The organism is Terriglobus tenax, from assembly GCF_025685395.1.
Lineage (GTDB): Bacteria > Acidobacteriota > Terriglobia > Terriglobales > Acidobacteriaceae > Terriglobus > Terriglobus tenax.
Window position 1 is genome coordinate 344,044 of the sequence record NZ_JAGSYA010000003.1, and the last position, 115,343, is coordinate 459,386.

General features: G+C 59.9%; 99 protein-coding genes, 1 tRNA gene and 1 pseudogene (2 of these 101 only partly in view). 50 read left to right on the forward strand and 51 right to left on the reverse strand.

Translation table 11 applies throughout. The features are described 5' to 3' along the window. Both OHL13_RS01490 and OHL13_RS01495 read left to right on the forward strand, forming a co-directional pair. Nucleotides 1–3,080: the 3' portion of an efflux RND transporter permease subunit gene (locus OHL13_RS01490; protein ID WP_263408341.1), read on the forward strand. Its footprint begins 97 nt before the window's first position; only the last 3,080 of its 3,177 coding nucleotides appear in the window; its start codon lies off the left edge, out of view; it ends in the stop codon at nucleotides 3,078–3,080. Nucleotides 3,081–3,239: 159 nt separating this feature from the next. Continuing rightward, the gene (locus OHL13_RS01495; protein ID WP_263408342.1) at nucleotides 3,240–3,704 is read left to right on the forward strand and encodes a DUF1772 domain-containing protein; all 465 of its coding nucleotides are present in this window, start codon (nucleotides 3,240–3,242) and stop codon (nucleotides 3,702–3,704) included. 165 nt (nucleotides 3,705–3,869) lie between these two features. Here the strand turns inward: OHL13_RS01495 and gcvA are convergent, their stop codons facing one another. Further along, on the reverse strand, nucleotides 3,870–4,760 hold the full coding sequence (gcvA, locus tag OHL13_RS01500) for a transcriptional regulator GcvA (RefSeq protein ID WP_263408343.1): 891 nt from the start codon (nucleotides 4,758–4,760) through the stop codon (nucleotides 3,870–3,872). A gap of 105 nt (nucleotides 4,761–4,865) precedes the next feature. Here gcvA and OHL13_RS01505 point away from each other — a divergent pair, with 105 nt between their 5' ends. Both OHL13_RS01505 and OHL13_RS01510 read left to right on the forward strand, forming a co-directional pair. Continuing rightward, nucleotides 4,866–5,285 (forward strand): VOC family protein, encoded by a 420-nt coding sequence (locus OHL13_RS01505; protein WP_263408344.1) that lies wholly within the window; start codon nucleotides 4,866–4,868, stop codon nucleotides 5,283–5,285. Between the two features lie 50 nt (nucleotides 5,286–5,335). After that, nucleotides 5,336–5,722 (forward strand): nuclear transport factor 2 family protein, encoded by a 387-nt coding sequence (locus tag OHL13_RS01510; RefSeq protein ID WP_263408345.1) that lies wholly within the window; start codon nucleotides 5,336–5,338, stop codon nucleotides 5,720–5,722. A 361-nt stretch (nucleotides 5,723–6,083) separates the two neighbouring features. On the opposite strand, the gene OHL13_RS01515 is transcribed toward OHL13_RS01510, so the two are convergent. After that, nucleotides 6,084–6,161, reverse strand: a tRNA-Glu gene (locus OHL13_RS01515). A gap of 64 nt (nucleotides 6,162–6,225) precedes the next feature. Here OHL13_RS01515 and OHL13_RS01520 point away from each other — a divergent pair. After that, a complete protein-coding gene (locus tag OHL13_RS01520) occupies nucleotides 6,226–6,912 on the forward strand; it encodes a queuosine precursor transporter (protein ID WP_263408346.1) in 687 nt (228 codons plus the stop codon). A 3-nt stretch (nucleotides 6,913–6,915) separates the two neighbouring features. On the opposite strand, the gene OHL13_RS01525 is transcribed toward OHL13_RS01520, so the two are convergent. The 7 genes from OHL13_RS01525 to OHL13_RS01555 all read right to left on the reverse strand — a co-directional run bounded on the left by OHL13_RS01525 (nucleotide 6,916) and on the right by OHL13_RS01555 (nucleotide 15,328). After that, nucleotides 6,916–7,662: a DUF1223 domain-containing protein gene (locus tag OHL13_RS01525; protein ID WP_263408347.1), complete on the reverse strand. Its 747-nt coding sequence runs from the start codon at nucleotides 7,660–7,662 to the stop codon at nucleotides 6,916–6,918. Nucleotides 7,663–7,725: 63 nt separating this feature from the next. Next, nucleotides 7,726–8,862, reverse strand: a complete 1,137-nt coding sequence (gene dgt / locus OHL13_RS01530; RefSeq protein WP_263408348.1) for a dGTP triphosphohydrolase — start codon at nucleotides 8,860–8,862, stop codon at nucleotides 7,726–7,728. 106 nt (nucleotides 8,863–8,968) lie between these two features. Next, complete coding sequence (locus OHL13_RS01535) at nucleotides 8,969–11,050, reverse strand: tetratricopeptide repeat protein (protein ID WP_263408349.1); 2,082 nt, start codon at nucleotides 11,048–11,050, stop codon at nucleotides 8,969–8,971. Nucleotides 11,051–11,140: 90 nt separating this feature from the next. After that, on the reverse strand, nucleotides 11,141–12,742 hold the full coding sequence (gene purH / locus OHL13_RS01540; RefSeq protein WP_263408350.1) for a bifunctional phosphoribosylaminoimidazolecarboxamide formyltransferase/IMP cyclohydrolase: 1,602 nt from the start codon (nucleotides 12,740–12,742) through the stop codon (nucleotides 11,141–11,143). A gap of 335 nt (nucleotides 12,743–13,077) precedes the next feature. Continuing rightward, on the reverse strand, nucleotides 13,078–13,860 hold the full coding sequence (locus OHL13_RS01545; RefSeq protein WP_263408351.1) for a 3-keto-disaccharide hydrolase: 783 nt from the start codon (nucleotides 13,858–13,860) through the stop codon (nucleotides 13,078–13,080). 27 nt (nucleotides 13,861–13,887) lie between these two features. Next, entirely contained in the window at nucleotides 13,888–14,796 is a 909-nt protein-coding gene (locus tag OHL13_RS01550; RefSeq protein ID WP_263409106.1) for a dihydroorotate dehydrogenase, read from the reverse strand. A gap of 28 nt (nucleotides 14,797–14,824) precedes the next feature. Beyond that, the gene (locus tag OHL13_RS01555; RefSeq protein WP_263408352.1) at nucleotides 14,825–15,328 is read right to left on the reverse strand and encodes a GNAT family N-acetyltransferase; all 504 of its coding nucleotides are present in this window, start codon (nucleotides 15,326–15,328) and stop codon (nucleotides 14,825–14,827) included. A 52-nt stretch (nucleotides 15,329–15,380) separates the two neighbouring features. Between OHL13_RS01555 and serS the strand changes: the two genes are divergently transcribed. From serS to OHL13_RS01570, 3 genes are read left to right on the forward strand one after another with little or no spacing between them, the layout of a single operon-like run. After that, complete coding sequence (gene serS, locus OHL13_RS01560) at nucleotides 15,381–16,700, forward strand: serine--tRNA ligase (RefSeq protein WP_263408353.1); 1,320 nt, start codon at nucleotides 15,381–15,383, stop codon at nucleotides 16,698–16,700. Further along, nucleotides 16,700–17,059 (forward strand): hypothetical protein, encoded by a 360-nt coding sequence (locus OHL13_RS01565; RefSeq protein WP_263408354.1) that lies wholly within the window; start codon nucleotides 16,700–16,702, stop codon nucleotides 17,057–17,059. The genes serS and OHL13_RS01565 overlap by 1 nt, the downstream gene beginning before the upstream one ends. A 54-nt stretch (nucleotides 17,060–17,113) precedes the next feature. Further along, nucleotides 17,114–17,809 (forward strand): LolA family protein, encoded by a 696-nt coding sequence (locus tag OHL13_RS01570; RefSeq protein WP_263408355.1) that lies wholly within the window; start codon nucleotides 17,114–17,116, stop codon nucleotides 17,807–17,809. Between the two features lie 52 nt (nucleotides 17,810–17,861). Here OHL13_RS01570 and OHL13_RS01575 read toward each other — a convergent pair whose 3' ends face one another. From OHL13_RS01575 to OHL13_RS01625, 12 genes are all read right to left on the reverse strand, one after another. Next, complete coding sequence (locus OHL13_RS01575) at nucleotides 17,862–18,272, reverse strand: DoxX family protein (protein ID WP_263408356.1); 411 nt, start codon at nucleotides 18,270–18,272, stop codon at nucleotides 17,862–17,864. Nucleotides 18,273–18,328: 56 nt separating this feature from the next. After that, nucleotides 18,329–19,114 (reverse strand): NIPSNAP family protein, encoded by a 786-nt coding sequence (locus OHL13_RS01580; RefSeq protein WP_263408357.1) that lies wholly within the window; start codon nucleotides 19,112–19,114, stop codon nucleotides 18,329–18,331. Nucleotides 19,115–19,183: 69 nt separating this feature from the next. After that, complete coding sequence (gene ilvC, locus OHL13_RS01585) at nucleotides 19,184–20,206, reverse strand: ketol-acid reductoisomerase (RefSeq protein WP_263408358.1); 1,023 nt, start codon at nucleotides 20,204–20,206, stop codon at nucleotides 19,184–19,186. Between the two features lie 126 nt (nucleotides 20,207–20,332). Continuing rightward, on the reverse strand, nucleotides 20,333–20,950 hold the full coding sequence (gene ilvN, locus OHL13_RS01590; protein ID WP_263408359.1) for an acetolactate synthase small subunit: 618 nt from the start codon (nucleotides 20,948–20,950) through the stop codon (nucleotides 20,333–20,335). A 19-nt stretch (nucleotides 20,951–20,969) separates the two neighbouring features. After that, complete coding sequence (locus tag OHL13_RS01595) at nucleotides 20,970–21,494, reverse strand: hypothetical protein (RefSeq protein ID WP_263408360.1); 525 nt, start codon at nucleotides 21,492–21,494, stop codon at nucleotides 20,970–20,972. Beyond that, nucleotides 21,494–23,245: a biosynthetic-type acetolactate synthase large subunit gene (gene ilvB, locus OHL13_RS01600; protein ID WP_263408361.1), complete on the reverse strand. Its 1,752-nt coding sequence runs from the start codon at nucleotides 23,243–23,245 to the stop codon at nucleotides 21,494–21,496. The genes OHL13_RS01595 and ilvB overlap by 1 nt, the downstream gene beginning before the upstream one ends. A 30-nt stretch (nucleotides 23,246–23,275) precedes the next feature. Beyond that, on the reverse strand, nucleotides 23,276–23,458 hold the full coding sequence (locus OHL13_RS18655) for an Imm27 family immunity protein (RefSeq protein ID WP_399255028.1): 183 nt from the start codon (nucleotides 23,456–23,458) through the stop codon (nucleotides 23,276–23,278). After that, the gene (gene ilvD, locus OHL13_RS01605; protein ID WP_263408362.1) at nucleotides 23,455–25,155 is read right to left on the reverse strand and encodes a dihydroxy-acid dehydratase; all 1,701 of its coding nucleotides are present in this window, start codon (nucleotides 25,153–25,155) and stop codon (nucleotides 23,455–23,457) included. Before ilvD ends, OHL13_RS18655 begins: the two co-directional genes overlap by 4 nt. Nucleotides 25,156–25,170: 15 nt before the next feature. Beyond that, nucleotides 25,171–25,803 (reverse strand): 3-isopropylmalate dehydratase small subunit, encoded by a 633-nt coding sequence (leuD, locus tag OHL13_RS01610; protein WP_263408363.1) that lies wholly within the window; start codon nucleotides 25,801–25,803, stop codon nucleotides 25,171–25,173. Between the two features lie 3 nt (nucleotides 25,804–25,806). Beyond that, a complete protein-coding gene (gene leuC, locus OHL13_RS01615) occupies nucleotides 25,807–27,222 on the reverse strand; it encodes a 3-isopropylmalate dehydratase large subunit (protein WP_263408364.1) in 1,416 nt (471 codons plus the stop codon). A gap of 48 nt (nucleotides 27,223–27,270) precedes the next feature. Further along, nucleotides 27,271–28,347: a 3-isopropylmalate dehydrogenase gene (gene leuB / locus OHL13_RS01620; protein WP_263408365.1), complete on the reverse strand. Its 1,077-nt coding sequence runs from the start codon at nucleotides 28,345–28,347 to the stop codon at nucleotides 27,271–27,273. A gap of 168 nt (nucleotides 28,348–28,515) precedes the next feature. After that, the gene (locus OHL13_RS01625; RefSeq protein WP_263408366.1) at nucleotides 28,516–29,697 is read right to left on the reverse strand and encodes a 2-isopropylmalate synthase; all 1,182 of its coding nucleotides are present in this window, start codon (nucleotides 29,695–29,697) and stop codon (nucleotides 28,516–28,518) included. Nucleotides 29,698–29,795: 98 nt separating this feature from the next. Here OHL13_RS01625 and OHL13_RS01630 point away from each other — a divergent pair, with 98 nt between their 5' ends. Together OHL13_RS01630 and OHL13_RS01635 are read left to right on the forward strand one after the other, a co-directional pair. Beyond that, a complete protein-coding gene (locus OHL13_RS01630) occupies nucleotides 29,796–30,725 on the forward strand; it encodes a LysR family transcriptional regulator (protein WP_263408367.1) in 930 nt (309 codons plus the stop codon). Nucleotides 30,726–30,821: 96 nt separating this feature from the next. Further along, nucleotides 30,822–31,223, forward strand: coding sequence for a Spy/CpxP family protein refolding chaperone (locus tag OHL13_RS01635; protein ID WP_263408368.1), 402 nt, complete (start codon nucleotides 30,822–30,824; stop codon nucleotides 31,221–31,223). Between the two features lie 69 nt (nucleotides 31,224–31,292). On the opposite strand, the gene galE is transcribed toward OHL13_RS01635, so the two are convergent. Beyond that, on the reverse strand, nucleotides 31,293–32,261 hold the full coding sequence (galE, locus tag OHL13_RS01640) for a UDP-glucose 4-epimerase GalE (protein WP_263408369.1): 969 nt from the start codon (nucleotides 32,259–32,261) through the stop codon (nucleotides 31,293–31,295). 381 nt (nucleotides 32,262–32,642) lie between these two features. Here galE and OHL13_RS01645 point away from each other — a divergent pair, with 381 nt between their 5' ends. The 3 genes from OHL13_RS01645 (at nucleotide 32,643) to OHL13_RS01655 (ending at nucleotide 36,360) form a co-directional block, all read left to right on the forward strand. Then, nucleotides 32,643–33,743 carry an energy transducer TonB gene (locus OHL13_RS01645; RefSeq protein WP_263408370.1) on the forward strand — a complete coding sequence of 367 codons (1,101 nt, stop codon included), beginning with the start codon at nucleotides 32,643–32,645 and terminating at the stop codon, nucleotides 33,741–33,743. Between the two features lie 91 nt (nucleotides 33,744–33,834). Continuing rightward, nucleotides 33,835–35,682, forward strand: coding sequence for a hypothetical protein (locus tag OHL13_RS01650; protein ID WP_263408371.1), 1,848 nt, complete (start codon nucleotides 33,835–33,837; stop codon nucleotides 35,680–35,682). Nucleotides 35,683–35,799: 117 nt separating this feature from the next. Further along, the gene (locus OHL13_RS01655) at nucleotides 35,800–36,360 is read left to right on the forward strand and encodes a porin family protein (protein ID WP_263408372.1); all 561 of its coding nucleotides are present in this window, start codon (nucleotides 35,800–35,802) and stop codon (nucleotides 36,358–36,360) included. A gap of 114 nt (nucleotides 36,361–36,474) precedes the next feature. Here OHL13_RS01655 and OHL13_RS01660 read toward each other — a convergent pair whose 3' ends face one another. Then, nucleotides 36,475–37,071: an outer membrane protein gene (locus tag OHL13_RS01660; RefSeq protein ID WP_263408373.1), complete on the reverse strand. Its 597-nt coding sequence runs from the start codon at nucleotides 37,069–37,071 to the stop codon at nucleotides 36,475–36,477. A gap of 190 nt (nucleotides 37,072–37,261) precedes the next feature. Between OHL13_RS01660 and OHL13_RS01665 the strand changes: the two genes are divergently transcribed. Beyond that, nucleotides 37,262–37,840 (forward strand): DUF421 domain-containing protein, encoded by a 579-nt coding sequence (locus tag OHL13_RS01665; protein WP_263408374.1) that lies wholly within the window; start codon nucleotides 37,262–37,264, stop codon nucleotides 37,838–37,840. 60 nt (nucleotides 37,841–37,900) lie between these two features. Here OHL13_RS01665 and OHL13_RS01670 read toward each other — a convergent pair whose 3' ends face one another. Continuing rightward, the gene (locus OHL13_RS01670) at nucleotides 37,901–38,089 is read right to left on the reverse strand and encodes a hypothetical protein (RefSeq protein ID WP_263408375.1); all 189 of its coding nucleotides are present in this window, start codon (nucleotides 38,087–38,089) and stop codon (nucleotides 37,901–37,903) included. 67 nt (nucleotides 38,090–38,156) lie between these two features. On the opposite strand from OHL13_RS01670, the gene acs reads away from it, so the two are divergent. The 3 genes from acs (at nucleotide 38,157) to OHL13_RS01685 (ending at nucleotide 43,267) form a co-directional block, all read left to right on the forward strand. Then, nucleotides 38,157–40,115 (forward strand): acetate--CoA ligase, encoded by a 1,959-nt coding sequence (gene acs / locus OHL13_RS01675; protein ID WP_263408376.1) that lies wholly within the window; start codon nucleotides 38,157–38,159, stop codon nucleotides 40,113–40,115. A 119-nt stretch (nucleotides 40,116–40,234) separates the two neighbouring features. Then, on the forward strand, nucleotides 40,235–40,825 hold the full coding sequence (locus OHL13_RS01680; protein WP_263408377.1) for a hypothetical protein: 591 nt from the start codon (nucleotides 40,235–40,237) through the stop codon (nucleotides 40,823–40,825). 66 nt (nucleotides 40,826–40,891) lie between these two features. Further along, a complete protein-coding gene (locus OHL13_RS01685) occupies nucleotides 40,892–43,267 on the forward strand; it encodes a PAS domain S-box protein (RefSeq protein ID WP_263408378.1) in 2,376 nt (791 codons plus the stop codon). Nucleotides 43,268–43,338: 71 nt separating this feature from the next. Here the strand turns inward: OHL13_RS01685 and OHL13_RS01690 are convergent, their stop codons facing one another. Next, entirely contained in the window at nucleotides 43,339–43,893 is a 555-nt protein-coding gene (locus OHL13_RS01690; protein ID WP_263408379.1) for a YybH family protein, read from the reverse strand. Nucleotides 43,894–43,937: 44 nt separating this feature from the next. Between OHL13_RS01690 and OHL13_RS01695 the strand changes: the two genes are divergently transcribed. Both OHL13_RS01695 and dxs read left to right on the forward strand, forming a co-directional pair. Further along, nucleotides 43,938–45,299, forward strand: coding sequence for a dicarboxylate/amino acid:cation symporter (locus tag OHL13_RS01695; RefSeq protein WP_263408380.1), 1,362 nt, complete (start codon nucleotides 43,938–43,940; stop codon nucleotides 45,297–45,299). Nucleotides 45,300–45,332: 33 nt separating this feature from the next. Then, complete coding sequence (gene dxs, locus OHL13_RS01700) at nucleotides 45,333–47,219, forward strand: 1-deoxy-D-xylulose-5-phosphate synthase (protein WP_263408381.1); 1,887 nt, start codon at nucleotides 45,333–45,335, stop codon at nucleotides 47,217–47,219. 253 nt (nucleotides 47,220–47,472) lie between these two features. Here dxs and OHL13_RS01705 read toward each other — a convergent pair whose 3' ends face one another. Genes OHL13_RS01705 through OHL13_RS01715 form a run of 3 tightly spaced genes read right to left on the reverse strand, consistent with a single transcriptional unit; the run spans nucleotide 47,473 to nucleotide 50,170 of the window. Further along, nucleotides 47,473–48,882, reverse strand: coding sequence for a hypothetical protein (locus OHL13_RS01705; protein ID WP_263408382.1), 1,410 nt, complete (start codon nucleotides 48,880–48,882; stop codon nucleotides 47,473–47,475). Continuing rightward, a complete protein-coding gene (locus OHL13_RS01710; protein ID WP_263408383.1) occupies nucleotides 48,879–49,775 on the reverse strand; it encodes an ABC transporter ATP-binding protein in 897 nt (298 codons plus the stop codon). Before OHL13_RS01710 ends, OHL13_RS01705 begins: the two co-directional genes overlap by 4 nt. Continuing rightward, a complete protein-coding gene (locus tag OHL13_RS01715; protein WP_263408384.1) occupies nucleotides 49,772–50,170 on the reverse strand; it encodes a GntR family transcriptional regulator in 399 nt (132 codons plus the stop codon). The genes OHL13_RS01710 and OHL13_RS01715 overlap by 4 nt, the downstream gene beginning before the upstream one ends. Nucleotides 50,171–50,248: 78 nt before the next feature. On the opposite strand from OHL13_RS01715, the gene glpK reads away from it, so the two are divergent. Together glpK and OHL13_RS01725 are read left to right on the forward strand one after the other, a co-directional pair. After that, entirely contained in the window at nucleotides 50,249–51,760 is a 1,512-nt protein-coding gene (gene glpK, locus OHL13_RS01720; RefSeq protein WP_263408385.1) for a glycerol kinase GlpK, read from the forward strand. Next, nucleotides 51,761–52,489, forward strand: a complete 729-nt coding sequence (locus OHL13_RS01725; RefSeq protein WP_263408386.1) for an MIP/aquaporin family protein — start codon at nucleotides 51,761–51,763, stop codon at nucleotides 52,487–52,489. It abuts the gene before it with no gap. A gap of 151 nt (nucleotides 52,490–52,640) precedes the next feature. Here OHL13_RS01725 and OHL13_RS01730 read toward each other — a convergent pair whose 3' ends face one another. The 3 genes from OHL13_RS01730 to OHL13_RS01740 form a co-directional block, all read right to left on the reverse strand. Beyond that, complete coding sequence (locus tag OHL13_RS01730; RefSeq protein WP_263408387.1) at nucleotides 52,641–54,209, reverse strand: glycerol-3-phosphate dehydrogenase/oxidase; 1,569 nt, start codon at nucleotides 54,207–54,209, stop codon at nucleotides 52,641–52,643. 289 nt (nucleotides 54,210–54,498) lie between these two features. Further along, nucleotides 54,499–56,499, reverse strand: a complete 2,001-nt coding sequence (locus OHL13_RS01735) for a M3 family metallopeptidase (RefSeq protein ID WP_263408388.1) — start codon at nucleotides 56,497–56,499, stop codon at nucleotides 54,499–54,501. A 247-nt stretch (nucleotides 56,500–56,746) separates the two neighbouring features. After that, nucleotides 56,747–57,079 carry a phage holin family protein gene (locus OHL13_RS01740; protein ID WP_263408389.1) on the reverse strand — a complete coding sequence of 111 codons (333 nt, stop codon included), beginning with the start codon at nucleotides 57,077–57,079 and terminating at the stop codon, nucleotides 56,747–56,749. Between the two features lie 76 nt (nucleotides 57,080–57,155). Here OHL13_RS01740 and OHL13_RS01745 point away from each other — a divergent pair, with 76 nt between their 5' ends. The 4 genes from OHL13_RS01745 (at nucleotide 57,156) to OHL13_RS01760 (ending at nucleotide 60,304) form a co-directional block, all read left to right on the forward strand. Then, complete coding sequence (locus OHL13_RS01745) at nucleotides 57,156–57,860, forward strand: TetR/AcrR family transcriptional regulator (protein ID WP_263408390.1); 705 nt, start codon at nucleotides 57,156–57,158, stop codon at nucleotides 57,858–57,860. Beyond that, entirely contained in the window at nucleotides 57,857–58,282 is a 426-nt protein-coding gene (locus OHL13_RS01750) for a cupin domain-containing protein (RefSeq protein ID WP_263408391.1), read from the forward strand. Before OHL13_RS01745 ends, OHL13_RS01750 begins: the two co-directional genes overlap by 4 nt. A gap of 106 nt (nucleotides 58,283–58,388) precedes the next feature. Then, complete coding sequence (locus OHL13_RS01755; protein WP_263408392.1) at nucleotides 58,389–59,270, forward strand: hypothetical protein; 882 nt, start codon at nucleotides 58,389–58,391, stop codon at nucleotides 59,268–59,270. Nucleotides 59,271–59,437: 167 nt separating this feature from the next. Beyond that, nucleotides 59,438–60,304, forward strand: coding sequence for a hypothetical protein (locus tag OHL13_RS01760; protein WP_263408393.1), 867 nt, complete (start codon nucleotides 59,438–59,440; stop codon nucleotides 60,302–60,304). Nucleotides 60,305–60,373: 69 nt separating this feature from the next. Here the strand turns inward: OHL13_RS01760 and OHL13_RS01765 are convergent, their stop codons facing one another. Continuing rightward, nucleotides 60,374–60,574 carry a cold-shock protein gene (locus tag OHL13_RS01765; RefSeq protein ID WP_263408394.1) on the reverse strand — a complete coding sequence of 67 codons (201 nt, stop codon included), beginning with the start codon at nucleotides 60,572–60,574 and terminating at the stop codon, nucleotides 60,374–60,376. A 372-nt stretch (nucleotides 60,575–60,946) separates the two neighbouring features. Between OHL13_RS01765 and OHL13_RS01770 the strand changes: the two genes are divergently transcribed. Both OHL13_RS01770 and OHL13_RS01775 read left to right on the forward strand, forming a co-directional pair. Beyond that, nucleotides 60,947–64,288, forward strand: a complete 3,342-nt coding sequence (locus OHL13_RS01770) for a TonB-dependent receptor (RefSeq protein ID WP_263408395.1) — start codon at nucleotides 60,947–60,949, stop codon at nucleotides 64,286–64,288. 103 nt (nucleotides 64,289–64,391) lie between these two features. Beyond that, a complete protein-coding gene (locus OHL13_RS01775; protein ID WP_263408396.1) occupies nucleotides 64,392–65,432 on the forward strand; it encodes a glycosyl hydrolase family 18 protein in 1,041 nt (346 codons plus the stop codon). A gap of 149 nt (nucleotides 65,433–65,581) precedes the next feature. Here the strand turns inward: OHL13_RS01775 and OHL13_RS01780 are convergent, their stop codons facing one another. The 5 genes from OHL13_RS01780 to OHL13_RS01800 form a co-directional block, all read right to left on the reverse strand. After that, nucleotides 65,582–66,895 carry a methyltransferase family protein gene (locus OHL13_RS01780; protein WP_263408397.1) on the reverse strand — a complete coding sequence of 438 codons (1,314 nt, stop codon included), beginning with the start codon at nucleotides 66,893–66,895 and terminating at the stop codon, nucleotides 65,582–65,584. A gap of 38 nt (nucleotides 66,896–66,933) precedes the next feature. Further along, nucleotides 66,934–67,869, reverse strand: a complete 936-nt coding sequence (locus OHL13_RS01785) for a hypothetical protein (protein ID WP_263408398.1) — start codon at nucleotides 67,867–67,869, stop codon at nucleotides 66,934–66,936. Between the two features lie 263 nt (nucleotides 67,870–68,132). After that, on the reverse strand, nucleotides 68,133–68,687 hold the full coding sequence (locus OHL13_RS01790) for a DUF1643 domain-containing protein (RefSeq protein ID WP_263408399.1): 555 nt from the start codon (nucleotides 68,685–68,687) through the stop codon (nucleotides 68,133–68,135). Between the two features lie 2 nt (nucleotides 68,688–68,689). Next, a complete protein-coding gene (pgeF, locus tag OHL13_RS01795) occupies nucleotides 68,690–69,460 on the reverse strand; it encodes a peptidoglycan editing factor PgeF (RefSeq protein WP_263408400.1) in 771 nt (256 codons plus the stop codon). A gap of 262 nt (nucleotides 69,461–69,722) precedes the next feature. Further along, on the reverse strand, nucleotides 69,723–71,123 hold the full coding sequence (locus tag OHL13_RS01800; RefSeq protein WP_263408401.1) for a sigma-54 dependent transcriptional regulator: 1,401 nt from the start codon (nucleotides 71,121–71,123) through the stop codon (nucleotides 69,723–69,725). A gap of 136 nt (nucleotides 71,124–71,259) precedes the next feature. On the opposite strand from OHL13_RS01800, the gene aroE reads away from it, so the two are divergent. Both aroE and OHL13_RS01810 read left to right on the forward strand, forming a co-directional pair. Further along, nucleotides 71,260–73,161, forward strand: a complete 1,902-nt coding sequence (aroE, locus tag OHL13_RS01805; protein WP_263408402.1) for a shikimate dehydrogenase — start codon at nucleotides 71,260–71,262, stop codon at nucleotides 73,159–73,161. 268 nt (nucleotides 73,162–73,429) lie between these two features. Further along, the gene (locus OHL13_RS01810) at nucleotides 73,430–74,737 is read left to right on the forward strand and encodes a glycoside hydrolase family 27 protein (RefSeq protein WP_263408403.1); all 1,308 of its coding nucleotides are present in this window, start codon (nucleotides 73,430–73,432) and stop codon (nucleotides 74,735–74,737) included. Here the strand turns inward: OHL13_RS01810 and OHL13_RS01815 are convergent. After that, nucleotides 74,730–75,362: a TetR/AcrR family transcriptional regulator gene (locus tag OHL13_RS01815; RefSeq protein ID WP_263408404.1), complete on the reverse strand. Its 633-nt coding sequence runs from the start codon at nucleotides 75,360–75,362 to the stop codon at nucleotides 74,730–74,732. The genes OHL13_RS01810 and OHL13_RS01815 overlap by 8 nt on opposite strands. A gap of 66 nt (nucleotides 75,363–75,428) precedes the next feature. On the opposite strand from OHL13_RS01815, the gene OHL13_RS01820 reads away from it, so the two are divergent. From OHL13_RS01820 to OHL13_RS01870, 11 genes and pseudogenes are all read left to right on the forward strand, one after another. Next, nucleotides 75,429–76,289 carry an aldo/keto reductase family oxidoreductase gene (locus OHL13_RS01820; RefSeq protein ID WP_263408405.1) on the forward strand — a complete coding sequence of 287 codons (861 nt, stop codon included), beginning with the start codon at nucleotides 75,429–75,431 and terminating at the stop codon, nucleotides 76,287–76,289. Nucleotides 76,290–76,585: 296 nt separating this feature from the next. Next, nucleotides 76,586–76,795 (forward strand): hypothetical protein, encoded by a 210-nt coding sequence (locus tag OHL13_RS01825; protein ID WP_263408406.1) that lies wholly within the window; start codon nucleotides 76,586–76,588, stop codon nucleotides 76,793–76,795. 492 nt (nucleotides 76,796–77,287) lie between these two features. Further along, on the forward strand, nucleotides 77,288–78,229 hold the full coding sequence (locus OHL13_RS01830) for a hypothetical protein (RefSeq protein ID WP_263408407.1): 942 nt from the start codon (nucleotides 77,288–77,290) through the stop codon (nucleotides 78,227–78,229). A 25-nt stretch (nucleotides 78,230–78,254) separates the two neighbouring features. Beyond that, entirely contained in the window at nucleotides 78,255–79,424 is a 1,170-nt protein-coding gene (locus tag OHL13_RS01835) for a hypothetical protein (protein ID WP_263408408.1), read from the forward strand. A gap of 308 nt (nucleotides 79,425–79,732) precedes the next feature. Beyond that, nucleotides 79,733–80,677 carry a hypothetical protein gene (locus OHL13_RS01840; RefSeq protein ID WP_263408409.1) on the forward strand — a complete coding sequence of 315 codons (945 nt, stop codon included), beginning with the start codon at nucleotides 79,733–79,735 and terminating at the stop codon, nucleotides 80,675–80,677. 33 nt (nucleotides 80,678–80,710) lie between these two features. After that, entirely contained in the window at nucleotides 80,711–81,853 is a 1,143-nt protein-coding gene (locus OHL13_RS01845; RefSeq protein WP_263408410.1) for a hypothetical protein, read from the forward strand. 23 nt (nucleotides 81,854–81,876) lie between these two features. Beyond that, a complete protein-coding gene (locus OHL13_RS01850) occupies nucleotides 81,877–83,010 on the forward strand; it encodes a hypothetical protein (protein WP_263408411.1) in 1,134 nt (377 codons plus the stop codon). 187 nt (nucleotides 83,011–83,197) lie between these two features. Then, nucleotides 83,198–86,617: an RHS repeat domain-containing protein gene (locus OHL13_RS01855; RefSeq protein ID WP_263408412.1), complete on the forward strand. Its 3,420-nt coding sequence runs from the start codon at nucleotides 83,198–83,200 to the stop codon at nucleotides 86,615–86,617. Beyond that, complete coding sequence (locus tag OHL13_RS01860) at nucleotides 86,617–89,022, forward strand: RHS repeat-associated core domain-containing protein (RefSeq protein WP_263408413.1); 2,406 nt, start codon at nucleotides 86,617–86,619, stop codon at nucleotides 89,020–89,022. The genes OHL13_RS01855 and OHL13_RS01860 overlap by 1 nt, the downstream gene beginning before the upstream one ends. After that, on the forward strand, nucleotides 89,019–89,684 hold the full coding sequence (locus tag OHL13_RS01865) for a hypothetical protein (RefSeq protein ID WP_263408414.1): 666 nt from the start codon (nucleotides 89,019–89,021) through the stop codon (nucleotides 89,682–89,684). The genes OHL13_RS01860 and OHL13_RS01865 overlap by 4 nt, the downstream gene beginning before the upstream one ends. 268 nt (nucleotides 89,685–89,952) lie before the next feature. Beyond that, nucleotides 89,953–90,315, forward strand: a pseudogene (locus OHL13_RS01870) (DUF1738 domain-containing protein); the annotation flags it as partial. Between the two features lie 386 nt (nucleotides 90,316–90,701). Here OHL13_RS01870 and OHL13_RS01875 read toward each other — a convergent pair. Next, nucleotides 90,702–91,163 carry a vitamin K epoxide reductase family protein gene (locus OHL13_RS01875; protein ID WP_263408415.1) on the reverse strand — a complete coding sequence of 154 codons (462 nt, stop codon included), beginning with the start codon at nucleotides 91,161–91,163 and terminating at the stop codon, nucleotides 90,702–90,704. 140 nt (nucleotides 91,164–91,303) lie between these two features. Between OHL13_RS01875 and OHL13_RS01880 the strand changes: the two genes are divergently transcribed. From OHL13_RS01880 to OHL13_RS01900, 5 genes are all read left to right on the forward strand, one after another. Further along, on the forward strand, nucleotides 91,304–92,932 hold the full coding sequence (locus OHL13_RS01880) for an MFS transporter (protein ID WP_263408416.1): 1,629 nt from the start codon (nucleotides 91,304–91,306) through the stop codon (nucleotides 92,930–92,932). Nucleotides 92,933–92,999: 67 nt separating this feature from the next. Then, on the forward strand, nucleotides 93,000–94,118 hold the full coding sequence (locus tag OHL13_RS01885; protein ID WP_399255047.1) for an alpha/beta hydrolase: 1,119 nt from the start codon (nucleotides 93,000–93,002) through the stop codon (nucleotides 94,116–94,118). 206 nt (nucleotides 94,119–94,324) lie between these two features. Further along, the gene (locus OHL13_RS01890; RefSeq protein WP_263408417.1) at nucleotides 94,325–95,305 is read left to right on the forward strand and encodes a threonine ammonia-lyase; all 981 of its coding nucleotides are present in this window, start codon (nucleotides 94,325–94,327) and stop codon (nucleotides 95,303–95,305) included. A 61-nt stretch (nucleotides 95,306–95,366) separates the two neighbouring features. Then, nucleotides 95,367–96,371 carry a tetratricopeptide repeat protein gene (locus OHL13_RS01895; protein WP_263408418.1) on the forward strand — a complete coding sequence of 335 codons (1,005 nt, stop codon included), beginning with the start codon at nucleotides 95,367–95,369 and terminating at the stop codon, nucleotides 96,369–96,371. Nucleotides 96,372–96,441: 70 nt separating this feature from the next. Continuing rightward, nucleotides 96,442–97,311, forward strand: a complete 870-nt coding sequence (locus OHL13_RS01900; RefSeq protein ID WP_263408419.1) for an undecaprenyl-diphosphate phosphatase — start codon at nucleotides 96,442–96,444, stop codon at nucleotides 97,309–97,311. A 256-nt stretch (nucleotides 97,312–97,567) separates the two neighbouring features. On the opposite strand, the gene OHL13_RS01905 is transcribed toward OHL13_RS01900, so the two are convergent. Together OHL13_RS01905 and OHL13_RS01910 are read right to left on the reverse strand one after the other, a co-directional pair. After that, nucleotides 97,568–97,915 carry a helix-turn-helix domain-containing protein gene (locus tag OHL13_RS01905; RefSeq protein ID WP_263408420.1) on the reverse strand — a complete coding sequence of 116 codons (348 nt, stop codon included), beginning with the start codon at nucleotides 97,913–97,915 and terminating at the stop codon, nucleotides 97,568–97,570. A 174-nt stretch (nucleotides 97,916–98,089) separates the two neighbouring features. Continuing rightward, nucleotides 98,090–98,620 carry a GNAT family N-acetyltransferase gene (locus tag OHL13_RS01910; RefSeq protein ID WP_263408421.1) on the reverse strand — a complete coding sequence of 177 codons (531 nt, stop codon included), beginning with the start codon at nucleotides 98,618–98,620 and terminating at the stop codon, nucleotides 98,090–98,092. 38 nt (nucleotides 98,621–98,658) lie between these two features. On the opposite strand from OHL13_RS01910, the gene OHL13_RS01915 reads away from it, so the two are divergent. Together OHL13_RS01915 and OHL13_RS01920 are read left to right on the forward strand one after the other, a co-directional pair. Continuing rightward, nucleotides 98,659–99,603: a PhzF family phenazine biosynthesis protein gene (locus tag OHL13_RS01915; protein WP_263408422.1), complete on the forward strand. Its 945-nt coding sequence runs from the start codon at nucleotides 98,659–98,661 to the stop codon at nucleotides 99,601–99,603. Between the two features lie 548 nt (nucleotides 99,604–100,151). Beyond that, nucleotides 100,152–100,610 (forward strand): response regulator, encoded by a 459-nt coding sequence (locus OHL13_RS01920; RefSeq protein ID WP_263408423.1) that lies wholly within the window; start codon nucleotides 100,152–100,154, stop codon nucleotides 100,608–100,610. A 65-nt stretch (nucleotides 100,611–100,675) separates the two neighbouring features. Here OHL13_RS01920 and recG read toward each other — a convergent pair whose 3' ends face one another. Next, entirely contained in the window at nucleotides 100,676–102,979 is a 2,304-nt protein-coding gene (gene recG / locus OHL13_RS01925; RefSeq protein ID WP_399255050.1) for an ATP-dependent DNA helicase RecG, read from the reverse strand. A 137-nt stretch (nucleotides 102,980–103,116) separates the two neighbouring features. On the opposite strand from recG, the gene OHL13_RS01930 reads away from it, so the two are divergent. Beyond that, entirely contained in the window at nucleotides 103,117–104,028 is a 912-nt protein-coding gene (locus tag OHL13_RS01930; protein WP_263408424.1) for an ABC transporter ATP-binding protein, read from the forward strand. Continuing rightward, the gene (locus tag OHL13_RS01935) at nucleotides 104,021–105,265 is read left to right on the forward strand and encodes an ABC transporter permease (RefSeq protein ID WP_263408425.1); all 1,245 of its coding nucleotides are present in this window, start codon (nucleotides 104,021–104,023) and stop codon (nucleotides 105,263–105,265) included. Before OHL13_RS01930 ends, OHL13_RS01935 begins: the two co-directional genes overlap by 8 nt. A 124-nt stretch (nucleotides 105,266–105,389) precedes the next feature. On the opposite strand, the gene polA is transcribed toward OHL13_RS01935, so the two are convergent. The 9 genes from polA to OHL13_RS01980 all read right to left on the reverse strand — a co-directional run bounded on the left by polA (nucleotide 105,390) and on the right by OHL13_RS01980 (nucleotide 114,976). Further along, nucleotides 105,390–108,146, reverse strand: coding sequence for a DNA polymerase I (gene polA / locus OHL13_RS01940; RefSeq protein WP_263408426.1), 2,757 nt, complete (start codon nucleotides 108,144–108,146; stop codon nucleotides 105,390–105,392). 221 nt (nucleotides 108,147–108,367) lie between these two features. Further along, the gene (queA, locus tag OHL13_RS01945) at nucleotides 108,368–109,399 is read right to left on the reverse strand and encodes a tRNA preQ1(34) S-adenosylmethionine ribosyltransferase-isomerase QueA (protein ID WP_263408427.1); all 1,032 of its coding nucleotides are present in this window, start codon (nucleotides 109,397–109,399) and stop codon (nucleotides 108,368–108,370) included. Nucleotides 109,400–109,401: 2 nt separating this feature from the next. Continuing rightward, entirely contained in the window at nucleotides 109,402–110,040 is a 639-nt protein-coding gene (locus OHL13_RS01950) for a DUF374 domain-containing protein (RefSeq protein ID WP_263408428.1), read from the reverse strand. A 244-nt stretch (nucleotides 110,041–110,284) separates the two neighbouring features. Continuing rightward, nucleotides 110,285–111,625 carry a phosphoglucosamine mutase gene (gene glmM, locus OHL13_RS01955; RefSeq protein ID WP_263408429.1) on the reverse strand — a complete coding sequence of 447 codons (1,341 nt, stop codon included), beginning with the start codon at nucleotides 111,623–111,625 and terminating at the stop codon, nucleotides 110,285–110,287. Between the two features lie 34 nt (nucleotides 111,626–111,659). Next, entirely contained in the window at nucleotides 111,660–113,138 is a 1,479-nt protein-coding gene (xseA, locus tag OHL13_RS01960) for an exodeoxyribonuclease VII large subunit (RefSeq protein WP_263408430.1), read from the reverse strand. 9 nt (nucleotides 113,139–113,147) lie between these two features. Then, a complete protein-coding gene (locus OHL13_RS01965; protein ID WP_263408431.1) occupies nucleotides 113,148–113,372 on the reverse strand; it encodes a DUF2905 domain-containing protein in 225 nt (74 codons plus the stop codon). A gap of 11 nt (nucleotides 113,373–113,383) precedes the next feature. Continuing rightward, the gene (locus OHL13_RS01970; protein WP_263408432.1) at nucleotides 113,384–113,749 is read right to left on the reverse strand and encodes a response regulator; all 366 of its coding nucleotides are present in this window, start codon (nucleotides 113,747–113,749) and stop codon (nucleotides 113,384–113,386) included. Between the two features lie 162 nt (nucleotides 113,750–113,911). Beyond that, nucleotides 113,912–114,634 carry a tetratricopeptide repeat protein gene (locus OHL13_RS01975; RefSeq protein ID WP_263408433.1) on the reverse strand — a complete coding sequence of 241 codons (723 nt, stop codon included), beginning with the start codon at nucleotides 114,632–114,634 and terminating at the stop codon, nucleotides 113,912–113,914. 66 nt (nucleotides 114,635–114,700) lie between these two features. Next, nucleotides 114,701–114,976 (reverse strand): hypothetical protein, encoded by a 276-nt coding sequence (locus OHL13_RS01980; protein WP_263408434.1) that lies wholly within the window; start codon nucleotides 114,974–114,976, stop codon nucleotides 114,701–114,703. A 214-nt stretch (nucleotides 114,977–115,190) separates the two neighbouring features. On the opposite strand from OHL13_RS01980, the gene OHL13_RS01985 reads away from it, so the two are divergent. Next, nucleotides 115,191–115,343, forward strand: the 5' portion of a protein-coding gene (locus OHL13_RS01985; RefSeq protein ID WP_263408435.1) for a TonB-dependent receptor. 3,213 nt of this gene lie beyond the right edge of the window; the window shows 153 of its 3,366 coding nt (coding positions 1–153); the start codon lies at nucleotides 115,191–115,193; its stop codon lies beyond the right edge, outside the window.

A 115,343-nucleotide genomic window follows, 5' to 3' on the forward strand; every position in this document is an offset into this window, starting at 1 on the left:
ATCTGTCGGCTCTCGCAGTCCGTGAGAAGGCAGTCACGCTCTTCCTGCTGGTCATGATCGCCGCCGCTGGCGTCTTCGCCTTCCTAAAATTGGGACGTGCCGAAGATCCTAGCTTCACCATCAAGGTGTTTACCGTCTCAGCGGTATGGCCCGGAGCGACAGCGCAAGAAATGCAGGATCTCGTTGCCGAGCCGCTGGAAAAGCGCATGCAGGAATTGCGCAACTATGACCGGGTAGAGACCTTCACTCGCCCCGGCCTCGCGCTCATGATGGTGACTCTCAAGGACAACACTCTCCCAAAGGACGTACCGGAAGAGTTTTACCAGGCTCGGAAAAAGCTGGGTGACGAAGCACACAAATTACCTCAAGGTGTCTTCGGCCCCTTTATCAATGACGAATACTCGGATGTGACATTCGCACTCTACTCGGTCGAGGCTCCAGGCCTTCCTCCCCGCCAACTTACCCGCGAAGCAGAAACTCTTCGGCAGCGGGTTCTTCAGGTGCCTGGGGTGAAGAAGATCGACATTGTTGGAGAACGTCCAGAACGGATCTTTGTCGAGTTCTCATACGAACGGCTGGCAACTCTGGGAGTCAGTGTCCGCGATGTTTTCGATGCACTCGCTCGCGAGAATGCGATCACCCCATCTGGCTCTATCGAAACGAAAGCTCAACAGGTCTTCATTCGTCTGGATGGCGCGCTCGATGATCTACAGAAGATCCGGGATACCTCAGTCGTGGCGGGCGGGCGCACCCTGAAGCTCTCTGATATTGCCGACGTGAAGCGCGGATACGAAGATCCCGCGACCTTTCTTGTTCGTCATAACGGCGAACCGGCCTTACTTCTCAGCATCGTGATGAAGGAGGGCTGGAACGGCCTGGATCTCGGCAAAGCCCTGCTTGCCGAACAGAAGAAGATAGCCGCAGAACTACCAGCGGGCATCAGCTATACCAAAGTGACGGACCAGGCGGTGAACATCCGCGAAGCCGTGGATGAGTTCATGCTGAAGTTCTTTGTTGCCCTTGCTGTTGTGATGATCGTCAGCATCATCAGTCTCGGTTGGCGTGTAGGAATTGTTGTCGCAGCAGCCGTACCGCTTACGTTGGCGGCTGTCTTCGTCATCATGCTTGCAACGGGAAGAGTATTCGATCGCATCACGCTCGGCGCTCTCATACTGGGCCTTGGTCTTCTGGTGGATGACGCGATCATCTCCATCGAGATCATGGTGGTCAAAATGGAGGAAGGGTGGGATCGCGTTCGGGCTGCCGGATACGCATGGAGTCACACCGCTGCTCCAATGCTGGCAGGCACGCTGGTTACAGTGATCGGTCTTATGCCAGTGGGTTTCGCTGAATCGAGTGCGGGCGAGTACGCAGGAAATATCTTCTGGATCGTCGGTTTTGCCCTGATCACCTCATGGGTCGTGGCGGTAACCTTCACGCCGTATCTTGGCGTGAAGATGCTGCCCGAGATCAAGGCTCTTCCTGGGGGACATGAAGCGATCTATGCGACACCCGGCTACCAGAAACTCCGGCGACTCATAGCATGGGCGGTACACCGGAAGTTCTTCGTCGCTTGCATTGTTCTTGGCATCTTCGTTCTTTCGGTTGCAGGAATGGGACTTGTCAAGCAACAGTTCTTCCCCCAATCCGATAGGCCAGAGCTGCTGGTAGAGGCGACCCTGCCGCAAGGCACCGCCATCGAGGCCACTACCGCCACCTCAAAAAAGATAGAGAACTGGCTTCGCCTACAGCCCGAAGCGAAGATCGTTACGGCCTACATTGGGGCGGGTGCTCCGCGCTTCTTCTTTTCGTATAACCCGGAACTCCCGAACCCCAATTTGGCCAAGATCATCATCCTGACGGACAGCGAGAAAGATCGGGATCATCTGAAGCTCAAGCTCCGTGAAGAGGTCGGGCGGGGCCTTGCGCCGGAAGCACGTGTGCGCGCCTCGCAACTTGTCTTTGGCCCCTACTCCCCATGGCCGGTAGCGTTTCGTGTCATAGGTCCAAATCTCGATAAGGCCCGCGCGATTGCGACGCAGGTACAGGCTGCAATGCTTGCAAATCCTCATACGCGGCAAGTGAACCAGGACTGGGGAGAACGTGCGCCTACGGTACATTTTGTGCTCGACCAGGCGCGGCTGCAACTGATCGGCCTTTCGTCCCGGGAGGCCGCCGAACAGATCCAATTCCTTCTGACGGGCGCGCCAGTGACACAGGTCCGTGAAGACATTCGAACCGTAGATGTAGTCGCGCGAAGTGCCGGAACGGATCGCTTTGATCCCACAAAGCTCAACGACATGACCCTGATGAATCACACCGGCAAGGTGATTCCACTCAGTCAGGTCGGACACATCGAAGTTCGCTCGGAAGACCCGATCCTCAAACGCCGTGATCGCTTGCCGACGATTACGGTAGAGAGTGACATCGACGAATCCCTTCAACCACCTCAGGTCTCTGCGGAGATTGAAAAGGCAATTCAGCCCATCATCGCAAGTTTACCCGAGGGCTACAAGATCGAAACCGGCGGCAATATAGAAGAGGCCGGAAAGGCGAACAAGGCACTGGTGAAGGTCTTTCCGTTGATGATCGTGTTGATGTTTACCGTGATTATCTTCCAGGTTCGGTCATTCTCCGGCATGTTCATGGTGGTCCTCACAGCACCTTTGGGTCTCGCTGGTGCCGTTCCAACGTTGCTTCTGTTTCATCAACCATTCGGGTTCAACGCGATCCTCGGACTCATCGCCTTGGCCGGCATCCTGATGCGCAATACCCTGATCCTGATCGGCCAGATCAAAACAAATCAGGAAGAGGGGCTCGATAACTATCACGCGGTCGTGGAGGCGACGGTACAGCGATCACGTCCCGTAATCCTTACGGCACTTGCAGCTGTGTTGGCATTCATTCCTCTGACCTTCTCCGTCTTCTGGGGATCGATGGCATACACCCTGATTGGGGGAACTGCCGTCGGAACTGTGCTGACTCTCCTGTTCCTCCCTGCACTCTATTCCATCTGGTTTGGTGTAAGACCGACAGCAGTTCCGGGCGATGAGACAGAAGCAGTGCTGGCTCGTTCATAGCCGAGAGCAGGCACGATCACCAATAACTGTCTGGTCGGCGCTAGTCAGTGCTGACCAGGCAAAAACATCCGAGGCTGCGACGAGTTTTCAAAAGACCTGGTCCAATGTCTCGCCTATCATGCCCGCGGACAGAACAGGCAGTCATTCAAGGAGCGAACGATGCCAATACTAACGTTGATGTCTCTCTCAAACCTATTCACGATTTTTGCGGTTGGCCTGCTGGTCGGCTCTGAGGTTTGCCTAACCGCATTTACCAACCCGGTTCTGTTGAAGCTCGATGAACCTGCCCGGATCAAAGCCGCCCATCTGCTGGCATCGAAACTGGCAACTCCTCTGCCTCCATGGAATGTGTTATGTCTCTTGCTCTTCATTACGAACGCTGTGCTTCGACGTCACGAACCAAGTCTCCCATTCCTGATCGCAAGCTGCGTCCTATGGGCTGCCGCGGCGGCCTTTACATTGACCTTGATGCTCCCACTCAACACGCGTCTTGCACGCCTCGATGCGAACGCACCGTCGAGGCAGGCGGTCAGCGATTACGCGTACTGGGCCAAACGTCACCTTCCCCGGCTTTGTTTGCTGACGGCTGCGTTTCTCTCTTTTCTATTTGCCAACTATTTCTAAGATTGATTGCGCACACTGTTCAGAAGCACTCCATTATGTCCAAACGATTCCATGCGGCCCGTGTTGCCGTTCATCTTCCTGCCTGCACGAGCGTTACTTTCAGTGCATACTGACGGCTTTAGGGACAGCCGCGCGTCACTCACCGTTGCCGCAAGCTGTGCATTCTTAGGCCTGCTTCGCAAGCCACTCTTTGAACAGTTTCACTTTACGAAACGCCCCATGGCTCTTCGCGTGCACTAAGTAATAGGAATCCTGAGACAGCATTGTCTGCGGGATAGCCTGCACCAGACGGCCTTGCGCAACATCGTCCTGCGCGAGGAATCGTGGTACCAGCGCCAGGCCCATTCCTGCGGCCGCAGCTTCCAGCAACATGAAGATGTGTTCGAACCCCGGTCCGTCGGAATCGACATTGGTTTTGATCCCGTGTTCGCTTAGGAATGCGTTCCATGCTGCTGGTCGTGTCGTGTGCTGAAGACGGCGGAGCGGTAAGAGGTCGCGCGGTCCTTGAAGGGCTCCTCGCGAACGCAAGTACGAAGGGGAACAGAACACGCCGATCTCCTCCGCCATGAGAAATGTGGACACGCATCCCGGCCATTGCCCTGCGCCATAACAGATGGCGACATCAACCGCATTGAAGTTGAAATCGTGAAAGCTATTTGCGGTTGTCAGATCTGCCGTGATGCCGCGGTACTTCTTTTCAAAGTCCGCGAGGCGCGGAACGAGCCAGCGGAAGGCAAATGTTGGCAGTGTCGCGATGGAGAGAGTCCGGCCGGCATCATCGTTCTTGATGGAACGAGTCGCTCGATCAATCCGATCGAGTGCTTCACCCACCTGTGTGTAGTAATCCTTTCCATTGGTGGTCAGCTCAAGTTGCCTGCCGTTCCGGTGGAAGAGCTTGACTCCGATCTCCTCTTCGAGCGCGGCGACCATTCTGCTGATTGCGCCCTGCGTCACGTGCAGTTCTTCTGCGGCGCGTGTAAAGCTGCGATGTCGGGCGGCGGCTTCAAACGACCGAATTGCATTGAGTGACGGCAGCCTACGATCTGCGGTATTCATGAGTTTTACTCATTATAGAGGAGGAGAAGTGGTTTGAAATTCGCCCACCTGCCCTGCAATATAGGCATGTAGACGGCGACTTATTCATTTCATCTGAGGATCTTCATGACAAAACTGAATCCATTCCACCTTGCTTTTCCGGTGACTGACCTCGAAGCTACGCGTCATTTTTACGGTCAGATTATGCAATGTCCTGAAGGCCGTTCAAGCGATACATGGATCGATTTCGATTTATATGGGCATCAAGTCGTGGCGCACATGGCTCCGGCTGGAGCAAAGCCGCACACCAACCCTGTCGACGGCCATGCGGTTCCCGTCCCTCACTTCGGCGTCGTCCTGGATTGGGACGATTTTGACCCGCTCGTACAACGGCTGACCGCGGCTCAGGTGAAGTTTGTCATCGAGCCCTATATCCGCTTTGCGGGCGAAGTAGGGGAGCAGGCGACGATGTTTTTTCTGGACCCATCCGGGAATGCATTGGAGTTCAAGGCCTTCCGCGATCCGTCGTTACTTTTCGCGAAATGATTTCCAGTCAACCATCGATATCGATCATCTGACGGAGAGAGGAATTATTTATGTCAACGAATATCAAAACGGTTTCCACGCGGGACTTTGAAGATGTGATCACGACTGTTGCGAAGTACGTCGCCGGATTGCAGGCAGGGAGAGCTGACGGTGTAGCCGAAGCCTTTCATCGGGATGCTGTGATGTACGGCTTCGCAAGTGGCCAGTTGCTCGGCGGCACAATCAAGAATCTATATGAGTTCGTTGAGAAGAACGGCGCCGCACCGGCGATCAAGACGCGGCTCGATGTGCTCGCGATTACGCCCACTACCGCAGTGGTACGTGTCGACATGGAGAAGGATGCCATCGGCGCGAACTATACGGACTTTCACACCCTCATCAAGCTCGACGGCACCTGGCAAATCATCGCCAAAGTCTTTCACATGTACGAAGGATAAGAGCGACACGAGATTTGTACAGTCGTCGTCCTCAGCGGCGATATCGGGCAAAACAGGATTTGCTGCTGAGGACGAGCGATTTTAACAAACGACTGGAATCATTTCTGAGGCACTCCATGATAGACAACTCCCTTCAGGAGACACTTCGCCATGCCAATTTCAAGGTGACGATGGATGTGTATACGCAGAGTGTGACGGAGGTAAAACGCAGTGCCCATAATCGCGTTGTAAGTCAGATTATGGGAGGCGCTTCACGCGACGCGGAAGAGAACCAATAAGGCCTTGCAGTGCGGCAATCCTTATCGATCCTTTTCGAACCCACGTTTTTTCGGTTCGAAACTCGTAAGTTGTTGGATTGATTTGGCGTCCCCGACGGGATTCGAACCCGTGTTATCGCCGTGAAAGGGCGGTGTCCTAGGCCGGGCTAGACGACGGGGACGCTTGTAGGCAGGAGCCTTCGCGCTTTAAGCGGGCCTCTATTACCCTAACAATACTGAGAGCTCATGTCAAAAGCGCACCCGCACGGATACAAGTACCTCGACGCCCTGATCACGGCTTTTGTCGTGATTCTGCTGGTCAGCAACCTGGTCGCACAAAAGATCTGCCGCATCGGCCCCTTTGAGGTCTCCGGCGCCGTCATCCTGTTTCCCATCACCTACATCTTTGGCGACGTTTTTACCGAGGTGTACGGCTATGGCGCATCGCGGCGAGCCATCTGGCTGGGCTTCTTCGGTACGGCGCTGCTTTACCTGATGGGCACCATCACCATCGCTTTGCCCGCCGCCAGTGGCTGGCACAACCAGGCCGCCTTTGAGACCGTCTTCGGTTTTATCCCGCGTATCCTCATCGCCAGCATCATCGCCTACTTCCTTGGCGAGTTCGCCAATAGCTACACCATGGCTCGGCTGAAGCTGATGACCGAAGGAAAGATGCTGTGGACACGCACCGTCGGCTCCACCATCGTGGGGCAGGCGGTGGATACCGCCGTCGTCATCACGCTGACCTTTGGCTTCACGCTACCGTGGGCTGACATTGGTCGGCTCATCATTACCGGCTACGGTCTGAAAGTGGCGTATGAAGTGCTGGCAACGCCCATCACGTATGCCGTTGTCGGCTGGCTGAAGCGGACCGAAGGAGTGGATGCCTTTGACCGGCATACTAGCTTCAATCCGTTTCGCTTCGGAGAGTAACCACTAGAAAGAACGCGTGTCACTCCCGGCGACTGCTCCGCTGGACTCCTGTGCCAGCAGCACCAGGTGCCGTTTGGTGCCTGCGGCGGCGAGTGAGGCATCGATAGGAACCCGCACCGTCTGCTCTCCATCCTGCTTCACGGTCGCTACCGTGGTCAGCGATCGCGCTACGGCTACGTGGGCGAGGGTGCGGCCGCTATTCTCGCCTCGCTTCACGGAAGAGGTTGCTTCGTCCTGTGTCAGTACAGCGATGATCTTCAGAGGATCCCGCAAGGACAAGCCTTTGGCGGAGAAGCGAACCGCGAGGTCTTTCCCAACTGCATCCGCTGAGAGAATATTCAGTGCCATCTGTGGCTGCCTTGCCGCGTTTTGAAAGGCCTTTGTGAGCCCCGCCTCATCGTTGCCGACAATCTGTTGCTGGCCGTTGATCACCATCTGCGGCGTGTAGACATCGGGGAGCTGAAACTGCGTTCCATAGCCCTGCTGGCGCGCAGTATAGGTCTCCGCAGAGAAGGGGTCTTTCCAGCCAAGCTGATTCCAGTACGTGACATGCTCACTGATGGCGATGACCAACTGACCAGAGGATGTGCGCGTATGGTTGAGGCGCTGCAGTAGCTTGTCTGCAGGCGGGCAACTGGAACATCCCTCAGAGGTAAACAACTCCACGACGACGGGATTGGACTGAGGAACAGTCTGCGCGTTGCCGGTAAGTGCAACCAAAGTGCTAAGCAATGCAATGCGAGCGATCATGAAAGGCCGGTCCTTCTGCAGCCGTACCTTTGACTCCTCCACAAACGGGTTGGTTACAGAAAGCTACAGCTTTGTCACCAGCGCACCGTACAGATCAAGAATGTAGGTATCGGTCATGCCGGCAATGTAATCCGCCACCGTGCGGGCGACTCCTTCGGTCTCCAGGTCGCCATAGTAGCCCTCGGGCAACTGGCTGGGGTTCTTCACCCAGTAGCGAAACAGCGACTCAATCACGACGCGTCCGTGCGCGTTCTCTACCTTGAGCGGACCGCAGGTATACAGAGCTTCGTACAGGTACTTTTTTTCCTCGAGCCGCATGGCTTCCATCTCCGGGGAGAAGACCGCAATGCGGTAAGGATAGGCGCGGATCTGTTCCAGCGTCTCAATGCCGATCTCTTCCACCTGCTTTGTGACGTTCTGGATCACATCATCCGTCAGGCGATGCTGCATCCATTGCAGCGTCTCGTGGAAGAGGTATTTCTGCTCCACTCCAGGATGACGGCGGTGGACGAAGTCATACAGGTCGCGGAAGATCGACAGGTTCTCACGCAGGTCATCGACCTCAAGAATGCCGGACTCAAGGCCATCGTCAAGATCGGCCGCAAGATAGGCTACCTCGTCTACCAGGTCGATGATCTGGGCCTCCAGCGGCGGACGCTGGCCCAGGAAGTATTCCGCAAGGTCGGGATGGTCTTCTGCCTTGTAGTCGCGCGAGTGCTTGATGATGCCTTCGCGTACGCCCAGCGTCAGGTTCAGCCCACGATGCGCCGCATAGCGCTGCTCAAAGTGCTCCACCGTGCGCAGAGCGTGCAGGTTGTGATCGAAGCGCAGGCCATACTCCTGCAGGCAGTGGTCCAGGGCGCGCTCGCCCGTGTGGCCAAAGGGAGGATGCCCAATGTCATGCACCAGCGCCAGCGTCTCGGCCAGTTCCACATTCAGACCCAGGGAGGAAGCGACTTCGCGTGCAATCTGCGCCACCTCAATGGTGTGCGTCAGGCGCGAGCGGAAGTGATCCCCGGAGCGGGTCGAGAAGACCTGCGTCTTGCCGGCGAGACGTCGAAATGCACGCGAACCCACAACGCGATCGCGGTCCCGCTCAAACGGCGAGCGCGACATGCGCTCCGGATACGGCCACTTGCGCTGGATCAGGGGATCGTGCGCATCGCCGCGAACGGCATAAGGTTTGCGCGTGGTCAACATGGAATCGTGCGAAATCTCTCCTTCAGAAGGCTATCAGCCACCCGGTTACGGAGATGGAAAAAGGCCAGCCGAAGCTGGCCTTTCCACCCATCATGAAGCTGATTGGTTACTTGTTCTGCACGGCGCTACGGGCTGCCGGCGTAGCGCGCGCCAGCTTCACACGCGCATTGTCCAGCTTCTTCTGTACCTTGGCCTGGTCCGCCGGATCGGCATCCGGCGCCAGCGCCAGCTTGTACTCCTTCATGGAGCGCTCCCACCAGCTGACGGCCTGCTTCAGCTTTCCGGTCTGCTCATACAGCTCGCCCAGGTGGTCATAGACCGTCGGATCGGTGGTGATGCGGTCCTTGGCCTTCAGCAGGTTCTCTTCGGCCAGCGCATACTGCCCGCTCTTGAAGTAGGCCCAGCCCAGCGAATCGAGATATGCCCCGTTCTGCGGATCCAGCTCGACAGCTTTGCGAACCATGTCGACGGCCTCGGGCAGCTTCTGCCCGCGGTCAGCCAGCATGTAGCCCAGGTAATTCAGCGTGGCGGCGTTATTCGGGTCAATGGCCAGCACCTTGCGGAACTCCGCTTCGGCCTGGTCATACAGTTTCTGCCGCTCCGCCAGCGTTCCGCGCGAGAAGTGCAGGTAGATCTTGTCCTCATTGCGCGAGGTAATGCCTTCCACCTTGGTCAGCTGCTCGTCGGCATCCTTCCAGCGCTTCAGGCGGATGTACATCTGGGCCAGCTGCATGCGGATATCGCGATCATCGTCGCCGCCCAGCTGCGCCTTGGCGATGGTGATCGCCTCTTCCACCTTGCCGGTGTCGGCCAGCGTGCCCGCGTACAACATCTGCACGCCCTTTTCCTTCGGTAGAGCCTTTGCGGCTTCTCCGGCGGCAGCGGTCATCTTGGCCCAGTCGTGATTGTCGCGATACGCGTCCACCTCACCCTGGTAGCCGCGGGCGATGTTGTCTCCACCCAGCGCGACGATCTGCTTGTAGGCATCCACGGCCTGCGCTGTCTTCCCCTGCTCGCGCAGCACTGTTCCCAGGCGATCAAGGAACAGCACGCGGTTGTTCTTTTCCCCGTCCGTGTAGTTGCCATCGGCATGGGCGGTATCGGTCAGCAGCTTGTTCAGCGTGGTCACCGCATCGTCAAAGCGGCCAAGCGAGTCATACAGCAGCGCCTCGTTGTAGCTCAGCTCCAGCGAATCGGTCACCAGCGTCTTGGCCTTCTTCAGCGTAGCCAGAGCTTCTTCATAGTGGCCCTGGCGGCGCTGGATCTCCGCAATGCGGATGTAGGACTGCGCATCCTGCGGCTCAGCCGCAACAATATCCTTGTACTGCTTCAAAGCCGCGTCAAACTGGCCATCCAGCAGCAGGGCACTGGCAAGGCCACGCTGTGCGTCCAGGTTGTCGTTGTCAATATCGAGCGAGCGCTGGTAGGCCGCGGCGGCCTCCTTCGGCTTCTTCAACTGGTCATAGGTCAGCGCCAGCGAGTATTCCATGCGCGCCGTACGGTCCGTCACGGGCAGGGCATTGATCAACTGCACAATGCGGTCATACTGGTTCTGCTCGCCATACAGACGAACCATCGCCAGCACAACCTCTTCCGAGGTGCCGTCCAGCTTCTGCGCGGTCTTCAACTCGGCCTCGGCCTTATCGTTTTCGCGGTTCAGCGCATAAAGCTGACCCAGCAGAAGGTGATCTTCCACGCTGTCCGGCTTCAGGCGGACAATCGCCTGGTACTCGGTCAACGCCATCTGCAGCATCTGCTGTGACTGGCCGTTGGGCGTACCATCGCCCAGCGAGCGCAGATAGATCCGGCCCAGGATGTTATGCGCCTCAACATCATTCGGATTGCGCTTGACCTGCTCCTGGGCCACCGAGACGGCTTCGCGCACGCGGCCCAGCTTCAGATAAAGGTCCGCCAGTCCGTCCTGCAACTGGGCTGAATCCGGATCGGCATTCAGCGCCAGCTTGTACTCTTCAATAGCCTGCGTGGCGTAATCGGTGCGGCCCTGGTTGACGGCCATCTCCTCATACATATGCGCCAGGCTGTAGTGATAGTAAGACGCCGAATGATCTGGTCCTTTCGGCGCCTCCACCGCGGTCTTCTGTTGCGCGGCTGCAGGCAGTGTTGCCAGCAGCGCAGCCGCCGAAAGCAGTACGGGACGAGCGGTAAAGAGACGCCGGAAAAGTGTCATCAGGTCCTGAAGCGCGGCTGGTAGCCGCTGTATATCCGAGTTAGACGATTGTATCTACACGTAGGATGCTGGCAAGTACCATTTGCCTGATCATCCGTGACGGAAATGCCGGATTCCGGTAAAGACCATCGCCAGTCCAAGCCGGTTGGCGGCCGCAATTACGTCCTGGTCCTTCACCGATCCGCCCGGCTGAATCACCGCCGTCGCACCCGCGGTGGCCACCGTTTCCAGGCCATCCGGGAAGGGGAAGAAGGCGTCCGACGCCGCCACCGTGCCCGCCAGCGGTAGAACCGCCTTCAGCGCTCCGAACTTCGCAGCATCCACGCGAGACATCTGCCCGGCGCCAATTCCCACCGTCTGGCCGAAGACCTCCTGCCCATGCGCTTCCGCGCGGGCATACACAATCGCGTTTGATTTCACATGCTTGCAGACACGCCAGGAGAACAGCAGGGCCGTCAGCTCCTCCGGAGTCGGCTCGCGGTCGGTCACAATCTTCAAGTCGCCGGACTCAATCCGCTTGCGGTCCGCGTCCTGCAGCAACAGCCCGCCGGAGATCTGCTTGATCACCTGCTGGGCCGGATGAGCGTTGACCTCCACCAGCCGCAGGTTCTTCTTCGCGGCAAAGATCGCCTGGGCCTCCGGCGTAAATCCGGGGGCGGCAATCGCCTCCACAAACAGCTTCACCATCTCGGCGGCCGCTGCCTCGTCCACAATGCGGTTCACGCCAATCACACCGCCAAAGGCCGAAATCGGATCAGCCGCCAGCGCGCGGACATACGCATCGGCAACCGAAATGCCCGTCGCCGCTCCGCAGGGGTTGGTGTGCTTGATGATGGCCACGGCAGGCTCGGCAAACTCCTGCGCAAGCTCCCAGCAGGCATCCAGGTCCACCAGGTTGTTGAAGCTCAACTCCTTACCCTGCAATTGCTTGCCGGCCGCAATACCCTTGCGGGAGCCGTCCACGTACAGCGCCGCGGACTGGTGCGGGTTCTCGCCATAGCGCAGCGTCTGCGCCAGGCTGAAGTCCAGGTCCAGCCGCGCAGGATAGGAACCTTCCTCGGGCTTCGCCAGCGGGGTCTCCGGCGCGGCGTAGGGCAGCGTTGCCAGCGTGGCGGCAATGGCCGAGTCATAGGCGGCGGTGGTGGCAAAGGCCGTCTGCGCCAGCTTCCAGCGGGTCTCACCGCTCAGCTTGCCGCCGTTCGCGGCCAACTCGGCGGAGATCGTCGCATAATCCTCCACGCGGGTCACAATCGCCACATCCTCAAAGTTCTTCGCGGCAGAGCGCACCATCGACGGGCCACCGATGTCGATATTCTCAATCAGCTCCCCAAAGGTGACACCCGGCTTGGCGGCGGTCGCCTCAAAGGCGTACAGGTTCACCACCACAATGTCGATGTCTTCAATGCCATGCTCGCGCACAGCGGCTACATGCTCCGGCAGGCTGCGGCGGTGCAGAATGCCGCCATGCACCTTCGGATGCAGCGTCTTTACGCGGCCATCCAGCATCTCCGGAAACCCGGTCAGGTCGGAGATGTCACGCACGGCAAGGCCCGCGTCCCGCAGCGCCTTGGCGGTACCGCCGGTCGAAACCAGCTCCACGCCCTGGGCAACCAGGGTCTTGGCAAAGTCGGTGAGTCCGGATTTATCGGTGACGGAGAGGAGGGCACGGCGAACAGGCTTCAGATCAGTCATGACCCTTCTATTTTACGGGGATTGGACTGAGCACCGCCTAGGTATATGGGCGTATCGGGTTTCTATGGACAGTCGAGGTTGAGTATTTTGTCCGAGAACTTTAGCCCTCAGGCGGAGGGAGTAGTGGCTTTCAGGCCACTGAAAGAGTGCTAAACGAGATGGGGTTTAGCCCCTGGCCCTAGCAAAAAGCCGTTTTATGTCGGGGGCACGGCTTCAGCCGAGCCGCAAAAGTCCGCATATCCGTGCGGCTTCAGCCGCTAAGGTACTTTTATGTGCCATCCAGAAAAGGAAATGCCTGGGCCAACGGCCCAGGCTGTATGCACTCCCAAAGCTTTTTACGGCAGCTCCCGCACCCAGATATTCCGGAAGCTCAGCGGCTCGCTCTTGTCGCCGTGGGCCTGCAGCTTGATGGGGGCGCGGTCATAGGCCTTGTACACGGGCTTACCGATGTACAGCGTCTCGCCCTTCAGCTCGTAGTGGTCTTCCACCAGTACGCCGTTGAACAGCACCGTCGCGTAGGCGGGCGTCTTCAGGCTGCCGTCGGCGTTGAAGATCGGCGCGGTCCAGATCACGTCGTAGCTCTGCCACTCACCCGGCTTGCGGCCCGGATTGGCCAGAGGAATCGCCTGCTTGTACAGACTTCCGGCCATACCGTTCACGTAGGTCTTGTTCTGGTAGCTGTCCAGCACCTGTAGTTCATAACCGGCGTCACCGGTACCCGTAGAGGCCAGGAAGACGCCGCTGTTGCCACGAGCCTGTCCCTCGCCGGTGATGGTCGCGGGAACCTTCCATTCAATGTGGAGCTGGTAATTCTTGAAGGACTTCTTCGTTTCGATGTTGCCGACGCCCTTTTCCTTGTTCACCGTCAGGGTGTCGTCTTTAACAAACCATTTGGCGGGCGACTTGTCGCTGACCTGCACCCACTGGTCCAGGTTCTTCCCGTCAAACAGCACGGTGGCGTCCGACGGCGGCGCCGTGGTGACCGGAGCTGTGTTACTGACTACCGGCGGTACCGGCGACCAGATTTCGGTATCTTCCGGCTTGGGCTTGGCCGTCTCCTGCGCGAAGACAGCGGTTGCGGCGAAACTCAGGGCGAGGGGAAACAGTAAGCGGCGCATGCGGAGCCAGCATACGCCACAGGGGCCCTATGCGGAAAGCATCGCCCCGGTCAGGTCACGCGCACGCTCCACCTCGTGCGACTTGCACCACGTCCGCAGGCCGTTCGCGATGGTCTCCACCGCGCGCGGATCGGCATAGCTGGCCGTGCCTACCTGCACGGCCGTTGCACCCGCCAGAAGGAATTCCACCGCATCCTCCGCGCAGACAATGCCACCCAGCCCAACCACCGGAATGCTGACGGCCTTCGATGCCTCGCGCACCATGCGCACGGCAATCGGCTTGATGGCCGGCCCGGAGAGCCCGCCCGTGGTGTTGGCAATCCGCGGCTTGCGCGTTTCAATGTCGATCGACAGCGCCAGGAAGGTATTCACCAGCGAGACGGCGTCCGCTCCGGCGTCCTGCGCCACGCGCGCCATGTGCCCAATGTTGGTTACATTCGGCGACAGCTTCACCATCACCGGCCGCTGCGTTCTTCTGCGAACGCGCGTCACCAGGTCATAGAGCATGATGCCGTCCGTGCCAAACACCATGCCGCCGTGCGAAGTATTCGGGCAGGAGGCGTTCAGCTCATACATGGCAATGCCGTCCGCCTGGTCCAGCTCACGGACAACCTGGATGCAGTCCTCCACCGTATAGCCGAAGACGTTGGCAATGCATACGGCTCCCTTGATCTGCCTGATCTTCGGCAGCTTCTCGGCAATAAACGCTCTCACGCCCACATTCTGCAGACCAATGGCGTTCATCATGCCGCTGGCCGTCTCAATAATGCGGGGCGAAGGGTTGCCTGCCATCGGCTCGGCGGAAAGCCCCTTGGTTACAAAGGCCCCAATCTTATCCAGAGAAAGAATGTCCTCAAACTCAAGGCCATACCCAAAGGTGCCGCTGGCGGCAATGACCGGCGAGCGCAACTCCACGCCGGCGATGTTCACGCGCATGTCAGGGGATTTGTTCACTCTCGTTATGCTACAGCTCCAGCGTCCAGGTCTGCCCCACCAGCTCCGCCCCGAAGCTGTGATGCGGTTCTTCGGCTACAAGCTGGAACCCCGCCGCCTGGTAGATCCGCGTGGCCGGCGTCAGCATGCTCTGCGTCCATAGCGTGATGCGCGTATAGCCCACTTTGCGCGCAAAGCCGATGCACTCGGCCACCAGCATCTTACCCAGCCCCATGCCACGCGCCTCCGGTTCCACAAGCAGCAGGCGCAGTTTGGCCGTCTCCGGCTCTTCCGGGTGCTGTACCAGGAAGATATGCCCCAGTTGCAACCCCTCCGGCGACTCCGCCATCCAGCAGTGCTCGCGTTCGGGGTTGAAGTTCGCCAGAAAATCCGCGGCAATCCGGGCCACCAGCATCTCAAAGTCGCTGTTCCAGCCATACTCCCGTGCGTAGGCCACAGCCTGCCGGTGAATCACCCATCCCATGTCGCCCGTACGGTGAGGCCGCAATATAAATGCCGGTTTCTCGTCTGCCATACCAGCAGCCTAGCGCAGCCGGGCCGCCCAAACCGCTAAAATAGAGAGACCTATGTTGGATTTGGCATTTGTCCGGGCGAACCTGGATCTGGTGAAAGCAAAGCTGCGTTTGCGCGGCATGGACCCCGAAGCTGCTCTTGGTGATTTCACGGTTCTCGACGCCGAGCGTCGCACCGCCATCACCGAGGCCGAGAACCTGAAGGCCGAGCGCAACAAGCTCTCCGCTGAAGTCGGCAACATCAAGCGCTCCGGCGGCAATGCAGACGCCATCATGGAACAGGTGCGCGGTCTGAAAGAGCGCGGAGAAGCGCTCGAAGCCAAGGCCACCGAGCTCGACGCCAAGCTGCAGGCCACCCTGCAGGCCATTCCCAATCTGCCGCAGGACAGCGTTCCCGCAGGCACGGACGAGCACGGCAACCAGCTCGAAAAGACCTGGGGCGACAAGCCAAGCTTCGACTTCGAGCCCAAGCCCCACTGGGAGATCGCCGAAGCGCTCGGCATCGTCGACTTCGAACGCGCCGCCAAAATCTCCGGCGCTCGCATGGTCGTGCACTTCGGCCAGGGAGCGCGCCTCGAACGCGCCCTCGCCGCCTTCATGCTCGACCTGCACACCCGCGAGCACGGCTACATGGAGGTCCTTCCTCCGTTCATGGTCAACAGCCGTTCGCTCTTCGGCACCGGCCAACTACCCAAGTTCGCCGAAGACCTCTTCCACTGCGACGACAGCGGCCCTTTCGACGGCGAGCTGAAGGACGGCGACCACTGGCTCATCCCCACCGCCGAGGTCCCGGTCACCAATCTCTTTGCCGGCGAAACGCTGGACGCCACGCAGTTGCCCATCAGCTACTGCGCCTACACACCCTGCTTCCGCGCCGAAGCCGGATCGCACGGCCGCGACGTCCGCGGCATGATCCGCCAGCACCAGTTCCAGAAGGTGGAGCTGGTGAAGTTCGTCGCGCCGGAGACCAGCAACGACGAGCACGAAAAGCTCACCCGCCACGCCGAAACCGTGCTGGAAAAGCTGGGCCTGCCCTACCGCCGCATGCTGCTCTGCACCGGCGACATGGGCTTCAGCTCGGCCAAAACCTACGACCTCGAAGTCTGGCTGCCCGGCCAGCAGACCTACCGTGAGATCAGCTCCTGCTCCAACTTTGAGGGCTTCCAGGCGCGTCGCGCGGGCATCCGCTACCGCCCGGCGGGAGGCAAGAAGAGTGAGCTGCTGCACACGCTCAATGGCAGCGGCCTGGCCGTTGGGCGCACCTATCTCGCAATTCTTGAGAACTACCAGCAGGCCGACGGTACTGTGCGTGTACCGGATGCGCTGGTGCCGTACATGCATGGCGACACCGTCATCGGAAAGCAGGCCCGCTAATGAAGCTCTTGAAGAACTACATCTTCTGGACCTATGAACGGGGCAGCCTGCACTACGACATCATGGTCACGCTCATCCTGCTGTTCCTGTTCATCTCGCCGCATTACATTGACTTCAAGGCCCATCCGCAGGACACCCCACTGCAGCCCGCGCAGACCCTGGTGCAGGAAGATGGCCACGGCGGCTATCTCTACACCCTGCGCGCACAGGATGTTCGCCAGGCAACGGGCGACCTGAACAGCGACCTGCTCTACGCCGTGGTGCAATACGCCGGCCCGGTGACCATGGACAAGAGCGAAGAGATGAAGGACGCTCACGGCAAGGTGACTGGTTACAAGGTCTGGGTTCACCGTCCGTAAGTTGACCTTTACCGTTGGTTTGCATCCAACCAGTGTGAGGATTTTGTAGAGCCTATGCGTTTTGGATTGATCAAGTTCACCGCGGCCGCAGCCTTCATGCTGACCGCTATTTCCATCAAACCGGCTGCTGCGCAGACACAGGAACTCCAGAAAGTCGTCCAGCAGTTGGACGCCGCTGCCGCGAAGTTCCAGTCCGCCACAGCCGACCTGCGCTGGGACACTTACGAGCGCGTCGTCCGTGAGACCACCATACAGACTGGCATTATCTTCTTTCAGAAGAAGGGAGCGGCGACCGACATGGGCGCCGTCATCCAGAAGCCGGCCAAGAAGGTGGTTGCTTATTCAGGCGGACAGTTGAAGCTCTACCAGCCGAGCATTGACGAACTCACGCTGCTTTCCGCGGGGAAGAACCAGTCTCAGTATGAAAGCTTCCTGACTCTGGGTTTTGGTGGCAGCGGCACAGAGATGGAGAAGCAGTGGACCATCACACCGCAAGGCACGGAAACGATTGACGGTGTCCAGACAACGAAGCTGGATCTTGTACCGAAACAGGAGAGTGTGAAAAATACCTTCACGCATGTCATCATCTGGACCGATCCGGTGCGCGGCGTTTCCTTGAAGCAGCAGTTCTTTACCCCCTCCGGCGACCAGAAGATCTGCTTCTACACCAACATCAAGGTGAACGGGAAGGTCGACACCAAGGCCTTCGAGATCAAGACCACGAGCAAAACCTCGGTCAAGCGCCCCTAGCGCTGATAAATCGTTTTCGTAGCCTCGGTTTAGGTGCTTCCGAAAATTCACCCTAACCGCGCTTACGCAAACCATCCACCGAGTAGCGATCCTGCTCAACCAGCCACAACATAAAAAAGAAAACGGCGCTGTAGACCAACTGGGTCCCGGCGCCGTTCCAGTTTTGGATCGATGTTGTGCCGAAGGTCAGCGCAATCATCAGCAGCGATCCCGCCACCAGCGCAAGTCGTGTGAACAGTCCCAGGATCAGCAGCAGCCCCACGCTGCCCTCAATCACCGGAATGCAGTAGCCAAAGGCCAGGATCATGCCATGCGGCAGGGGAGACTTCTCCATCCCCTGCGCCATGCCCGTGGCAAAGGCTCCTACGCCCGTAAGGATGCGGAAGAAGCCATGGCCAAAGATGTTAACGCCCAGGGCCAATCGCATTAGCCCATACGCCACCGCGCGATGATCACGAAACATGGCATTCCTCCATAAACACAATCCTGTCATCTCGACCGGAGCGGAGAGATCTGCATTTAAACCTGCGAACAGGCCAGAGGACTCAGATAGTAGTTGCTGATGTTGGTCACAATTTCCGGATCCGTGTAGCCAGGCTTATGTGACAGCTCCTTCCACGCCGGGTCCGAACCAAACTTCGACCAGTTCGCACTCAGCGTCGGCAGGTCAGGGAAGGTGAGCATGTACGTCAGGTTCGGCAGCAGCGGGCCGCTGATGGCGCTCCCAAAGAAGACCGGCGCCAGCCCCGCCTTCACAAAAATGCCAATCTCAGCCGTATTGAACATCTCCACCTTCTTCAGGTGTGCCGCATACGACGCGCTCTCATAAATACGGAGTTGGAAGATGCGCTTCTCCGGCTTCGGAGGTGTCAGCTTCGGCCATCCCGTAAAGGCGGAGAAGATCGTGCTCTCCACGCGGAGAAACGCAGGCGCGGCCGCCGGAGCATCCCAGAACCCAGCCGCTGCCTTCAGGAACTCGGCATCCTGCGATAGCTTCTGGTTCACGCTCAGCAACGCCTCAGCAGACTTCGATGGCAGCAGCAGGTAGTAGGTCGGCATCTCCGGCCCAACATCCACCTTGAACGCCCCTACCGGAGAAATGCCCATGTGATTCAGCGCCGGAATCATCGCCTGCGCGAAGAAGTTCTCCGTCAGCTTCGGCCCTGCGCCATTGCGCAGCGAAAATCTGCGCAGCTCGTAAAACTCCTGCCCTGCCTGCTTTTCCTGCACCTGTGCTTCCACTGGCAACACTGTGGCTGCAACCGCGCCAGCCGCTGCGGAACGAATAAACTCACGCCGTTTCATGCCTACCCTTATACACAAACAAAAATGCCCCGGTCATCACCGGGGCATTTCGTGTGTTGCGGAGGCAGCTTATGCCTTCACAACAGCTCCGTCCTTCACTTCGACCGGATCCAGGAACGGCATGGACTTGCGCAGCTCCTTGCCCACCTTCTCCAGCTGGTGCTCGTTGTCGGCTCCACGGAACTTGGCAAAGCCCTTGCGGCCGGTCTCATTCTCTTCAATGAACTCCTTGGCGAACTTGCCGGACTGGATGTCCTTCAGTACCTCGCGCATGGCGTCCTTCACAGCCGGGGTCACAATGCGCGGTCCGGTCACGTAGTCGCCCCACTCGGCGGTGTCCGAGATGGAATAGCGCATGTACTCCAGGCCGCCACGGTACATCAGGTCGACGATCAGCTTCAGCTCGTGCAGCACCTCGAAGTACGCCAGCTCGGGCTGGTAGCCAGCCTCAACCAGGGTCTCAAAGCCGGCCTTCACCAGGGCAGCAGTGCCGCCGCACAGAACAGCCTGCTCTCCGAACAGATCAGTCTCGGTCTCTTCGGTGAAGGTAGTCTCAAGAACGCCGCCACGGGTGCAGCCAATGCCCTTGGCATAGCTCAGAGCCAGCGCCAGAGCGTTGCCGCTGGCATCCTGCTCCACGGCAACCAGTCCGGGTACGCCGCCGCCTTCGGTGAAGACCTCGCGCACGCGGTGGCCAGGTCCCTTGGGGGCAACGAGGGAAACATCCACGTCCGCCGGGGGATTGATGGTGCGGAAGCGGATGTTGAAGCCGTGGGCAAACATCAGGGTCTTGCCGGCGGTCAGGCCCGGCTCGATCTCCTTGTATACCTTGGCAGCCGTCTGGTCCGGAACCAGCAGCATGATCACATCGGCCCACTTGGCGGCGTCAGCAACTGAGAGGACCTCGAGACCGGCGTTCTTCGCCTTGGCTTCGTTGGCCGAACCGGGGCGCAGGCCGACCTTCACGTCTACGCCGGAGTCCTTCAGGTTCAGCGCGTGAGCGTGGCCCTGCGAGCCGTAGCCGATGATGGCGACTTTCTTCGCCTGGATAAGAGAGAGGTCTGCGTCGTGATCGTGATATGCCTTTGCCATTCTTCTTCCTTTTCGGTGGTTACTTAGAATTCTATTGGTTTTCGAGGATTGTCATCCTGAGCGCAGGGTAAGGACCTGCTTTTGTTTCTCTTCCCCTAACCCGGTTTGCGAGGGTGGGCGGGTAGGCTATGTCTCGTCTTCCTCAAACTGGTTCGGCAGGTCATCCTCTTCCGGCCGGTCAGGATACGCGACCGCTTGCTCCGCCGCTGACTTGGTTCCCAGCGCCTTCAGCACCTTGCTGGTGTGCTGTCCGCGGCGCATGGCCATGCGGCCTGTACGGGAGACCTCCAGCACCTCATAGTTTGACTCAAGCAGGACCTGCAAAAGCCCCTCAATCTTCGAAGCCGATCCAGTCATCTCCAGCATGATGGACTCCGGCGCCAGGTCCACTACGCGAGCGCGGAAGACATTGGCCAGCTCAAAGATCTGCGTGCGCGAGTGCAACCCGTGCGGAGCGTGTGGGCCGGCAGCCACCTTGATCAGGCAAAGTTCGCGGATCACGGCTTCGCTGCGGCCGACCTCGTCCACATCGCGCGTGACTTCCAGCTTGTACAGCGAGGCACGGATACGGTGCGCCGCGTTCTCCGGAGCCTCCGCGACGATCGTCATGCGAGAGACGCCCTCCCGCTCGCTCTCACCCACGGTGAGCGATACGATGTTGACCGAGAGGCGGCGGAAGAGGGAAGCGACGCGCGTCAGTGAGCCGGGTTTGTCATCTACGAGTGCAATAAAGGTGTGCAGCATTGGGTCTTCTTTCTATGCTTTACTTCGTTGCGGTGTAGGGAGCATCGGTGTCCCACAGTTCAATATCCTTGCCATCAGCCCGGTGCAGCAAACCCTTGTCCCACACCTTGCCCGGCAGCTTCGACATCGTGTAATCCGCCGCGCCGTGATAGCTGCCGCCGCAGGGCGGAGCTCCAGGCGCATACTTCTCCGTCGCGCATTTCTTCCCGCGATAGATGGACGTACGAAGATCATTGCCAGCCGGAGTCTTGATCTTCAACGTCTCCAGCGAACCACTCCGCGCCGCGTCCCGCAGTTGCCATACCGTCGCAATCAGCTCATCGTCGGTTGCATCTTCCTTGGCGATCAGCGTGAAGGTCGACGTATCCGGGTTGAAGTGCAGCACCGTAAAAGCAGCCGGAGCCACCGACGGACGAGCCGGATACGTCACCACAGGCTTTACTGACTCCTTCGTCGGAGGCACTGGGGCAGGCGCGGAGTTACATCCGGCCAGCCCCAGCGCGATGCCGAGCGTAAAGGTGGTCGCAAACGTCGCGCGGATCATTAATCCTCCGCCGTCTCAATCAACGGGTTCGGACGGCGCACCATCTCATGCAACGCGCTTCCTGGGGCGATCATCGGGTACACGCCATCTTCCTTCTCCACCGAGAAGTTGATCAGGAACGGCATATCGCCCGTACGCGCCTTGGTCACCGTCGGTGTTACCTCTGCGCGCTTTGAGACGTTTGCTGCGGGAATACCATGCGCCCCCGCCAGCATCACGAAGTCCGGCGACAGGATCGGCGAGCATGAATAGTTCTTGTCATAGAACGCCTCCTGCCACTGACGCACCATGCCCAGGAAGCCGTTGTTGATCACCGCGATGTTGATGTGCAGCCCCTCCTGCATAATCGTCGACAGTTCCGATGCCGTCATCTGGAAGCCGCCATCGCCGGCAATCACCCAGACATCCTTCTCCGGGCATGCCATCTTGGCTCCGATCGCTGCCGGCAGCGCAAAACCCATCGTCCCCAGGCCACCGCTGGTCACCAGCGTACGCGGAGCGTTGTGGCGGAAGTACTGCGCCTCCCACATCTGGTGCTGGCCCACATCGGTGACGATGATCGTCTCCTTCTCGCGGCCGGCCGCCACCGCCTCGCGCCAGATGTCATGAATGACATGTGCGGCGTACAGGTGACCGTTGTCCGGAAGATTGATAATGTCGCGCACGGCGGCATCACCCTTCATCGCGGTGATCTGCTTCAACCAGCCTGCATCGCTGGAGGCGGGCAGCATGGGAAGAAGGGTCTTCAACACCTCACGCAGGTCGCCGATCAGGGCAACGTCCACCTTTACGTTCTTGTTGATCTCAGAAGGATCGATCTCAATGTGGATCTTCTTCGCATTCTGCGCATACGAAGCCAGGTTGCCGGTCACGCGATCGTCAAAGCGCATGCCGAAGGCCAGCAGAAGGTCAGCCTCCTGGATGGCATGGTTGACCCACGATTCGCCGTGCATGCCCATCATGCCCAGGCTCAGCGGATGCGAGGCAGGGAAGCTGCCCAGGCCCAGCAGAGTGCTGGCAACGGGGATATGCATGCGCTCGGCAAAAGCGATCACCTCAGCCTCAGCGCCTGACTGATTGATGCCATGGCCCGCAAGAATCACCGGCTTCTTCGCAGCCTTGATCAACTCCACCGCCTGCAGAATCGCGCTCGACTCCGCGCGCAGCATCGGGTGCGGACGTGCCGGGGCAGGCGCGGCTTCATCAAAGTTGAAGATCGCGGTGGCCTGCTGCGCGTCCTTGGTGATGTCGACCAGTACCGGGCCGGGGCGGCCGCTCTTCGCAATCTGGAAAGCAAGGCGAACCGTGGAAGCAATGTCCTCAGCGCGCGTCACCAGGAAGTTGTGCTTCGTAATCGGCAGCGTGATGCCGGTGATGTCCACTTCCTGGAAGGCATCGGAGCCAAGCACCTTGCTAGAAACCTGTCCTGTGATCGCAACCATCGGAATCGAGTCCAGCATGGCTGTGGCAAGGCCGGTCACAAGGTTGGTCGCACCAGGGCCGCTGGTGGCCATACAAACGCCCACCTTACCGCTGGCACGCGCGTATCCATCGGCCATGTGCGATGCGCCCTGTTCATGGCGCACCAGCACATGGTGAATGGGGAACTTGCGCAACGCATCATAGATCGGAAGAATGGCTCCGCCCGGATAGCCGAAGACCGTCTCGACACCCTCGCCTACCAGGGTGGCCCAAAGAATCTCGGAGCCCGTGAGCGTGGTGTTACGGATGGCATCGATGGTGTCGGTCATATATTCCTCCTACTGAAATAGTTAGTTACTTCAAATGTCGAAACGCTGCTTTGCTTCTTCCTCTGTCAAATACTGCCAAAGGGCTGGGCCGCCGCCGTGCATTTCGCTGTTTGGAAAAGATCTCTGCAATAAGAGGCCATCTACTTTGCTACGGTAGAGCGTTGTCCAACCCCCATCGGTCGTAGCAATCTTTTCCAAACCATCTAGATTCACGACGTCACAGCTCCTAAACTCGCGCTGCTCACCGTATTCGCATACTTCGCAAACACGCCGCGCTTATACCGCGCTTCCTTCGGCTTGAACTCCTTCAACCGCTTCGCCAGCTCTTCTTCACTGATCTCCAGCGTCAGCTTGCGGTTCGGAATGTCGAAGGTAATCAGATCGCCCTCACGCACAGCGGCAATCGGTCCACCCTCCTGCGCCTCAGGAGCGACGTGGCCCGCCATCAACCCGCGTGTTGCTCCAGAGAAGCGTCCATCGGTCAGCAGGGCAACGGTCTCTGAAAGCTCGGGGATACCCTTGATCGCCGCCGTCACCGCCAGCATCTCACGCATACCCGGTCCGCCCTTTGGACCCTCATAGCGAATCACGCACACATCGTTCGGCTTGATCTGTCCAGCCTCTACCGCTGCAAAGCATAGGTCTTCCGAATCAAACACACGCGCCGGTCCCTGGTGATAGATGCGCTCGTGTCCAGCCACCTTGATCACGCAGCCATCCGGAGCAAGGTTGCCCTTCAGGATCACCAGCCCGCCCGTCTTCTTCAGCGGAGCCTCCACCGGATAGATCACCGGCTGTCCCGGCGTCTCCACCGCATCCTTCGCCTCATCCGCCAGCGTCTTGCCCGTCACGGTGATGGTGTCACCCTTGATCAGCCCCGCATCCAGCAGGCGCTTGGCCAGCAGACGCGATCCACCGGCCTCCTGATAATCCTTCGCCGCATACTTGCCGCCCGGGCTCATGTCGCAGATGTGCGGCGTGTGCTCGCTGATGCGGTCGAAGTCTTCCATCGACAGCGGAATCTTCAGCTCATGCGCAATCGCAATCAGGTGCAGCACCGCGTTCGTCGATCCACCCGAAGCCGCCACCGCCGCAATCGCATCTTCAATCGACTGCTTGGTCAAAATCTGCGACGGCTTGATGCCAGCCTCCGCCAGCTTCATCATCAGCTTGCCCGCCTCGCGCGAAGCATGTGCTTTCTCGGCAGACATGGCAGGAACGCCCGTCAGCTGAATCGGCGAGATACCAAGAAACTCACCCGCCATCGCCATCGTGTTCGCCGTAAACTGTCCACCGCACGCACCCGGTCCAGGGCAGGCCGCCGCTTCCACGGCTTCCAGCTGATCGTCGTTGATCTTGCCGGCGGCGTGCGAGCCGATCGCCTCGAAGACCTGCAGGATTGTGATCTCCTTGGTGGAGCCATCTGCCTGCGGCAGCTTGCCGGGCATAATCGAGCCGCCATACAGCATCATCCCCGGAATATCGAGCCGCGCCAGCGCCATAATGGCCGCAGGCATGTTCTTATCGCAGCCGGCAATGCAAACCAACCCGTCAAAGCTGTTGCCGCGCGCCACCAACTCAATCGAATCGGCAATCACCTCTCGCGAGATCAGCGAAGCCTTCATGCCCTCGGTGCCCATGGTGATGCCGTCCGAGATCGTGACGGTGTTGAACTCCATCGGCGTGCCGCCCGCCTCACGAATGCCCTGCTTCACGGCCTCGGCCACCTGGCGCAGGTGAAAGTTGCACGGCCCAATCTCCGTCCACGTATTGGCAATGCCGATGATGGGCTTATGCAGGTCTTCTTTGCTGAAGCCAACGCCGCGCAGATAGCTGCGCGCCGCAGCACGGTTCGGACCTTCGGTCAACGCGATAGAGTTCGTTTTTGCGGGGCTAAGTTTCTCGCTCACAGTCTTCCTTCTTGCTTACGCGGTTACGGTCTTCGGTGCCGACCAGAATTCGTTGTTATGCTTTGCTTCAAACTTGTCCAGCTCCGCCACATGGCGCAGCGTCAGGCCAATATCATCCAGCCCATTCAGCAGGCAGTACTTGCGGAAGGGATCAATCTCAAAGCTCGCCTTGAAGCCCTGCGCATCGGTCACCGTCTGCGCTTCCAGGTCGACCGTAATCTCATAGCCCGCAATCTTCGCGCGCTCCATCAGCGTCGCCACCTCGGCCTCCGTCAAACGAGCCAGCACAATGCCGTTCTTGCCCGCGTTCGAGAAGAAGATGTCCGCAAACGTCGGCGCGATGACCACGCGGAAGCCATAATCCGCCAGCGCCCACGCCGCATGTTCGCGCGATGACCCGCAGCCGAAGTTCTTGTCTGCCAGCAGAATCTGCGCGCCCTTGTACTGCGGAGCGTTCATCACAAACTCTGGGTTCGGCGAAACATCATCCGCAACATCCTGGTTATAGCGCCAGTCAAAGAACAGAAACTCGCCATACCCCGTGCGCTCAATGCGCTTCAAAAACTGCTTCGGAATAATCTGGTCTGTATCCACATTCGCGCGATCCAGCGGCACGGCAACGGAAGTAATTTTGTTGATGGGCTGCATGAGTTACTTGCCTCCGTTCCAGGTACGAATATCGGTGAAATGTCCAGTGATAGCGGCGGCAGCAGCCATCTGCGGCGAGACCAGATGCGTCCGTCCACCACGGCCCTGGCGACCCTCAAAGTTACGGTTGCTGGTCGAGGCACAACGCTCGCCCGGCGACAAAATATCCGGATTCATGCCCAGGCACATGCTGCATCCCGGCTCACGCCACTCAAAGCCAGCGGCCTTGAAGATCGTGTCCAGACCTTCTTCCTCAGCCTGGCGCTTCACCGCCTGTGATCCCGGAACCACCATCGCCGAGACCGTCTTGGCTACATGACGTCCCTTCACAATTTCCGCAGCAGCGCGCAGGTCTTCAATGCGTCCGTTCGTGCACGATCCCAGGAAGACGCGATCAATCGCAATCTCTTCCATCGGCGTTCCCGCCGTCAGACCCATGTACTCCAGCGCGCGCTCATAACCCTTGCGATCAATCTCGTTGGTCGCGTCCTCAGGCGAGGGAACTCGCGACGCAATGCTGGTCACCATGCCAGGCGAAGTACCCCAGCTCACCGTCGGCGTAATGTCAGCGGCGTTGATGTGCAGCTCGCGGTCGAAGGTCGCGCTTTCGTCGGTGGGCAGAGTCTTCCATTCGGCCACGGCTTTGTCCCACTCCGCACCCTTCGGCGAGAAGCGGCGGCCCATCAGGTACGCAAACGTCGTCTCATCCGGAGCGATCATGCCGGCGCGTGCGCCCGCCTCAATGCTCATGTTGCAGATCGTCATGCGACCTTCCATCGAAAGCGCACGAATCGCCGAACCCGCATACTCCACCGCATAGCCGGTCGCGCCATCGGTGCCGATCAAGCCAATGATGTGCAGAATAATGTCCTTCGCAGTCACGCCATACGGCAGCTCGCCATCCACGGTAATGCGGAAGGTCTTCGGCTTCGGCTGCGACAGCGTCTGAGTGGCCATCACATGCTCCACTTCGCTGGTGCCAATGCCAAACGCCAGCGCACCAAACGCACCATGCGTACTCGTGTGCGAGTCGCCACACACAATCGTCATGCCCGGCTTGGTCGCACCCAGCTCCGGCCCAATCATGTGCACAATGCCCTGCGAAGCGTCCTGCACATCGAAGAACTCGATGCCGAACTCCTTGCAGTTCTTGCGCAGCGCATTCACCTGCGCGGCGCTGGTCTGGTCCAGGATGTTCAAACGGTCCGCGGCCGAGGTCGTCGGCACATTGTGGTCCACAGTGGCAATATGGCGGTCCGGACGGCGCAGCTTGCGACCAGCCAGGCGAAGACCATCAAAGGCCTGTGGCGAGGTGACCTCGTGGACCAGCTGAAGGTCGATATAGATCAGAGCCGGCTCGCCCGCTGGTTCCGCGACGAGGTGGTTCTGCCAGACTTTTTCAAACATCGTTTGCGGCATTGCAATTCCCTCAAAAAGCAGATCCCTTACGGGATGACAAACAAGAAACTAAAGTTGGATGGCGTCCAGTACGGCCTTGCCCATCTCGCCGGTCGAAACCTTCTTCTGTCCCGCAATATCGCCACGCGCGATATCCGCGGTGCGATAGCCAGCAGCCAGCACCTCGGCCACGGCCACTTCCACCGCCTTGGCTTCCTTCTCCAGCCCAGCCGAGTGACGCAGCACCATCGCCGCCGTCAGAATCGCTCCAATCGGATTCGCGATCCCCTTGCCCGCAATATCAGGCGCCGACCCATGCACCGGCTCATACAGGTTCACCTTGCCGCCCAGCGTTGCCGAAGGCAGCATGCCCAGCGATCCCGTGATCACACCGGCCTCGTCCGACAGAATGTCGCCAAACAGGTTCTCCGTCAGCACCACGTCAAAATCCTTCGGACGGTTCATCAAATGAATCGCCATCGAATCCACCAGCTGATGCTCCAGCGTCACATCGGGGAAGTCCTTCGCCACCTGGTCCACCACATAGCGCCACAGTTGCGAGACCTCCAGCACGTTCGCCTTGTCGACGCTCGTCACCTTCTTCTTGCGTCCCTGCGCCAGCTTGAAGGCAATGCGCGCCACGCGCTCCACCTCGGCTTCCGAATACACCATGGTGTTGTGCGCCAGCTTCTCTTCACGGTTCCACCAGCGCGGCTCGCCAAAGTACAACCCGCCCAGCAGCTCGCGGACAAACATAATGTCCACGCCCTCGGTAATCTCCGGGCGCAGCGCCGAGTTATCCGCCAGCGGCTTGTACGCCACCGAAGGCCTCAGGTTGGCAAAACCGCCCAGCACGGAGCGGATCTTCAGCAGCCCAGCCTCGGGGCGCTGGCTCGGCGGAAACGAGTTGAACTTGTTGTGGCCTACAGCACCCAGCAGGGCAGCATCGGCAGCCAGCGTGCCATCAATGGTCGCCTGAGGCAGCGGAGTCCCCTCGGCATCAATCGCCACCCCACCAATCAGCAAGTCGGTGTAGGTAAAGCTATGCCCCCCATGCTTCGCCACCGCGTTCAGTACGTTCAGAGCTTCGTTCGTAACTTCCGGGCCAATCCCATCACCGGCCAATACTGCAATCTTGAGATTCATTCGTTCCTTATCAAAGGGCCTTTAGCCAAAAATGGAAGACTGCGATGTAGAGAGCTGAATAAACAAAAAACGATGTTGCCAAACTGTTACGAATCTTCTTGTTGGGCGTGATCCACATATAGACACCCCCAACAACTGCGGGGATCCCGAAGATCACGCGCAACGCCGTCATACCAGCGGCGCCGTCTCCGCCTCAATCAAGCCAACAATATCCTGGTCATAGATCGATTTCTTCCGGTCAGCCAGCGCCGTGAAGCGGTGATAGACCTCATCCAGTTGTTCACGGTTGAAGTTGTAGCCCAGTTCCTTCAGCTTTTGCTCCAGCCCGCGACGGCCGCTGTGCTTGCCCAGCACAATCGTATTGGCTACTACGCCAAAGTGTCCCGGCGTCATAATCTCGTAGGTCAGCGGATTGGCCAGCACACCATGCTGGTGAATGCCGCTGGCATGCGCAAACGCGTTCTTGCCCACAATCGCCTTGTTAGGCGAGGGAGTAAAGCTGATGATCTTGTCCAGCATCGCGCTGGTCGCGCCAATCTGCTTCAGGTCCAGCCCGTGGGAGTAGGGATACTGGTCTTTCCGGACCGTCAGGATCGCCGCAACCTCTTCCAGCGAAGCATTGCCCGCGCGCTCTCCAATGCCGTGCATGGAGACCTCCACCTGCCGCGCTCCGCCCAACAATCCATTCAGCGTGTTGATCGTCGCCAGTCCCAGGTCGTCATGGCAGTGCGTGGAGAAGATCGCCTGCGCCGCATTCGGAACCCGCGAGCGCACCGTCTCAAACATCGCCTGGTACTCCGCCGGGGTGGAGTAGCCCACCGTATCCGGCAGGTTGATCGTTGTCGCTCCCGCCTGGATGGCGACCTCCGTCAGCTTGCACAGGAAGTCGATATCCGACCGCGTCGCATCTTCGGCGGAAAACTCCACGTCCTCGCAGTGGCTCTTGGCCAGGGCAACCATCTCGCCCGCCTGGTCCAGCGCCTGCTGGCGGCTGATGCGCAGCTTCACCTCCAGGTGAAGATCGCTCGACGCAATAAAGGTATGAATGCGGTTCTTCGCCGCCGGAGCCACGGCTTTCGCCACAGCCTCAATGTCTTCGCGCTTGCAGCGCGCCAGCCCGGCAATGCGCGGAGCCTTGCCGTCGCGTCCGACCTCACGCGCAATCGAGTGCACCGACTCGAAATCGCCGTCCGAGGCGATCGGGAAACCCGCCTCGATAATGTCCACGCCCAGCAGGGCTAGTTGATGCGCAAACCGCAGCTTCTCGTCGTGATGCATCGTGCAACCGGGCGACTGCTCGCCGTCACGAAGCGTTGTGTCGAAAAAGATAACTCGGTCGTTGGTCGACATACTTGGCCTTATACCTCTGCTTCCGGTTATGATAAACCCCACTTATCGGGCCCGTCTGGCCGATTAGCACTTCTAATACCCTGATAAGCGAGCCGTCCGTGGACCTGTTTCAGATGGAAACCTTCCTCGCCGTTGCTGAGGAAAAAAGCTTCTCCCGCGCCGCGCTGCGCCTGCACCGTACCCAGCCGGCTATCAGCCAGGTCATCGGAAAGCTGGAGACCGAGTTGGGGGAGTCACTCTTCGAGCGCCAGACCGGCAGCCTGACGGACGCCGGAGAGGTCCTGCGCGAGTACGCCATCAAGCTCGTAAACCTGCGCGACGAGGCCGGCTCCGCCCTGAAGGATCTGCGCTCACTCCACCGTGGCCGGCTTCTGCTGGCGGCCAACGAGTACACCTGCCTGTGTCTGCTGCCGCTCATCCACGAATACACCCGCCGCCATCCACAGGTAAAGGTAGAGGTCCAGCGTTCGCTCGCCAGCCGCATCGGCGACGATGTCCTGGCCAACTCGGTCGAACTCGGCGTGCTCAGCTTCCAGCCGTCTGACCCGCAACTCCGCTCCGTCGTCATTTTTCGCGACGAGCTGGCCTGCGTCGTCAGCCCCAACCACCCCCTGGCCAAAGCTGGCACGGCCAGCGTCAAAGAACTGGGCCGCGAGCGCTTTGTCGCCCACAATATCGCCTCTCCACAGCGCCAGCGTGTCTTCCAGACCTTCGCCCAGCACCGTACCAAGCTGCCCATCTGGGTGGAACTGCCCTCGCTGGACGCCATCAAGCGCTTTGTCGCCATGGGGAACGGCGTCGCGCTTTCTCCCAAGCTCACCGTTGCCGCGGAGCTCCGTTCCGGCTCCCTGGTCGAGATCAAGGCCCGCGAGCTGAACTTCGAGCGCAAGCTCCGCGTGGTCTACCGCAAGCAGACCGCTCTGTCGCATACCGCACGCGCCTTCCTCAAAATTGCCGAGGAGTATGCCATCCACCACGGCGATCCCTATTACTTCCAGGCCGAGCGCGTGACACGCACCGGAAATTAATTCCTCCAGGCGAGACAATTCTTCCTCCTGGAACGTTTCCTCAGTGGGTGCGCCCGCAAAGGTCGGCGCGCCGATGCAGGGCAGAGGTGAACCACCATGAACCTGAAACGATTTGCACTGCGGGCAGCCATCCTGGCTGCCTGTACTTTCGGTCTGGCAACACTCAGCGCTCACGCGCAGGGAATGGGCGGCGGCATGGGACAGATGTCCCCGGCGGAACGCAGCGCCCGGCAGCTCGACATGATGAAGACCCGGCTCAACCTGACCGACGATCAGACCGCCAAGGTCAAGGACCTGATCGCTGACCGCGACAAGAAGTCCGCCGATCTCCGCGCCAGCGGTGGCGACATGGAAACCATGCGTCCCAAGATGATGGAGATTCAAAAGGACTTCTCCGACAAGGTCAAAGCCATTCTGACCGACGACCAGAAGAAGACCTACGACGAAATGCAGTCGCAGATGCGCGGCGGCGGACGTCCCGCTCCCCCTCCGCAATAAAGGTGCTTTTGGGATTCCGGGTGACCCACCCATGCGCGTTCTTTTGCGCATGGGTGGGATCTCCCCTACTTACGCGTATCGCTTCTGATGCCACTCCCAGGCGGACGCGATGATCTGGTCCAGCTCCGGGAAATTCGGCTTCCAGCCAAGCTCGTTCTTGATCTTTTCCGAACTGGCAACCAGCACCGCCGGGTCGCCGGCGCGGCGCGGCTCTTCAATCACCGAAATCGGCTTGCCGGTGATCTTCCTTGCAGAATCAATCACCTGGCGCACAGTGAAACCTTCGCCACTGCCAATGTTGAAGATGTGGTGTCCTGGTTCTTCCAGCGCCTTCAGCGCCAGCACGTGGGCATCGGCCAGGTCCTGCACGTGGATATAGTCACGGACGCAGGTCCCGTCGACCGTGTCGTAATCCTGACCAAAAATTTTGATCGATTCCCGGCGGCCTAGCGCGACGTCCAGAATCAGCGGAATCAGGTGCGACTCGGGTTCATGAGCCTCGCCATAGCCTTCAATCGCTCCGGCAACATTGAAGTAACGGAGCGCGGCGTACCGCAGACCGTGGATCTCGCTCATCCAGCGCATCATTGTCTCGGACAGGAGCTTGGACTCTCCATAGGCGTTGGTCGGCTGCAGTTTTGCGGTTTCCAGAATCGGCGTTGACTCCGGCTCGCCGTAGCAGGCGGCCGTGGAACTGAAGACCAGCTTGTTCTGACCGGTCGCCAACATAGCTTCCAGCAGGCTCAGTGTGCCGCCGGTGTTATTACGAAAGTAAAGTTCCGGCCGCTTCATGCTCTCGCCCGCTTCAATCAGGGCGGCGAAATGAAGAATGGCATCAAACTTGCCTTGCTGGAGTGTGTCCTCCAGCAACGGGCGGTCCTGTAGATCGCCCTGGATGAAGGTCGCCTGCTTGGGGAGTGCACTGGCTTTCGCGTGGCAAAGATTGTCGTAAATAGTGACATTTGCTCCCTGCTGCAGCAGGATGCGCGAGACTGTGCCGCCAATGTAGCCGGCTCCGCCGGTCACCAGAAAATTCATCGAACCAAATTTCAACTTTCTGCAACCAATGTATCAGCGGCGCTCCCCCTGCAAGTCAAACCCGGCGGTCGGACCATGGAACTCTTGCTCGCCGAACGACGTATCGCGGAGGGGCAATCTATCCAGATGTCTGATTTCATGACTTTTTTCGTTGCTTTCGCACAAGGGTTTACGCAAGATAGTGATATTACCCCCCGGCTCGTGGCCGAATCCCCCGAGTTGACCCCTTGCTGTAGCCCGGCCACAACCGACCTAGATGTTAGATCCTTGCCGCGGCATTCTTGTTTTTCCATTGCCTTGGTGAAGCGGTTGCGACCGTTGCAGCAAGAATGCGTTTGTGCGAAGGACGAGGAAAGCGCAGTTCCGAGGACGAGATAAAACATGGCACGACTCACCCAAAACGGACCAACACAAACCGCGCAAGACGGCCAGAAGAAGGAAGTAGCTTTTTCCCACTTCGGTGTCATGCAGACGGGCAAGCAAGGCCGTGGTTCGGTCTTCACCGCTGTGGTCATCAATGTCACCATTCTCGTGATTGCGGCCATTTTGAGCGCCGCCGCGAAGAAAGTCTCTGAACGCCATAAGCTCACCATGCTGACGGCGCCCATTCCCGTGAAGCCGCTTGAGCCCAAGCCAGAGCCGCCCAAGCCGAAGATCCTCCCCAAGCCCCCGGTCATCCCACCGGAGCCCCCCAAGATCAAGATTCCTGAGACCAAGCTGCCGGATGTTCCCAAGCCGCCTGAGATCAAGATGGAAACCCCAAAGCCCGTCGTTCTGCAGCCGGCTCCTCCAAAGCTGGTTCAGCCGCCGCCGGCTCCCGTCAAAGTCAACCTGGGCCATGCTCAGGCCGCCAGTGTCGTCAATAACTCGCCAACCCCCTCGGCCGTAAGCCTTGGAAAGACAGATAATCCCATCGCTCCCATGCAGGGCCCGGCAACCAGCCCGGTCAACCTGGGGCAGCGTGGCATGCAGGGCATGCCTCCGGGCAGCGGCATGGGCCCGGCCTCAACCAAGGTCAACCTCGGCTCCGGTTCACCGAATGGCAAGCTCGGCGGCACGGACAATGCTTCCCGTCCGGTCCAGGGTGTAAAGCTCGGTGTCGCGGGCGGCACCGGTCCTCTGAACTCCACAGGACGCGTTGCCGGTCCTGTGAATCTTGGTCAGACAACGCCTCCACCTATGCCGAAGCCAATGGGCCCGGCGCAGGTGTCGGCAACCACGCCACCCAAGGTGCTGTTCAAGCCCAAGCCGGAGTACACGGAAGAAGCTCGTAAGCTGCACCTGGAAGGCACCGTCTACGTAAAGGTCCGGGTTGCTGCCTCCGGCGCTGTGCAGGTGCTCGGCGTCAGCAGTGGTCTAGGGCATGGTCTTGATGAGGCGGCGGTACGCGTCGTCCAGGGAATGAAGTTCTCCCCTGCCATGTCCAACGGTCAGCCGGTAGAATGGTCGGGCGTGGTCAACGTGGGCTTCCAGATGTTGTAAGGTTTTCAGCGCTTCGCTGTCGATTTGAAGTAATTTGAACGTCATCTACTGAAAGAAAAGCGGCTTCCCCCCGCCTAGGAGTCAGAACCGTATGATTCTTCGTAAATCCTGCATGGCAGGCCTGGCCCTCGCCTCGATCGTCGCCATTTCGACGCCTGCACACGCAATTAAGCTCCTGCCTGGCAAGAAAAAGCAGACGGACGATACCGGCTACACCAAGCCCACCCCAGCCCAGAACCAGCTGATTGATCGCGCTATCGCGCGTGAGGCCGAGGTGATCAAGGTGCTCAAGGAGCGCTCTCCGCTGACTGAGGTCTACATCCAGACCATGAAGCCGGATCCGGAGCTTCTGCAGGTCCCGGAGTCGGACCAGCACTTCCTGGGCCGCATCTCGTTCAGCAAGGTCATTGGTGACACCAGCTACCAGGCCTCCAAGAGCTCCGGCAGCGGCGGCAAGTTCGGCTTCTTCAAGAACTCGCTCGGCTACCTCACCGGCCTGGGCAAGGCTCTGAACCTGGAGTTCAATGAAGCTGGCTTCATGCAGATGCTGCTCGTCGATTCCAAGGACTTCGACCGCGAGCACTACAACTTCTTCTTCGTCCGCAACGACTTCCTGGGTTCGGTTCCGACGACGATCTTCGACGTCCAGCCCGCCAAGGGTGGCTATGGCCGCTTCTTCGGCCGCATCTGGATTGAGCGTCGCGGTGGAAACATCGTTCGCTTCAACGGCAGCTTCAATGGCAGCCAGGCGACCCACAGCGAGTACTACCACTTCGATAGCTGGCGCACCAACGTGCAGCCCGACATCTGGCTTCCGAACTCCTTCTACGTCGAGGAGAGCAATCCGAAGGTTCCGGGCAACATCGTCAAATTCAAGGCCACCGGTCACGTCTGGGGCTACGCCCTGAAGGTGCCCGAAAAGGAAGTCGAGAACACCTCGGTTGAGGTGCAGGGTGCCACCGACGTCTCCAACGAGGCGCAGGACGTCAGCCCCCTCGGCGCGCAGCGTGAGTGGGTGCAGCAGGCCGAGGACAACGTTATCGACCGTCTGACCAAGGCCGGTCTGCTGGCCGCTCCCAGCGAGTTCGATAAGACCCTTGAGGCGCTGGCCAACAACATCCTGGCCTATAACCAGATTCCGCTCTCGCGTCCCATCCGCGTCCGCACGCTGCTCACGGAGCCGCTCGAGTCGCTGGCCATCGGTAACACCGTTCTGCTGAGCAAGAGCCTGATCGACACCACCGCCGTGGTGACCGCCGATGGCGCACAGCAGGCCGGCAACCTGAACGCCATTCTGGCCTTCGGTGTGGCGCACGTTATCCTGGGCCACCGCCTGGATACCAAGTACGCCTTCAGCGACCGCCTGCTCTTTCCGGATACCTCGGCCTTCACCCATATCCCGATGCACCACACGGATAAGGACAACGAGGAAGCCGCCAAGAAGACCGTGGAACTGCTGAATGCCAAGGAACTGCAGGAAGCTTCAGGCTACTTCGGCCTGTACCTCCAGCAGTTGGCCGAGCGCGTCAAGGCTCTGCCTGACCTGAACAAGCCGATGATCGGCGATGGTCTGACCAAGAGCGAAAAGGACACCACCTTCTGGCTGGCTGCCATACAGGCCAAGGGACAGAAGCTGGACGTCAAAGACCTGAAGCAGATGGCAGCCATGCCGCTGGGCAGCTTCCTCAAGTTCGACCCCTGGACTGACCAGGTCATCACTCTGCACGCAGCCCAGGAGCCTATCCTGAATCCGCGCGACAAGATGCCCTTCGAGATCACGCCGGTTTACATGCGGCTCAGCTACTACACCGCCCCTGCGGCTCCTGCTGCAGGAGGCGCTACGGCGGCTCCGCAGCAGGCAGCACCTCCTGCGGCACAGGACGCAGCTCCGGCTGCTGCTCCTCCGGCCGCAGGAACCGCAACCCCTCCCCAAAACTAGTCCATGCTTCACCGTAAGACGGGGCCGCCAAGGCCCCGTCTTATTTTGTGTGAGAAAAGTTTGGTGTTGTATGGCCCCATAAATGCATGTATACGGGTCAGGGAAGGGTTGTGTTAAGTGCTTCGTAAGTCATTCATTTTCTTTGTCTCTCTGGCAGCCGCGCTGCCTGTCGCGCGCGCTCAGTCCGTTTACACCGCAAGCAGGAAGTTCGACCTTCAGGCGGGTGGCGGTTATTCCATCGCAAAATCTGACTATGCGCCCGAGAAATACCGTGGGTTCAACCTCTACTTCGATCTGGATTTCCGTCCTCACTGGGGCATTGAAGGCGTCTTCCACCAGGTCAACCAGCCGAGCCCGGGCAAGATGTATGAGCGCACCTACGAGATAGGTCCGCGCTACACCCGCCAGTACAAGGACGGCCTCTTCCGTCCCTATGTCAAAGCCATGTATGGCCGTGGCGTCTACAACTATCCCAACGACGTCGCCAACCTGGCCTACAACCTGTTTGCCGGCGGCGGTGGCCTTGACGTCCGGGTCCATCCGCGCATCAACGTCCGTGTCTTCGACTACGAGTACCAGCGGTGGCTCAGCTTCCCGCCGAACGGCCTCTCGCCCCAGGTGGTTTCCTTCGGCGTGGCCTACCACTTCGGCTCTGACAGCCGTTTCCCGAAGCACTAAGCAAGAATCCCAGGGTTTGGGCCCTGGGACTCTTGCTCAAGACAACCTGGTATTCTCACCAGGCAGAAAAGCCCCGGCGATGGCCGGGGCTTTTCTGTTGCTGCGGAAGCTGTTTTAGAAGTGGTATGCGAAGCCGACCGCCGGTGTGGAGATGACGGTGTAGCGACGGGTCGCGACGGCATCCAGGCCAAAGTTCGGTGCCTTCAGAACGAAGGCGCGATATTCCAGGCGCAGATCCCAGCTCGGGCTCAGCTCATAGGCCACGCCGCCGCCAAACAGGGCGCCGATGTTGGTGTTCTGCTTCGTGTCCAGGCTGGTGGTGCCGAAGTCGCGGATCGGGCTCATAATGTAGCCGCCTACGCCAACTTCAACAAAGGGGTTGTAGTTCTTGTAATTGCGCGAATACACATACGCGCCGGTAATCTCCTGCTGACGGACGTGCACAGCGGGCCGCGTGAAGCTGGTGCGGTAGTAATCCGTGTACTGCGAGAAGGAGTAGTTCAGCTCCAGGCCGCTGCGCGGGGTTACCAGGTAACGATAGCTGAGCAAACCGCCCATCGTCATGCTGGCATTCAACTGGGAGCCGTTTCCGTTGACCTGGGGCTGCCAGACGCCGATAGCACTCACGCTAATGTCCTGCCGGCTCTCCTGCGCCATCATTGCACTGCCGGCACTCAGCAGCAGTGCACCCAACAACATCCTCTTCATCATGCTTCGGTCAATCCCTTCAAAATCGCGCGGAACTCCACCGCCAGAGTCTGGCCGGCAAAAAGACTGGAGCAATCCACTGCAAACAATTGTACCTGTCCAGATGCCGTCCCCGGTTGGACGATTCTGCACCATCTGCGGTGAGGTATCCTTCGGCAGAAATCTGCCTGCCCCATCCTGGAGACCGCAACCGATGCTCGAACATATGTTTCACCTGCCCCAGACCGTCACTCTGCTCGAGAAAATTCTGCGCCCGGTCATTGTTTATCTGTGTCTTATCGTCTTTCTCCGGCTGTTTGGAAAGCGGGAACTGGCCCAGCTCAACCCCTTTGACCTGGTCGTTCTTCTCTCCCTCTCCAACACCGTGCAGAATGCCATCATCGGCGACGACAACTCGGTCTCCGGCGGCGTCATCGGCGCATTTGCCCTGCTGGCCATCAACTGGTTCATCAGTGTCCTGCTCTTCCGCTCTCCCAAGCTGGACCACGCCCTCCAGGGAGAAGCAACCATCCTCATCCGCCACGGCGAAATCGACCGCAAGGCGATGGAGAAGGAACACCTCACCGACCAGGACCTGCTCACGGTCATGCACAAAGAAGGCTTTGCCTCTCTGGAGTCCGTCGACCTCTGTAGCCTGCAACCCAACGGGACCTTTTACGTCGAGGGCAGAAAGCCCTCCTTCGCAGAACAGACCGCCAGCGATCTGAAGCTCAGCATCGAGTCGCTGCGGAAGGAGATTGCCGCCCTGCGTGCGCAGCTGGAGCAGTCCTAAGACGCGCTCCCGCCGCGCTCCGCGAAAACTGTCCATTCCTCAGGACAGCCGCCGGAACTCTTATCCCTGCGCTTTGTCGATTTTTGCAACAGCTTTCTGGTACCGCTCCGGAGGCTCCGCAAGCCGCGCATCGCGTAAAGCCGCGCGATATCCGCCTGTATAAATGGAGTACATCACGGCCAGCGCGCAGCCTATGCCGAACATAAAGCCGAACAAGAAACCAAAGATCGCGCCCCAGTGGAATTCCATGCGCTGAGTGTACCTGTGGCCAGTCGTTGTTTTGAGAAAGTACAATCGTCGTCTCATTAGGAGCCGCATGTCGACTGTGTCTGAAACAAGCTTTAGTTCACTGTTACGTGAGAACCGGGTCTTCCAGCCTCTGGCGGAGTTTTCTGAGAAGGCCCACATTAAATCGCGCGAACAATACGACGCGATGTACCGCCGCTCAATCGATCAGCCTGAAGAGTTCTGGGCAGACGCCGCACGCGAGCTCGACTGGTTCGAGCCCTGGGACAAGGTCCTGGAATGGAACCTTCCGTGGGCCAAATGGTTTGTCGGCGGCAAGCTGAACCTCTGCTACAACGCTGTCGACCGCCATGCGCTGGGCAGCCGCGCGCAAAAGCCGGCCATCATCTGGGAAGGCGAGCCGGGCGAGGTCCGCACCCTCACCTACACCGATCTTTTGTCCGAAGTGCAGCGCGCCGCCAACATGCTCAAGCACATCGGAGTCCGGAAGGGCGACCGCGTCGCCATCTACATGGGTATGTGCCCGGAGCTGGCCATCGCCCTCCTCGCCTGCGCCCGCATCGGCGCCGTCCACAATGTCATCTTCGGTGGCTTCGCGGCGCACGCTCTGGTCGACCGTATCAACAACTCCGAGTGTTCCGCCGTCATCACGCAGGACGGCAGCTACCGCCGCGGCGCGGAGGTCAAGCTGAAGCCCACCGTGGACGAGGCGCTGAAGCAGTGCCCCTCCGTCAAGTCCGTCCTCGTCTATCGCCGTACCGGCAGCGAGCAGACCATGGTCGATGGCCGCGACTTCTGGTGGCATGAACTGGTCGAGAAGGTCTCGCCCAACTGCCCGGCTGAGCCCATGGACTCCGAAGACCCTCTCTTCATCCTCTACACCTCCGGTACCACCGGCACGCCCAAGGGCCTGGTCCACACCACCGGCGGATACGCTGTGGGGACCTACCTCACCAGCAAGTACGTCTTCGACCTGCAGGAGCACGATGTTTACTTCTGCACGGCCGACATTGGCTGGATCACCGGTCACAGCTACGTGGTCTATGGCCCGCTGCAGAACGGCACTTCCGTCCTGATGTACGAGGGCGCGCCGAACCACCCGCAGCCCGACCGCTTCTGGGAGATCATTGACCGGCACAAGGCCACTATCTTCTACACAGCGCCCACCGCCATCCGCGCCTTCATCAAGTGGGGCGATGAGTGGGTCAAGAAGCATTCCCTGGCCTCACTTCGTCTGCTCGGCACCGTTGGCGAACCCATCAATCCCGAGGCATGGATGTGGTTCCACCGCGAGGTCGGCCATGAGCGCTGCCCCATCGCCGATACCTGGTGGCAGACCGAGACCGGCGCGCATATGATCACGCCCATCCCCGGCGCCATTGCCGCCAAACCCGGTTCGGCGACCGTGCCGTTCTTCGGCATTGACGCGGCCATTGTCACCAAGGAAGGCGAGCCGGTGCCTCCGGGCCACGGCGGCCTGCTGGTTATCCGCAAGCCCTGGCCCTCGATGGCGCGCACCATCTACGGCAACCCGGATCGCTACGTCGCCGGTTACTGGTCTGAAATTCCCGGGGCCTACTTCACCGGCGACGGCGCACGGCGCGACGAGGACGGCTACTTCTGGCTGATGGGCCGCGTTGACGATGTCATCAACGTCAGCGGACACCGCCTTGGCACCGCCGAGATCGAGTCCGCCCTGGTCGCCCACACCGCTGTTGCGGAGGCTGCGGTCGTCGGCCGTCCGGACGACCTGAAGGGGCAGGCTATCGCAGCCTTCGTCACGCTGGAAGAGCACGTCACCCCCACCGAAGATCTGAAGCAGGAGCTTCGCAAGTGGGTGGCCAAGGAGATCGGCGCGCTGGCGCGTCCCGATGACTTGCGCTTCACGCAGACCCTGCCCAAGACCCGTTCCGGCAAAATCATGCGCCGCCTTCTGCGCGAGCTGGCGACCACCGGCGACGTCAAGGGCGACACCACCACCCTCGAAGACTTCGGTGTCATAGCCAAGCTGCGCGAGAACGACGAATAATTCCTGATGGCGGGCAGACACTCTCTGCCCGCCTGCATCCTAGCTTGCAATTCTTTTTCCCGGCGCCTCATGCATCCTGCGTGATGCGCCGATGGTCAGAGTAAGCAAGGAGATCAGGGATGCGTCTGGCAGCGATAGCCTCGGTTTGTCTCACACTCGTGTGCGCCGCCACCATGATGCGCGCCGCGGAACGTGACTCCGAGAACAGCGGCGACCTGGATGTTTCCCCGGCAACTGTTCTTCATCTCCCGGCCCTCTTTCAGGCGCCTACCCTCCACGTTCTACAAGCAGACTTTGCGTACACGGCTCCTTCTGCCCCCTCAGCCGGTCGGTTTGAGCAGTGGACCAGCCGCCTCAGAATGCGCAGCTACCTGCCGCTGTCGCCGTACAACGCTCTTTCTGTCTCTCATCCGGCTTTCGGTCAGATGGGCGAATTGCCCTTGTATGCCGGGGGCATGTTGCGCCGGTTGCCGCAGGCACCGGAAAACTCCTCCATGCAGATACGCAGCATCGCCCGCTCGCTGTATGGGCGCATCAACCTCGATGCAGGTCTGCGCGCCCTCGACCGTGCCCATGGCCTGGTAGCCACTGCTGGCTTCAGCACGCGCTTTGGCCGCTTTTCCGTGGAGCGCGGCGAAAGCCAGGGCTACGGCTCCATCACCTCCATGCGTCCGGTCACCATTGCGCGCTTTGAACTGAATCTGCGCTGAATCTGCCAGGCCAACACGGTTTCTCTTGCCTTTCCGAATGCGTAGGATGCATAAGGTGAGTAGGCAATGAAAAGCACCCTGGTACGGGACGAACAGTTACGGCTCCGCGCGCTTGAGCAATATGAGATTCTCGACACGCCGGCTGACTCCGCGCTGGACGACATTGCACGCCTGGCCGCACAGATCTGCAATGCACCGGCGGTCGCCATTGGCTTTCTGGACTCTGACCGCATCTGGTTCAAGTCGCATCCCTTGTGGCAGACCTCCGAGTTCGCTCGCACTGCCTTTCCCGGCGACGAAACCCTGCAGGACGTCAACCTCTACGAGATTCCGGACCTGTCGCGCAACAAGCGCTTTGGCGCGGACGGAATCGAGATCGACGGCAGTACCTACCGCTTCTACGCCGGAGCTCCGCTCATCACGCCGGAGGGCGCGCGCATCGGCCTGCTTTGCATTCTGGACACGGTGCCACGCACGCTGAACGAGCAACAGGTTCTGGCGATGGAGGTGCTCTCCCGGCAGATCGTCACCCGTCTGGAGCTGACCACGCGCATGCGCACCATGGACCGCGTGGCACGCACCCGCCAGCGCGTCGAGACGGCGCTCACCGTTGAGCGCAACTTCGTCTCAGCCGTACTGGATACGGTCGGTGCCCTGGTTGTGGTGCTCGACACCGCGGGGCGCGTCGTGCGCTTCAATCGTGCCTGCGAGGTCATCTCCGGCTACCAGGTCTCTGACCTGATGGGCCAGCCGCTCTGGCAGAAGCTGATTCCCGAGGAAGATGTCGAAGACTCCATCGCGACCTTTGAGAGCATCGCGCAGGGCAACTTCCCGGCCACCTTTGAAAACTTCTGGCGGACGCGCGAAGGCAGCCTGCGCCACATTGCATGGACGGCCACCGGCCTGCTGGATGAGCAGAACGAAGTTGCCTTCATCATCGCCACCGGTATTGACGTCACGCTGCAGCGCGAGGCCGAAGCCACCTTGCGGGAGAGTGAAGCTCGCTATCGCCAGTTGATTGAAGGCTCCCTCGGCATGGTCTTCACCCACGCGGAAGACGGCACGCTGATCAGTGTCAATAGCTACGGCGCAGCCAGCCTGGGTTACAGCATTGAAGAGATGGTCGGCCGCCCGCTGGGCGACTTCGTTCCCGAAGACGAAGCCGACTCCCTCGGTCTTTATCTGCGCGAGATTGGCAGCAGCGGCGAGGCCAAGGGCGAGCTTCGCCTGTGCCATCGCAACGGCGACACGCACGTGCTCGCGTATCGCAACCGCCTCGTCCGGCTCGATGCCCGCACCGCCTACGTGCTCGGCTTCGGCATCGACATCACCGAGAAGGTGCGTGCTGAAGAGCGCCTGCGCGTCCTGCGCCGCCAGAGCGATTCCATCCTGGCCAGCGTCGGCGACGGCATCCTCGGTATAGACCTCTCCGGCTCCATCACCGTAGCGAACCCGGCAGGCGCGCAGATTCTCGGCTACAAGCCGCAGGACCTGCTCGGCCTGAACCTGCATGACACCATCCACCACACACGCGCCGATGGCTCACCGAACCCGCACGAAGGTTCAAAGATCCAGGAAGCCGTGCACCTCTCCGAGCCGGTGCGCGTCAGCGACGAGATCTTCTGGCGCAAGGACGGCACCAGCGTCCCGGTGGATTACGTTGCGACCCCTCTGCTCGACGACGGGGAAGCGGTCGGTGTCGTCGTAGCCTTTGCGGACACAACCGCCAGACGCGAGCTGGATCGCATGAAAGATGAGTTCGTCTCCACCGTCTCGCATGAGCTGCGTACGCCGCTCACCTCGCTGCGCGCGGCCCTCGGCATGGTGGCCAGCGGAGTCCTGCAGACGCGGCCGGATAAAGCGCGGCAGATGCTCGACATCGCTGTTGGTAACACCGACCGGCTCATCAACCTGGTCAACGACATTCTGGAGTTGGAGCGTATCGGCAGCGGCAAGGCCGAGCTGCACCAGGCCAACGTCTCCATCGGCGAGCTATGTCATCGCGCGGCAGAACTGCAGCAGACCTCCGCCGCCAAGGCGGGCATTCGCTTCCGCTTCCAGATCGAGAATGTCCATGCCTGGGCCGACCCGGACCGCGTGCTGCAACTGCTCACCAACCTGATCTCCAACGCCATCAAGTTCTCTCCAGAGGGAAGTGAGATCCTGCTGGCCGCCCACAATGAGCCGGATGGCGAGGTCTGCATCCAGGTGCAGGACCAGGGCCGCGGCATTCCGGAGGACAAGCTGGAGTTGATCTTTGAACGCTTCCAGCAGGTGGATGCCTCCGACTCCCGCGCCAAGGGCGGCACCGGCCTCGGTCTCGCCATCTGCCGGTCCATCGTCCAGCAGCACGGCGGTGACATCTGGGTGGAAAGCGCCCTGGGCCGGGGCTCGACCTTCTTCTTCACCCTGCCCAGCCGCCCCAGCAGCAACCTGCGCTAATTTTTTGCTTTGTCATCTCGCGGCGCAGCGGAGATACCTGCTTCTCGCAACGAACAACTCTGAACTCACAACTACTTCGCTCCCGGCTTCGGCAGCGCGCAGCATTCGCCGGCCAGCGGAGCGTCGTTTGCGCTGGCGTCCATGGCTACCTTCCACTCTCCGTTCACTTTTTTCCAGAGCGTGATGTAGCGGCCCTCCACCACGACGGGCTGTCCGTTCTTGTCCTTGGAATGGCCTTCGTAGTGGCCCCAGGTGAAGCCGCTGTCGCCGCTGGGCAGCATCTGCGCTCCCTGTGGCTGCCAGCTCAACTGGTACTCCTTCGGGTCCCACGTGGCCTGTTCGCTGATGGCCAGCTTGCCCATGGTGGCCGCGCGGCCGTTATTCAATACCACGGCGTCGTCGGCAAACCAGCTGGCAAAGGCCTTACCGCCGCCCTTTTCCACGGCCAGGTTGAACCGGCCTTCCAGCTCCATCAGGAAGACAACGCCCGGCGACAGGGTCGGCACTGACAACGGACTGCCCGCGGGCTTCGGCTGGTTGCTTTGTCCGAATCCAAGCTGGGCCGTAGCCGTCTGTGTCGCCACGGCAAACACCGCAGCCGCAAGCCAAAGGAACGATCGACGCATCTTCTCTAAAACCTCTCTTCGACACAGATGATATGCTCCGCACGATGGCTCTTCCAAAAATGCAACGGGCACTCGCCGTGGGCGGGATAACCCTTTTTGCCCTGGCGGCTGCCGCCAGCTTCTCCACCGTCTCGCCTGCCCTTTTAACGCTGGAAGAAGCCTTCCGTCTGCTCGGCCTCGGCATCTTCGCTGTCTTCGCCTGGAAGCAGCGCTCGCTTACGCCATGGATCTTCTTCGCCATGCTGGCCGGCGGGGAACTCGGCCACGACGCGCCGGCCTTTGCAACCAATTTCAAGTTCCTCTCCGACATCTTTTTACGGCTCATCAAGACCATCGTCGCGCCGCTCATCATGGCCTCGCTCATCAACGGCATCGCCGGTCACGGAGACCTGCGGCAGGTGGGCCGCATGGGCGTCAAGGCGCTCATCTACTTTGAGGTGGTCACCACCTTCGCCCTGGCCATTGGCATGGTGGCCATCAACATCAGCAAGGCGGGCGTTGGCCTTGTGCTCCCGGCAGCCAGCGGAACCCTCCCTCCGGCCGTTCCCATGCACTGGCAGGACTTCATCGTCCATATCTTCCCGGAGAACATTGCCAAGTCCATCGCCGAGGGCCAGATCCTGCAGGTCGCCGTCTTCGCCACTATCTTCGGCATCGGTCTCGCCCTGCTGCCGGAAGCCAAGCGCACCCCGCTGGTTCGCATCACAGAGTCCTTTGCCGAGGCCATGTTCAAGTTCACGGGCCTCGTCATGTACCTGGCTCCCCTGGCTGTGGGAGCCGCCATGGCTTACACCGTCGCGCACGCCGGAGCCAGCGTCCTGCTGCCGCTCGGCAAGCTGCTACTGACGCTTTATGCGTCGATCGTCATCTTCGTGCTGATCATTCTGGTGCCCATCGCCCTGTGGGCCAGGGTGCCGCTGCGCCGCTTCGCGGAGTTCGTCGCGGAACCGGCGACCATTGCCTTCGCCACCGCCACGTCGGAAGCCGCATTGCCCACTGCCATGGAAAACATGGAGAGTTTCGGCATCCCCCGCCGCGTCGTCTCCTTCGTCATTCCTACCGGCTATAGCTTCAACCTCGACGGATCCGCGCTTTATTTGTCCATGGCCTCTCTGTTTGTCGCGCAGTCGGCCAACATCCACATGGGCTGGGGAGAGCAGGCTATGATGCTGGCCATGCTGGTGCTCACCAGCAAGGGAGTCGCCGGCGTGCCGCGCGCCGTCCTGGTCGTCCTGATGGCCACCGCTACCACCTTCAACCTGCCCATGGAGCCGATGCTCGTCCTTTTGGGGGTAGACGCCGTCATGGATATGGGGCGTACTGCTTTAAACGTGGTTGGCAACTGCCTGGCCTGTGTCGTCATCGCACGCTGGGAAGGCGAGCTACCGGCGTATACTGAGGAGTAACCCCGGCGGCTTTTGACCGTCGAAAACATAACGATGAGCCTGCTTAACCAGATACATTCGCCCGCGGACGTCAAAAAGCTTTCCATTCCTGAGCTGACCCAGCTCGCAGAAGAGATCCGCGAACGGCTCATTGTCGGTGTTTCTCGGACTGGTGGCCATATCGGCCCCAATCTCGGCGTGGTGGAACTCACCATCGCTATGCACTATGTGTTTGATACGCCGAAAGATAGCTTCGTTTTCGACGTTTCGCACCAGGCCTATGTGCACAAGCTTCTGACCGGTCGCGCCAGCCAGTTTGAGACCATCCGCCAGCCCGGCGGCCTCAACGGCTTCATGCTCCGCACCGAAAGCGAGCACGACAGCTTCGGCGCAGGCCACGCAGGCACGGCTCTTTCCGCCGCCCTCGGCATGGCCGTCGCCCGCGATATGTCCGGTGGCGACGAACACATCGTCGCCTTGGCCGGCGACGCCGCCTTCACCAACGGCGTCACCATGGAGGCGCTGAACAACATCGCCACCTCTACCAAGCGCCTTATCGTCGTTCTGAACGATAACGCCTGGTCTATTGACCGTAATGTCGGAGCCATCGCCTCCTACCTGCACAAGATCGTCACCAATCCGACCTTCGTCACCTGGCATGATCGCGCTGTTGATCTCATCGAGCGCATCGGCGGCAAGGCCGCCAAGCACGTCGCCCAGAAAGCCGAAGGCGCAGCCAAAGGCCTCATCGGTCCCGGCATGCTCTTTGAGGAGTTCGGTCTCAACTACTTCGGCCCCATCGACGGCCACGACCTGCCACTGCTGATCGAGACCTTCAAATTCCTGAAGCAGCAGAACAAGCCCGTAATCCTGCACGCCATCACGCAGAAGGGCCGCGGCTTCCAGCCCGCCCTCGAAAAGCAGAAGAAGTTCCACGGCCTCGGCCCGTACGACCCCGAAACCGGCGAGACCAAGTCCACCGGGCAAAAAACATATTCTGAAATCTTCGCCGAGTCGCTGAACAAGCTGGCTGACAAGAACGACAAGGTCGTCGCCATCACCGCCGCCATGCCTAACGGTACCGCGCTCGACCTCTTCCGCCCGCACCACCCCAATCGCTACTTCGACGTAGGCATCGCGGAAGAGCACGCCGTTATCTTCGCCGCCGGTATGGCCACCAAGGGCTACAAGCCCTTCTGCGCCATCTACAGCACCTTCCTGCAGCGCGCCTTCGATCCCATCGTGCACGACGTCTGCCTGCAGAACCTGCCGGTCGTCTTCTGCATGGACCGAGGCGGCCTCTCCGGTGACGACGGCCCAACCCATCACGGCCTCTTCGACATCAGCTACCTCCGCGGCATCCCCAACATCATCCACATGGTGCCCAAGGACGAAGACGAGCTGGCGGACATGATGTACACCGCCATGTTGCACCCCGGTGCCTCGGCCATCCGCTACCCGCGCGGCACCGGCCCCGGAACCCCGGTCAAGGACAACCCCGTCGCTCTCGAGATCGGCAAGGCCGAAATTATCCGCGACGGCAGCGATGTGGCTATCTTCGGGCTGGGAGCGCTCCTGCCGTTGGCACAGGAGATGTCCGACCGCCTTGCCTCCGAAGGCCTCTCCGCAGCCGTCATCAATCCCCGCTTCGCCAAGCCGGTGGACCGCAATACGATTGCCCACTACGCAAAACAGTGCGGCCTCATCGTCACCTTCGAGGACCACGTCCTCGCCGGCGGCTTCGGTTCAGCGGTGCTCGAAGCCCTGAACTCCCTCGAGATCCAGGTTCCGGTCGTCCGCATCGGCTGGCCCGATGAGTTCATCGAACACGGCAAGGTAGAAGCCCTGCGTGAGAAGTACGGCATCACGGTCGACGCCGCCATGCAACAGGCCCGCCCCTTCCTCAACGCCATCATGAAGAGCCACCTGGTCGCCCACTAAACCCTTTCTGGTTGTCGTCCGCAGGGATCTGCTTTTCATCCAACCGGGTGCCTACGCTCGCAAACCGGGATCCCCGGAGACTTGGTCGTTGGGGTGGAACGCTAGGTTGGGTTCGTAAGCCAGATGTGGGAAATCGAGCAAAGCTCGATCCGCTTCGCCTAAGGCAAGGCTTCAGTCATGTAGAAGAAGTCTCCCAAAGAAATAAAAACGCCGGCCTCGATGGCCGGCGCCCCTCGCAGCGAAGAAGGCCTACCTACCTCCCCCGATACGACCCAATCCTCACCCCATCCACATCCATCACCAAGCGAAACCGCCCAGCCTCCCCATACTCGGTAAACCGCATCGCATCCCCTGCACAGACCTTCTCCTTAAACGGCAAACCCTCTATCACCACCGGATCAGGCACCGTCCCCGCAGGCACATGTCGCAGCACCGTCGACGCGCCACCTCCACACGCCGCGGCCTCTACTCGCGTAGGAACCCACTCACGATACGGATACCGGCAATAGACCTTCCCCGCAATCAGGGAACAGGCGCCATCCATCGGCCCATCAAACTTCGCAGCCGCCCTCACCTCTCGTAAATGCACAGGCCTCCACTCCTCCGCCACCAGTTCCAGATGCACCTTCGCATCTGCCGCAGCCAGGTTGTTGAACACGCGCTTCGGCATCAGAAAACCAATCGTATGCTCTCCCACCACCGCACTCTCCCACGGCAGGGCATAGTGCACCTCTCCACTGTCTATTTCCACCGCCACATGCGTCTCGCGCAGCTTCGCATCGGCAGTGAAGCCGTCGATATGCATCGGCAGCTTCACCTCCATCATGTCCTTCGGAACATCCATGTCCTCGCCGCGTTCGTCATAGGGAGTGCTTCCCAAAAACACCAGCCGCAACGAACTCGCTTTTGGATAATGACTCCTAATCAGCACCTTCACCGGAGTACCAAATCCTCCCCGGTCATACCCAAACATCATCAGCAGGAACAACATCAGCAAGCCCACGATTGCCCATCGGGAACGCAGCGTCCTCCGTCGTGCGTACTGATAGATCAGGATCGTCACCATCAGCCCGCCCATTACCACGCAGAACACCGCCAGCGAATACGGTGGGGACATTCGCATGTCCGTCCCCGACATCACAAAGGTCAACAGCCCTGCCCACGCCACCATCAGCCCCGCGACAAACGTAAACATCATCGCCAGGTTCTCCGTTACCGAGGCCACCAACAGCAACGGCAGCCACGCATGCAACGCAAACCGCATCAGCGTCAACGCCATGCCGTCCTTATCCGCGAACGGATTCAATCCGGCCACCAGAAGCATCGCCCACTGCATCAGCGCCAAGGGAAGTCCCACGAACATCACAACAAACAGCGCCTTCGCTCCCAGCAATGACTGCCACCGGTAAGGCCGCGTAATCCAGAACTGTTCCTGGCCCAGCAGGTTGTCGCCATGCACCGCGCGCGCAATCATGACGAGCCAGCATGCAGGAATCAACACCTTCAGCAGCGTCACAAACAGCGCCAGCATCTGGCTGGGAGCTTGCCCTAACCGCACCTGTGGAGCCGCCACGGCAAATGCCACCAGCAGCAGCGCATACACACAAAGCTCCGTCCGCAGATTCCGTGCATCCTTCCAGAAAACCAGCCATACCTGCTTCATGCGTGGCCCGCCTTGTTCAAGGCTAGAAAGATCGCACGCAGGTTCATGCCCTCGGACTGCACCGCTACGGCCTGCGGCATCAACGCGCGAATTGCATCCTCATGCCCATCCACATCCGCCTGCATATCCACAAACCGAAGCATCGCGCCCTTCGCCTCCGCTGCCACACACCCGTTGGGCAGCGCCGTCTTCATACGTTCCGCCACATCTCCCGCAAAGGTCACCGTCACCTCTCTGCATCGAGCCAGCAACTCATCAATCGGCTCAGCAAACAGCAGCCTTCCCTCGCGCAGAAACGCTATATGCGTCGCAAAGGTCTCCATCTCTTCCAGATCGTGGGAGCTGATCAACACCGTCGTCTCGCCATCATGTGTCCGGTCCAGCAGTGTCTGAATCAACTCCGTCCTCACCGCAATATCCAACCCGGAGAACGGCTCATCCATCACCAGCAACTCCGGACCAAAGGCCAGCACACTGGCCAATGCCAGTTTCATCCGCATGCCGCGCGAAAGATCTTTGATCTTCCGCTCCGCAGGCAATTGCAACTCCTCCAGCAATCCCTCATCGTTCCACCTGGGATACATCGGTCGCAGATGCCGCATCAACCCGCTAACGGTCATCCATTCCGGCATCTCCTGGTTCTCTGACACATACCCAATACGGGTAAACGCATCCCCGCGTAGAGAAGCCGTTGGCATCCCAAGCACCGTGGCTTCACCCGTTGTCGGCTCAAGAATATTCAGCAGCAGTTTGATCAACGTGCTCTTGCCCGCTCCGTTGTGGCCAACCAGCGCAACAATCGCACCGCGCGGCACCGCCAGGTCCATCGCTTCCAGCACCGTGCTTTTGCCTATCCGCTTGCTCAATTGGCGCGCATCAATCGCCGGAGTCATTTGTAGCTCTCCTCGTGGCTTGAAAGCCGCCGCCAGTGCCGCCGGACTGCCTCCAGCACCTCCTCCACATCAATCGACAGCCGCTTGGCCTCTACCACCAGCTCTTCCATCTGCCGGTTCAGCAACTCGGTGCGCTCGCTGGAACTCGACCCCGGCAGCTTCGCCACCACCGTTCCAATGCCCGGATGCGATTCCAGCAACCCGTCGCTCAGCAGCTGCGCAATCACCTTGTGCGCCGTGTTGGGATTGATCTTCAGTTCCCGCGAAAGCGTGCGCACCGAGGGAAACGCATCGCCCGGGCGGAGCTGTCCGCTCACAATGGCGCGCGTCGCAGCATATACAGCCTGCTCGTAGATCGGAACTCCAGGTCGGGATTGCAGCCGAAACGGAATCATGATGTGTTCTAGTACGCATAGTACACCTTCCACCCTTCAAGCAACATGCTTATGATGGGAGCGACTCTTGGAGGCCAAATGTCACAACCCGCCGGCTACATCGGCGCCATCGACCAGGGCACCACCAGCACACGATTCATGGTCTTCGACCGCCGCGGACGTATCGTCTCCGTCGCGCAGAAAGAGCACGAGCAGATCTTTCCCCGTGCCGGATGGGTCGAGCACGACCCCCTCGAAATCTGGCGGCGCACCATGGAGGTTATCGACGAAGCCGTCGAGGCCCGCGGCCTGCGCCCCAAGGACTTCGCCGCCATCGGCATCACCAACCAGCGCGAAACCACCGTCGTCTGGAACCGGCTCACCGGCATCCCTGTCTATAATGCCATCGTCTGGCAGGACACCCGCGTCGCCGACATCGTTCAGCAACTCGCGAAAGATGGCGGAAAAGATCGCTTCCGCCCGCAGACCGGACTTCCGCTCACCACTTATTTCAGCGGCCTCAAGCTCAAGTGGATTCTCGACAACGTCAAAGGCGCGCGGGAAGATGCTGAGCGGGGAGAGCTTCTCTTCGGCACCATCGACAGCTACCTGCTTTGGAACCTGACCGGCGGCATCCACGGCGGCATCCATGCCACCGACGTTACCAACGCCAGCCGCACGCAGCTGATGAACATCGAAACCCTGGCATGGGACGACAGCATCCTCGCCGCGCTCTACATCCCCAAACAGGTGCTGCCGCAGATCAAGTCCTCCAGTGAACATTTCGGCGACCTGAAGCGCACCTCGCTTGAAGGCGTCAGTATCTGCGGCATTCTCGGTGACCAGCATGCCGCGCTCGTCGGCCAGACCTGCTTCTCTCCCGGCGAGGTGAAGAACACCTACGGCACCGGCTGCTTCCTCCTGATGAACACCGGTACTGAGCGCAAGGTCTCCACGCATGGCCTGCTCACCACGCTGGCTTACAAGTTCGGCGACCAGCCACCGGTCTACGCTCTTGAAGGTTCCATCGCCATCGCTGGAGCGCTCGTCCAGTGGCTGCGCGACAACCTCGGCCTCATCTCTTCCAGTACGGAGATTGAGCCGCTGGCCCAGACCGTCAACGACAACGGCGGCGTCTACTTCGTTCCCGCCTTCAGCGGTCTTTACGCGCCCTACTGGAAGGACGATGCTCGCGGTGTCATCGCTGGCCTCACCCGCTACGCCAACAAGGGCCACATCGCCCGCGCCGTTCTGGAAGCCACCGCCTTTCAGACCCGCGAGGTCGCCGAAGCCATGGAGAACGACTCCGGCATCCAGCTCACGCAACTCCGCACCGACGGCGGCATGGTCGCCAACGAGATGCTCATGCAGTTCCAGGCCGACATCCTGGACAAGGCTGTCATCCGCCCCGCCATGCGCGAAACGACCTCTCTGGGCGCGGCCTACGCTGCGGGGCTGGCCTCCGGCTACTTCGACGGCATCGACGAGCTGGCCGCAAACTGGGAGGCGGACCGCACCTGGCGTCCGCAGATGGACGCCGCCGAGCGTGCGCACCTGTACAAGCAGTGGAAGAAGGCCGTCACGCGGACCTTCGCGTGGGTGGAGGACTAAATGCTCTCTCCGTTCGTTGGAGAATTTCTCGGCACCGCCGTTCTTATCCTCATGGGTGAAGGCGTCGTCGCCGGCGTTCTACTGAAGGGCAGCAAGGCAGAGAACGCGGGCTGGATCTCGATTACCGCCGCATGGGGCTTCGCCGTCTTCTGTGGCGTCATCACGGCAATTGCCTGCGGCTCCCCAGCAGCGCACCTCAATCCCGCCGTCACCATCGCCGTCGCCGTACACACCGGGCAGTGGGCCACCGTGCCCTCGTTCCTGCTGGCTCAGATGCTCGGCGGCGCTGCCGGAGCCGCCATCAACTGGTTCTTCTGGATGCCGCACTGGGCTATGACAGAAGACCAGGGAGCAAAGCTCGCTGTCTTCTGCACCGCTCCCGCCGTCCGCAAGCCATGGCTCAACCTTCTGCAGGAAGCCATCGCCACCGGAGTCCTTCTGCTGGTCATCGAGTGCATCGGCTCCAGGCTCTTTGCTATATCAGGACCAGCACCCGGCCTCTCGCCTTATCTGGTGGCTATTCTCGTCTGGGGCGTCGGCCTCTCGCTCGGAGGAACCACCGGCTACGCCATCAATCCCGCCCGCGATCTGGCTCCACGTCTGATGCACCAGTTGCTGCCGGTAGCAGGCAAGGGAAGCTCCGACTGGAGCTACGCCTGGGTTCCCGTCGCCGGTCCCATCCTCGGAGCCATTGTCATGGGCCTGGCCTTCCGCGCGCTCGGCATTTAGCTTTTCTTGCTTTGTCATCTCGACCGGAGCGAAGCGAAGTGGAGGGACCTGTATTTGCTTTTCTTGTATTCTGTCAGCCTGGAAGGATCTGCTTCTCCCCGCCACAACTCTGGGTGCCCCATCCATCGCGAAGCGATGGGTGGGAAGAGAATCAGCCCCGGCTCTCCGCCAGATAAAACCGCTCCGCCAGCTCCGTAAACGCCGCCACCTGCCCTGCCTGCCAGGCCTCATCCTTGCCCAGCTCAGTCGCCAGAATCTCCGCCACCTTCGGCGCCGACCGCACTGCGGCCTTCGCATCCAGGATCAGCGCGCGGCAACGGCGGCTCAGTACATCCTCCACCGTCCGCGCCATCTCCGCACGGGCGGCATACACCACCTCGGCACGCAGAAAGGGAAGCGCGCCATCCAGCTTTTCTCCCAGGGCCGGCTCGTTCCCAATCAGCGTCTCAATGGCCACGCGCGCCGTTCCATACCGAGACATGTGGTCGCGCGGGTCGCCCGCCTTCATCGGAGCGCCGTGCAGCAACAGCGTCTCTGTCCTGCACTCCTTTGCCGCCAGAGCTCCATGCTTGATGGCAAAGTCCACCAGGTCCTGCGCCATGCGGCGATAGGTGGTCCACTTGCCACCGGCAATCGTCAGCAGGCCCGAAGGAGAAATCTCAATATGGTGCTCGCGCGACAGCTTTGAGGTTGCCGCCGCTGCGCCCGTCACCAGCGGCCTTAAGCCCGAAAAGACCGACAGAATATCCGCCCGCGTAATCGTGTGCTGCAGGTACGGATTGATGTGGTGCAACAGGTAGTCAATCTCATCGGCCTCATGCCCCGGCTCAGTCTCCGGCTTCGGAGCAGCCAGGTCCGTCGTTCCGATCACCACCTTGCCCAGCCACGGAATCGCAAAGATCACACGGCCGTCCTCGGTCTTCGGCACCATGATGGCGTGCCCGCTGCCCAGTACGGTCGGCGGCACCACAATGTGCGTTCCGCGCGAGACATTCAGCAGCGGAGCTTCCTTCGGATCATCCAGGTGCCGCAGATCGTCCGTAAAAATGCCAGTGGCATTTACAAACACCTTCGCGCGCACCGTGATCGCTTCACCCGTCTCCTGGTCCCACACCAGCGCACTGGTGATCTTGTCGTGGGCCTTGGAGAAGGCAACGCAGCGCACATAATTCAGCACCACCGCGCCATGGTCTACCGCCGTGCGCGCCAGCGCCAGCGCAAACCGCGCATCGTCAAACTGCCCATCGTGATAGACAACCGCCCCCTTCAGGTTCTTCTGCGCAATGTTCGGCAGCAGGGCAACGGTCTTTTTTTTGCCAAGGATCGAGGTTGGCCCCATCGTCGCCTTGCCGCTCAGCAGGTCATACAGCTTCAACCCTGCGCCATACCACGGCAGATCGAACCACTTATAAGCCGGAGTCACAAACGGCAGCGGCTGTACCAGGTGCGGCGCGTTGTGCAACATCGCCGCACGCTCATGCAGCGCCTCATACACCAGGTGGATCTGGCCGGAAGCCAGGTACCGCACCCCGCCATGCACCAGCTTGGTCGCACGAGAACTCGTCGCATGGGCAAAGTCTCCAGCGTCGATCAGTGCCGTGCGATAGCCTCGTGTCACCGCGTCCACCGCAATGCCAAGCCCGGTAGCGCCGCCACCGAGAATCAGCAAGTCGAATTCTTCTGTTTGCAGCCGGTGCAGAGCCTGTGCGCGATCGTTCATGCCAGTAGCGCCATCCTACGCCTCCCACGTTAAACAGAAAACCCACCAAAGAGGGGGAAGGTCTGCTGTTTTCGTTGCGCCATTCTTCGCCACGGGCGAAGGGTGTGGTATCGCGCAACGCGCGACGCTCTATCGCTGTCATCCCCACCTTCGCGAAGCGAAGTGGAGGGGCCTGCATTGTCCGCTCGTCCGGGCACGGCTTCAGCCGCGCCAAAAATACCCCAAAGCAGCAAAAACGCCGGCCTTGATGGCCGGCGTCCCACTTGCTTGTCATCCTGAAACAATCCACCTATTCCTTCGGCAGTCCCAGCGCAATCCACTTCTTCAGCGCATCCATTGACTGCGGACGTCCCAGGAAGTCCTTGATCAGCTCATTCGCCGGCTTGCTTCCACCCGGCTCCAGCACCGTCCGCCTGTACTTCATCGCCGCCGGTCCGCCCAGCAGGTCCTTCGGATCAAATGCGCTGAACAGGTCCACCGCAATCACCTTGTCCAGCACGTAGGTGTAGTAGTTCGACGAGTAGCCGGTCAGGTGCGTAAAGCTGGCATACATGTGGCTGTCATCCAGGAACAGGTACGGCGTGTGCTCCACGAACGTCTTCTTGTTCAGTGCGTCCAGGTCCACCTGCTCCGGTGCACGGTCATGCACCGCCAGCGACAGCTCCGAGTAGCGAAGCTGACTCTGCACCCAGCTCCCGCGGGCAAAGCGTCCGGCCAGTACCATCTTCTCAATCGTCGCCGTCGGCAGTACTTCTCCGGTCTTGTAGTTCTTGGCAAACGATTGCAGAATGCCCGTGTCTTCGAAGAACTCCTCCAGCATCTGCGACGGAGCCTCCACGAAGTCCCGTTCCGTGCTCACACCCGCCGTGCCCGCCCACTTGCCATGCCCGCCCAGCACCTCGTGCATCATGTGGCCAAACTCGTGGAAGAAGGTCACCACATCCGAGTACTGCAGCAGTCCCGGATCGCCATTTTCCGGCCCGGGGAAGTTGCACAGCAGCGCCGCCTCAGGAATTTGCGATCCCGAACCCGGAATCACGCCGCTCTCTGAGAACCACTTGTCCTTGCCCTCGCGCGGATGCATGTCCAGGTAAATGCGCCCGGCCAGCTTGCCCTGGTCATAGATGTCATACGCCGTGACGGTCGGGTTCCAGATCGGAGCCTTGCTCGGGCGGAACTCAATGTGGAACAGCTTGCCCGCCGTGGCCAGCACACCCTTCTCCACCTCCGGGTAAGGGAAGTACGGCCGCACGCTCTGCGAATCGAAGTCATACTTCGCACGGCGGTACTGCTCGCCCCAGTAGCTGGAGTCGCTCGCCTTCAGCGGCAGGGCCGACGGATCCTTCTCCTTCACAAACGCTTCCAGCAGGGCGAACTCCTTCTTCGCCGACGGACGCGAAGCGTCATCCACTTCCTTCAGGAAGGTCCTCAGGTTTGCAGCCGAGCCAATCATCATGTCGGCCGTCGCCATGTCCGCCCATGTCTTGAAACCCAGCGTCGTGGCCATCTCCTGCCGCGTCTTCAGCAGGTCCATCATCACGGCCTTGTTCGTGGGATAAGCCCGGTTGTTGTAGGCCAGGTACATCGCCTCGCGCAGCTTCGGGCTCTTCGCATATGTCATCACCGGCATCATGTCCGGCTGGTCGGTGGTCAGCGTAATGGTGCCGTCCGCGGCGGGCTTGTGCTTGGCCAGGTAGTCGGCCGGCAGGCCATCCAGTTCGCTGGCATCCTTCGCCACCACCTTGCGGACATCGTCCTGCACGGTGCGCGCAAAGTGCAGGCTCTGCTCGGTCATCTTGTCTGAAAGCTGACGCACCTTCTCGCGCGTCGCCGCGTCCTTGTCCACACCCGCCAGGCGATACTCCAGAAGCGTGCGCTCAAGGTAGTACTTGGTGGCCGGGTCAGCCTTGCCCGTGTCCACCGCCGCCAGCGCGTGGTAGACCTCCTGGTTCAGATTCAGCTCCGTACCCGCGGCGCTGATCGCCTGCAGCAGCTCCTGAGCCTTATCGCGCACATCCTTGTGATCATGCAGGCCAAACATCAGGTAGTCCTGGTTGCCGGCAATGTTGATGTGGAACAGCGCGCGATCGTATGGCTTCAGCGTGTTCTCCACCGTGCGCGTGCCTTTCACGGCCAACACCTCGGCCACCGCCTTCTTCTCCTCCGCCAGGTGATAGTTCACCCAGTTCTCAAGATCGGCAGGCGAAGCCATCCCTACCCACGCATGCAATGGGTCAACAGGAGGCTTGGGGGCAGGGGACTGGGCAACGGCGGAAACGGCAAGACTCATAAAAAGGGCAGTGCTCCGAATAAGATTCACGGGAGAGGGTCCTCGTTCTTCAATTGAGGTGCTTATTCTCTCACTACGCAATCAGATGCGCACCAGTTCCGGACAGCATCATGCTTGCCACAAATCCCGGTACCCCATTCACACGCAGCCTGAGTGGGAATCGTTTTTTGTTTGTCATCTCGCAGTGAAGCGAAGAAATCTGCTTTTTTCAGCCCAATACCGGGTGGGTTCGTGAGCCAGCAACCTCTTATACGTACGAAAACACAATATGAACCAGCACCAGCACAATGGCGCCCAGAAATGCCGCCAGAAACCGCCGGATGCGGAAGCCGGGAACGAGCTTGGCCGCAAAGTACAGCACCACGGCATTGATCACCAGCATCATCAGCCGCGGCAGCAGCCATACCAGCGGAAAGGTCAGCAGGCTCAGCAGCCAGCCCAGAGTCACATCCAGCAGGCCAACCACAAGGGCAGCGATCATCGCCGGCCCAAAGCCGTCCACCTCAAAGTCAGGGACGATATAGGCGGTAATCACCAGCGCAAGGGCACTCAGCAGCCACTCAATCAGCAGTCGGATCATGGCTGAGAGCATATCGCAGACAGCACGACAAGATTGATGTCAATTTTATTGACATCAATTTAGAAATCATGTCACGATGATTGACATGAAATCGCAGCGCACCTACTCCAGTCCACTTCGTCAGCAGCAAATGGACGAGACCCGACATCGCATCGTCGTGGCGGCGCTGGAACAGATCGCGCAGCACCCCGGCGAGCAGCTCTCGCAGGAACAGGTCGCCGCCCGCGCTGGCATTGCGCTGCGCACCGTCTATCGTCACTTTCCTGACCGCGAAGACCTGCTCGATGCTGTCTGGCAGGAGAGCGATCACCGGCTGCAGCTCACGCATTATCCCGAGACGGAAGAAGAGCTGCTCCATTCCATCGGACCGGTTTTTACGCGGATGGATGCCAACGCGACCGCCATGCGCGCCCTGTTGAACTCCACCGCCGGTCGCGAGATGAGAAAGCGCGACAACGAGCGCCGCCGCTCCGCTCTGGAGCGTGCCCTCGCCCCGGCAACGGCGCATCTGGATGAGTCCGGCCGCCGCACCGTGCTTGGAATCTTCCTCGCCATCTTCAGCGGACGCGGCTGGGAGGTCATGCGCGACCGGGCCCACCTGCGCGATGGCGAACCTGCCCAGGCGGCGGAATGGGCGGTGCGCGCTCTTCTTGCGCAGCTCTACCGGGAGCAGAAACTTTCCGCGCGCGAGGACAATCGCCGACCCAAACCTCGTGCAACGGCACGCAAAGCCAGGGCCGCATCCTCCGGAACACTCACCGGTAAAGGAGAGAGCAAGTGACAGTCAAAAAGCAGTTTCACGTCTTCGGTGAACTCGTCCAGGTCCTGGTCACCTCGGAAGAGACCCAGGGGGCATTTTGCGTTGTTCGCCAGTACTCCCTGCCAGGCGGTGGCCCTCCGCCGCATGTCCACCGCAACGAAGACGAGTGCTTCACCGTGATCGAAGGGGAATACGAGCTCTTCGACGGCACGCAGTGGAAGCCGGTCAGCCAGGGAGAGGTTGCATTCACCCTTCGCAGCCATCCCCACACCTTCCGCAATCGCGGAAACACCACGGGCTGCATGCAGTGCACGGCCATGCCCGGCGGTCTCGATCTCTATCTTGAGCAGCTCTCTCAACTTTCCATGCCTCCGATCATGGAAGATGTCGCGCGCGTCTCTGACCCGTTCGGCATCTCTTTTCTCCCCCCGGCGCAGGTGTAGCCCTCCCCCGGCAAGGCTCTCTGCCTCCTCTGGGCAGAGAGCCTCTGCGCTGTCCTCCTTGGCCAGTCTTGGGAACGAAACCTCTTCTGCCGCGTATAACCAGTACATGCGACTGCGCCCCCATCTGTCCGCACTCCTGCTCGCTGCGCCGCTCCTCGCGCAGCAGCCTGCCGACGAAAAGCCGCTCCCGGACATTCCCACCCTCATGCGTCAGGTGGAAGCCCATCAGCGCGCAGCCGACGAGTTGCGCAAGCGCTACACCTACCGCGTCCTCGCCACCCAGCGGGAGCTCGACGGCAAGGGCAACGCGAAAAAGACTGAGACCGAGGAGCGCGAGGTCCTCTTCCTCGAAGGTGTCCAGGTCACCCGCCTGCTGAAAAAAGACGGCAAGGAATTGACCGACAAGGAACGCCGCAAGGAAGAAGAACGCGTTCAGAAGGCAGTCGACAAGGCCAAAGAGCGCAAGGCCAAGGCCGACGCCAAGGACAAAGATACGGACGCCAACGGTCGCGACATGATCACCGTCTCGCGCATCCTCGAGCTCGGCCAGTTCAGCAATCCTCGACGCATTCTCATGGATGGCCGCCCCACCATCGTCGCCGACTACACCGGAGACCCGAAGGCAAAGACTCACAACCGCGGCGAAGAGGTTATCCGCGATCTGGTCGGCACCGCCTACATCGACGAGCAGGACCAGATCCTGCGCCGCGGAGAAGGCCGCTTTGCCCGCAACTTCAAAATCGGTGGAGGCCTGGTCGCCAGCATCCATGAAGGTAGCAGCTTCCGCTTTGAAAATACCCACGTCAACGACGAGATCTGGCTGCCGCGCCACGTCGAAGGCCACGGCAGCATCCGCGTCATGCTCTTCATGGGCTTCAACGGAGACATCTCCGCAGACTTCTCCGGCTACCGCCGCTTCCAGGCCACCAGCACAATCCTGCCGGAGGTCACGCGCGTCCCGGAAGACCAGGCGAAGCCGGAACAGTAGCCTCCTTTGTCATCCTGTAAGGATCCGCTTCTCGATCTGTCATCCTGGGGGCCCCACCCTCGCAACGCCAGCTCCGGCGTCCCTGCCATCTCCCAGCAATCAAACTTTCGCCGAACCGTCGCTTCTCCGTCACGCGTTCTTAAACGGACCTGCTCCATTCTTGGGGCATGATCTTCCCAACGCAGTGCTCCGCCTTCCGCAGAAGCTCTGGTTTCGAACGATCCACCAGGCTTCTTTGCCTTCTCGCAGCGCTCACCCTCCCTCTCCGGCTGCACGCACAACAGGCTGACCTCTCCAACCTCGTTCCGGAGATCATCGTCCACCAGCACGCCGCCGAAAACTTTCGCAAGCAGTCCTACTATTCCGGGCACGAGTCCCGCACTGAGTTCGACAGCCACGGCAACATACGCAAGCAGGAAGAACGCGACCTGGAAGCCACCGCGGAAGACGGCTTCCAGATCATTCGCACTCTCCGCCGCAACGGCCATCCCCTCACCGAAGAAGAGCAGCGCAAAGATAACGAGAGCATCCGCCAGCAACTCGCCAGGGCACGGGAGCACAAAGTGCATCCGCCAAACTCAGAGATCGCCGTCTCGCGTTTTCTGGAACTTGGCCATCTTTCCAATCCCCGGCCAGCCACCTACGACGGACGCCCCGCTCTTTTGCTCGATTACGTAGGGGATCCCGTCATGAAGGTCCGCAACCGCTTTGAGGAGGTGACCCGCTGCATGGCTGGCACCATCCTTGTCGATGAGCAGGACCGCTCTGTCATCCGGGTCGACGGCGCCTTTATCCGCGACTTCAAAATCGCCGGTGGCCTCCTGGTCGATATCCGGAAAGGCACGCAGTTCACCGTCGAGCAGCAGCGGGTGCAGCCCTCTCTCTGGCTGCCCGTACGCATGGACGCCACAGGTAGCCTGCGCGCACTTCTGTTTCTCAACTTCAACGGCAGTGCATCCGCCACCTACAGCCAGTACCGCGGACTGACTCCCGCAGATACGCTCACCGCGCATGCCGCCGGGCTGCGCGATTAAAACAAAATGGCAGCCCAAGGGGCTGCCATTTTGCTTTACATCCTGTCCTCGAAAAGTACAGCAGTTGGACTACAGCGGCTGTACGTCGCTCGCCTGCCAGCCCTTCGGTCCTTTGACTACGTTGAACTGGACCGCCTGGCCTTCCTGCAGGCTCTTGAAGCCGTTGGAATTGATGGCGGAGTAGTGAACAAACACGTCCTCACCATTCTCACGGCTAATGAAGCCAAACCCCTTGGCGTCGTTAAACCACTTCACTGTTCCTTGTTCCATGTTGCAAATTCCTTGTGCGGATAGAGTTATGACGCTGAATCCAAATGGGGTTCGGCAGAGTTTTACCTTTGCTTGAGACCAATCTGTTTCAAACGATGCCTGTAGCGTACCACAACCATCAACGTCAAGCACAAGACCGAAAAATGTCTTTGCTCACCTTTCCCAGGCGTTGACGTCCGCATCCGCACCCCCTCCGAACTAGGTCATCTGTCCGATGCGGATTCACGCAGCGTTCACCTAGTCTTTACCGAAACGAGGGTCATTTTGACCGAATTCGTAAAGATCAATCACTGTAATTGATTTATTTGCTGCCCTTTTGCCTCCCGGTTCGCCTCCTGCAAATGGAGATAACTTCCCCGTGGAGCGTAAGAAATGAAGAAAGGCCAGTGTTTCGCACTCCTATTTTGTTGTTTCACCATCCTGTTCGCCTTCCGGCTTCAAGCCCAGACGATTACCGGCACCATCAGTGGAACGGTGACCGATAGCACTGGAGCCGTCGTTGCGAATGCGGCGGTCGTCGCGAAGAATACTTCGACCGGAGTGGAAAGCAATACCACCACCAATGCGGAAGGCCAGTACGCCATCCGTTTCCTGCAGATCGGTCAATACACCGTCACCATCTCACAGCAGGGTTTTTCCAACTTTTCCACCCAGCCCTTCGCGCTGGAGGTCAACCAGGTCGCCAAGATCGACGGCAAGCTGAGCGTCGGTGAGGCAAGCTCCTCGGTGACCGTTGAGTCCAACGTCCAGCCCATTCTGGACACCGATAACTCCACCATCACCACCACCTTCACCGCGAACACCATCCAGAACCTGCCGCTGAACGGTCGCAACTTCTCGTCCGTCACCATGTTCCTTCCCGGAGCCGTGGCCACGGACCCCACTGGCATGACCGGCACCAATGCCATCGAGCGCAGCACCAACCAGTCCGGCCAGGTCAGCGTCAACGGCAACCGTAACCAGTCCAATAACTATCTGCTCGACGGTATTGAGATCAACGAGACCATCAACAACGTCATCGGCTACAACCCCAGCCCCGACGCCATCGAGAACCTCACCGTCATCACCTCCAACGCAGGCGCTGAATACGGCAACGTCAACGGCGGCGATGTCGTGGCCGTGCTGAAGAGCGGTACCAACAAGATCCACGGATCGGCCTTCGCCTTCCTGGAGAACCACAACCTCGACGCCAACACCTGGGCCAACAACTTCGCCGGCAACCCCCGCCAGCCCTTCACGCAGACCATCTTCGGCGGCACCATCGGCGGACCCCTCCTGAAGGACAGGCTCTTCTGGTTTGCCGACTACCAGGCCGCCCGTTATCACAAGGGTGGAACCCAGGCCGCAACCGTTATTCCGCAGGCATTCCGCAACGGAGACTTCTCCTCGCTGCCCGTCCAACTCACGCACTATGTTGCCGGTCAGGGACGTGTGAACTACGTCAACAACCAGGTGCCCATCACCAACCCGGTGGCGCAGTACCTGTTCGCCCACCCGGAGCTGTATCCTCTGCCCAACCGTCCTGGCACCGACTCGCTCGGCATCCAGAACAACTACCTCGGCAGCTACCGCAACACCGTCCGCAATGACCAGGGTGACGTAAAGATCGACGCCCGCATCACCGCGCGCGACACCATCATGGGCCGCTACTCGCAGGGCGAGGCCAGCGACGCAACGCCGAAGACCCCCATCGCCATCACCTTCCCCGGAACCAACAGCTATCCCTTCAAGGGCGTGGCTCTCAACTGGGTCCACACCTTCTCACCGCGCCTCATCAACGAGGCTCGCGGCGGCTGGTCCCGCATCCGCTGGGTGCAGGGCATTCCGCAGGACACCACAGGTGTCTTCGGCACCAACGGCAACACACTCGTCGGCATCGGCGGAACTCAGCCCTATCCCGGCTTCTCGCTCATGGACTTCGCCAGCGGCCAGGGTGCGCTGAACACCACCTACCTCACCGGTATCGGGACCTTCGGTGGCGGCTCCTCGCTCATCAACAACATCTTCACCTACGGCGATAACCTCACGTGGCAGCTCGCCAGGCACTCCCTGCACTTCGGCATCGAGGTGCTGCGCTACCAGCAGAACAACTTCTACCCCGGCAACGACGGCGTGATGGGACGTATCCAGTTCAGCGGCGCCTTCACCGGCTCCACCATTCCTGACTTCGTCTCCAACCAGGTCTGGTACTCCGGCATCGCCGGCAACGTTGGCCGCAGCGGCCAGCGCCAGTACCGCACCGCCGGCTTCGTGCAGGACGACTGGAAGATGTCGCCCACCCTCACCGTCAACCTGGGCGTGCGTTATGAGTTTGACCAGCCCATCTACGAGGTCAACAACAAGCAGGGCAACGTCGACCTGGCTACCGGCAACTACTACACCGCCAACCAGCAGGGCGCAGCCGCCATCTTTGGCAACGCCCGCGCTCTGTACCACCCCGTCTATACCAACATCATGCCGCGTATCGGCTTTGCGTATAACCCGGTTCCGAGGTTCGTCCTCCGTGGCGGCTACGGCATCACCAACTACCTGGAAGGCACCGGCGCGAACCTTCGCCTCAACTTCAACCCGCCCTTCCAGCCCGCATATGCCTACACCGCGGTCGCTCCCAGCGGCAACAACGCCGGAACTCCGCTCACCGTGCAGACCGCCTTCCCCAGCAACATCTCCGGAACGCTGGCCAGCAACTTCTACCGTGCCTGGGACTCCCGCCTGCGCCCTGCCTTCATCCAGCAGTTCTCGCTGTCGACCGAGTACCAGCTCGACAACAAGACCTCCGTGGTGGTGGGCTACGTTGGTCAGACAGGTCAGCACCTGATCAACGCCCGCGCCGGCAACCAGATCCGCCAGGGACAGACCGTTGCTCCCTACGCCAACCTGGTCGGCCAGACCGGCAGCGTCGTCGTCACCGAGAGCCGCTCGATGATGAACTACAACGCCGGACAGGTGCAGGTACGCCATCGCCAGAGCATGGGCCTGGAGTACCAGGTGAACTACACCTACTCCAAGTCCATGACCAACAGCCCCGGCTTCTACGGAGTCTCCGGAGTCTCCGGCGCCAGCGCCTACTGGCAGGATGGCTATAACGCTCGTGGCGACTACGGCCCCTCCGGCATGGACGTCCGCCACAACGTGACCGGAACCATGGTCTACCAGCTCCCCTTCGGCCGCGGTCAGCACTTCGGCAGCAACATCAACCGCTTCACGGACCTCGCCGTCGGCGGATGGAAGGTCACCGGTACGGCCATGCTCTACTCCGGCCTGCCCGTCACCATCAGCGGACCCAACACCACCAGCTACAACAACCGTGCCTCGCGCGCTGACCACTACCGCAAGATGCACATCGTCAACCGCACCGTGCAGAACTGGTGGGGAACGGATCCCTCGGCCACGCCCTGCACCGCCAGCTCCTCGGGCCTGGTCGTCGACAACGGCGTCTGCGCCTATGCACCCTCACAGCCTGGCCAGTTCGGCACCTCCGGCGTCAACACGGAGCGCGCTCCGGGCTACCGCCAGATCGACCTGACCGCCGGCAAGGCCTTCCACATCACTGAGTCCCAGAACGTGGAGTTCCGCGCCGACTTCTTCAACGCCTTCAACATGGCCAGCTACAAGAACCCGGCCAACGGCGTCACCGACTCCAACTTCGGTCAGATCACCGAAACGCGCAGCCCGCAGCGTCAGATCCAGTTCTCGCTGCACTACGCGTTCTAACTTCTCACTGCACTACTCCAACCGAGCCTCATCCCATGCACGCCTCCCCGGGATGAGGCTCGTCTTTTTGCACTCCACGCTTGCATATAGTCTTGAGCCAGCAATGAAACTGCTTGCCGCGCTCCTTCTGCTTGCCTCCTCCGCTTTCGCTCAACCAGCAAAATCCATGCTGTACCTGCGCAATAACCAGCGCGGCATTGACAGCTTCCTGGCCCACCGCAGGCAGATCGACATCCTTGTCCCCACCTGGTACCAGGTGGACGCAGACGGCCACGTGACCGGCGCCCCCAACCCCACCATCCTCTCCGCCGCGCGCCAGTCCCACATCGCCGTCGTGCCCATCGTCGCTCTTTTCAACAAGGACGCAGCCCACCACCTGCTCACCACGCCCGCCGCGGAAGACAGCTTCGCTAACGGCCTTCTCGTCCTCTGCCGCGAGCATCACTACACCGGCATCCAGCTCGACATTGAAAACATTCTCGCCACCGACCGCGACCCCTTCACCGCGATGGTCCGCAAGCTCTCAGAAGCCCTGCACCGCGAGCACTTCGAGCTGCAGATCGCCGTCGTTCCACCCGCTCCCGGCCAACCCGGCGAGACCGCCTTCGGCCGCTGGATCTGGGAAGAATGGCGCGGCGTCTTCGACCTGAAAGCCATCGCTCCGTTTGTCGACGCCATCGGCCTGATGACCTACGACCAGCACACCCGCTACACCATGCCCGGCCCCGTCGCCGGATGGAACTGGACCCGGCAGAACCTCGACTACGCCCTTGCGCAGGGAGTCCCGCGCAACAAGCTCTACCTCGGCATCGCTCTCTACGGTTACCACTGGTTCACCGGCGACCCCATGTTCGACCACAAGGAGCCGCACCCCAACCTCACCGCCGACTACATCTCCTGGCGCGACTCCATGCAACTGCTGCACACCTACGCCCCCGGCAGGCTGCCGCAGTGGGACGCCGACGAACACACCGAATGGTTCTACTTCTACCGCGACCAGATGCGCGAATACATCTTCCTCACCGGCCGCCGTACCTTCGCCGACCGCTACCGCCTGGCCCAGCAGGAACACCTCGCGGGCTTCTGCTCCTGGGTCCTGGGCGAAGAAGACCCCGCCATCTGGCAGCTCCTGCCAAAGCACTAACGGACAACCCACACTCCGGGTGCCCCATATCTGCGCAGCAGATGTGGGAAATCGAGCGAAAGCGAGACCGTTTCGCTTACGGGCACGGCTTCAGTCGTGCCGAAGAATCCGACGCAAGAAACAAAGGGCGCCGGCCTCGATGGCCGGCGTTACGTTTTGATCACGGTTCTGCATCCAATCTCCCGCTCCCCCAACCCACACCCATCCATCACCACCTGCACCACCCACCACACCCCTGGCATCCCAAGCACCATCCCCGCAAACGCCCATCCAAAGTGCACATGCTCCAATGCGCGGAACACCGCCCGAACCCCATCCGCGCCGTACTCCCCATCTTCATAACGCACCCGCCGCAGACGTTGCGTTGGGTGCTCCTCCGCCGCGCGAATCACCATGCCCCGCACCTCGTGCCGCTCAAACCACAGCCGCACCTCGCTGCACGGACCACATGCAGCGCTTACCCAAAGCACCGCGGGCGCAGCATCCGGTTCCACATACGGTCTCCATCGCACACGCCAGTCCCGCACCTGCCCGCGATACCGAACCCAACGCTCTCCAAACCGCAGGCGCAGGTCCTCGCCTTCATCCCACGCCGCCAGTCCGGCGGAGTACACCACGCTGACCACAGCACCCAGCGCCAGCCATCCACTCCGCAACACAGCCGCCCATGCCAGCATCACCAGCACGCAGCTCAACTGCATCGGGTTCGCCACATAGCGATACACCCCACTCACCACCAGCCTCCGCGGCGGATCAAACGGAATCGGCGTCCCCGCGCCGCGCACCCCGAACTCCCGCGCCGCCGCCACACCCATCACGCCCAGCAGGAGCACGCATTGGACAGCAACGGCTCCCAGGGCGTTTTCCCAACGCGGGTGGGTTCGAAGCCAACACAAGCGCTGTTCCCAACCACCACCACGCAACACAAACACACACTCCGGCAGCAGAAACAGAACCACCATCCCCGCCATCACCACCTGCATCCAGGCCCTTCGGGCAGGGAAGCGCTGCACCCTCGTCCACTCACCCAGCAACACCGCGGGCAGCAGGCCTACAACCACAAACCCCGCTTCTCCCCAAAGCCACTCTCGCGAAAGCACAAGTACCGGCGAGCACATCGGCATCACCAGCAGGTCAAAACTCACCAGGGTCACTACCCGCCACGCCCACGGCAAGCTTCCCGGTAGCAACACGGGCACGGCGCCCCACAATACCACCCACCCCAGGTACGCCTCCAGCGGCATGCCACGCACAGCCGGGCCATGGACCGTAAACTTCCACCATCCCGCACGCTGATTCACCGTCTGCAACGCCCACAGCACAGGCAACAGCCACAACACCGCCACCAGCACCGCCGCGCCTGTGCGGCTACGGTTCCGTGCGGGAGCAAGAATCCATCCAGCTACCGCCATCACCATAGGTCCATACAACATCCCCACTCGCACCGCGACCTCATGTGTCATCCACGCACCTCGGGGAACTAACAACCAGGAACCAATGACTACCGTGGGTCCGCATCCGCCGCAATCAGGTAGTCCGCCGCCTGCTTCACGGCAAACCGCTCCCACGGCCCGAAGTACCACGCCGGATCAAGCCTCCGTGCATACTGGATCGTCCACCGCACCTCGCTCTGTCCCGGTGCCACTTCATGCCATCGCACCTCGCTCACCTCCCACGCCATCCATTGCCGCAGGTGTGTCTCATCGCTCACGCGTTCAAAGCGAACATACCCCGGTCCGCTGGCCGCCACCCGCATCACCAGGTCGCCTGGCCCATCGCCTTCCGCCCCGCTGAAGTGCATCCGCCGCAGATCTCCCACCCGCAGGCCGGTGCCCTGAACCGCAAGCGGGCGAGGGAAGCCTATCCGCAGAAAGCCGGGAAGAGGCGTCTCCGGCCGCAGTCCGGCAGCCAGTGCCTGCTCTACCTGTGCCGGAGCGGCCCGTACCACCCGCACCGTCTCCACCCGTTCGCTGCGCGCGAACGAGAGCGTCGGCGTCACACCCTCCAGCGCCATCGGCAACAATGCCAGCCAGGCCCAGGCAAAGACGCTGCGGTCTTTGTCCTCGCGCTGCTTCTTGCGCGCGTAATCAAGGCAAGCTCCTGTAACCAGCCCCACCGCAAAGAAGAGCGGCGACGCGAACAGGATGCACAGGTATCCCTCGCCCGCCAGTGGAGCAGCCGTGAGCAGAATAATGGCCAGCCCCTTCACAATGGCGCCCTTGGCCGTCTTCGCCTTGGGCGTAAATGCCAGTAGAACCGCCAGCACCACGGGAATACCGATAAACATCAGCCCCGTTGTTCCCAGTCCGCCGCGCCACACCGTCTTGTAGACAATTGCTCCGGCAACAGCCGCTACGGCGATCATTGCAGCCAGCATCCACTGCTCATCCGAAGGCCACCTGCCCTTGTCTTCGCGGTCCAGCTCATCTGCCCACATGGAACACCTCGATTCTGAACGTGTTCAGTATTGCGCCGCGCTAAGCCCTCGTCAAGGATTTTCTGAACACGTTCACAAACATCTATATCCAGGGGATCTTTTGTCACCCTGGAGGAATCTGCTTCTTCCGCCACAACGGGGATGCCCCATTCACGCGCAGCGTGAGCGGGAATCGAGCGGAGGGAGCAGGGGCCTTCAGGCCGCTGAAAACCTGCCAAACAAGCAAAGAACGCCGGCCTCGATGGCGGCGTCCCCCAGACTCCCTACAGCTTCCACTCCACCGGCACCACCGTCTCCGGCAGATACAACGGGTGCCACGGAATTCCCTGCTTGCTCAGCCGCAACACCTGCGGGGTCACGCTGGCCTTCTCGCAGAGCAGCCTCGCCACCTGCTCACCGCGCGCCCGCAGACGTTTGTCCACCGGAGTTCCATAGGCAAAGACCACCACATCCGAGTCCTTCGCCATCTCGATCAGGTAGCGATCATTCTCCGGACCCACCGGGTCCTCCACTTCCAGAAGACGCTTCTGCTCGGTCGCGCGATAAGCGAAGGTGTTGCCCACATACAGCCCGCCGTAACCCCACTTCCGCGCCAGGCGGCCGCACTTGGCCACCGTCGGATCGTCCACGTCGATGTCGGCGGTGCTCGGATTCATCATTACGAACAGGATGTGAGGTTTCGCCTCATCCCAGATGCGTTTCAGCGTGTAGCGGTACTCGTTGTGTTTCCCGCCAAACTCCGCCGTGCTCGTCGCTCCGGCGTAGACCGCCAGCCGCACCTTGCCTCCCGGGTCGTGCGCTTTCACCTTCTTCGCCATCGTCAGCCTTTTACTCCCGCCGCGGCGATCATGCGTCCGGTCACGCCCTTCTCCGCCCGGTGCGAGAAGAAACGGTCCAGCTGGTGCGCCGTGCATTCACCCAGAACGGTCACGCTCTCCGGTCTCAGGCCGCTGTCCACCAACTGCCTCCGGTTGGCTTCCCATAGATTGATCAGCCGGCCCTCGAAGAGCTCCTCCGCATACGTCCAGCGCTCGCGGAAGGCGGTACGAACCTCGTTACCTGTCTCGAAGCAGCATGGCCCAATCCCCGGTCCAATCGCACCCAGCATGTCCGCGGGAGCGGAACCGAACTCGGAAGCCATTCTCAGCACTCCTGCCTCGACAATCCCCGCGACCGTTCCCCGCCATCCGGCATGGAAGACGCCGACAGCTTTTTGTACGGGATCCACCAGGATCACCGGGATGCAGTCGGCGGTCTGGACGCCGATCAGGATGCCCGGCTCATTCGTCACCAGCCCGTCACCCTCCAGCACCGCGCGGCCATTCTCCGTGATCAGCGGTTCTAGCCCGGCATGCACCCGGTTGATGACAACTCCATGCGTCTGGCGCGTCAAAACCGTGTCTGAAACCGCATTTAAGGTCGTTCTAAGCGCAAAGATGCGCCGGTTTTCCGCCACGTTGGCGTCCGTATCTTCCTTCGTCCAGCCAAGGTTCAGGTCGTCCGGACGTCGGTAGACAGTGGAAACGCCACCCAGCCGGGTACTGAACCCATGCCACAGCCAATCGAAATCCCACGCGCGCAACACACTCATAGCTTTGATCTTAAGTGGAAAGACCCTCCTTCCGGAGGGTCTTAGAGGCAGTGAGGGAGGGTATATGGAAGTGAGTAGAAGATGTATCCGCAAGGGATGAAAAACTAGGAATTCACTGCTTCAGGAAGGATGCTTTGAATTTGCCTCTAAACTTGCCCTTATCTACTGCACGACAACAACCAAAGTTTTCCACAGGTAAATCTTGGGAATTTCATGCAACGTTTCAAACGGTTTTTCTGAATGTGGCAAAAATTTGCCACATTCAGGCAATTAAATGCTGCTTTATGTCTTCCTCGCGATCGATCTGGTCGATCTTGCTGCGGAGAGAGCGGTAGCTGATGCCCAGCCGTTCTGCTGCTGCTTTGCGGTTCCAGCGGACGGTCTCCAGCGTCTCCAGGATCAGCCGGCGTTCTGCCTGCCAGGCGGCACGCTTGCCCACTTCCAACAGGCTGGCGCCTGCCGGCTGGCGAGCGGGCTCTGAAGCGGTTGCAGCCGCCACCGGTGCAGGGGCGGGGGCGGGGGCGGGAAGCGGGGCCGGTGGGTGGCTGCGGGCGGAGAGCTCGCGCAGGATCTGGGTTTCGCCGCCGACGATGACGAAGCGCTTGCACAGGTTTTCGAGCTCGCGAATGTTGCCGGGCCAGCTGTAGGCCAGCAGGGCGGACATGGCTTCGGGCGAGAAGGTGGTCTGCTCGCGGCCGTAGATGCCGGCGTATTTGTAAAGGAAGTGGCGGATCAGCGGGGCGATCTCGTCGCGGCGCTCGCGCAGGGGCGGAATGTGCACAGTGACGACGTTGATGCGGTAGAAGAGGTCTTCGCGGAAGAGCCCTTCGGCGACGCGCTGCTCGAGTAATTTGTTTGTTGCGCAAAGAACGCGGACGTCGACGGCGACGTCCTGCTTGGCGCCCAGGCGGGAGAAGGCCCCGTCCTGCAGAACGTGCAGAAGCTTGGCCTGCAGGGCGGGCTGCATTTCGCCGATCTCGTCCAGAAAGAGGGTGCCGGTGTGGGCCAGTTCAAAACGGCCTGGCTTGGAGCGTGTGGCGCCGGTGAAGGCTCCTGCTTCGTAGCCGAAGAGCTCGCTTTCGAGCAGGTCGTCCGGGATGGCGGCGCAGTTGACCTTGACGAACGGCTTGGCTGCGCGGCGGGATTGCTCAAAGATCATGCGGGCGACAACGTCTTTTCCGACGCCGCTTTCGCCGCGGATAAGTACGGTGGCACTGGTGGCGGCCACCTTGGAGATGGTGTCGCGAATCTCCGCCATGCGCGGGTGGTTGCCGAAGAGGACGGGAAGTCCACCTTCTTTGGCGGGTCCCTGGGGAAGAGCTTCCATCAGGGTGCGAAGGCACTGGCGAATCTCTTCCGGTTCGGCGGACAGGGTGAGGAGTTCCCTGGCTCCGGCTTTTGAGGCCGCGAAGGCAAGGTCAGCCCGTGATGCGGGCAACAGGACAACGACGGGGATTCCGGCGGACTCGTCGCAGATGCGGCGCAGGGTGGCCAGGTCTTCGCGCAGCTCGACGATCACGATGGCAGGAGAGATGGTCTTCCACTGCTCGGCGGCGACGGGTTCGAGCTCAAACCCGGAGGCAAGCAGGGCGGTCTGTAGAGTGGCCACGGCGGCCTGGGAGGTGAGAACCGCCGCCACACGAATTGGCGAAGCCGGGGTCATTGCGGGATGCTACTGGCATTCTATGCGGAATTGAATAGGATGGAACTCCGGCTGTTTCCGCCCGAGGAATAAGCGTCGATGCATCAGTAGCTTGCATCCAAAGCCCAGCGACGATACTATACGCGCGATTACCAAAATGACTTCTTCCACTCCGACCCTCGCCCTGCAATCGTTGCGTTCGCGCCTTGGCCGTGTCTGCGTCGCTCTGCAGGGTGCAAGCCCGGCCGAGCTTTTTGAAAAGGCCGAGGCCGCGGTTCCCGAGCATACGTTTCTTGAGTTCCGCCTGGATTCGCTGCCGAATCCGGCGGCCGCCCTGCCGCGCCTGAAGGCATTTCTTGAGTCAAACCCGATTGTGACGGCGATTACCACCTGCCGCCGCAAGCCGAATGGCGGAGGGTTTACCGGCAACCTGGCGGCGGAACTGGAGATCCTGACCAAGGCTGCGGCCGCTGGCAGCCAGTTGATCGACCTGGAGATTGAGTCGGCCGAGGTGATGAAGCCGGCCGACCTGGAAAAGCTGCGTGCCGCCGGTGCGGCGCTGATTGTCAGCTATCACGACTTTGAGAAGACCGGGGACCTGGACGCCGTTTATACGCGCATGCTGAAGTTCCAGCCGGACTTCTATAAGGTGGTGCCGACTGCGCAGTCTCTGTCGGACAACCTGAAGCTGTTTGCCTTCCTGGAGAAGTATGGGGAGGCGGGCAATGTGGCTGGCATGTCGATGGGTGAGTTCGGCGTGGTTTCGCGGGTGCTGGGGCCACGGTATGGCTCGGTCTTTACCTTTGCATCTGCCAGCACGGAAGACGCCACGGCTCCGGGACAGATTGCTGCTCGCACCATGGTGGAGACCTACCGGATTGACCAGATTGGGCCGGGAACGAAGGTGTATGGCGTGGCGGGGAACCCGGTGCGGTCCTCCATGTCGCCGATGATGCTGAACACGGCCTTCCGGCGCGAGACGGTGAATTCCGTGTACCTGGCTCTGCAGACCTCGAAGCTGAGCGACCTGCTGAAGGTGCTGCAGGCGGTGCCGATCAGCGGGCTTTCCGTGACCATGCCGCTGAAGCAGGAGATTCTGTCGCACCTGGAGCGGACCGATCCGCTTTCGGCCAAGATTGGCGCGGTGAACACGATTGTGCGCGGCCAGGATGGCAAGCTCTACGGCTTCAATACGGACGTGGGCGGCATTCTTGGGCCGATTGAGCGGCGTCGTCCGGTGAAGGGGGCGAAGGTGCTGGTGCTGGGCGCAGGCGGGGCGGCGCGGGCGGCGGTTTTCGGGCTGAAGGACAAGGGTGCGGATGTGACGCTCTACAACCGCACGCCGGAGACAGCGCAGAAGCTGGCCAAGCAGGCCGGAGCGAAGGTGATCAAGCGGGAGCAGATTGCGAAGACGCAGTTTGACCTGATCATCAACTCGACCCCTGCGGGGATGAAGGGCGGCAAGCTGACCCACGTCCTGGAGCCGGAAGAGATCAATGCCGGGCTGGTCTTTGACCTGGTCTACAACCCGATTGAGACCCCGCTGCTGCGGATGGCGCGGGCCAAGGGGATTCCGGTGATTACCGGGGTGGAAATGTTTGTTCACCAGGGAGCGCGGCAGTTCGAGATCTGGACGGGCAAGCCTGCTCCGGAGGACGAGATGCTGCGCGTGGTGGTGCATGCGCTGCGGCAACAGGCGGAGGGCGGCACACCGGCTGCGGTCGTCGAGACAAAGCGGGTTGCGACGGCGAAGGAAGAGACGCCTTCCCCGGAGAAGCCCGTGGTGAAGGCGGAGGCGCCGAAGAAGGTGGCTCCTGCACCTGTTCCAGCAAAGAAAGCAGTGCCGGTGGAAGTGAAGAAAGCCCCGGCCCTGGTGAAGAAGCCGGTGGTGAAGGCTCCTGCGAAGGTGGTGGCCAAGAAGTCTGCCCCTGCTAAGGCAGCGAAGAAGTCGGTCCCCGTAAAGCTGGCCAAGAAGGCTGTCGTGAAGAAAGCTGCTCCGGCTGCGGTGAAGAAGACAGTTACGAAGCCCGTGGCGAAGAAAGCTGTTCGTAAGAAGTAGCTTTGTACTTCAGCGGCTGAAGCCGTGCCGTGACGAAGACGGTTTTCCTTGTCTCTATCTTGAGCCGATGCTGTTTTGTTAAAAACCCAGGGCTGAAGCCCTTATCATGGGCGTTCGTTTTCAGTGGTGAAGGCCGCTGCGTAATCGGGTTTGAGAGTTGAAGCTCTCAAAAGAACTTTAGTGTGAGCCAGGGAAGAGCTTTCTCTTCCGCAGGAAGATGGATATGCGGGTAGGCCGGAGTTGGAAAGCGTTGGTTGCGGGATACCTGATGGCATTGACTGCAGGTGTGTGTGCCGGGCAGAAGCTGGCGGATAAGCCTGCGATGGGCTGGAATAGCTGGGACTCGTATGGGTTGACCATCACCGAGCAGCAGTTCCGGGACAACGTGGTGGTGCTGGACCAGAAGCTGAAGCCGCTGGGCTGGAACTACGCCGTGATTGATGAGGGCTGGTTTCTGCGCAATCCTCTGGACCGGCCGCACCCGGAAAAGCTGGAGTACGAGATTGACGCTTTTGGACGGTATATCCCCGTTCCGGCGCGCTTTCCTTCCGCATTGCGCGAGGACAGCAATACCGGTTTTGCGGAGCTTGGGCGCTGGGTGCATGCACGCGGACTGAAGTTCGGTATCCATATTGTGCGCGGCATTCCTAGGGAGAGCGTGAAGCGGAACCTGCCCATTGAGGGGTCAAAGTTCACAGCGGAGGATGCAGCCGATACGACGGATGCCTGCCCATGGGATCCGACGAACTGGGGGATCAAGGCCAATGCGGCCGGGCAGGCCTGGTATGACGCTCTGCTGCGGCAGTATGCGGGGTGGGGCGTCGACTTTCTGAAGGTGGATTGCATTGCGGAGAATCCGTACAAGGTCAGCGAGATCCGGCAGATCAAGCTGGCGATCGAGCGCAGCGGACGGCCGATGGTGCTGAGCCTGTCACCGGGGCCGACGAACCTGTCGCATGCGGCGGAGGTGGGTTCGCTGGCGCAGATGTGGCGTATCTCCAATGACATTTGGGATGTGTGGAAGGGCACGGCGAAGTTTCCGCGCACCGTGTATGACCAGTTTGACCTGCTGGCGGCATGGGCCGGGTATGCAAAGCCGGGCAACTGGCCGGATGTGGATATGCTGCCGGTGGGTGAGCTGAGTCCGAAACCGGATGTTGGACCAGGGGCGAGGAAGTCCCGGCTGACGCAGACAGAACAGCGGACGATGATGACGCTGTGGGCTGTGGCGCGGAGCCCGCTGATTCTGGGAGCGAACCTGACGCTGCTGGATGAGCCGACGATGCGGCTGATCGGGGATCGTGACCTGATCCGGATTGACCAGACTGCGCTTGCGAGCCGCGAGGTGTTGCATGAGGGCGATCTACGTGTGTGGCGGGCGGATTTGCCGGGCAAGGAGTACGCGATTGCCGTGTTCAACACGGGCGACGAGCCGCTGGCTGTGAAGAAGGAACTTTCCGTGCTGGGGCTTGCCGGGCGCTACTCCGCCCGCAGGGCTGGCGGGAAGGGCATTGCGTCGCAGGTGGTTGAGGAGACCGTGGCACCGCACGGCAGCGCGTTGTTCTTCGCTAAGTAGCGACGCAGGTCTGCAGATAGGCGTGGATGAGGGCGAGCAGCTCTTCGCGCAGGGGTGCGAGTTCGCGTTCCGGGGACTTGGCTTCGAGCAGGCGGCGGGAGATGCCGTTGAACGCGGAGAGAATGACGGTGGCGATCAACTGGGGCTCCTTGGTGAGTTTTTCGGGCGCGGTGGCGAAGAGCTCGGCGGCTTTTTGAATGCCGCGCAGGCCTGCCTGCTTGGCGATGGTCATGCCATCGATGTCGGAGCTGACAGCGTAGAGCGCGGCACTCTCTTTCACGTTGTGCATCTTGGCTTTCAGGTAAGCGGTGGTGAGAGATGAGCCCATCTCAAAGATGCTGTGTCCGCGCAGTGTACGGGAAGTTTCGTCGATGGAACCGCTGACGGTGGCCATGTGGCGCTTGAGCGCGGCCTGTAGAAGCGAGCTCTTGTTGGGAAAGTACTGGTAGAGCGTGCCGACGGAGACTCCGGCGCGGTGGGCGACCAGGGTGGTGGTCAGCTTCTCTTTGCCGACGGAGACCAGAACCTGAATGGCGGCCTCAAGAATGGCGTCGACTGTGACGGTGGAACGCGTCTGAAGGGGCGTCTTTCGCGGGGCTAACGTAGGTGCGGCGGCGCGGGGCAAATGCGAACTCCAAAGCTGAAGGTTCCTTCATCTAAACACATGTTGCAAAGGATGAAGGAGAGCGAGATGGCAAAGAGCTTTACGTTACCGGGTACGGAGATTCGATTGAACCGCATGGGCTATGGCGCCATGCAACTGGCAGGGCCGCATGTCTTTGGGCCTCCGAAGGACCGTGCGGGAGCGGTGGCGGTGCTGCGGGCGGCGGTGGAGGCGGGAGTGAATCACATCGACACCAGCGACTTCTACGGGCCGCATGTGGTGAACCAGATCCTGCGCGAGGCTCTGCATCCGTATGACGGGCTGACGATTGTGACCAAGGTGGGCGGACGTCGGGGTGAGGACGCCTCGTGGCTGCCGGCGCAGGAGCCGGCGGAACTGGTATCTGCGGTGCATGACAACCTGCGCAACCTGGGTGTGGATGTGTTGGATGTGGTGAACCTGCGGGTGTGGGGCGGGGTGCAGTTCCCGACGGAGGGATCCATTGCCGAGCGGTTTACGGCGCTGGCGGAGCTGCAGCAGAAGGGGCTGATCAGGCACCTGGGGCTGAGTAATGTGACGGCGACGCAGGTGGAGGAGGCGCTGACGATTGCCCCCGTGGTGACGGTGCAGAACGAGTACAACCTGGCCAAGCGCGGAGACGATGCGCTGATCGATCTGCTGGAGGAGAAGGGCATTGCGTATGTGCCGTTCTTCCCGCTGGGCGGGTTCTCGCCGTTGCAGTCGGAGACGTTGTCCGATGTTGCGGCGCGGCTGGGTAGGACACCGATGCAGGTGGCGCTGGCGTGGCTGCTGCACCGGTCGCCGAATGTGCTGCTGATTCCGGGGACGAAGTCGGTGGAGCACCTGCGGGAGAACGTGGCTGCGGCGAAGCTGGAGCTGGCTGCCGATGTACTGGCGGAGCTGGATGGGATTGGGGCTTCGGTGTAGGTTCTAGGGGAAGCGGTGACGCCGGCCATTGAGGCCGGCGTTCTTGTTTTCTAAGTGGTTTTTTTCAGGAGATTGAAGGCCCCTGCTCCCTCCGGGGTCACGCATCGCGCGATGGCCCAAGTCCGTTTTGCGGGACGTGGAGCACCCGGATTCATGTTGCGGAGGCGAGAAGCAGATCCTTTCAGGATGAGAAGTACCTGCTCACAAAGGAGGCGCGAGCACAGCATGGAGAGATCAGCGCGACCTATTGCTTCCGGCACACCTATGCCACGCTGCGGTTGCAGGAAGGTGTGGACGTGTACTTTCTAGCAGAGCAGACGGGGACTTCGGTGCAGATGATCGAGAGCCACTATGGGCATGTGAACACGATCAAGCACGCGGACCGCGTGCTGCAGGGGATGACAGGCTGGGAGCCGCAGGTGCAGAACGATACTAAGGCCAAAGCATCGAAGGCCGCTGAGACTCACGACAAAGCGAAGAGAGGTCAGCGCCACAGGCCGCGCTGACCGTGAACTCCCGAAGCCGTTCGTTGCCGGAGCCGCTGGCGGAGGCTGGCGCAGGGAGGTTGGTTTTCCGCGTGCCCCGCTGGGGCGTTCTTTAGCGGAATGTGTTTGCGCACGAGGCCGCCGCTGGCGGCTGTTCTTCGTGTTCCCATATAGCGTTCTTTAGACTGCGCTCAGTTGAGCGCTCATCGTTGTTTCTTCTTGACGAGAGTATCTGTAGCCGCGAGACTTTTGACATTGCTAAAAATTCAGCGGCTTCAGACCGCAACATACTATTTCCCTTCCCAGGTCATCGCCTTGGGTGTCTCGCCATGTGTCTTTGGCGGCGCCCAATAACAAGAATTCATTCGGGGTGCGCGAAGGCGTGCAGATCTATAGCCAAGCGATCGAGAGATGAGGAAGAACATGCGGAGATTTGGGGTCTATGTAGCTGGAATCGTATGGATGGTGGGCGCGAGTGCTCATGCTCAGGTCAGTGGAAGTGGAACGACGAATGTGGTTCCGAAGTTCACCAGCGGATCGCAGATTGGGGATTCCGCAATCACTGAATCCAATGGCAATGTGGGGATTGGGACAGCCATCCCTTCCTCTCGACTGAGCATTCTTGCTGGCACGCTGGGCGACACATTGGGCAGCACGGTGCCTTTGGTGGACTTCCATAACTACAATCCCCACCACAACAGCGTTAGCCTTTCACAAATTAGAACATCCAGTGTTACCGGCTGGCCGGATGGCTACTTATGGCAGACCGCAACGACGCGTTTCCAGGTGAGCACCGACGTGACGCCTCAGGGATACATGGACTTTAATCCGGCCGGAGGAAGCTACGGGTTGGCTTTCGGATCGGGAGCCGCTGAGTTTCTGCGATTAGACGGGAGTGGGAATGTCGGTGTAGGGACAACGTCTCCCACAACGAAGTTCGAAGTGAATGGAAACGTAAAATTGACCGCTGGCAGCGGAGCATCGATTACTTTTCCGGACAACTCGATCCAATCAACAGCCTGGAATGGAACGACCTGTGGTGGTGATTACGCCGAGTCAGTCGATGTAGAAGGCGGTAGCCAGACATATGAACCAGGCGATGTGCTCATCATCGATAAGAAGATTCGTGGACACTTTTCTCGTTCTAGCGAAGCGTATTCCCGGCGAGTAGCAGGGATTTATTCAACGAAGCCAGGGCTCGTTGGTCGACGCCAATCGACACCGAAAGATTCGGAGAGCGAAGTGCCCATGGCCATGATGGGAATTGTGCCGGTAAAGGTCAGTGCAGAAAACGGGCCAATTGAATCGGGTGATCTGCTTGTGGCCTCTTCCACGCCGGGGTATGCGATGAAAGGAACGGAGCCCTCAAAGATGATGGGCGCAGTCATCGGCAAGGCAATGGATTCATTCGCGTCCGGTACCGGCGTCATCGAAGTCTTGGTATCGCTTCAATAAAACCAGCCATAACTGAGGAGAAGAGATGCATAAGTTTTTTGCTGGAGTAAGTTTCGGCGTCGCAATATTGCTTTGCCAAGCGGGTGCCCAGGTCAGTGGCAGTGGAACAACCGATAGAGTGTCGAAGTTCACCAGTGGATCGCAGATTGGGGATTCCGCAATCACTGAATCCAATGGCAATGTGGGGATTGGGACAACGAGTCCCAGCGATCGCTTTGCCATCCACGGTACAACTTCTGGACAGCCGGGGATCTTGCTTTTCGGAGATTATGGGAACTATACGCCCGCGATTCGACTCTACGAGTGGTCCGGCTCTGCAGCTAACTATCATGCATGGCGGAGCATGGTCGATAACGACGGAGCTTATAACGTCGCATACGCATTGACGCCGAACGGAATAGGCGGAGCGGAAGATTATGCTCCTCGACTCAAGATCCTTCGTGATGGCAATGTTGGTATAGGAACTTTGACTCCGGAAACACGCCTGACAGTGGCTACGCCTGGTGGCTCAACTCCATTCGGAGCGATGAGCGTGGATGTGACGACGTTTTCGTCGGCTTCGAATGCGAGCGCGAGCTACTTCTTCCAGGTGCGCGATATCGGAGGCGGTAGTACGCCCTTCTACATTCGAGGAGACGGAAATACAGGTATTGGGACGGCGTCTCCGGGTGAGCGTTTGGATGTTGTCGGTAATATCCGAATGAACGGAACCGGAGCACACCTGATCTTTCCAGATGGCCAAACGCAATCCGTCCCATGGAACGGAACGACGTGCGGTGGCGATTATGCCGAGTCAGTTGATGTAGCGGGAGACCGTAACGCGTATGAGCCGGGGGATGTGTTGGTGCTTGCTGCGTCTGGAACGGAAGATGTAGAGAAGTCGCAGGAACCCTATTCCTCATCGGTCGCTGGCATTTATTCCACCAAGCCCGGCCTGACAGGCAGAAGACAGAGTGACTCTCCCAAAGCTGGACCGACAGAGGTTCCGATGGCGATGGTTGGCATCGTGCCAACGAAAGTAACCGCCGAGAATGGTCCCATCAAGCGCGGCGACCTGCTGGTGACCTCGTCCAAGATGGGCTATGCGATGAAGGGCACGGACCGCAGCCGGATGCTGGGTGCGGTTGTTGGCAAAGCGATGGGAAGTCTGGAACAAGGCTCCGGGGTGATTGAAGTGCTGGTCACACTGCAGTAATGGACAGGCCTTAATGCATTTCAGAGCCGTGCTCTGCGGAGCGGTGTGCCTGGAGTAAGGCATATCGCTCCGTAAATTCATTAGCAAAATAGTTAACTTTTTCCGCTCCAAAGGATGAAGACCTTCGTGCCTTGCTTCTGTCTGCAACCAGACGGTAGCGTCTTTCTATTCCACAAGTGATCAGGGAAGCATAAACGCTCCTGCAAGAGCGTGGGGAACTTTTGCGCCCTTTTGAAGTAGTGCCTGCAGCCAGATAAGGGAGGCTCTTTGTGCCAGTAAAGCTATGGAACGTGATCCTGGGATGCTTGATGATCCTTCTACCGAACTATGGACGCTTGTCGTTTGCACAGACGGTTACGACTCCGGGGGGAAGCGCCGGGACGATTCCGAAGTTCACCGGGAGCTCTACGTTGGAGAATTCGGCGATCACGGAGTCGAACGGAGCCGTTGCGGTTGGAGCGGCAAATCCTCTCAATGATTTCTCGATCAATGTAGGAAGTGGCAGTGGTCACGGGTTGATCATAGGAACTCCTGAAGGGAGCTGGGGCAAGATTCTTGCGGGAGCTGGACAGTGGGCATTCAATCCGCTGGTCAAGACAGGGGATACGGCATTCATCTTTTCTAACGGTGGTATGGACACCGGAGGGTACGTTCTCGCTCCATGGACTGGCAATATCATCGGATTGCGGATGACCAATGCCGGGAAGGTCGGTATTGGAACGGGCGACCCGGCTGAGAACCTCGATGTGGTTGGCAATATCAAGATCAGCGGAACCGGTGCACATCTCGTCTTCCCAAATGGCGAGACGCAGTCCGTTCCCTGGAACGGAACCACGTGCGGTGGCGATTATGCGGAGTCGGTGGACGTAGCTGGAGATCGCAAGAGCTATGAGCCTGGCGATGTGCTCGTCATCGATTCGCACCATCCAGGAAGCTTCCTCAAATCCGCGGAGCCGTACGCTACGGGCGTGACTGGGATTTTCTCGACAAAACCTGGACTGACGGGACGGCGTCAGCTCACTCCTAAAAGCGAGGATGAGGTTCCCATGGCGATGATGGGGATCGTTCCAACCAAGGTGAGTGCGGAAAACGGTCCTATCCACCCGGGCGATCTCCTGGTGAGTTCGTCGACGCCGGGCTATGCCATGAAAGGCACGGATCGCTCAAAGATGCTGGGAGCTGTGATTGGCAAAGCTCTCGGTGAGCTCAACAAAGACACAGGCGTGATTGAAGTCGTCGTGACGCTGCAGTAGTCATCCAAAATCGAGCGATATGGAGTTATTGAAATGAAAGCTGGTCTGGTACAGGTTGCCTTAGCTCTTCTTTTAAGCGGGAGTGCCTTGGCTCAAAACACTTTTCCAACCACTGGCAATGTTGGTATCGGAACGACTTCGCCAGTAACCACGCTCGACGTCAATGGCGCGGTGCGCTCGTCCGGGACATCAGGCTTCGTATTCTCATCGAACTCGTATGTCTGGCTTAAGGAGACCTGGGGCTTGAATGTGGGCCTGGGTGGCGACGACGCATCTTATTCTGCGAATTTTGTTACCCAATCGGGTAACAGCGTCATGAATGTTCGGGCGGATGGGCGTGTCGGCATCGGAACGACTAATCCAAAAGGTCTGCTTGAAATTGGAGGCTCTAATAACGTCGGTGGCTTTATTGTAAGTACCGCGAATTTGGACGAGAGGGTTACTGCGAACACCATGGACTTTCTGAAAAATAGCGCGAAGCTACTAACTGGCTGGAACCGAAGCGGAGGAAATGGTGAAGCCGACTTCATGACGAATCGAGGCGCTGGAGATTCTGGAGGCTTTGCGTTTTATGACGTGGCGAACGATGGAACGGTTAATCAACTCTTCCGCGTACATGGCAACGGGAATTTCGGGATCGGTGTTAATTCACCTTCAGCCCGTCTAGATGTGGCTGGCAATATCCGAATTAATGCAGCCGGAGCACACATGATATTTGCCGATAATACCGTTCAATCGACAGCCTGGAACGGGACGACGTGCGGTGGCGACTACGCGGAGTCAGTGGACGTTGTGGGTGACCGCAAGAGCTATGAGCCTGGTGATGTGCTTGTGATCGACCGTGCTTCTCCTGACAAGTTTGTTCATTCGCTGCAGCCCTACTCGAGGCTCGTCGCCGGGATCTATTCGACCAAGCCTGGGTTGACGGGGCGCCGCCAGGGGCTTGCCGTAACCGGCGAAGAGGTTCCCATGGCGATGCTGGGCATTGTGCCAACCAAGGTAAGCGCGGAGAACGGAGCGATCGATGTGGGCGACCTTCTGGTCTCGTCTGCTACCGAAGGCTATGCAATGAGAGGAACCGACGCCAGCAAGATGATGGGCGCGGTGATTGGAAAGGCCATGGGCAAACTGGACTCTGGTAAAGGCGTGATTGAAGTGCTGGTATCGCTGCAGTAGAAACGGTGCAAAAAGGGAAAGTAATGCGCAAGCTTTTTATTACAGCGGGATTTTGTGGAGCGGTTCTTACAGGCCAGGCGGCGGCTCAGGTCACTTTGGCCCGGCAACCCTTGTGGCTTGCTGGTGGTGGTGATTGCAATCACGCGGTCTATAGCAATTACTCGAGCCCTTGCAGTGACACGTCGCCGACGGGAAGCAACGATTCCGAATACTTTAGCTACTTTGGTGGATTGGTCTTTCAGCCGCGGTTGGGAGGACAGCCGTCTTACTTTACTCCAACAGGAAATTTCGTTCTCCATGGCAGCGCGAATATTTCGGGCATTATGACGGCCATATCGATTGAGGCACACAGTGCGGATTTAGGGCAGAACGCAGGTGATTCGCAAACGCTTCTTTCTTTACAGGCCAACAATGCAAATTTGGGTCAGCTAATTTTTAGCCAAATACGCAACAGTAACGGTGGATATTGGGACACTGCGACGACGAGAATTCGTCAGAGAACCGATGTTACCGACCAGGGCTATATCGATTTCAACCCGTCAAACGGTGCCTACGGGATGGCGTTTGGCTCTGGCAGCAACGAGTATATGCGGCTGATCGCAGGTAATGTCGGCATTGGGACAGGTATGCCGACTGCGAGGCTGGAAGTGAACGGTCCGCTGAAGCTAACTGCTGGTACGGGCGCCTCGATGACTTATTCCGATGGCACGGTACAGTCGACGGCCTGGAACGGCACGACGTGCGGTGGTGATTATGCGGAGTCAGTCGATATCGTAGGTGACCGTAAGGCGTATGAACCGGGCGACGTCCTGGTAATTGATACCAAAGTCGAAGGTAGTTTCGTGAAGTCATCCGAACCCTATTCGACTGCGGTGATGGGAATCTATTCGACTAAGCCGGGCTTGACCGGTCGCAGGCAGTTGACGCCGAAGAGCGAAGAAGAAATTCCGATGGCGATGATTGGCATCGTGCCGACGAAGGTGACAACGGAGAACGGGCCGATTAGGCCGGGTGATCTGCTGGTGACTTCGTCCACTCCCGGATATGCGATGAAAGGGACGGACCGTTCGAGGCTGATGGGAGCTGTGATTGGCAAGGCCATGGGACATTTGGATTTAGGTAGAGGTTTGATTGAAGCGGGAGTTACGCTACAGTAGCAGATTCGACAGACAATTTTGTAGATAATTCCATTGATCCTTATCGCTTCTTATGGCCGGACTGCCGCGCTGGTTCTAGATGTGCTTTATCGAAATAGTTTTGCGGTGTTTCAATCAAATTAGGTTAGATAATAACCCCTTGCGATATGGCGATGAAATAAGAGAAATCACCGGAGTTTTACACGTTATGCATAAGAATATGAAATATAACAACGTTTTTCGTCGATACAATTTTCTTGTTCTGCTTTATGTGTTATTTTGGAGCTTTGATGCTCACATGTTCGGCCAACAGAGCTCTGACGAAGAACTTGGAATAAAACCATTTGCTATTTATCATGGCGGTGAGATTGACCAAGTGAATCTCGGTACCGGGTCACTGTTTGTCAAGATTCCTCTTTTCAGTTTGCCTCAACGTGGTAATGCTCTCGGTCTGTCGTATTCGTTGTATTACAACCTGAGGCATGTCAAGTCTTATAAGCAAACATGTGCCGGGGCGGGTGAGTCCCAGGTCTGCCATGACATCCTAACGTGGCGAGGCGGCGGTGGAATGTCCGTTCGAGAAGATCACTATTTTGGAGGCGCGAAGTCAAACCTAAACCTTAGGCAGTGGCTAGCCTGTTATCAGGAGAAGGATGCGCCAGGGGTATGTGCTGCTCCGGGAAGCCATCTCACGGCGTCAACTCCATATTGGTTTTATTATGTCGAGGATGCAACAGGAGCACGCCACTATGGTGGCGAACGTGCGCCGGGCATATGGCAAGCTGTGGATGGTACTGGATTTCAAATTGATCTCAACCGGGGGATTGTCATAAATGATGAAGGAGTTGCAACACCTTTTATCGACCCAGGTTCAAACGGAACGTCGATTCTTTATGACCCCGTTACTGGAGCACCTAAACTCCAGTGCTATCGGACTGATTTGAATGGCAACTCAATCTGTGCGGATCAGATGGATACAATGGGAAGAACTATCCCGACAGAGACAGCGACTTCCAACCTTTCACGATGCGCCTCGTTCGGTGCTCGAACGACTACCTTGGCTGCAGAATGGCATGTGCCAATGGCGGGCGGAAATATCGGCATATACACAGAGTGTTTTGCGACGATTTCGGTGGTCAATTATATAAATTACTCAACGAACGACGATCCTATTACCCAATCTGGCGATCTAAAGTTCATGCAAGCATTAGTACTACCGGATGGTACGGCTTGGCAGTTTGAATATTCGGATGGGAGCGGAGACTTGACTAAGATCACCTTCCCGACCGGCGGCACGATTGCGTACACTACAACCCAAACTCAGTTCCCTGAACCGTCCCAAGTCCTCTCACGTACATCCAACGCAATGGATGGCATCGGGCCTCAGCAGACGACTTATTCATATGCGTATCCGGATGGCATTCATCTTCAGGCTGTTGTCAGCAATCCGGATGGCGATACGGTCACAGATTTTGCCTGCATCGGTGGGACATCTGGAATGTGTTCAAACTACCCCAGCGACGTAAAGAGCTATCAAGGATCAGCTTTGACTGGAACTTTACTCAAGACGGTTCACACCGAATACTTTACCTATACTGTGACTGGTGCTGCGGGCGGACTAGTATCATTACCATATCGAGTTGACACTACTCTCGATAACGGATTAACTACCAGAACGACCAAAGTCTACGATGCAGGATTCGATTATTTTGCAACTACTGACCATGTTGAGTCATACCATGCTCCATACGGCAAAGTCATTCAGCAGAGCGATTTTGGTTATGGTTCAGGTGCTCCGGGAGCTCTCATTCGTGTCACCGAGACGGATTGGGCCGCCCTCTCGAATACACTATCTAGCGCTAGTAGTTATTTAGCTAACAATTTAATTTCACTTCCATCGCAGATTACAGTAAGGCTTCCGAATCAGACAATCGCGTCTCAAACTAAATACTCCTACGACACCGAAAATTTACAACCTTCAGCGGTTACCATTCAACACTCCCTTACGCCGATAGGAGGTGACTATCGAGGCAATGTAACATCCGTGTCGCGCCTATCAGGTGCCACGCAAGTAAGTACTCAGACCTGCCCCAAAACAGGACTTTCGGCAACGACGAGCATTAAATACTATGACACCGGTGTCGTATACCAAGACATTGATGCTTGTGGTCATACAACAAGCCATGAATACAGCCCTTTGTATATCGGCGCATATAAAACCTCCACAACAAATGCTTTTGGCCAAACTTCAAATGCTGCGTTTGACTTCAATTCGGGACAACCGATAAGCATTACGGATCCAAATAACCAAATCACTACTTACGGATACAACGATCCACTCGGAAGGCTTCGCTTTGTAAACAAGCCAGACGCTGGCCGGATCGATATAAATTACACGGCAACGACAGCAACCATTGACACACAAATTGATAGTTCTCGACACGCGACAACCACAGTGATCGTTGATGGATTTGGTAGAAAAGAAAAAATTCAACGTTCCGTGCCCGGAGGCGTCACCTATCAATTGACCCAGTACGATTTTGCTGGCCGCCCAAAGTTCTCCTGGAACCCGAGTTCGTGTGACCCTCAAATTGCTTCAACTTGTCCTGAAGCCACATGGGGTAAGACCGAGTATAGATACGATGCACTTGGGCGAAACACTTATGTCTATAATTCTGACGCCACGTTTAAAAAATGGGTGTACCAAGGCAATATTGTCGATGAATATGACGAGGCAAATCACCACTGGAAGCGTACAATAGACGCGCTAGGACGTCTTGTCCGGGTTTTGGAGCCGGATCCGGCAACGAACACTCCTTCCTTACAGACAGATTATGATTATGACGTTCTTGGCTCGTTGCGCGGAGTAATACAGGCGGGAAGTACCCAGGCCAGAAATTTCATCTACGATTCGCTATCACGACAACTCTGGTCCCAGAATCCCGAAACTGGACTGATCTGTTACGGGCATGGAGATGGGACTGAGGCTGGTTGTCAGGCTGACGGATACGATGCAAACGGGAATCTCCTTTACAAGACGGATGCTCGTGGTGTGACGGTCAATTATTCGTACGATGCGTTGAATCGTCTGGTGTCGAAGACGTATAGCAATGACCCGGCGAATACCCCATCGACCTGCTATCAGTACGATTCCACTTCTGTCGGATATCCAAATGGAAATTTCATCGGTCGCTTGACGCATGAATGGACGCAGTTGGGGGCTTGTTCGCCGACTTTGCCTTCGGGTGACGTGAAGACGCGGCGGTCGGTTCGTAAGTATGACGCGATGGGGCGGGTGAAGGTGGAGGAGCGGTGTGTGATGGCCAATTGCACGACTTCCACCAATCCTTTCACGCTGCACTTTGATTATGATCTGGCCGGCAATCTCACAGAATATGACAACGGTATTCGCAACCTCACGCTCACGCAGGCATACGATTCTGCCGGTCGTTTGAATAAGGTGACCAGCAGTGCGTATGATGCGACGCATCCGAACACGCTTTACAACATAAGTGGTTTCTTCCCGAACGGTGTTCCTTCGGTCTTTGATCTTGGGTTGCATTTGAATACGACCCAGGGTCTTGATAACCGTCTTCGTCCTACGACTCTGAACGTGGTGGTGAAGTAATGAAGACTTTTTCCCGGGTTCACCAATCAGCAAAACTGTTGTTATCCCTCCTGCTTCTTGGGGTAAGCGCATTGGCACAGACCACGGCGACGGTCACTGTGCTTGGGGGAGAGCAGTCTTCCGGAGGAGTTTGGGATAGCGGAGATGTCACGGTCGTCGTGGCGGGGACGAATGGCAGTTCTTTGAGCCGTACAGTCCCATATGGCCAATTTTCCACCCCAGCGTCAGTTGCTGCCGGACTTGCCGCACTGATCTCACGCGAATGCTATGGTGTGGCCAGTGCCAAGGCTGATGGTGCGGTGATTACGTTCCGTCTGCGGTATGCGACGGCTGCGCCCATCAGCATTACGGCGGGAACGCCGCATTGGGATGGAGCGCATTTTACAAATGCGTCCTTCAGCTTCAGCGCGCAACAGACGGTTAGTTCTACGCAGGTGATGTTGGCGGGCAATACTGGCGAGTTGGTTGCGCCGAACACTCAGATCAGCCTAACAGCCAATATTGCTCAAAATGGGGCTACCGGTGCGATCGAATTCTATGACCGCGGCGCGCTGCTGGGTACCAGTGTCATCAGTGGGGCCCAGGCCAGCTATACCACTCCGCCGCTGGCGGTTGGGGCGCATGAGTTGTATGCCAAGTACACTGGCGATAGCAGCTATGCCGCCAGCACTTCGAACACCGTGTATGCCACGGCTGCGAACCACTCCGGGCCGGCGGTTGGCACATCGATGTACTGGTACAGCATTACGGACAGCTCGAACAACAGTGGCTATGCAGCCAATGGAAATGTTGTGGCGTATAACGATGCGGTGATGGGCCAATGGAACTTCGGATACGACAGCCTGAATCGTCTTACCAGTGGGAATGCACAGACGGGGCCTGTTCCATCGCAGGTGGGTCAGTATTTTTGCTGGAGCTATGATTCGTTCGGCAACCGGTTGTCTCAGTCTTCGTCTGCTCAATTTTTTTCTACGGCCAACGGAAGTACATGTCAGGCGACGGGAGCTTTGCTCAGCAATATTCTTACGACTCCTGGAGATGACAACCGTCTCACGAGTACGAATACTCCTGGTTTCACGTTCTCACCTGATTATGATGCGGCGGGCAACGTGAAAAACGATGGGCACAACTCGTACCTTTATGACGCTGAGGGGCGTGTCTGTGCGGTTGCGCCAAGCTTTGGCGGAATGCTGCAGTATATCTATGACGCCGAGGGGCGGCGTGTGGCTAAAGGCACCATTACGAGCTGGAGCTGCGACTTAGGCAGCAACGGGTTTATTCAGACAGCGGCATATATTGATGGGCCTGGCGGCGAACAGATGACGGAGATGGACGTAGCCGCCGGCGGATCGATGACGTGGAAGCACACGAATGTGTTTGCCGCCGGCAAGCTGATTGCGACCTACCAGAACGACAATGGTGGGACGAGTCCTGCTGCGGGGAATCTGCATTTTGCGTTGAATGACTGGCTGGGGACGAAGCGGGTCCAGACAACATATGACGGGACAGTTGAAAATCCCAATGGAGCGAACGCCTGGGTTAGCCTACCGTTTGGTGATATGCCGTCAACGGGGGTCCAGCCGAATGGGTATGCTGCTCCTGATGCTACGGAGCAACACTTCACCGGCAAAGAACGGGATACCGAATCGGGGCTCGACTACTTCGGGGCCAGGTACTACGGCTCGAACATGGGCCGCTGGATGAGTCCGGACTGGGCGGAGAAGCCGGAAGCTGTGCCGTACTCCGATCTGGCCGATCCGCAGAGCCTCAATCTCTATGGGTATGTCAGGAATAATCCGCTCAGCCATGCTGATGCTGATGGCCACTGTGACCAGAATGGGCAGAACTGCTCTCTATGGGATCATGTAGCGGGAACTGTAGCTGGAGTTCTGAACGTCATTCCTCAGACAGTGAACATGGTGAATAGCACCGTCAATGCGGTCATTTCTCCCGTGACGTCTTACCAGTTTCCGCTGATGGACGAAATACAATCTGATGCACATGCAAGTGCAGGTGGTATGGCAACAGGTCAGATGGCGCAGATGCTGGTTCCAGTCGGTGATCTGGCTGAAGGAGCTCAGATCACAAGGAATGCTCTGCAGGGAGCCGCAGGCGAAGCTAAGGTGGGCGCTGAGCTGGTCTCAGAAGGCAAAACCATCGTCGGAAGCCAAGTCGGAGTACAGACGGACAAGGGGTTGCGAGTGGTGGACCATCTGGTTCAAGATGGTGGCAAACTGAGTGCCGTTGAGGTGAAAACCGGAGGAGCGACTCGCAATGCGTCCCAACTAGCAAAAGATGCATCGATGGAGAGCAACGGCGGAAAGATCGTTGGAAAGAATGCGCCTGCCAATCTTCGCGGCCAAACGGTGAAAATACCAACTGAGGTAAGAAAGCCACAGCAATGATCGAGAAATCGGAAAGATCAAACGCCGAGCGTACGTTCCTCTTGGGGCTGGCGGATCAAGTCGGCAGTCTCGGGTTCAATCCGAAGCCGCTCGGACAGTCGTTTCGTCAGGTCGTCCCGACTGGAAAATGGGAGTTCCACATTAGCTTCATAGCTCATAAGACCGATTTCGACCTGACGGCGGACGTAGCAGTTCGCGTAGATGCAATCGAAAACCTCGTAAATGAGTACGATACGAAGCTGACGACGGCCGAGAAACGTAAGAGTATGACTCTTGGAGGTGAATTAGGGAACATCTCCGAAGGAGTTCCCCGGCGATGGACTATATCCAATGTCGAAGACATCCCTGCTGCCTGTGATGGGGTAATCGAGGCGTTCCGGAGGGTCGGTTTACCGTTCCTTCAAAAGCACTCAGACGCTGCTGCCGCCCATCGTGTGCTTGTAAGCTCAGAACAAGCCGATCTTCTTCTAGCTCCCGTATTAGGTCCTCGCTGCATGCGAGCAATGGCCTCTGCTTATGTCACTGGGAACATAAGCGAAATGGATGCACTGTTGAGGCGCTACGAGATCGAGCTCTCAGAAACCGAAGATCTTTATCTAGAAGACTTCCGATCTCTTGCTCATGGTCTTCTATCCAGAGCCCCCAAAATCGCTTCCGTGTAGCCTACAGGCTGTTTCTTCGAGGGCGACCTTGCTGCATCTGTGACATCCCTGATCTTCAATCTTGGTTACTCCTCGCAACGGTGGTTGGGGAGGGCCATGCTGACGCATGGGGTGGAGTGGTGACACGTCACCCCAACTGGGAACTGTGGGAATACCTGAGGTTGCTGTGAGGGAACGTGAATGGAATGAGCGGCTAAGGGAAGAATGGGTGTGCCGTGTTTGCTCTGCGTAAACGCGGTGGTTGCTGTACGTAAACGTGTTGAAAATGCACGGCGGACGTATCGCCATCCTATCCGGACAGTCCAACGCCGAAACCTTCGCCACGCTTGTCCATGAAACGGCGCATGAGCTTTTGCATAAGGCAGAACGCCGCACGGCAACCACGAAGACGGTACGTGAAACCGAGGCCGAGGCTGTCGCGTTTGTTGTGGGCAAGGCCGTTGGGCTGGTGACTGGTTCCGCGTCCGCCGACTACATCCAGCTTTACCATGGCAACGCCTCACTGCTGGCCGAGTCTCTGGAAGTAATTCAGCAAACTGCCAGCGTTATCCTTGCGGCGCTAGAGCCGCATATGGAAGCCAGCGAAGGAGCTACAGCTGAAATTCAGGGACTTGTAGAGGTGGCGGCGTGAGGAGAGCTGCCTCAAGCTAACGATCCATCAGACGAGAGGCGGCGAACTTGCCGCCTCTTTCCTTATGCGCTGAAAAATTGCGCGAGGAGAAACCTTGCGGGTTTCTCCCCGGCCCTCATCCAGCAACCGGACTTCGCCCGCCGGACAGCGCGACCGGACTCAAGTTCCTCCTCTGGGACCTGCCCTTTACTACTCAGCGCACCGCGAGCGAAACTGCCCTTTGCAACATCCTTGGCCGGTATCGTAAGAACTGTCATTCAGACGAAAAATAGACAGAACGTCTGCACAACTTCTACACAGCGAAAAATAGTCGATTCAAGCCGCTTTGATTGAGAGAATTTCTGAAATCTTTCTCCCCCGCTCAGGGTGACACCCGTAAAAGGACATTAGTAGATGAGTTTTCGCTGGTTGCGGACGATCAGGTAGTTGATGGCGGCTACCACGGTGATGGTGGCGATGATGCCCTGTGACCAGACACAGTAGATGCACCATTTTTCGAGGACGAAGGCTTCCAGGTAGCTGAGGATTCCGGCGAAGAAGAGGCCGACCTGGGCAGCTTCAAAGGCGAAGAAGTCGAGCTTGGCCAGGGCGAGGACGGCGATGAGCAGGTAGCCGCCGAGGCCGAGGACAGCAACTGGCACACGTTTTCCCTGGTTGGGGTTCTCGCCGAAGCTGGCGGCTGGAAAGACGGCGAAGCGGGAGTGATTCACGGCTCCGCAGTCCCACTTTTCTGTAACGGCGCACGGCGGAGCGGCGTTGGGATCCTGCAGGTGAACGCGAAGCGCGAGTCCGGAGACAACCATACCGCCGACGGCCAGCAGAGCAATGAGATAACGCAGAAAAGCCATTGCGAACAGGGTACCCCCGCAGGCGTCTACCGCGCCAGCGTGAGGAAGCATAAGTTTAACGTCATGGAAGTGGCTTGCCGCGTTCCTGCTGCCCTAGCATCCAAAGAGTTAGGAGAAAGATTTCGTTGGAGACACAGGAGATGATCGCGGAGAGCCCGAAGATGCCGGAGGATGGCTTTGGGCCGCTGAGGAATCCGCTGTTTCGCGACCGGTGGCTGGCCTCGACCGTCAGCAACCTGGGCACGTGGATGCAGGACACGGCGGGCACGTGGCTGATGACCGTGCTCTCGGCGGGGTCGCCGCTGCTGATTGCCTTGATGCAGACGGCGGCCAGCCTGCCGGTACTGTTGCTGGGCATTCTGGCCGGGGCGACGGCGGATGTTTTTGAGCGTCGCAGGCTGCTGATCTTCTGGCAGACGTGGATGCTGGTCGTCGTCGGTCTGCTGACGATTCTGACCTTTGCGGGGGTGGTGGGGCCGTACCAGTTGCTTGGGCTTACCTTCCTGATGAATATCGGCGCGGCGATGAACAATCCGGCGTGGCAGGCGATTGTGCCGGAGCTGGTGCCGCGTGAGCAGATTCCTGACGCGGTCAGCCTGAACTCGGCCAGCAACAACCTGGCGCGCGCCCTGGGGCCGGCTCTGGGCGGACTGATGGTAGCCGCGTTTGTGAAGGTGACGACCGGCGCGGGGTGGGTGTTTGCGCTAAACTCGGTCTCGTTTGCGGCGGTGATCTGGGTGCTGTGGAAGTGGAAGCGAAAGCCGCTGTTCAAGAGCGCGCTTCCGGCCGAGCGCATGGCGGGGTCCATCCGCAGCGGTCTGCGGTACCTGCGCTTTGCTCCGGAGCTGCAGGCGAGTTTGGTGCGTGCGTTCCTGTTCACCTTTTTTGTGAGCGCGGTGTGGGCGCTGCTGGCAGCCATTGCCGCGCGGGAGCTGAAGCAGGGAGCCATGGGCTACGGCCTGCTGAACGGAGCAATGGGAGCAGGAGCGGTCGTGGGTGCGGTAACGCTGCCGCGCATCCGGTCGCGGTTTGCGGCGGACAGCATTCTGCGGGTGACCTCGGTGGTCTTTGTGGCCATCCTGGTGGTGCTGGCGTGGGTGCCGATCTCCTGGGTAGCGATCGCGGTACTGCTGGTGGGTGGCTTCTGCTGGACCAGCACGATGAGCACGCTGAATACCAGCGTGCAACTGGTGTCTCCGCCTTGGGTGCAGGCGCGCTCCCTGGGAGCCTACCTGACGGTTTTCCAGGGCGGTCTGGCGCTGGGCAGCGCGACATGGGGGTATGTGGCCGAGCACAGCTCGGTGCGCGTGGCGATGACAGCCAGTGCGATCGGGCTGGCGGCGACGCTGCCGTTCGCGCTGAAGTTCCATATCCTGCAGGGCAAGCTACCGGACCTGGGGCCGTATGTGTGGCGCAGGCCGCAGCGTGAACTGGTGATGGAGCCGGAGCTGGAGGATGGGCCGGTGCGCATTGTGCTGGAGTACTTTATCGCCCCGGAGAACTATGCTGAGTTCACGCGCCTGATTCACAGGATGGAAGGTGTGCGGCTGCGGTCGGGCGCGATTCGGTGGGGTGTGTTTCGCGATGCCGCCAACCTGGAACGGTTTGAAGAGACCTTTGTGATGGAGAGCTGGCTGGACCATCTGCGTGCGCGGGAGAGGATGACTGCGGCGGACTCGATAATCCGCGACCGGCTGTGGGAGCTGCACAAGGGAGAAGGACCGCCCCGGGTAGAGCACCAGGTGTATGTCAAAGAGGTTACTTCGTGACCGTTGGCTAGCTGGATGGTTGCGATAGAGTGGGGGCGTGACGAAACATTGGTTACGCCCTTTGCTTTTGGTGCTGCTTCTGGTTGCTGTAGTGGTGATTGCGTGGCCCTGGGTGCGGGTGCATCTGCAGGCGGTGGCGGTACTGAAGACGCTGAGCCATGAGCCGTTGCCATGGCCGGTGCGCGCGGCGACGGTGGCTGTGAGCACGCGCGAGGTTTCGATTCCGACAAACGAGGGTGTATTGCGCGGGCGGTTGTATGAGCCTGTCGGGGTAAAGCATGCCCGGGGCATGGTGATTGTGCATGGTGTGCATCACCTGGGAATGAATGAGCCCCGTCTGGAGACGTTTGCGCGGGCGATGGCCGGTTGCGGGATTGAGGTGCTGACGCCGGAGCTGCCGGCGATTGCGGACTATCGCATTGGGCCGGAGAGTGTGGATGCCATTGGCGAGAGCGCTAGCTGGTTCGCGGTGCGGCTAACTCAAGAGCAGAAACATCGGCAGTCTGTGAGTGTTCTCGGATTGAGCTTCTCTGGTGGGCTGGCGCTGCTGGCGGCGGAGCAGCCGGAGTATGCCTCGTATATGCGGATGGTCTTCGCGATTGGGTCGCAGGCGAATATGCAGCGTGTGGCGCGGTACTACCGGACAGGAAAGGCGGTGCGTCCGGATGGAACGGTGGAGACGCTGGCCGCGCATGAGTATGGGCCACTGGTGATGGAGTATGAGCATGTGGAGGAGTTTGTCCCGGCGGCGGATCGTGTGGCGCTGGGTGCGGTGCTGAAGCAGCACCTGTATGAAGATCTGCCCGCGGAGAGGAAGGCGATGCTGGGGCTGACTCCCGCACAGCGGATGGCGGTGGTGCAACTGTTGAAAGCCGATGACACGCGGACGGTGGCGTTGCTGGAGGCCAATGAGACGAAGCATGTGAAGGAGATGGAGGCGGTGTCTCCGGACCGGAATCTGAAGGCGGTGGATACGCCGGTGTACCTGCTGCACGGCGAGGCGGACAACGTGATTCCGGCGTCGGAGACGTTGTGGCTGGCGAAGGGTTTGCAGCCGGAGGTGATGAAGGCGGCGCTGGTGAGTCCGTTGATCTCGCATGTGGAGATGGGGAAGTCTCCTGGGATGGGGGATGAGTGGAGGCTGGTGGATTTTATGGGGAAGGTGTTGCGGGAGGCGGAGAGATAAAGCAGATCCGCTCAGGATGACAAAAGATAAGAGAGACAAAAGCAGAAGCAGATTCCTTCGCTTCGCTACGGAATGACAGGAGCGGGTCCTTCGCGTTGCTCAGAATGACACACCGTTTGTTGGTGGTTGTTTTCCCATATCTGCTGCGCAGATATGGGGCACCCAGTATGTGGGCTCGGTGAGAGCGGTAGACTTTGAGGCAGGAGATGGTGATGGAACTGGTGGGGCTTGCGGAGATTGAGGCGGCGCAGAAGCGCATTGCCGGGACGGCAGTGAAGACCGGGCTTTACAGGCTGGAAGGCGAGACGGCGTCGAAGCTGCCGTACGAGGTCTGGATCAAGGCGGAGAGTGAGCAGCCGATTGGCAGCTTCAAGCTGCGTGGGGCCTTCAACAAGGTGGCTTCGCTGGAGAAGGATGCCCTGAGCCGTGGTGTCATCACCTATTCGAGCGGCAATCATGCGCAGGGCGTGGCGTATGCCGGGCGTGCGCTGGGATCGAAGGCCGTGATTGTGATGCCGAATAATGCGCCGGAGGTGAAGAAGGTGGCGACGCGGGAGCTGGGTGCGGAGATTATCGAAGTAGGCCCGGCCAGCAAGGACCGCAAGGTGAAGGCCGAGGAGCTGGAGGCCGCGCATAGGTACTCGATGATTCCGCCGTATGACGACCCGTACATTGTTGCGGGGCAGGCGACGTGTGGTGTGGAGATTGTGGACCAGTTGCCGGATGTGGATGTGGTGCTGAGCCCGGTGAGTGGTGGCGGGCTGCTGAGCGGCGTGTCGACTGGTGTGAAGCTGAAGAAACCCACTGCGAAGGTGTTTGGTGTGGAGCCGGAGGAGGCGGGCGATGCGACCGAGAGCTTCCATAAGAAGGAACTGGTGGAGTGGCCGGCGGAGAAGACAACACGCACCATTGCTGACGGTCTGCGGACGCAGAGCCTGGGCGAGTTGAACTTTGCGCAGATTCTGAAGTACACGGACGACATCTTCACGGTGAGCGAAGAGGAGATCTTCGCGGCGATGAAGGTATACCTGCATGAGACCAAGCTGGTACCGGAGCCGAGCGGAGCGGTGACGCTGGCGGGTGCTCTGTTCCATGCGGACAAGCTGCCTGCGGGGACGAAGAAGGTGGTCGTGGTGTTGAGTGGCGGGAATATTGACCCAGTTTTGAAGGATAGTTTGCTGGGGTAGGGTGAGGCACCCGGTAACCATCCAACGATGGCGCGAAAGCGCCGTCTATAGAGGTATGGCGATGAAGCGTTTTGTGGTGGCAGTGCTGGTGTGTGCGTCGGTTGTGGGTATGGCGCAGAAGAAGAAAAAGCCGAAGCTGCCGCCGCAGTATCAGAACGCGGCCAGTGCGACGGTGCTGCATCCGGCCAATGTGTATGTTGCGTCCGATGAAGGGTCGCAGCGGTTGAGCCTGGTGACGCCGGGGCACGAGGTCACCATCATGGACCGTTCGCCTGGCTGGGTGCGTGTGTTTGCCAATACCGATGAGCCGGAGGAGAACGACTCGGACGCACCGGAAATCCAGGATGATCAGCAGTCGACGCCGGTGAGCGGATGGATCAAGGACAAGGGCGTGATTGGCCCCAGCACTCCGAACGGCGACAAGCTGCTGTTTGGTGCGGCGGTGATCGCTGAATCCCAGGCCGCGGAGCCGCATGCTCCCAAGGACGCCGGTGCCTCGGCACACTTTTTGTACAAGCGGTTGTTTGAGTACTACCCGAAGTCTCCACTGGCGCCTGAGGCAGCGTGGCGGTCGGCGGATATCCGTTGGCAGCTGCAGAAGGCGGATTATGCGTCGCTGCCCTCGGCCAGGGAGATGGACCCGAATCTTCGTCCTCGCATGTACGAGGATGAGCTGAAGAAGGTCATCAAGTACTTTCCGGATACGAAGTACGCGGCACTAGCTGCCTATGAGCTGATCGATGCGAAGTTGTGCGGCGACTGGCAGGGGCTGCCGAAGTGCCCGGAGAAAGAGACCGAGTACTTCGAGAAATACTCCAGGGAGTATCCGGACGGTCCCAAGACTGCCGAGGCGCTATGGCAGGCGGTCTATCGCCAGGGAGTGGCCAGCAGCATGTACCGTGCGGAAGACGATAAGAAGAAGTCCGACAACGCCGCGGTGCATGCCAATGCGCTGAATGACCAGTTGCAGGCCCGTTTTGGGCAGACGGACTGGGCCGCGCGTGGAGCGGCGCTGGTCTACCGGTTGCAACAAGGGATTCCCGTCTACGGAAACGACCGCGATTAAGCGGCAGTTAACCCGGCTTCGGGTAGGCTGAAGACAGCTTTCATAGACTCCTGACAGCCGGAGGGGCTGATTGAACGATTACCTGTTGAGCGTCATCCTGGGCATTATCGAAGGATTGACGGAGTTTTTGCCGGTGAGCTCCACCGCGCACCTGCGTATCGCCGAGGCGATGCTGCACCTTTCGCTGAATGACCCGTACTGGAAGATGTACTCGATCGTCATCCAGCTGGGCGCGATCCTTGCACTGCTGCTGCTGTTCCGCCACCGGATTACCGGCTACCTGAAGACCTTCCCGAAGGGCAAGCATGGTGACAAGACGGTGCTGACGCATCCGGTGTCTCTGACGCTGATCGCGTTTGTGTGCACCGCTATTCCGGCCAAGATTCTGGACAAGGTGATTGGGAAGAACCTGGAAGACCTGCAGGTGATTGCGCTGGCGCTGGTGATTGGCGGCGTGGTGATGTGGGTGGTGGACCGCTGGGCATCGCAGCGGGATGCGAAGACGACGCATGTGGAGACTATGACGCTGGGCCAGTCGATCTGGGTGGGCCTGTGCCAGGTGCTGGCGGCTGTGGTGCCCGGTACCTCGCGCTCCATGTCAACGATTGCCGCCGGACAGCTTGCTGGCCTGAATCGTGAGACCGCGCTGGAGTTCAGCTTCCTGATCTCGATTCCGACGATGATTGCAGCCACCGGCTACTCGCTGCTGAAGGCGCTGCATCCCAAGGTCGAGGCTGGAGCGGAGGCGATTGCTCCGCTGGTGATGACCTCACACGGATGGGTTGTGCTGGCCATCGGCTTTGTCGTTTCGTTTATCGTGGCGTACGGCGTGGTCGCGTGGTTCCTGGCCTGGGTGCGGAACCGCGGGTTTACGCCGTTTGCGATTTACCGCATCGTGGTGGGTCTGGCGCTGCTGGTTTGGTTGAAGATGGCTGCGTAGAGGTTGAATGGTTGCATGGGAAAAGGCCCACGATTGTGGGCCTTTTTGCTTTGAGAAGCAGATCCTTGCAGGATGACAAAAGACAAGGAAAGCGGATTGCGCGAGGCCCACATCTGCTACGTAGATATGGGACACCCCGGTAAAAGGAAGAAGCAGATTCCTCCGCTGCGCTGCGAAATGACAAGGCAAGAAAAGAGCAGGCCCGCTGATTACGGGCCTGCTCTTTTAGCCTGTGACCATTCCACCATCCCACCAACTAGCTGAGAGCGGTCTGGGCAAATTTGCGGACCATGGCGAGCAGCAGCTTGCGGTCGGAGTCGGAGAGGTTGGCGGAGTAGCGCTGGATCTGGGTGAGGAAGCGGATCTCTTCCTCGGACAGGTTCAGGGTGCTCATCTCGCGGCTCATGCTGTCTTCGGCGAAGAACTGGCTCAGGGGCAGGTCGAGCGCGGAGGCGATTTTCTGCAGGGTTTCCAGGGACGGGACGGTATGGCCATTCTCCACGCGCGACAGATAGCAGCGCAGCAGACCCGTGCGCTTTTCAATATCGCCCTGGGACATGCCCTTCTGGAGACGGAAACCTCGGATGGTAGCTCCAATGTTCATAGAAGCGGGCTCCGGGCTGGAGGGAAGGGGTGGAAGAATTGTCTGCATGTCAGCCATTGACCACAAAGTAACGACCAGTGACTTTGATAGCAAGAGGTAAAACGTGTACGGGGGTGAAAAGTTAGGCTCCTGTATCTGCGCAGGTTCGCTTTGGGGCCGAAGGAACCAGACTCGCTACTGGGGAGACAAGTCTTTGCGCATGAAGGTCAAACCCCCGGTGTCGTTGTTGTTATAGCGCGGAATCTCCTGGAACCCCAACCGCTGGTAGAGGCCATAGGCTTCTGGCATAGCGGGGGCGACGGTGTCCAGGTAAATGCCGGTATAGCCCTGCTCCCTGGCCCATTCCACTGCTTTTTCGACGAGGTGGCGACCCAGGCCAAGGCCGCGGGCGGTGGACTCGGCCCAAAGCCGTTTCATTTCGACGGCGCGCGTGGGTTCGTCCAGGTTTCCGGGGGCTTTGGGAGTGATGGGGCGCAGACCGACGCAGCCGATGGGCTGGCCGTCGCGGATGGCCAGAAGGACGCAGCCGGCGGGGGCGGCGTACTGGCCCGGGAGGCCGGCTAGCTCCTGCTCAAAGCCGGTGATGCAGATGCTGGCCCCGCCGCCGGGGTTGGAGCGCAGGAAGGCGGCGTAGGCGCGGAAGAGGGTGCGTACGGCTTCGGCATCGTCCGGGAAGTGGGCGGGGCGGATTTCGACCGTCGGCATAGGCAAAGGGTAGCAGGCAGGTTTGCAACAATGTCTGCATGAGCGAAAGAACGGGCAGTGTGCGGGAGTTGGCGTGGGAGCAGGTAGATGTCTTTGCCGAGGCTCCGTTGGAGGGCAACCAACTGGCGATCTTTACGGATGGCCGCGGCCTGACGACAGAACAGATGCAGATGCTGGCGCGGGAGACCAACCTGTCGGAGACGACCTTCGTGATTCCGAGGGACGAGGCGACGGAGCGTGAGCGCGGCGTGCAGGTACGCATCTTCACCACGCAGGAGGAGCTGAAGTTTGCCGGGCACCCGACGCTGGGTACGGCGAGCTGGCTCTACTGGAACCACACCTTCTTGCGCGGGCAGGAGACGATCACGCTGGACCTGCCGGTGGGACAGATTCCGGTGCGGTTTACGCAGCCTGTCGCGGGCGAGAGGGGCGTCTTTGGCGAGATGCGGCAGAGAGACCCGGAGTTTGGCCGCGTGTATGCCCGCGAGGCAGTGGCGGAGGCCCTTGGGCTTACGGTGGAGGATCTGCATGCGGAGCTGGAGCCGCAGACGGCCAGCACGGGGATGCCGTTCTGCATCGTTCCACTCGAGTCAGTGGAAGCGGTTGGGCGGCTGGCTCTGAATCTGCGGGTGGCGCAGCCGTTTCTGGCGGCGAGCGATGCCAAGTTCTTCTACGTGGTGGCGCCTGTGCAAAAGGGCGGCGGAAACGTGGAAAACGGGGGCGCGGACTGGCATGCGCGGATGCAGTTCTATAACGGCGAAGACCCGGCGACGGGTTCGGCGGCGGGCTGCTGCATCAGCTACCTGGTCCGTCACGGGGCGGTCGAGCCGGGCAAAAACATCTTCGTGGAGCAGGGGGTGGAGATGCTGCGGCCGAGCCGTTTGCGGCTTCGCGGAGAAATACGCGACGGAAAGGTTTGTGAAATTCATGTTGCGGGCCGCACCATTCCCGTTGCAAAGGGACGGTTTTTCCTGCCTATTTAGGCTACATTTCAACATGCGATTTCATACAAATCGCCAATAGCCACAGCGGTTCCACCAAAGGCGGTGGAACCGCAAGTGGAAAGGCCGTAGATTTTCGCCCTAATTTCGCCATTGCGCCGCACCCCAGAGCTTCGTACTCTTGGCAAGCGTTCAAGGATATCTAGACCGGAACGCAAGGTTTGATCTGACACACAACTGAAGCTGAGAGGGTACTGCACAGACCGCAGCGCCGGATCCAGGGAATAGAACGCAGGCCAGCACATACAGCCACATGAAAGTGGTTGTGACGGCGGCAGAAGCGTTCCTTCTCCCACTGTGGATAACGGTGAAGGGCAACCTGCGCTCCTTTGCGAGAACCCCTCTCTCCGCGGCCGGTATGCGTCCGGCCATGGCACTGTTTTCGCCTATGCGAAAGCGGTAGGGGGAGCTTTGTCTTTCCTGCAGCCACGGACGCATACCCGTCGCGGACAAGTGACCTCTCCCAACTGGCGATGCCCCGCGCCCTAGCAGCTCGTTCGCAGAGCAACACGAAGGACTTACGAACTATCATGCGCCCCAAGAAAACTATCCTTTGCGTGGACGACAACGAACAGACCCTTTCCGTACGTAAATTTCTGCTGGAGACACGCGGCTATCGCGTGATGGATGTGCAGACGCCGCACCAGGCCCTGGAGCTTCTCTCCAACGCCCTGCCGGGCGCGTTCGACCTCCTGCTGACCGACCTGACGATGCCGGGTATGGACGGCAACACGCTGGTGCGCCGCGCCAAGGAGATGCATCCGATGCTGCCGGCGCTGATGGTGTCGGGTACGGTGACCAGCTCCGAGCGCAATGAGGCAGCGGATGCTTTTCTGCCGAAGGGCGCGAACTCGGCCAGCGAACTGCTGGACCGCGTGCGCGTGCTGGTGGCCCGCAAGCGCGGGCCGAAGAAGCACGTGGTGCCGATGGTGACTCCGGCGCAGCGTATGGCGATGGCTACGGCTTCGGCATTGCAGGCTACGGCGTAAGAGTTGTGAGGTGCGAGGTGTGTGTCGTGAGCGGCGTACGCAGTACTCACACCTCGAAACCGTCTTCAGGCTTCCACTAAGCCATAGTGGCGCTGCCAGTGTTGTTTGAGCAGGCGGCGGACGGTTTCTTTCTCTTCTTCCGTGCCTTCTGCGTTGGTGGCAAAGCTGGCGGCTTCCTTCTTGGCGAGTTCCAGGGTTTCGCGGTCGCGCAGAAGGCTGGCGACGCGGAACTCCGGCAGGCCGGACTGGCGTGTGCCGAAGAACTCGCCGGGGCCACGCTGTTCCAGATCAATCTCGGCCAGTTCAAAGCCGTTCTGTGAGCGGACCATGGCATCGAGCCGCTGGTCGGCCTCGGGTGAGACCTTGGCGCCGGTGAGCAGGATGCAGTAGCTTTTGGCCGAGCCGCGGCCGACGCGTCCGCGCAGTTGGTGCATCTGGGCCAGACCGAAACGCTCGGCGTGTTCGATGACCATGACGGTGCTGTTGGGTACGTCGACGCCGACCTCGATGACGGTGGTGGAGAGCAGGACATCGATCTCGCCGCGCTGGAAGCGGGCCATAATGACTTCTTTTTCGGCAGCATCGAGACGGCCATGCAGAAGGCCGAGACGCAGACCTTTCAGCGGGCCGGCGCCGAGCTGCTCGTACATTTCCGTGGCGGACTTGAGCTTGACCTTGAAGAGTTCACCGGTTTTCTTCTTACTGCCTTTTTTCGGTGCTTCTTCTTCCTTGGGCTCATCGTGGGCGAAGTCGAGCTCGGGCTGGTCGTCGTTGGGGCCTTCGATCAAGGGGTAGACGATATAGGCCTGGCGCCCTTCGGCGACCTGCTTGCGGACGAACTCCCATACCTTGGCGGCCTGTTGTTCTTCGACGCGGCGGGTGACGATGGGCGTGCGGCCTGGCGGCAGTTCATCGAGTACGGAGACGTCGAGGTCGCCGTACATGGTGAGCGCGAGCGTGCGTGGGATGGGCGTTGCGGTCATCACCAGGACGTCTGGGTCGGCTGCTCCGGGTTTCTTCATGAGGGCGAAGCGCTGCTGTACGCCGAAGCGGTGCTGCTCGTCGACGACGATGAGGCCGAGGCGGTCGAAGTCGACCTTTTCTTCGAGCAGAGCGTGGGTGCCGATGACGAGCTCGGTTTCGCCACGGAAGATTTTGCCGCGAGCAGCTTTCTTTTCGGCGTTGTCGAGTGAGCCGGTGAGCAGGGTGATGCGGTAGCGGCGGTCGCCGTTTTCTTTTATGGCCTTGGTGAGCAGCTTGCGCGCGGAGAGGTAGTGCTGTGTGGCGAGAATCTCAGTTGGCGCCATGAGCGCGGCCTGGTAGCCGTTTTCGATGGCGACGATGGCGGCCTCAAGCGCGACGATGGTTTTGCCGCTGCCGACGTCGCCCTGCAGGAGGCGGCGCATGGGCTGCGGGGACTTCATGTCGGTGACGATCTCGCCGAGGACGCGCTTCTGCGCCCTTGTGGGATGGAAGGGAAGCACCTGCTTGAGGGCTTCGCGCACCTGCGGCGTGGTGGAAAAGGCGATGCCGTTGCGTTCGCGCATGCGGCGGCGTTTGAGCTCGAGACCAAGCTCGAGGTAGAAGAGCTCTTCAAAGACGAGGCGGCGCAGGGCGGGTGTGCGGGCGAAGGTCAGGTCATCGAGGGAGGTGCCTTCGGAGGGAAAGTGGACCTCGCGCAGGGCTTCGATGCGACCGGGAAGGCCGAGGCGTTCGCGAAGTTGGGCTGGAAGGGATTCAGGGGCTTCCTTGATCTCCTGCAGCAGGCCCCAGAGCACGCGGCGCAGCCACTTGCTGCCGAGTTTGGCTCCCCACGCGGTGGTGCCGCCGAGGGACTGGTAGACCGGCACGATGCGGCCGACCTCGAGGGCGGCGAACTCGGCGTCTTCGCCGGTGGCGTTGGCGTCGGGTAGCATCTCAAACTGTGGCTGGATCATTTTGTAGGCGCCAGGGCGTGAGCGTGAGGCTTCCACCTTGCCGTAGAGCGCGATCATCTGGCCGGGTTTGAACTTGCCCTGCAGATAAGTTCCGCGGAACCAGATGCCTTTGACGGAGTCCAGCCCCTGGCCGACGGTGAGCTCGAAGATGGGCATGGAGCGGGCGCGGATGAGCGCCGAGCCGCGGACCTCGCCGATGACCGAGGCCATTTCGCCGGGCTTGAGGTCGCGCAGATGCTGCGGGTGCAGGCGGTCTTCGTAGCGAAAGGGCAGATGGTAGAGCAGATCTTCGACGGTGTGGACGCCGCGCTCTTTCAGAGCGACGGCGATGCGTTCGCCGACGCCTTTGACGAATTTGACATCCGTAGAGAAGCTCAGCGCTTCGCGCGCTGGCTGGTTGGCTGGACGGCTGGATGGCTGGCTCTTTGTCACTGCTCTTCCTATGGCATTTTAGGTCGACAGATACCGTTCAACTCGTACTAAGGCCGTTTGTCCTGAGGAAAAGGCCATCCAGCCAACTCGTCAGCCATCCAACCAGCCAGCGAGTAAACTCAGCATTAGGCACATACATGTCCATTGTTCAGCTGGAACACGTTCGCAAGGTTTATGACAACAAGGTCGCGGTGGAGGATCTTTCCTTCTCCATCGAGCCCGGCACGATGTTCGGCCTGCTGGGGCCGAACGGATCAGGCAAAACCAGCTCCATCCGCATGATGGTCGGCATTACGATGCCGGACTCCGGCGTGGTGCGGTTGTTTGGCCAGCCGTTTACGCGCGATGCGTTGAAGCGTGTCTCGTACCTGCCGGAAGAGCGCGGTCTCTACAAGAAGATGAAGGTGATTGATCAGCTTGTCTTCCTGGGCCAGTTGCGCGGGCTGGACGAGGCCACGGCGCTGAAGCGCAGCCATGAGTGGTGCGAGCGTATGCAGATTACCGAGGCGATTCCGAAGAAGACGGAAGAGCTGTCGAAGGGCATGCAGCAGAAGATCCAGTTCATCTCAACGCTGCTGCATGAGCCGGAGCTGATCATCATGGATGAGCCGTTCTCTGGGCTGGATCCGGTGAACGCGGTGCTGCTGATTGATACGCTGATGGATCTACGCAAGCAGGGCAAGGCGATCCTGTTCTCCACGCACCGCATGGACCAGGTGGAGAAGATGTGCGATGCCATCTGCCTGATCTCCCGTGGCAAGACGGTGCTAAACGGGACGATGCGCGAGGTGAAGTCAAAGTATCCGCGCAACCGCGTGGTGATGACGTTTGAGGGCGACGCGGGCTTTTTGCGGCATCCGGGGATTGAAGAGGCGAAGCTGTACAACAACTCCGCCGAGATTGTTCTGAAGGATGAGGCCGTGGCCCAGCAGATTCTGGCCGAGGCGGTTGCCGCCGGAACGACGATTACGAAGTTTGAAGTGATGGAGCCGACGCTGGAAGAGATCTTTATCCAGGAAGTGGGCGCGGGAGGGAATGTCGATGCCTAGCAATACGTATCTGATCGCCAGGCGCGAGTACCTGGAACGTGTACGCACCAAGGCGTTCCTGGTGACGACCATGCTGATTCCGCTGCTGATGGGCGGTGGGTTGTTGTTCAGCGTGCTGAAGTCAAGGCATGCGAAGTCGGCTTCGCACATCACTGTTGTTTCGACGGACACCGACCTGGCGCTGGCGTTGCAGGACGAACTGGAGCATGGCAAGGACTCTGCCATGGAGGTGGATGTAATCTCGCCGCCAAGCGGGAATACGCGCAAGGCCGTAGTAGATGAGACGGTGGACAAGCAGATTGACGGCTTCCTGTGGATTGAGATGAAGGATGGCCGTCCGAAGGCGACGTACACCTCCATGAGCACCGGCGATATCTCGACCGCACAGACGCTGGAAAGCGCACTGCGGCGCGCGGCCATGCGCGAAGGCATGCAGCACAAGGGCATGGAGGCGGGCGAGATCAAGGCCATGATGGAGCCGGTTGAGGTGGAAGCCGAGACGATCAAGAACGGCGAGATCTCGAAGTCGGACACGGTGACGGCCTTCTTCGGCGCGTACATTTTGTTCTTCCTGATGTATATGGCCGTGATGCTGCATGGCATGAACGTAGCGCGCAGCATTATTGAAGAGAAGACATCGCGCGTGTTTGAGGTGATGCTGGCCACGGTGAAGCCGCAGGAGATGATGACCGGCAAGCTGCTGGGCGTGGGCGCGGTAGGCCTGACGCAGATCGGTATCTGGGTAGCGGCGGCGCTGGCGCTGACGGCTCCGCAGGTGGCCGGTGCGGTGGGCGCTGGAGCGGTGCACATCAGCTTTTCGCTGGGGCAGATAGTGGCCTTTATCGGCTACTTCGTGATGGGCTTCCTGCTGTACTCCGGCATTGCGGCAGCGATTGGCGCGATGGTGAACTCCGAACAGGAACTGCAGCAGTTCAACATGGTGATCGCCATGCCGATGGCGGTGTGCATGTTTGTGCTGGTGCCGGTGATCTCGAATCCAAACTCAACCTTTTCACGCGTGATGAGTTTGATTCCGACCTGCACGCCATTGCTGATGTACCTGCGGATCGCTATCTCAAATCCGCCGTGGTATGACATTGCGGCATCGGTGGTGATTCTGCTGGCGACGATCTACGGCGTGCTTTGGCTGACGGCGCGGATCTATCGCGTAGGCATTCTGATGTATGGCAAGCGGCCCACGCTGCCGGAGATTATCAAGTGGCTGAAATACAGCTAGTGGGCTAGATGTATGGTTGGCTGGATGGCTGGTTGAAGAAAGACGTCAGTGCTGGTTTGGCTGGCGTCTTTCACTTTTAGTAGAGATTACGAACCATCCAGTGAACCAGCCATCCACCCAGCTTCTACTTGATGTCCCGCCAGTTGCTTCCTACGCCGGTTTCGGCGACGAGGGGGACTTTGAGTTCGATGACACTTTCCATCTCATGCTTGACCAGGGCTTCGACCTCTTCGGCTTCGGCCTGTGGAACGTCGAAGAGGAGTTCGTCGTGGACCTGGAGGGTCATCTTTGTCTTCAGGTTACGCTTGCTTAGCTCGGCGTCGATGTGGAGCATGGCGACCTTGATGAGGTCGGCGGCTGTGCCCTGCAGCGGTGTGTTGACGGCGGTACGTTCGGCGAAGCCGCGCATGTTGGGGTTGCGGGACTGGATGTCGGGAATGGGGCGGACGCGGCCGAAGAGAGTGGTAACTTTCTGCGTCTCGCGAACCTGTTCGAGTGTGGCGTCGATGAAGCGGCGGACGCCCTGGTAGCGCTCGAAGTAGCGTTCGATGTAGAGCTTGGCCTCGCGCTGTTCGATGCCGAGCTGTGCAGCCAGGCCGAACGGAGAAATTCCATAGACGATGCCGAAGTTGACGGCCTTGGCGCGGTTGCGGGTCTCTTTGTCCATGGTCTCGGGCGAGACGCCGAAGACCTCGCTGGCGGTGAGCGTGTGGATGTCTTTGCCGGTGCGGTAGGCGTCGAGCAGCAGAGGGTCTTCGCTGAAGTGCGCCATCAGGCGGAGCTCGATCTGTGAGTAGTCAGCGGAGAGGAGAACGTTGTCCGGAGCGGCGATGAAGGCGGCGCGGATCTCGCGGCCGAGCGCGGTGCGCACGGGGATGTTCTGCAGGTTTGGGTTGATGGACGAGAGGCGGCCGGTGGCAGTGCCCACCTGGTTGAAGGTGGTGTGGATGCGCCCTTCCGAGTCGGCGAGCTGCGGAAGCTGGTCGAGGTAGGTGTTCTTGAGCTTGGTGAGCTGGCGGAATTCGAGCACCATGCGTGGGACCTCGTGGTGCTCGGCGAGCTCTTCGAGGACGTCGACGGCGGTGGAGACGACCTTGCCCTTGCCATACTTCATGGGCTTGGGCAGGTCCATCTTGTTGAAGAGGACGTCGCCAAGCTGCTTGGGCGAGTTGATGTTGAAGCGGTGGCCGCTGGCCTCGTAGATCTTCTCGCTGACGGTGTCGACCTCAACGGCGAGGCGCGAGGACATCTCGCTGAGTACGCCGCGGTCGATGCGCACACCATCCTGTTCCATCTTGAGAAGGACAGGGACGAGGGGCTTGTCGATCTCGTCGTAGACCTTCATGGTGCCGGCTTCGGCGATGTCATCGCGCATGGGGTTGGCGAGGCGCAGAACGGCGTCGGCGGACTCAACCAGCAAGGTCTGCGGATCTTTGCCAAGGGCACGGTTGCTGAAGCGCGCGGCGATGTCGGCCAGGGTGTGCGAGCCGTGCGTCGGGTTGATGAGATAGCTGTAGAGCATTACATCGTCCTGTACGCCGCGCAGCGTGATGCCGTGGGAGGAGAGAGCCTTGAGCGTGGACTTGAGGTCGTGTACCGACTTCGGTACGGACTCGCTCTCCAGCATGGCTTTCAGCGGAGCGGCCTCCGGCTGCGCCAGGTCGATGAGTGTGGCGTCGTGTCCGTCCACGGCGATGCCGATGCGCAGACCTTGTGATGGCGGCGGGGCGGCAACGGCAGGGGCCGCGGCTGCGGCGAAGAGATTGCCGGTCTCCGGCGGAGGCGGCTCGGCCTCGGTTTCGTCTTCGACGGCGATCTCGGAGGCGATGGCGGCTGCGTTCTCAAAGACGGCGAGAGCGAAGCCTTGCTTTGCGGCGGTGAAGAGGGCGGTGAGCTGTTCGGCTGTGGGGTCGAGGATGTAGCTTGCGGGCGTGGCGTCCTCGGCGGGGGCGAGTTCTTTGAGCAGCGTGGTGAACTCAAGCTCGCTGAAGAGCTCGCGGCAGGCGATGGGATCGACGGGCTGGGTTTCCATCGCGGCGACATCGAACTCCACAGGAACACTGGTGTGAATGGTGACCAGTTCCTTGCTGAGAAGGATGTTGTCGCGGTTGTTTTCCAGGCTCTCGCGGTAGGTTTTGCGCTTGACCTCAGCGGCGCGGTCGAGTGCGGCTTCAAGCGAGCCGAACTGCTGGATGAGTTCGACGGAGCCCTTGTCGCCGATGCCGGGCGCACCGGGCACGTTGTCGATGGCGTCTCCGCGCAGGGCCATGACGTCGATGACCTGTGCGGGCGCAACGCCGAGGACTTCAGTGACCTTGGCGGGGTCGAGGACGAGGTTGTCCTTGGTGGGGTTCAGGATGGAGACGTCTTCATTGACGAGCTGCATCATGTCCTTGTCGGGGGAGACAACGAAGACGCGGTATCCGGCCTCGGCGGCGCGGCAGCTGAGGGTGCCGATGACGTCGTCGGCCTCGAAGCCTTCGTGGAGAAGGACAGGGATGCGGAAGGCGTCGAGCGCGCGTCGGATGTAGGGCATCTGCTGCTGAAGGTCGGGTGGGGTTTCAGCCCGGTTGGCCTTGTACCCGGCGTAGTCTACCTCTTCAAACTGCTGCGTCTTGACGTTCCACTTGCGCTGGGGCTTCATCTCTTTGGCGCGCTCGTCGCGGAAGACGGGGCCGGGCGGATCGTAGATGGCGGCCAGGTACTTCGGCTGGAAGTCGCGGCGCAGCTTGTTGATCATGTTGACGAAGACGTAGGTGGCCGCGGTGGGCACGCCGGTGCGCGTGGACATGGGGCGCGAGCGCTGCATGGCATGGTAGGCGCGGAAGATGAACGCCATTGCGTCCAGCAGGTAGATTGCGGGTTTCTGGTCTTCGGACATCCTTATGAGGATAGTTGGATGGGGGGATGGTTGGATAGTTGGATGGTGAGATGTCTCGAACCGGGATGGCACACCGTTTGTTTGGGGTTGTTTTCCCACATCTGCTGCGCAGATATGGGGCACCCGGTTTTGTGGCTGGGCAAAAATGCAGGTCTCTCCACTTCGCTGCGCTTCGGTCGGGATGACACACCATCCAACCAGAACACCATCACACCATCCAACTAGCTCACAAACATGCAGTCGCCGTAGCTGAAGAAGCGGTAGCGTTGTTCGACAGCGTGGTTGTAGGCGCGGAGGACGTTTTCGCGTCCGGCGAGCGCGCTGACCAGCATGAGCAACGTGGACTGCGGCAGGTGGAAGTTGGTGAGCAGGGCCTGGACGAGGTGGAACTCGTTGCCTGGGGAGAGGAAGATGCTGGTCTGTCCGCTGTGGGGTTCCAGCGAGGTGCGGGCGCAGTGTTCCAGTGTGCGGACGGTGGTGGTTCCGGCGGCGACGATGCGGCGGCCTTCGCGCTGGGCCAGGGCGACGGCTGTGGCGGTGGCTTCGGGCAGGGTGTAGTGCTCGGTGTGCAGGTGGATGTCCGCCAGGCGGTCGACGCGGACGGGCTGGAAGGTGCCGAGGCCGACGTGTAGGGTGATGTGCGCAATGTGGACGCCGCGAGACTTGATCTCTTCCAGAACGCGCGGTGTGAAGTGCAGGCCGGCGGTGGGTGCGGCGGCGGAGCCGGGCTGCTGGTTGTAGACGGTCTGGTAGCGCTCGCGGTCGGCGGCCGTGTCTTCGCGGTGCATGTAAGGCGGCAGAGGGATGTGGCCGATGCGGTCGAGGCGGGCGAAGAAGTCGTCGACCGGGATGAAGCGAAGAGTGCGTTCGCCGAACTCGCCGGCGGCGATGACCTCGGCTTGCAGCTGGTCGCCGAAGAGGAGGGTGGTGCCGATGCGGACCTTCTTGCCCGGGCGGACGAGGGCTGTCCACTCAAAGGGAGCTATTTGCTGGGTGAGCAGAACTTCGATCTGGCCCGTGTAGCCAGTGCGGGTGGCGTAGAGGCGGGCCGGGATGACGCGGCTGTTGTTGAGGATGAGCAGGTCGCCGGGGTTCAGCAGTGAGGACAGGGAACGGAAGTGGTCGTCGCGGAACTCACCTGTCTGACGGTTGAGGACGAGCATGCGTGAGGCGTCGCGCTCGGGCAGCGGCTGCTGCGCGATGAGCTCTTCCGGAAGGTGGAAGTCGAAGTCTTTGACGAGGAGGTCTTGCATGCTTAGAGCGTCCCTGTGCGTGCCTGTGCCATGCGCACGGCTTCGTCCATCATCGCCTGCGTGGCTTCCGGCGTGGGGTTTGCGGCGGTGTGTTGGGGCCAGCTGACGGCGACGCGGCTGAAGGGTTTTGGAATGAGGAAGCGGTCCCAGGAGCGCAGGACCCAGGCCTTCTGCGGCTGCAGGTGGAAGGCTCCGACCCAGGTATGGGCGCGGTTGGCCAGTGCAGTGACTCCGGGCTTTGCGATCATGTTGGGGCCGCGGGGGCCGTCTGCGGTGAAGGCGCAGATGTGTCCGCTGCGGTAGGCGGTTTCCATGGCGAGGAGACCGGAAGCTCCGCCGCGCGAGCTGGAGCCGCGCACGGCATGGAAGCCGAGGCGCTCGACGGTGCGGGCGATGAGTTCTCCGTCAAACGACTGCGAGATGAGGATGGCGATGCCGAGGTTGCGGAAGCGGTAAGCGGCGATGAGCAGGGAGCGGTGCCAGAAGGCGAAGACGGTGGGGCCGGGGATCAGGTCGCCGCGGGTGACGCCGGGGCCGAGGACCTCTTCAAAGCGAAGGGTGCAACCCAGGGTGCGGATGAGGATCGAGGCCAGGCGCGGGAGGAGGAACAACTGTACGCGTTGGGCTGGGGTCCAGGGCATTCTTCTCTTGGTAATGATAGCGGGATGTTTCGTAAGGTCGACCCCACCCTGGTGGGGGACATCCTGCAAAGAGAAGCAGATTCTTCCAGGATGACAAAGACAAGAAAGGCAAAGGCGGTTGCGCTTTGCGCGAGGCCCATATCTGCTGCGCAGATATGGGACACCCGGCACCTAGGGTCTCGCTGCGCTCGATACCCCACCCTTTGCTTCGCAAAGAACCGGACAACAAGATGGTTACCCGGTTCTAAATCCCAAGCTCGGTTCGGATGGCATCCGCGATGGCTTCGGCGTGGTGTTTCATCCTGGCTTCGTCCTCGGCTTCGATCATGACGCGGGCAAGGGCTTCGGTGCCGCTGTAGCGGATGACGACGCGGCCGGTGTCTTTCAGCTCTTCTTCGGCGGCTGTGATGGTGGCGACGATGGCAGGGAAGCCGTCGAGCGGCTTCTTCTCGCGCACCTTGACGTTGACGATGACCTGCGGGAAGACCTTCAGGTCGGCGGTCAGTTCGGCCAGGCTTTGGCCGCTGGTGTGGAGGACGTTGAGCACGGCCAGGGCGGTCTGCAGGCCGTCGCCGGTGGTGGAGAGCTGCGGGAAGAGAATGTGGCCGGACTGTTCGCCGCCGAGGGAGGCTCCGGAGGCGCGCATCTCTTCGAGGACGTACTTGTCGCCGACGGGAGCGCGCAGCATGCGGATGCCGCTGCGCTTCAGGGCGGCTTCCAGGCCCATGTTGGACATGGTGGTGGCGACGACGGTGTCGTTGGCCAGTTGTCCACGAGACTTCAGGTCGCGGGCTGCGAGCAGCATCACGGCGTCTCCGTTGACGACCTTGCCATGCTCGTCGGCGAAGAGGGAGCGGTCGGCGTCGCCGTCGAATGTGATGCCCATGCTGGCGTGGGAGGCTGCGACCTCTGCCGCGACGACCTTCGGGTGCAGAGCTCCGCAACCTTCATTGATGTTGCGGCCGTTGGGGCTGGCGTGGGTGATGCGGATCTCCCCACCGAGACCGGCGAAGAGCTGGGCGGCGACGGAGCTGGCCGCGCCGTTGGCGCAGTCGACGACAATGGTCTTGCCATCGAGCGAAAGGTCCGGGACCTGGGCGCGGAGGAACTGGATGTACTCGGCACGGTAGCTCTCGTCGGGCTCGAGCAGCTTGTCTGCGGCGATGGAGTCGTGCGTGAGGGTGGCGAGGTGGCGGAAGATCTCGTCTTCGATGGCCAGCTCAATCTCGTCGGAGAGCTTGTAGCCGTCGGGGCCGAAGAGCTTGATGCCGTTGTCCTGCCAGGGATTGTGCGAGGCGGAGATGACGATGCCCGCGCCGAAGCCGTGCTTGCGCGCCAGGTAGGCGACGGCGGGCGTCGTGATGACTCCGGCAAGGCGCGCGGTAGCGCCACCGGCGTTGAGGCCGGCGATGAGAGTGGCGGCGATCCACTCGGAGCTCTCGCGGGTGTCCATGCCGAGCAGGACTTCCTTGGACGAGGTGAGGGAGTGGGCAAGTGCCAGGCCCACGGCGTAGATGGTCTTAGGGTCGAGCGGGGATTCCCCCGCGACGGCGCGGATGCCGTCGGTTCCAAACAGCTTTCGCATCAGTTTGAGGATAGATGGCTGGATGGCTGGATGGCTAGTTTTTGGTTGGATGGCCGCTGGTGACGGTGGAGGTCAGGGTGCCTTTGTGGAGGCGAGAGGTGATCGTGGTGCCCGGTTCTACCGTGGAGGCGTCATGCAGCAGCTTGCCATTGGCGTCGTAGACCAGGGCATAGCCGCGTTGCAGGACGGCTACGGGAGAGAGCGATTGCAGTGCGGCGGATGCGGATTGCAGGCGGCTGCGCTCGGCGCGGAGACGGTCACGATGCGCGGCCAGCAGGCGGGCTTCCATGGTGGAGATGCGGTGGCGCGAGGCGGCGAGCTGGCGGGTGAGGTCCTGTGCGGCGAGCCGCTGGCGCAGCGTCAGCAGGCGGCGTTCGTCTCGTTGCAGGGTGGTCTGCATGGCGGTGTTGCCGCGCCAGGCGAGCTCGTCCAGACGTTGATAACGGCGGCTGATGCCGTCTTCCACTCGGTAGAGGATGGCCTGCGCGTTGATGCGCGTGAGCCGCTGGCTGGCCTGCATGGTGGCGTAGCGGGCGGCGCGGACTAGGCGGTGGTTCAGGCTGGCGATGTGCTCCTCAATGCGGTGCTGCGCGGCGGTGATCAGCTCCGCGGCGGCGGAGGGAGTGGGGGCGCGCAGGTCGGCGACGAAGTCGGCGATGGTGAAGTCGGTTTCGTGGCCGATGGCGGAGACGACGGGCAGGGTGCTGTCGGCGATGGTGCGGGCCAGGGCTTCGTCGTTGAAGCCGGCAAGGTCTTCGGCGGAGCCTCCGCCACGGGCGAGAAGGATGAGGTCAACGGAGTGGGGCGTCCCGGCGGCCTGGTTGAAGTAGCGGATGCCGGCGGCGACCTCCTGCGGGGAGCCAGCGCCCTGCACGGCGGCGGGGAAGACCAGTAAATCAAGGCAGGCGTGGCGGCGGCGGACGACGTTGACGATGTCGCGGATGACTGCGCCCGTGGGAGAGGTGACAATGCCGATGCGGGTGGGAAAGGCGGGCAGGGGACGCTTGCGATCGGCGTCGAACAGACCTTCGGACTGGAGGCGGGCTTTCAGTTGCTCAAAGGCGAGCTGCAGGGCACCGGCGCCGCGGGGTTCGACGGATTCGGCGATGAGCTGGAGCTGGCCGCGCGATTCGTAGACGGAGATGCGGCCGCGAACGAGGACTTCGAGGCCGTCTTCGATGCGGAACTTGTGCAGGCTGGCCTGCCGTTTGAAGAGGACGACGGGAAGCTGCGCCTCGCCGTCCTTGAGCGTGAAGTAGACGTGGCCGGAGGCGGCGGGGCGGCAGTTGGAGACCTCTCCGAAGACAGAGATGCTGCCGTACTTTTTCTCAAGCTCGCCGCGGATGAGGGAGACGAGTTCGGCGACGGAGAAGGTGCTGCGGCGGGGGGCAGGAGTCTCTGCGGGGTCGACGGGAGGGGCGGCAGCCTCTTCCGGTTCCTCGAAGGCGAAGCCGAGCTGTGGCGGGTTTGTGGAGGCGGAGGAGCGGCCTGCGCGGAGCTGTGCCAGCGACATGCTTTGATGTTAACGCTGCAGGCGGCTGAGGATGTAGAAGACGGCAGAGAGCAGCAGGCTGAGCACGATGCTGCTGCCCAGTGGAACGGAGACCTGCCAGTCCTGACCGCGGAAGTTCATGTCGCCGGGCAGACGGCCCAGAGGCAGGGAGTAGCGGCCTGCGATAACGAGCACGAAGCCCGCCAGGATGAGCAGGCAACCGATGGTGATGAGCATACGGCCAGCAGGGATCATAGGGATCACGTCTAGGCGAGCAATGCGTTGGCTTCCCGCAGAAGTTCTGTCGGGTGCAGCGGCTTGGTCAGTACGGACCAGGGGTGTGCCTGGGTCCTGGAGCGGTCAAGCAGGCTCTTCATCAGGGAGTAGTAGCCGGTAAAGAGCAGGATGCGGCAGCCGGGCTGCTCTTCGGAAAGGCGAGAGGCCAGCGAAACACCGTCTTCGCCGGGCATGTTGACATCGCAAAGTAGCAGATTGGGGTGGAAGTCGCGCGCAGCCGTCAGACCATCCTCAGCAGAGTAGACAGCGCGCGCATCAAAGCCGTTCTCACGGAAGATGATCCGAAGGGTATCGGCTACGAGATGTTCATCATCGACAACAAGGATGCGGCGCATACGATATCTCCTGCCAGGGCAGATGCAGGGAGTCAAACAGGACAACAAGTGAACCAGATCTACTGCAAATACTATGCGCCCTGCAGACAACGGAAATCCAATTAATCCTCTCTAATAGAGGTCAATTTCCGGGCTGCAGGGCGCTTTTTCAGGTGGATGGTTCTACTGGCGCGCGGCGCCGGGATTCAGACGCTGGTCGGCGATGGAGCCGGCAGCGGTCTTTGCTTCCTTGTCCTTGATCTGTGCGTAGATCTTGCGGGCATCTGCTTCCTGGCCCTTGGACTCGTACAGGGCGGCAAGCTGCAGCTGCGCGGTGGCGGCCGGAACCGACGGGGTCGGCTTGGCGATGAGCTGGTTGTACAGGTCAATCGACTTCTGGTCCTGTCCGCCCTGGTGATACAGGCTGGCCAGCGAGAGCTTGGCGAGAGCCGCCAGATCGCTGTTCCAGGAGCCGGCCACCTGCTCCAGCGTGGACTGCGCGGTGGAGGTCTGGTTGGCCTCAATGGCCGTGAGGCCGGAGAAGTACAGAGCCAGCTTGCCGGTGGAGGTCAAGCCGTAGCTGTCGGCCACCTGCTGGAATTTGTCATGGGCGGCCTTGGCGCGCTCCTGTGCGGAGGCGTAGGTCTTGACGCCGGGCTGAGCCGGAACGCCGGGCTCGGCGATATCGGCCTGGTAGGTCTCCATGGCTTCGCCGAAGGCGCGGTTGGCCGCGCTGGAACGCACGTTGTAGAGGACGAAGCCGCCCACGACGACGAGCAGAACGACAAGTACGACCACAGCGTAGCGGATCGCGGTGGAGCGGTTCTTGTGGGCCCAGTCCAGGCTGTTCTCGGCTGCGGTGGCGAGGGCGTCTTGCTTCAGGTTGTGGCGGGTCTGACTATCCAACGTGGTGTTCCTTAAAGGTGTCGGTAAGGTGCCGTGCCCGGGATGGGCACGCAAGCCATAAGTCTATCAGTGGTGGTTTGCGGCTTCAATCTCGGCGATCCGGAGCTGCTCGCCTGGTTTCAGGTAGCTCTTGCGGCGGAACCAGTCTTCCATGGCGATTTGCAGGCGGTCGAGCGGGACGCGGTGACCGGCTTCCATCAGGCCGTCGGCCAGTGGAAGGGTGTCGTCGAAGAGGGCATCGTTGGTGAAATTGCGCATGGCGAAGGAGTCAATGTGCGCCAGGGGAGCTGGGCGCTGGACTCCGTTGGTGTCGATATGAATGGACAATTTGCGGATAAACATAACTTACTTAAGTAGTTTTACAAAGGATTGACGCGCTGCATGTGAGATGTTCCGATTTATTCAATTCTTCATTTTGTGGTTACTCCTGTTTGACGGCGTTAGACCGTTCACGGATCTCCACACAAAGCAAAGAATATCGCGGCGACTGGCAGAACAAAGCCGGCGCTGACTTATGTAGTTCCCTCTGGCTAATTGAATTTTTTAGGAGCAATCGATGCGAAATATCCTTATGCGCGGGCGCATTTTTGCGCTTGCGCTTCTCACGCTCATTCTGAGCGTGACCACTACCTTTGCGCAATCGACACGTGGAGCTGTGACCGGTACCGTAACTGACCAGTCCGGTGCCGTGATTGTGGCTGCAAAGGTT

Bases quoted from the DNA above. Each gene is read 5' to 3' on its own strand.
- OHL13_RS01495 (WP_263408342.1), top strand. From the start codon at position 3,240: ATGCCAATACTAACGTTGATGTCTCTCTCAAACCTATTCACGATTTTT.
- gcvA (WP_263408343.1), bottom strand. From the start codon at position 4,760: ATGAATACCGCAGATCGTAGGCTGCCGTCACTCAATGCAATTCGGTCG.
- OHL13_RS01505 (WP_263408344.1), top strand. From the start codon at position 4,866: ATGACAAAACTGAATCCATTCCACCTTGCTTTTCCGGTGACTGACCTC.
- OHL13_RS01510 (WP_263408345.1), top strand. From the start codon at position 5,336: ATGTCAACGAATATCAAAACGGTTTCCACGCGGGACTTTGAAGATGTG.
- OHL13_RS01520 (WP_263408346.1), top strand. From the start codon at position 6,226: ATGTCAAAAGCGCACCCGCACGGATACAAGTACCTCGACGCCCTGATC.
- OHL13_RS01525 (WP_263408347.1), bottom strand. From the start codon at position 7,662: ATGATCGCTCGCATTGCATTGCTTAGCACTTTGGTTGCACTTACCGGC.
- dgt (WP_263408348.1), bottom strand. From the start codon at position 8,862: ATGTTGACCACGCGCAAACCTTATGCCGTTCGCGGCGATGCGCACGAT.
- OHL13_RS01535 (WP_263408349.1), bottom strand. From the start codon at position 11,050: ATGACACTTTTCCGGCGTCTCTTTACCGCTCGTCCCGTACTGCTTTCG.
- purH (WP_263408350.1), bottom strand. From the start codon at position 12,742: ATGACTGATCTGAAGCCTGTTCGCCGTGCCCTCCTCTCCGTCACCGAT.
- OHL13_RS01545 (WP_263408351.1), bottom strand. From the start codon at position 13,860: ATGCGCCGCTTACTGTTTCCCCTCGCCCTGAGTTTCGCCGCAACCGCT.
- OHL13_RS01550 (WP_263409106.1), bottom strand. From the start codon at position 14,796: ATGCGCGTGAACATCGCCGGCGTGGAGTTGCGCTCGCCGGTCATTGCC.
- OHL13_RS01555 (WP_263408352.1), bottom strand. From the start codon at position 15,328: ATGGCAGACGAGAAACCGGCATTTATATTGCGGCCTCACCGTACGGGC.
- serS (WP_263408353.1), top strand. From the start codon at position 15,381: ATGTTGGATTTGGCATTTGTCCGGGCGAACCTGGATCTGGTGAAAGCA.
- OHL13_RS01565 (WP_263408354.1), top strand. From the start codon at position 16,700: ATGAAGCTCTTGAAGAACTACATCTTCTGGACCTATGAACGGGGCAGC.
- OHL13_RS01570 (WP_263408355.1), top strand. From the start codon at position 17,114: ATGCGTTTTGGATTGATCAAGTTCACCGCGGCCGCAGCCTTCATGCTG.
- OHL13_RS01575 (WP_263408356.1), bottom strand. From the start codon at position 18,272: ATGTTTCGTGATCATCGCGCGGTGGCGTATGGGCTAATGCGATTGGCC.
- OHL13_RS01580 (WP_263408357.1), bottom strand. From the start codon at position 19,114: ATGAAACGGCGTGAGTTTATTCGTTCCGCAGCGGCTGGCGCGGTTGCA.
- ilvC (WP_263408358.1), bottom strand. From the start codon at position 20,206: ATGGCAAAGGCATATCACGATCACGACGCAGACCTCTCTCTTATCCAG.
- ilvN (WP_263408359.1), bottom strand. From the start codon at position 20,950: ATGCTGCACACCTTTATTGCACTCGTAGATGACAAACCCGGCTCACTG.
- OHL13_RS01595 (WP_263408360.1), bottom strand. From the start codon at position 21,494: ATGATCCGCGCGACGTTTGCGACCACCTTTACGCTCGGCATCGCGCTG.
- ilvB (WP_263408361.1), bottom strand. From the start codon at position 23,245: ATGACCGACACCATCGATGCCATCCGTAACACCACGCTCACGGGCTCC.
- leuD (WP_263408363.1), bottom strand. From the start codon at position 25,803: ATGCAGCCCATCAACAAAATTACTTCCGTTGCCGTGCCGCTGGATCGC.
- leuC (WP_263408364.1), bottom strand. From the start codon at position 27,222: ATGCCGCAAACGATGTTTGAAAAAGTCTGGCAGAACCACCTCGTCGCG.
- leuB (WP_263408365.1), bottom strand. From the start codon at position 28,347: ATGAATCTCAAGATTGCAGTATTGGCCGGTGATGGGATTGGCCCGGAA.
- OHL13_RS01625 (WP_263408366.1), bottom strand. From the start codon at position 29,697: ATGTCGACCAACGACCGAGTTATCTTTTTCGACACAACGCTTCGTGAC.
- OHL13_RS01635 (WP_263408368.1), top strand. From the start codon at position 30,822: ATGAACCTGAAACGATTTGCACTGCGGGCAGCCATCCTGGCTGCCTGT.
- galE (WP_263408369.1), bottom strand. From the start codon at position 32,261: ATGAATTTTCTGGTGACCGGCGGAGCCGGCTACATTGGCGGCACAGTC.
- OHL13_RS01645 (WP_263408370.1), top strand. From the start codon at position 32,643: ATGGCACGACTCACCCAAAACGGACCAACACAAACCGCGCAAGACGGC.
- OHL13_RS01650 (WP_263408371.1), top strand. From the start codon at position 33,835: ATGATTCTTCGTAAATCCTGCATGGCAGGCCTGGCCCTCGCCTCGATC.
- OHL13_RS01660 (WP_263408373.1), bottom strand. From the start codon at position 37,071: ATGATGAAGAGGATGTTGTTGGGTGCACTGCTGCTGAGTGCCGGCAGT.
- OHL13_RS01665 (WP_263408374.1), top strand. From the start codon at position 37,262: ATGCTCGAACATATGTTTCACCTGCCCCAGACCGTCACTCTGCTCGAG.
- OHL13_RS01670 (WP_263408375.1), bottom strand. From the start codon at position 38,089: ATGGAATTCCACTGGGGCGCGATCTTTGGTTTCTTGTTCGGCTTTATG.
- acs (WP_263408376.1), top strand. From the start codon at position 38,157: ATGTCGACTGTGTCTGAAACAAGCTTTAGTTCACTGTTACGTGAGAAC.
- OHL13_RS01680 (WP_263408377.1), top strand. From the start codon at position 40,235: ATGCGTCTGGCAGCGATAGCCTCGGTTTGTCTCACACTCGTGTGCGCC.
- OHL13_RS01685 (WP_263408378.1), top strand. From the start codon at position 40,892: ATGAAAAGCACCCTGGTACGGGACGAACAGTTACGGCTCCGCGCGCTT.
- OHL13_RS01690 (WP_263408379.1), bottom strand. From the start codon at position 43,893: ATGCGTCGATCGTTCCTTTGGCTTGCGGCTGCGGTGTTTGCCGTGGCG.
- OHL13_RS01695 (WP_263408380.1), top strand. From the start codon at position 43,938: ATGGCTCTTCCAAAAATGCAACGGGCACTCGCCGTGGGCGGGATAACC.
- dxs (WP_263408381.1), top strand. From the start codon at position 45,333: ATGAGCCTGCTTAACCAGATACATTCGCCCGCGGACGTCAAAAAGCTT.
- OHL13_RS01705 (WP_263408382.1), bottom strand. From the start codon at position 48,882: ATGAAGCAGGTATGGCTGGTTTTCTGGAAGGATGCACGGAATCTGCGG.
- OHL13_RS01710 (WP_263408383.1), bottom strand. From the start codon at position 49,775: ATGACTCCGGCGATTGATGCGCGCCAATTGAGCAAGCGGATAGGCAAA.
- OHL13_RS01715 (WP_263408384.1), bottom strand. From the start codon at position 50,170: ATGATTCCGTTTCGGCTGCAATCCCGACCTGGAGTTCCGATCTACGAG.
- glpK (WP_263408385.1), top strand. From the start codon at position 50,249: ATGTCACAACCCGCCGGCTACATCGGCGCCATCGACCAGGGCACCACC.
- OHL13_RS01725 (WP_263408386.1), top strand. From the start codon at position 51,761: ATGCTCTCTCCGTTCGTTGGAGAATTTCTCGGCACCGCCGTTCTTATC.
- OHL13_RS01730 (WP_263408387.1), bottom strand. From the start codon at position 54,209: ATGAACGATCGCGCACAGGCTCTGCACCGGCTGCAAACAGAAGAATTC.
- OHL13_RS01735 (WP_263408388.1), bottom strand. From the start codon at position 56,499: ATGAGTCTTGCCGTTTCCGCCGTTGCCCAGTCCCCTGCCCCCAAGCCT.
- OHL13_RS01740 (WP_263408389.1), bottom strand. From the start codon at position 57,079: ATGATCCGACTGCTGATTGAGTGGCTGCTGAGTGCCCTTGCGCTGGTG.
- OHL13_RS01745 (WP_263408390.1), top strand. From the start codon at position 57,156: ATGATTGACATGAAATCGCAGCGCACCTACTCCAGTCCACTTCGTCAG.
- OHL13_RS01755 (WP_263408392.1), top strand. From the start codon at position 58,389: ATGCGACTGCGCCCCCATCTGTCCGCACTCCTGCTCGCTGCGCCGCTC.
- OHL13_RS01760 (WP_263408393.1), top strand. From the start codon at position 59,438: ATGATCTTCCCAACGCAGTGCTCCGCCTTCCGCAGAAGCTCTGGTTTC.
- OHL13_RS01765 (WP_263408394.1), bottom strand. From the start codon at position 60,574: ATGGAACAAGGAACAGTGAAGTGGTTTAACGACGCCAAGGGGTTTGGC.
- OHL13_RS01770 (WP_263408395.1), top strand. From the start codon at position 60,947: ATGAAGAAAGGCCAGTGTTTCGCACTCCTATTTTGTTGTTTCACCATC.
- OHL13_RS01775 (WP_263408396.1), top strand. From the start codon at position 64,392: ATGAAACTGCTTGCCGCGCTCCTTCTGCTTGCCTCCTCCGCTTTCGCT.
- OHL13_RS01780 (WP_263408397.1), bottom strand. From the start codon at position 66,895: ATGACACATGAGGTCGCGGTGCGAGTGGGGATGTTGTATGGACCTATG.
- OHL13_RS01785 (WP_263408398.1), bottom strand. From the start codon at position 67,869: ATGTGGGCAGATGAGCTGGACCGCGAAGACAAGGGCAGGTGGCCTTCG.
- OHL13_RS01790 (WP_263408399.1), bottom strand. From the start codon at position 68,687: ATGGCGAAGAAGGTGAAAGCGCACGACCCGGGAGGCAAGGTGCGGCTG.
- pgeF (WP_263408400.1), bottom strand. From the start codon at position 69,460: ATGAGTGTGTTGCGCGCGTGGGATTTCGATTGGCTGTGGCATGGGTTC.
- OHL13_RS01800 (WP_263408401.1), bottom strand. From the start codon at position 71,123: ATGACCCCGGCTTCGCCAATTCGTGTGGCGGCGGTTCTCACCTCCCAG.
- aroE (WP_263408402.1), top strand. From the start codon at position 71,260: ATGACTTCTTCCACTCCGACCCTCGCCCTGCAATCGTTGCGTTCGCGC.
- OHL13_RS01810 (WP_263408403.1), top strand. From the start codon at position 73,430: ATGGCATTGACTGCAGGTGTGTGTGCCGGGCAGAAGCTGGCGGATAAG.
- OHL13_RS01820 (WP_263408405.1), top strand. From the start codon at position 75,429: ATGGCAAAGAGCTTTACGTTACCGGGTACGGAGATTCGATTGAACCGC.
- OHL13_RS01835 (WP_263408408.1), top strand. From the start codon at position 78,255: ATGCATAAGTTTTTTGCTGGAGTAAGTTTCGGCGTCGCAATATTGCTT.
- OHL13_RS01840 (WP_263408409.1), top strand. From the start codon at position 79,733: ATGATCCTTCTACCGAACTATGGACGCTTGTCGTTTGCACAGACGGTT.
- OHL13_RS01845 (WP_263408410.1), top strand. From the start codon at position 80,711: ATGAAAGCTGGTCTGGTACAGGTTGCCTTAGCTCTTCTTTTAAGCGGG.
- OHL13_RS01850 (WP_263408411.1), top strand. From the start codon at position 81,877: ATGCGCAAGCTTTTTATTACAGCGGGATTTTGTGGAGCGGTTCTTACA.
- OHL13_RS01855 (WP_263408412.1), top strand. From the start codon at position 83,198: ATGCATAAGAATATGAAATATAACAACGTTTTTCGTCGATACAATTTT.
- OHL13_RS01860 (WP_263408413.1), top strand. From the start codon at position 86,617: ATGAAGACTTTTTCCCGGGTTCACCAATCAGCAAAACTGTTGTTATCC.
- OHL13_RS01865 (WP_263408414.1), top strand. From the start codon at position 89,019: ATGATCGAGAAATCGGAAAGATCAAACGCCGAGCGTACGTTCCTCTTG.
- OHL13_RS01875 (WP_263408415.1), bottom strand. From the start codon at position 91,163: ATGGCTTTTCTGCGTTATCTCATTGCTCTGCTGGCCGTCGGCGGTATG.
- OHL13_RS01880 (WP_263408416.1), top strand. From the start codon at position 91,304: ATGATCGCGGAGAGCCCGAAGATGCCGGAGGATGGCTTTGGGCCGCTG.
- OHL13_RS01890 (WP_263408417.1), top strand. From the start codon at position 94,325: ATGGTGATGGAACTGGTGGGGCTTGCGGAGATTGAGGCGGCGCAGAAG.
- OHL13_RS01895 (WP_263408418.1), top strand. From the start codon at position 95,367: ATGAAGCGTTTTGTGGTGGCAGTGCTGGTGTGTGCGTCGGTTGTGGGT.
- OHL13_RS01905 (WP_263408420.1), bottom strand. From the start codon at position 97,915: ATGAACATTGGAGCTACCATCCGAGGTTTCCGTCTCCAGAAGGGCATG.
- OHL13_RS01910 (WP_263408421.1), bottom strand. From the start codon at position 98,620: ATGCCGACGGTCGAAATCCGCCCCGCCCACTTCCCGGACGATGCCGAA.
- OHL13_RS01915 (WP_263408422.1), top strand. From the start codon at position 98,659: ATGAGCGAAAGAACGGGCAGTGTGCGGGAGTTGGCGTGGGAGCAGGTA.
- OHL13_RS01920 (WP_263408423.1), top strand. From the start codon at position 100,152: ATGCGCCCCAAGAAAACTATCCTTTGCGTGGACGACAACGAACAGACC.
- OHL13_RS01930 (WP_263408424.1), top strand. From the start codon at position 103,117: ATGTCCATTGTTCAGCTGGAACACGTTCGCAAGGTTTATGACAACAAG.
- OHL13_RS01935 (WP_263408425.1), top strand. From the start codon at position 104,021: ATGCCTAGCAATACGTATCTGATCGCCAGGCGCGAGTACCTGGAACGT.
- polA (WP_263408426.1), bottom strand. From the start codon at position 108,146: ATGTCCGAAGACCAGAAACCCGCAATCTACCTGCTGGACGCAATGGCG.
- queA (WP_263408427.1), bottom strand. From the start codon at position 109,399: ATGCAAGACCTCCTCGTCAAAGACTTCGACTTCCACCTTCCGGAAGAG.
- OHL13_RS01950 (WP_263408428.1), bottom strand. From the start codon at position 110,040: ATGCCCTGGACCCCAGCCCAACGCGTACAGTTGTTCCTCCTCCCGCGC.
- glmM (WP_263408429.1), bottom strand. From the start codon at position 111,625: ATGCGAAAGCTGTTTGGAACCGACGGCATCCGCGCCGTCGCGGGGGAA.
- xseA (WP_263408430.1), bottom strand. From the start codon at position 113,138: ATGTCGCTGGCACAGCTCCGCGCAGGCCGCTCCTCCGCCTCCACAAAC.
- OHL13_RS01965 (WP_263408431.1), bottom strand. From the start codon at position 113,372: ATGATCCCTGCTGGCCGTATGCTCATCACCATCGGTTGCCTGCTCATC.
- OHL13_RS01970 (WP_263408432.1), bottom strand. From the start codon at position 113,749: ATGCGCCGCATCCTTGTTGTCGATGATGAACATCTCGTAGCCGATACC.
- OHL13_RS01980 (WP_263408434.1), bottom strand. From the start codon at position 114,976: ATGTTTATCCGCAAATTGTCCATTCATATCGACACCAACGGAGTCCAG.